Source organism: Bacillus sp. Leaf49 (assembly GCF_001426125.1).
Lineage (GTDB): Bacteria > Bacillota > Bacilli > Bacillales > Bacillaceae > Bacillus > Bacillus altitudinis.
Window position 1 is genome coordinate 1 of sequence record NZ_LMRK01000026.1, and the last position, 115,343, is coordinate 115,343.

A 115,343-nucleotide genomic window follows, 5' to 3' on the forward strand; every position below is an offset into this window, starting at 1 on the left:
AAAGAGCCATGTCCAGCGTAAAACACATAATGTTTTTATCAAAAAATGTGAAAACCCCACTTTTACTTGAAGTAAAGGTGGGGTTTGTCTACGGTCTGAGTCTCCTCATCATATGAGGAGACTTTTTGCTTAATCTTCATCTAGTTCTTGTAGCTTTTTTTGAAAAAAGATCGCACGTTTCACGCAAAGGAAAGCAGCCAATAGGAAAACACAATCAACTGCCAGCATCAGCATTTTTAGTGATGCTTCTATGTGCTGATTCGGTAAAATCGTACCAATATATAAAAAGGTGCTGACAGCAAGCAAAATAAAAGCGTATTGCTTGTAATCTGTCACTAAACCATCCCACTTTTTCTTCACTTGATTCACCTTCCCGTTATCAATGTCTATTGATAGCTTACCATAGTGAGAGAAAGCGAGGGGCATGTAAATCTATCCATTCGTTACTGCGTCGAGCCCTTGTTCAATATCATGTAATAAGTCATCAATATCTTCAATACCGACAGAAATACGGATTAAACCATCTGTGATGCCAAGCTCTTCTCTGCGCTCTTTTGGAATGGATGCATGGGTCATGCGAGCAGGAACAGAGATTAAACTTTCAACCGCCCCAAGGCTTTCTGCGATTGTAAACAATTTCAATTGGCTTAAAAACACGTCGACATTTTCTTCTTTTCCAATATCAAAAGAAATCATTCCGCCAAAGCCTGTTGCTTGAGTTTTTGCAAACTCATGACCTGGGTGAGCGCTTAAACCTGGGTAATAGACACGTGTAATCGCTGGATGCTGTTCTAAAAACTCAGCGATTTTCTGCGCGTTTTGTTGATGTGCTTCCATTCTTAGTCCGAGCGTTTTCATCCCTCGCATTAGAAGCCACGCATCTTGCGGTCCAAGAATACCGCCTGTAGAGTTTTGAACAAAGTGCAGTTCTTCACCAAGCTCTTCAGTAGCTGTCACGACAAGTCCGCCCACCACATCACTATGGCCGCCTAAATATTTTGTGGCACTGTGCAAGACAATGTCAGCCCCATATGAAATCGGCTTTTGAAAATATGGGGTAAAAAACGTATTATCGACAATCATCAAGATGCCAGCTTCTTTTGTGATCCGGCTTATGGCTTGTAGATCGGTCATTTTTAGCAATGGATTGGTTGGTGATTCAATATAGACGGCTTTTGTTTCTGGTAAAATTGCTTTTTTCACCGCTTCAGGATCACTTGTGTCTACAAATGTGGCTTTAATGCCAATCCGGTTGAGCACCTTTGTCATCACACGATAGGTTCCGCCGTACACGTCGTCAGTCAGTACGATATGATCTCCGCTGTTAAACAGCATCATCACGGCTGTAATTGCAGCCATTCCTGAACCGAATGCATAGCCGTTTGCCCCGCCTTCAAGATCACGAACGACTGTTTCCAGTGCTGTTCTTGTTGGATTCGCAGTTCTGGAATATTCATATCCAGTGTGCTCGCCTGCTTTAGGCTGCTTATAGGTGCTGACTTGGTAAATAGGAACAGACACGGCTCCTGTTTTTTCATCACCAGTGATTCCACTATGAATCATCATTGTTTTTGGCTTCATTTTATTTTCCTCCCTCATAAATACCTTTACTTAGATAACGCTCACTGCTATCAGGAAAAATGGTGACGATCACTGTCCCAGGTGATGCCTTTTTCGCTTCCTCTAAAGCGGCAAATAGAGCGGCTCCAGACGAGCTTCCGATCAGAACACCTTCCTTTTCAGCTGCTTCTTTCACCATTCGGAATGCATCATCGTCACTGACGGTATAAATCTCGTCAAATAAAGTCGATTCCATATAATCTGGAATAAATTCAAGGCCAATTCCTTCCGTTCTATGCGGCCCCGGCTTTCCGCCATTTAAAATAGATCCTTCTGGTTCCACGATCACTGTTTTTAGCGCTTCTTTTTGCTCTTTTAAATAGGCAGCACAGCCTTGAAACGTTCCGCCAGAGCCCGCTCCTGCTACAAACACGTCTATGTTACCCTGGAGGTCAGACCATATTTCTGGCCCGAGTGTTTTATAGTAAGTCAATGGATTTACTTGGTTTTTAAATTGTAAGACGCAATACGCATTGTCAAGGCTTGCCTCTAGTTCAAGGGCTCGATCAATCGCACCCTTCATCCCATCTTTTCTTGGTGTATGAATAATTTCTGCACCAAGCGCCTTCATGAGCTGTTGTTTCTCTTGACTAAAATGTTCTGGTACACAGAAGATCGGATGCAATTGATGTTTTCTTGCACTTAGCGCAAGCCCGATGCCTGTGTTTCCTGCAGTTGCTTCAATAATGGTTCCGCCTGGGCGCAGTTTGCCCGATGCCAGCGCTTCTTTAATCAGCATATCACCTAAGCGATCCTTAATACTTCCGCCTGGGTTCATCATTTCAAGTTTTGCATAAACATCAACACCTGCCGGCACACCCATCCCTGACAGTTTTAAAAGCGGTGTGTGGCCAATTAATTCCGTAATATCATGTATGACAGCCATATAAATCCCTTCCTTTGTATGGAAAAGAAGGGGTAAACCCCTTCTTTTATTGTGTTTGCTTTATCATACGCAGGACAAGGTCTGTTGAGTGAATCGCTGCTTGCTCTAGAAATTGATCAAAAGAGATATTGGATTCTTTCCCAGCAATATCTGACAACGCTCGAACGACCACAAATGGCGTTTCAAATAGATGGCAAACTTGCGCAACTGCTGCTGCCTCCATTTCCACTGCATACAGCTCTGGAAATTTCTCTCTCACAAACGCGACACGACCAGGATCATCCATAAATGAATCTCCTGTTGCAATCGTTCCTTTTGCCACTTGAATATGATCGATTTCTGAAGCAGATTCCTCTGCCAGCTTCACAAGCTGATCATCTGCGATGAAAGCAGCTGGTAATCCTGGCACTTGTCCATATTCGTAATCAAAGATCGTCACGTCCACATCATGATGTCTCACATCAGTAGAGATGACAATATCACCTACATTTAATGAGTGATGGAAACCGCCAGCTGATCCTGTATTGATCACATAATCTGGCTGAAAGCGGTCAAGCAGAAGTGTTGTGCTGACCGCTGCATTCACTTTTCCAATCCCTGATTTTAATAAAATCACTTCTTTATCTTCATAAACACCTGTTGTAAATTCACACCCAGCGATGTTTTCTTGTGTGGCATTCTTTAGTTGGTCTCTTAAAATCGTCACTTCTTCTTCCATTGCACCTATCACTGCGATTTTCAAATCAAAAACATCCTTTCATTCCCTTTTCTTCGCTTCTACGATCCACACAAAATCATTCATTTGATGAAAAGATGTGCTAAAACCTTCTTCTTCAAAGATTTGCTTTAACACACCTATGGATGGATAGTATTCCGTTTCTAAATCCTCTGCAAGCTGATCGAATCCAGCGGCTTTCGCTTTGTTCGTTGCAGCTTGATGTGCTGCTTGATTTTGGAACATTGTATCAGCAAAGACTATTTTACCACCTGAGGGAATGATGTTGCCATAGGTGTGAATGGCTTGTTTTTTTTCTTCGTCGGTTAAATGATGGAAAGCATATGAACTGACGATCGTATCTGGCTCAAAAGGTGGAGCTGGAAACGATAAAAAATCCCCGTCATGAAATACATCTGGTATTCCTTTTTGAAGAGCCGCTTTCTTCATGGCCTCTGAAGGTTCAACGCCAAACACTTTCTTATCTGCTTGAAGCAGTGCCGCCGTTAGGTTTCCTGTGCCGCTTCCAAACTCAATGACATGTTGACCTGCACGGCGAGTAATCTCTTTTAGAATGGCCGGATACCGGCGAAACACTTCTTTATACTGCTCGTCATGACCACTTACAGTGTCATCATAAGATTCAGCCCAATGATCAAATAAAGAAAGAAACTCACGTCCCATTTTTCTTTCCCTCCACTTTATCTATTTATTCCTATCCGTATAGTATGTTTTATTCCGTCGAACAGTTCCTATCCTACCACATCTTCTGATTCTTTCCTACTAAAAAATACTGGGCGGGGTAGAAAAATATTTGCCCTTTTGGATGGGAGAGATTATGATGAATCTAGAGCATGGAGGGATGAATGAAATGGATTTTCAACTGGATTTTTTAAAGGACAAAATTGAATTTTTTGAAGCAACGTCTTTAAAAGAACTTGAACAAAAGATCCAAAAACAAATTGAACATAATCAGGCGATCTTGCTGACTGTTCATTCTGTAAGTCATCAAACGACTGTCATTGATGATAAGATTTTGTATACAGCAGTTGTTCATTTTAAAGCGAATGTCTCATAAAAAAAGATCAGCGTGTAGTCAGTCAGGTCTGTGCCCCGGTGCTAGTCCTTCCTAGACTGCAAAGGTTTTCTATCACGCTGAAAAGAAGAAAAAGGCTAAAATGAGATTCATTTTAGCCTTTTTGTATGCTATCTTTTTTTATGTTTATTTTAATTTTTCAACCTTCACAGGTTTCCAGCCTTTTTCGTCCACCCACGTAATTTCTACACGGTAGCGTTCACCTGTTGATTTATCACGGATGGTTCCTTTTGCATCTTGAGGTCCTCCGTTATTTCCTAACCAAATAACAGTCATTTGGTCTTCTGAGATTCCTGTCGCATAGGACATGGCTTTGATCATTTCTTTCCAGTCTTTTGAGTTAGCATCATAGGTTGCTGTATGTGATCCCGATTGCTCTGTTCCTACAGGCTCCCAGTTATCGTTTTCATATGTTTTGTCTACGTCACTTGTTTTACCGCCATCTGTTTCTGTGGCGTCTTTTAACGCATCTTTGTTTGGCTCTTCTTCATCATCTGTTTTCTTTGTATCGTCTTTTTTGTCAGATGAATCGTCTTTTTTTGCATCCGCATCATCGGATGTATCTTTCTTTTGATCTTTCACATCTTCTTCTGAGTTTTGTTTATTTTCACTCGATGCAGGTGCTGTTTTTGATGGTTCGTCTGCTACATTTGTATCTTTCGGTTTATTAAAAATTAACAAACTCGATGCGACAACCAAAATAAGCACCACAACGATACCAATTAATATGTTAAGCACCATATTCGCCTTTCTGCGCTTATCACGATGTTCAAATCGAGAATTTCTACTCAAAATCTCTGCACTCCTTTGCCTCTGTTCCCTAAGTCGTTACTATTCTAACATGACATGAAGGGATGTTCTATGTCTGTTTCTTTTCAATTTCATTGACCTTTTTTACAATATCATAAAACGCTTCATTTGTCTTAGCCCGGCCACTTGCCTCATCAAGGTGAACAACGACCAGAGCGTATTTTGGTTTTTCTGCCGGAAAGTATCCGGCAAACCACTTGTGATAAAGTGGATTCCCCTGTTTATCTTTGCTGCCGGTTTGGGCAGTGCCTGATTTCCCTGCTATATGGAACGGCAGGTCTTGAAATCTTCTTCCTGTTCCGTTGTCAGACGTCACCACCTGCCTTAAGTACTTTTGCAAGGTTTGAGCTGTATAGCGGTCAATACTGTCACCATCAGGTCGTTTGTTTTGAAAGGATAGCATCGTTGTTCCGTTTTGATACAGCACTTTATCTGCAATCCTCACTTCTTTTCTTTCTCCGCCCCTTGCAATCGTTGCCATCATATTGGCGATTTGCAAGGGAGTTGTTTTGACATTTTTTTGACCAATTGCCGTTTGCGCAATGGCTTTTTTGACATGCTTGTCTCTTTTATCTCCCCACACACTGCCTGTTTCTTCACGATCAAACTGTTTGAATTGTTGCTTATGGTATACATCCCCTTCCCAGCCGGCTCGATCCACAAGCCCAAGCTTTGAAGCTGTCTTTTCAAGGATTTGATCATCTGTTTGGATGAGCTGCTCAGCGAGTGTCGCAAATGTATAATTACAGCTTTGCGCAAAGCTTTCAGACAGATTCAGTACTTCCTGCTTTCCTTCTGGCTCTCCATATAAATTCTTTCGACAATCATACATCGTTTGTGGCTGGTTCAAGTTTTTTTCAATCGCTGCGGCAAGTACGACCGTTTTAAATACAGAACCGGGAGCCATTGCGGTCAGCATGTAATTTCTTGCCTCATGCCGGTTTTTGCTGGTCACATTTGGAACACTCGCCATCGCCAGCACACTGCTATTTTGAATGTCGAGCAGAACCGCTCCGCCTTTTTCAACACCTTGCGCTTTGAGAACATTCTCCATTTCCCTCTGCATGTCTTCGTCCATAGTTGTCTGCACTTGCAGCGGATAAAACGAATGAGCTTCTGCTGTATATTTGACGTCCATCCCAAACAAAGGGTTTCCCCTTCCGTCCACATGATATAACAATTTTGTGTCTTGCTCTGGTAATAGAAATTCGTCAAATGTACTTTCCAAACCGAATGTACCGATCTCAGTGCGGATTGAAAGTTCTTTTTTGTCCGGATAACGCTTTCTCAAGAGTTCTGGATTCTCACTTGTGAAGCCTAATGTGTGGAGGGCAAGTCTTTTTTTGTCCTTCTCTTTCATATATACGCCGTAAACACCTGAATATTTCATATCATTGATGTCTTTCAGCTTTTTTTTCGTCATATCATCTTTTAAAATGAGTGGTTTCTTCGTTTCTGTCAGCTGGCTCTTCAATTCATCTTCTTCCATCTCAAGTATAGAAGCGGTTTGCTTTAAGTGAGGGAGGTCATATTGCAGGAATGGAAATATGATGACCGCTGGCTCTTCCTTTGTGAGAAGTGCCTCGCCGTTTCGATCTAAAAATTCGCCGCGTCCGTCTGAAATGACTACTTCTTCTGTCCGCTGCCTGACACTTTCTTGGATCAAATTAATATCAAGTTTTGAAAAAGATTCTGTGAAAAACAACTGAATTTCCGCTAGTCTAAACAGAAGACCGAGCAATAATATAAAAATAATGGCACCTGTCCATTGGATTCTTCTTGTTTTCAGCATAAAAACACCTCGTCCCTATTGTGGACGAGGTGTTCATCGTATAAACGTAATTATGAAATTTTTACAATTTGGACGAACATTTCTCCGCCAGGTGTTTGAACAGTGACTTTGTCGTCTACTTGTTTGCCTAAAAGACTTTTTGCAATTGGTGAATCGTTTGAAATTTTGCCTTCAAACGGATCAGCTTCTGCACTTCCTACAATCGTATAAGACTCTTCTTCACCGTCCGGTAATTCAACGAATGTCACCGTTTTACCGAGTGAAACAATATTTGAGTTACCTTCATCTTCAATAATTTTGGCATTACGAATCATATTATCAAGCGTTGTAATACGACCTTCTACAAACGCTTGCTCTTCTTTAGCAGAATCATATTCCGAGTTTTCAGAGAGGTCTCCAAAACTTCTAGCGATTTTAATACGCTCTACAACCTCTTTACGTTTAACCGTTTTCAAATATTCAAGCTCTTCTTCTAATTTGCGCTTTCCTTCTTCTGTCATTGGAAATACTTTCTCTTGTGCCATGAATCATTCACTCCTTCTATTAATCCTCATCATACAAGCTTTCTGCATGTGAGTGACGACTGAAATATACAAGAATGAGGACATATTCCGGCCCTCATTCCTTCTGTCCCATATTCGTAAAAGTCCATCTTACATGGCGTCCCTTTTAGATGCAACTATTATGCCTTTTTATTAGGCAGGAACAGCAGCGGTCTCATGATGATGTATTATCTTCATCGCACAAACTGTGGAAAGGCACAGGAAGCTCCTGTACCTCGTTCGGCCATTTCGATCATATGTAGAAGAATAGCTTATCCATTCTCCATCTTCCAATACATAATATGGTCAGTGTACGATATGTCTATGCTATATTATTACAAAATTGCATTTTGATCAAGAATTGTTTGAAAATTTGTGATGATTTGTTTGTCGTTTTTTTAATATACTTTTACAAAGCAGGAATAACTGAAACTTTCAGCATCCCATCGTGATTTTCCTGTCTCCATTTCGCAGCATTGTTTTCCTATCATATCAAATCTTTTACTCAGGGACTGCTTCTTACAATGCTCACCGATAATTTCGGACTAGCCATTACTAAAGTATTGACTACAAGAGCATGATGTTGAAAAGACCTTTACGTCGTAAAGGTCTTTGTTCTTCTCCACCATTTACTCTCCGCGGTTTTGAAGAATCGTTTGAATTTTTGTCACCATGAGGTCTATTGCGACATGGTTTTGTCCACCTTCTGGAATGATGATATCGGCGTATCGTTTTGACGGTTCAATGAATTGATTGTGCATCGGTCTGACGACAGATACATATTGTTCAATCACGGAATCAATCGATCTGCCTCTTTCTTTCGTATCACGTAAAATACGGCGAATGATCCGAAGATCTGCATCTGTATCCACATACAGTTTAATATCCATTAAGTTTCTTAGACGTTCGTTTTCAAGAGCAAAGATTCCTTCAACGATGATGACATCTTTGGGTTCAACATGTACCGTCTCTTCTGAACGTGTGTTTAGTTTAAAATCATAAATCGGTTTTTCAATGGACTCGTACTTTAGCAGCGCTTCTACATGCTCAATCATCAGGTCATTGTCAAATGCAAGCGGATGATCATAATTGGTCAGCAGGCGCTCTTCAAATGGCATATGACTTTGATTTTTATAATATAAATCTTGCTGAAGCATGAGGATTGAATGTCCTTTAAATTTTTCGTAAATGGAATTGGTGACGCTCGTTTTACCTGAACCCGAGCCGCCAGCGATTCCAATCACCACTGGTTTTTTCCCCATGTGCCGGTTATTTCCCCTTTCTCATCATGTTGCTAGGGTATACTTTTTGATCAAGCTTAAATTTCACAATTTGCAGTGGATGACGAGCGGCATCGAGTTCGTTCCCTTTTTCGTCCCAAATCGTCTCAATCTTGCATGTGAAATTTTCGATTTCTGGACCGAAAAATTCAACTTCGTCGCCAGCTTTAAAGAAATTACGCTGCTGTAATGTGACAATTTGTTCTTGTTCATCATAATGAAGTACAAGACCGACGAAATCAAAGGTCGTTTTCTTTCCGTGAATGCCAAACATTTGTTCATCCGTTCCTGGTACACCTTCAAAAAAGGCAGGAGCCGTGTCACGGTTGGCACATTTGTCTAATTCATCGAGCCATTCTTGTTGAATGACGAAATTGTCTGGATCCGCACAGTAAGCATCAATGACTTTACGATAGACACTGACAACTGTTGCTACATAATGAATGGACTTCATTCGTCCTTCGATCTTTAAGCTATCAATTCCCATTTCGATCATTTGCGGTATGGATTCGATGAGTTTTAAATCTTTTGGACTCATCGCAAATGGTGCGTCTTCTTCACTGAATAAAGGCGCTTCCTCAGAGCCTTCTAGTTTATAGAGATCATAATCCCAGCGGCAAGATTGGCAGCAGCCCCCGCGGTTTGAATCTCTCGCTGTCATATGGTTACTGAGCACGCACCGGCCAGAATAAGCAATACACATGGCCCCGTGAATGAACGTTTCGATTTCAATATCCACTTTTTCTTTCATTTCTTTAATCTCTAGGGCGCTTGTTTCACGTGCAAGGACCACACGCTCAAGCCCCTCTTCCTTCCAAAACTGCACCGCTTTCCAATTTGAAAGAGACTGCTGTGTGCTCAAGTGAACTTCAAGCTTTGGAGCTACTCGTTTGCATGTTTCAATGATGAGTGGATCAGCGACAATAATTCCCGCTACACCGGCTCCTTCAATCCCTTGAAGATATTCCTCCAGACCGTCCATGTTTTCGTTGTGGGCGAAAATATTCGTTGTCACATAAATGCGAGCACCGTATTTGTTCGCAAATGCGACACCTTCTGCCATTTCTTCAATTGAAAAGTTATCTGCATTTGAACGAAGTCCAAATTCTTTCCCACCAATAAAAACAGCGTCTGCTCCATAATGCACAGCAATTTTTAGTTTTTCTAAGTTTCCTGCTGGCGCTAGCAGTTCTGGTTTTTTTGTAATGACACGTTTTCCATCGATCACTTCAGAAATTCCATCTTTTAAAAGTGCCATTTCCTCTGCCTCCTTTTATCTTAATAAACCGTTTCTTTAAAGAAGAACCCTGTATCGATTGAACGGTTGACAGGCTGGATCTCTTCAATACGCTCCACCCATTCATCTTTCTGATCTTCATAGGCTTCCTTATCAGTCACTAGTAAATCAATGGCTTTTCGATAGAGGGATGTCACCTCTGTCATATAAGAAAGTGACTTTAAAATTCCGTCAATTTTAAATGAGTCAATGCCTGCGTCGACAAATTCTTCTAATTCATCAATCATACATACATCATTTGGACTCATAATGTGTGTGCCATTTTCATCCTCAAAAATAGGATATTTGTTTTGACGCTCCTGGTCGTGAAGGAATAGACCTTCTTCCATATTTCTGCCTTCCACGTCCATTTGTTTGCCTTGATACTCAAAATAGTTGCCAACAAGTGTCCGTTTGGATTGGAACATACAGGTCATGCCGTGGACTTGAATTTCAATCTCCACTTCGGCGTTTTCTTTGATATCAATCACGCTATCCATATTGAGTTCTTTGGCAAGAACAGCACGTGTTGCGCCTTTTCTGCCCCAGTAGTTACAAGTGTAATAGTTTGTCCCAGTTGTTTCTGTACTCCAGTGCAGATTCAAGTTGACACCTGTTTCTTTTGCGGCCATGATCACTGCCGGATCTCCAAAAACGACACCATCCACGTTTAACCCATCGAGAAAGGTTAAATAATCTCCAAGCAGTGCCACACGGTCATTATGAAAAATCGCATTCATGGCGACATATACTTTTTTGTGATGTGCATGTGCGAGTTGAACCGTTTGTTTCACATCTTCTCTTGAAAACTCACCTGCAAGACGGATTCCATATGTTTGTTCACCTATTAAAAATGCGTCAGCACCCGCTTCAATGAGCGGCAGTACATCCGACACCTTGCTTGGCGTCACAAGCAATTCTGGTTTTTTCATGATTGGTCACCTCTTTTTGTACTAATAGCGATCCCATCTCCAACCGGAATGATACACGTTTGGTAGTCAGGATTTGACATCAGCCATTGATTGTATCGATCAATTTTGCCTATTAATTGTTTTTTTCGTTTATCTTCAATTTCTTCTTCATAATTTGTCGCAACTAAGCCTTTAAATAATACGTTGTCTGTAATAATCATTCCGTCATCGGACAGCATCGGTTCAAACAGCTCAAAAAAGCGTTGATACTGACCTTTTGCCGCATCAATGAAGATCACATCATAGGGCGCCATCGTCTGAACCGTTTTAGCTGATTCGATCGCATCGCCAAAAAACACGTGAATTCTATCTTTGAAATGTAATTCTTCAATATTTCGTGTCGCTTCCTCATAACGTTTCGCATTTCGCTCAATCGTATAGATTTCAGCATCTGGCAGAGCTTCTGCCATTCGAATCGCTGAATAGCCAATCGCTGTCCCAACCTCAAGAATCTTCTTCGGTTTTTTCAAAGAAAGCAGCTGCAATAACAGTTCAATGCTCACCTTTTCCATGATTGGCACATGATGCTCTTTCGCATACTCCTCTAATTGAGCGATGGCATCAGGACTCGGCTCAATTAAATCTTCAATATAATCATTTATTTGATCATCTTCGATTGTCATTATATGTCTAGCTCCTTCATGACCTGAAAAAGAAGAGTCCTGCCTGCTGCAGCTCTCTTTCTCGTCAATCTTTCGTTCATCTAAGTAAAAACAACCCGATATATTTTACCACAAAGATGTGGTAATTGCGAACCTATAAAATGGATATAACAACGAAAAAAACTGCAGGCAATTTCACGATTGTCTACAGTCTTTTTCCTCTCACATGGGCGTTAGTTGCTGCCTGTGATGTATTTCGCTTTCGCTTTGTTGTGCTCATTTAACGTTTTCGTAAAGACGACTTCCCCATTTTTCTTTGCTAGGAAGTAAACAAAATCTGTTTTCTCTGGATGGAGTGCTGCTTTCCAAGAAGATTCTCCAGCATTGGCAATAGGTCCAGGCGGCAGCCCTTTGTTTGTATACGTATTATAAGGTGATTTCACTTTTAAATCTTTGTAATAAACACGGGACTTATGCTCGCCAAGCGCATAAAGAACGGTTGGATCTGTTTGAAGCGGCATGTCCTTTTTCAACCGGTTATAAAACACACTTGAGATTTTTGACCGGTCTGTTTTTTCGGTTGCTTCCATTTCTATCAGGGATGCCATCGTTAGGACATCATGGATGGACATCTTTCTCTTTTTCATGTCCTTTTCATACGTTTTCACATATTGATCTGTTTGTTTAATCATCGTGTCAATGATGGTTTCAAGTGATTCATCCTCACGATAAAACGGATACGTCGCCGGGAATAAATATCCCTCTAACGGATGCTTGACCTGTTTCCCGTTCACTTGTGATGTCACCGTTTTCGGGTATTTTTTCATCAGTTTTTTAATAAAGGCTGGATCATCCAGCTTCGCTTCAACTTCCTTCGCTGAAAAATTCGTCTGGTTTGCGATAATAGTTGCAATATCAGACAACTGTTTCCCTTCAGGTATCACAAGCTGAAATGCGTAATCTGTCCCGCCAGATGTCAGCTTTTGAATTAGCTGATCCGCATCCATTGTTTGTTTGAGATGAAAATATCCCGCTTTAAAGCCTGACGCTTTTTTGTACTTTGCATAGTAAGTGAAAATCGTGTCATTTGAAATCAGCTCATTTTCTTTTAAAATGCTCGCAATTCCACTGACAGATGTCCCATTTGGAATATGAATATTAATGGTTTGTTTGCTTTTTTGATCGACCGGCCCGAGTGCTGATTTTACATATAAAAAACCTGATAATGCTGCAATGATGATCACAGCAAGTACAGATAACAGGACGATCCCCATTTTTCGTTTAAAAAATGGTCGTTTCTTTTGTTCTGAAAACATGCATGGCCCTCCTCACATCTAGCTTTTATAGTACATGATTCGACGGAGTTCGGCAATTACTTGCTCATGCATGTCATGACAGAACTTGCCATAGTGTGGCTAAACCGACACCGCCTCCACTGCCAATTGCAGCCATGACATAGCTTCCATTCGGTAAGGCGCGGGCTTCGTAAAACAGTCTCACCATCATAGCAGCTCCCGAGGCGCTATATGGATGCCCAAGACAAAGCGCACCGCCTCTTTTATTGATACGGTCATAAGGAATACCTAGTGTCCGGGCAATGAGCACTACTTTGAGCGCAAACGCTTCATTGATTTCAAAAAGTGCAACATCTTCTATCTTCACTTGTTCTTTATGTAAAAGTTTCTTGATTGCATCAATTGGTGAAGCAGCAGGATAATGCGGGTCCATAGCGGTCACGGCACTCCCGATATACCGCAGCATAGGGCTGAAGCCTTTTGCCTCCGCTTCCGCTCTTTCCATCACAACGACGGCAGCTGCACCATCTGCTTCTTTACAGCTATTGGTCACAGTCACAGTACCTTTGCCTGGTAAAAAGACAGGTTTTGCCCGCTTTATCAAGCTTGCAATCGGTCTTATTTTAGCTGCCGCTTCATCTGTACTCATCCCGCCAATCGGAACAATTTCTTCTGAATACGTTCCTTGCTTGAATACGGTTATACTTCGTTCCCAGCTTAAAAGTGCATAGTCATCTTGCTCTTGTCTCGCAACTGAAAATCTCGACGCCGTCAGCTCTGCCGCTTCCCCCATATGAGGGTCCCCTATCCACTCTGGAGAAAAGCGGGCCCTTTCTTTCATTGGTGACCGAGAAATGCTTTCCGTTCCACCAGCGATATACATTGATCCCTCCCCCGACTGAATCATGATGCACGCTGTTCTAATGGCTTCAAGACCGGAAGCACACTGCCTATCAATGGTCATACCCGGAATATGTAATGAAAGCCCTGCTTCTAACGAGGACAGACGGGCAATGTTGCCACCACCCCCGACGACATTGCCTAAAATGATGTCATCTGGGTTGGTCACGTTTGAAAAATGCTGGATCAAGGGCGCAGCTAGATGCTCTGGCCGGTAATCCTTCAACATTCCATTTTTCTCACCGAAGGGCGTCCGCTTCGCTTGTACGATCACGGCTTGCATGATAATTGTTCCTCCGCCCACTTTTTCATACTGGCACGAGCGATTTTCCCTCCTGATGTTTCGATCATTTTGTCCGTGACGAGCCATTTTTTTGGTACTTTGTATGCCGCTAATGTTTCTTTTACAGCTTGCCGAATGGTTTTTGTTTGCTGTACATTCTCAATAATGGCAACAGGAATTTCGCCCCAATATGGATCAGGAAGTCCAATCACGATTGATCGATTCACCTCTGGCTGTTCATTCAGCACACGCTCAATTTCCTCTGGAAAAATATTCAGTCCCCCATAGACAATCATGCCATTCTCGCGGCCGCTCATATACAAGTAACCATCTTCGTCGAGCCACCCCATGTCATATACGGTCAGCCACTCTTCGGGCGGCTTTTCATCTTGTAAATAGCCTGAAAAAGACATTGGGCTTTTCACATAAATTCTCCCTATTTCATTTGGCTTGCAAACGGTTTGATCTGCCCTCCTGACTTCAACCTGAATAGAAGGAAAAGGCTTTCCGACAGAAGTAGGCTTTTGCAAAAAGTCATCTGAAGATAAATAGGAGACAAAACTCAATTCTGATGTTCCATAAAAATCAAAAAATGTGATGTGGGGATTGCGGTTGACGAGCTGTTTTTTTGAATAGTTTCCCCAATCTGCACCAGACGACAGGACAAGAAGCGGATTCTTTCCGAAGGCATCCATTTGCAATAACGATTCTGTCATGGTCGGAACCGTATAAATAACCGTGATGTCTCCTCTTTCTAAGATGTTCTTTGCTTTCTCTGGCACAAATTTTTCTAACAATGTCACGGTGCCCCCGAAATAAAGTGTGCTGATCGCACCGTATAAAAAATGAGAGGATAAAAGTGTGCCCAAAATCAGTACATGATCTTTATGTGTGATCCCAAAGACGGATGTTGTCATTTGAAAGCTCTCGATCCATGACTGCTGGCGTCTTATAAAGGCTTTGGGCGATCCCGTTGATCCTGAAGTAAATCCCATATAAAAAGCAGGATCTTCCTCCGTATCACTTTTGTTCGATTGAACATTTATGCTGAGGCTGATTCTTTCTTTCCATTCAGATAAAGAGAGCACTGGCATATCCAGCTTGTACTTTTCAACCCTTTTGATATATCGATCTTCCACAATGACAAGGTCTGCCTCGCTTAATAAGAGCTTTTCCGCGCATTCCTTGTCACTCCACCGCGGATCAAGAGGCACCGCTGTCCATCCTGCAGAAGCTGCGCCAGCAAACAGTTGGAGAAACGGAACACCATTTGATAATAAAAAAGCGACTCTTTTTTGCTGATGAGGCGTTTCTTTTAACCATTGTGCAGATGACTGCACACGCTCATGCCATTCTTCATAAGTGATCTTCTCTTTTTCATCTATAATCGCCATCTGATCTGGCTTCACTTTTGCATGAGCTGCATAGCTTTCCGTTATTCTCATCAAACTGCTCGCCTCCCTCTATGTAAGTCCCTTTTTCGATATGACATCGCTTGAATGATTTTCACCGTGAAGACGGCACATATTCCTGCTTTGATCAGATCACCCGGTAAATAAATGACGCTGAACAGAGCTGCTTGCGTGATCTTTATATGCATCATCATGGCTTGAAAAGGAATTCCGCCTATATATAATATCCCGATACTGCATACCGCATAGATCAAAAATAGTCGTAAAGCCGTCACTTTCTTCAGCCGGTTCAGCCACAGGCTGATCAGAAAGGCAGCCACTGGATAAGCAAGTAAAAAACCGCCGCTTGGTCCAAAAAAGACCCCTATACCGCCTCTCCCTCCAGATAAAATAGGTGCGCCTGCTGCCACTATTAGGAGAAACAGAAGTAAACTAATCAGCGCTTGCTTTGGTTTTAAGAGCCCACCAGCAAGCAAAAGACCTGCGGTTTGCATTGTGATTGGTACAGGTGTAAACGCAAGAAAAATAGGCGGAATCAACCCTAACATCCCAATAACTGCTGTCATTAATGCCATTTGCATCATATCGTGAATTTTCAATTTTCATACCCCTCACTCGATGTTTTTGATAAAAATAGCGTAAAAGGTCGAGTGATATATGTCAACTAAATTTCAATAATAGTTTACATATAGAATGTAAAAAAAGACCTGTGAAGAAAGATCACAGAGATCATGTTCACAGGCCTTTTATTCGTTCTATTCTTCTTCGTCTTCTTGATCTAAGAACGTATTTAACGTTTCTTCAATCATGTCCCACTCTTCATCCGTTTCAATTGGCTCTAATTCGCCATCTTCACCGTCTTCATTTGGTGTGAAGCTTGATGCATGAATTTCAATTTCTTCGTTATCTTGTTCAGAAATTGGGTAGTAAAGAACATATGATTTGTTAAAATGGTCGCTTTCAAAAGTAAATAGTACTTCGCAAAGCTGCTCATTTCCATTATCATCAACGATTGTAATTTGCTTTTCTCCGTGTTCCATTTGATTCACCTCATTTTAATTTAAGCTGTCTAAGTACCCTTGAAGGATCATAACAGCCGCCATTTTATCAATGACTTTTTTACGCTTTTGTCTGCTCACATCTGCAGAGATGAGCATTTTTTCTGCTGCCATCGTTGACAGACGCTCGTCCCAAAGCACAACAGGAACATTGTACGTGTTTTCTAACACTTTCGCAAATGATTGGCTGGCCTCGCCTCTTGGACCGACCGTACCGTTCATATTTTTTGGAAAACCAAGGACAATTTTATCCGTTCCATATTGCGAGACGATCTCAGACAGGCGGCTGAGACCAAAGTCTCCGCCTGCTTCATCGATTTTAATGGTTTCAATCCCTTGAGCTGTCCATCCCATTTCATCACTGATAGCCACACCAAGGGTTTTCGTGCCTAAATCTAAGCCCAAAATTCTCATGTTTTACGCCTCTTTATGTGTCTCTAAGTACGATTTAACCAATTCCTCAATTAATTCGTCTCGTTCTAGTTTACGAATTAGGTTGCGTGCATCCTGATGTCTTGGAATATAAGCAGGGTCGCCTGACAGCAAGTATCCGACAATTTGATTGATCGGGTTGTATCCTTTTTCTTGGAGTGCGTCATAGACTGTTATGAGCACTTCATTCACATTGGTTTCAGCTGAATCATCAGAGAAGTTAAACTTCATTGTCTTATCAAATGAACTCACTGCTTCTTGCACCTCTCTTCCAACATTCTACTAGCAAGCTTTTTCTAACCGCTCATCTAATACCATTATTCTACACTACATTGACTGATTATAAAACGGATTTGACAGATTCTTCGACAGTTGCCAGTGCTTCTTCAAGCTTTTCTGGCTGTTTCCCGCCTGCTTGTGCCATATCTGGGCGTCCGCCTCCGCCTCCGCCGCAAATTTCAGCTGCCTGCTTCACAAGTTTTCCTGCATGAAGACCTTTTTCAATGACGTCTTTCGTCACACCGGCTGAAATGTTGACTTTTCCATTTTGAACGGCACCAAGTACGATGACAGCTGAACCTAATTTCGCTTTTAAGTCATCAACCATCGTTCTTAAATGGTTCATGTCTTTGGCGTTTACTTTTTCAGTTAACACGTTCACTCCGCCAACTTCGATGACTTTTTCTAAAATAGAGCCAGCTTCTGCTTGACTTAATTTCGCAAGAAGTGATTCGTTTTCTCTTTGAACTTCTTTTAAATCAGCCTGCAAGGAAGCGATGCGTTTTGGTACATCTTTTGTATTTGATTTCAGTTCATTAGCTGCCTTTTCTAAAATCGCTAGCTGATCATTTAATTCTTCATAAGCACCTTTACCTGTTACAGCCTCAATACGGCGTGTTCCAGCACCAATACCCGATTCAGATGCAATTTTAAACAATCCGATCTCCGCAGTGTTTTGAACGTGACAGCCTCCGCATAACTCGATGCTGTAATCACCTACTTGCACAACACGGACAATATCGCCATACTTCTCGCCAAACAGCGCCATTGCGCCCATTTCTTTTGCTTCAGCAATTGGTTTCAGGTCAATGGCAACCGAAATGCCTTCCCAAATCTTTTCGTTGACGATTTTTTCAATTTGTGACAATTCTTCTTTTGTTACTTGCCCAAAGTGAGAAAAGTCAAAGCGAAGTCTGTTTTCATTCACAAGTGAACCCGCTTGGTTAACGTGGCTACCCAATACATCTTTTAGCGCTTGGTGCAAAAGATGTGTCGCTGTGTGATTTTTCACAATGCCTTTTCGAAGCGCTGATTCGACTTCTGCAGTGACTTCAATGCCTTTTTGAACCGTACCACTTACGACGACTCCTTCGTGGACATGCTGGCCGTTTGGCGCCTTTTTCACATCTTTGATATCAATGATCGCTTCGGCACTTTTTAACGTTCCTTTATCCGCCACTTGTCCGCCGCTTTCCGCATAGAAAGGTGTTTCATCTAATAAAATTTGCACCGTTTCCCCTTCGTGAGCTTCTGTGACAATTTCACCGTTTTGAAGCAATTCGATAATGCGAGCATCTGCAGTTAAATTTTCGTAGCCAACAAACGTACTTTCTGCTTTAATATCGCCTAAAGCCCCGCCTTGAACCTGCATACTACCTACATCTTGTCTGGCATTTCTTGCACGTTCACGCTGCTTCTCCATTTCTAGCTGGAAGCCTTCACGATCGACTGTCATGTTCTCATCTTCTGCATATTCTTCTGTGAGTTCGACCGGGAATCCATATGTGTCATAAAGCTTAAACACATCTTTACCGGAAATTTGTGAGCTGCCATTGTCACGTTCTTTTTTGATCACTTCTGATAAAATGGCTAACCCTTCATTCAGTGTCTCATGGAAACGCTCTTCTTCATTTTTGATCACTTTTGCAATAAATTCTTCTTTTGCTTGAACATCTGGATAGAAATCCTTCATGATCTCCGCAACAACTGGAACTAGGTCATACATAAATGGACGGTGGATATGGATCGTTTTTGCATAACGCACAGCACGGCGCAGCAAACGTCTTAACACATAACCTCGGCCTTCATTAGAAGGAAGTGCTCCGTCACTGACGGCAAAGGCAACAGTACGAATATGGTCAGCAATGACTTTAAATGCTGTGTCTTTTTCTTTTGACTCCCCATAGCTTTCTCCAGAAATCGTTTCTACTGCACGAATAATCGGCATGAACAGGTCTGTATCAAAGTTCGTCGGTACGTTTTGAATCACAGAGACCATACGCTCAAGACCCATTCCTGTATCAATGTTTTTCTTCGGAAGCGGTGTGTATGTACCATCTGGATTATGGTTAAATTCAGAAAAAACAAGATTCCATACTTCTAGATAACGTTCATTTTCTCCGCCTGGATATAATTCAGGGTCGTTCATGTCGTTGCCATATGCTTCGCCGCGATCATAGAAAATTTCTGTATTCGGACCACTTGGCCCCTCGCCAATATCCCAGAAGTTGCCCTCTAGACGAATAATTCGTTCCTCAGGGACACCCATTTTATCTCTCCAAAGAACATACGCTTCTTCATCCTCTGGATGTACCGTGACAGATAACAGATTCGGATCAAAGCCAATCCACTCGTCACTTGTGAGGAATTCCCAAGCCCATTCGATTGCCTCTTCTTTGAAATAGTCTCCAATAGAGAAGTTGCCCAGCATTTCAAAAAACGTATGATGGCGTGCTGTTTTCCCTACATTTTCAATGTCATTTGTACGAATTGATTTTTGCGCGTTGCATATACGTGGATTCTCAGGCACGACGCGGCCATCGAAGTATTTCTTTAATGTTGCCACCCCGCTGTTAATCCATAAAAGTGTTGGATCGTCATGCGGTACGAGGGACGCACTCGGTTCGACAGCATGTCCTTTTTCTTTAAAAAAATCTAAAAACATTTGACGTACTTGAGCTGAAGTTAAAGTTTTCATCATAAATCCTCCTTTATTATTCCTCAATCTTCACACAAACGAAAAAACATCCCGCCCTATGCAAGCAAAAAACTACTTACACAGGGACGAGATGCTCTCGCGGTACCACCCTGATTATAGACATATGCGTCTATCACCTTCACATCCGATAACGCCGGAAGAGAGCGGCAGTGTTTATCTGCACTCGGGACTAGCTTCCGTTAAAGGTCTGATAAGGCTTTTCTCAGCAAACAAAGCCTCTCTCTGCAACAGCTTTTTAACGTACTCGGGTCCGTCATTGAATTCAATATGTATGAATCGAAATTATTATAGACAACTCGGCTCGTCTTGTCAATGAACGCTTCGTCTCATGTGAATATATTGCACAATGATGACCCTCATAATGGCTGCGGACGGCACGGCTAAAATCATTCCAATCAAGCCAAACAGCTCACCTCCAGCGAGTAACACCAGCATGATCACGACAGGATGCATATGCAGGCTTCTCCCGACAATGATCGGACTTAGTACATTGCTTTCTAAAAATTGAAGCACGGCTACTGTAATCAGCACAATGATCACTGACTTCACTGAGATGGTAAAAGCGATAAAGACTGCTGGAATCGCTCCAATAATCGGGCCAAAATACGGAATGACATTCGTTGCGCCGATTAACATACCTAGTACAAGCGGATATGGAATATGAAACAGCCAAAGAACAATGGCAGCAGCACCTCCAATTAAAGAACAGACAAGCAATTGCCCTCTAATATAATCCCCAAGTGAGTCATCCACTGCTTTCACAAAGGCATGTCCCCTTTTTCGAAAGCTTGGCGGGGTTAAATACCATGCTGCCCGCTTCATCGTGTTCATATCTTTCACCATATAAAAGACAAGAAAAGGAATAAGTGCAGCAACTAAGGCGTAATCAAGCAATACTTTACAGCTAAGAATCATCCGCTCTGCCCCATTTGCGGCATACGTCTCAGATTGGACAATAAAACGATCCAGCCGTTCATGCAGTCCATCAGGCCAGTGGCTTGTATGACGATGAACATGTGATAAAGCACCATTATACGTTTCGGCAAGCATGGGAATTTGCTCCGACAATTCATTTAACTGAGCGATTAAAACCGGTGCCCCTTTATACACAGCCAAACCAATGCCGCCAAAAAACAGCACATATATCAATAAGAGACTGACCGTCCTTGGCAAACCTCGCTTATGTAGTCTTTCAACAATTGGATAAAGAAGATAAGAAATAAAAATAGCGATAAGAAGCGGGATCAAAATCGCTTTGAGCAATAAAAAAATAGGCATCCATAACTCGTCGAGCTGAACCAAAATGAGTAAAGACGCAAGGACAAGCAGTACACCTGCAGCATATATTAGAAACTCGATCGGACGTTTCTTCACCTTTTTCACCTCTCTTCTTATTGTTTAACCAACTTCTGCAATTATCCATGTAAATAAAATTTGTCCTAACTTTGTTAAAAATGAATACACATGAAACATACGGCTCCATCCAAAGTCACTGTTTGCTGTAAAAATCTCGTTAGAAAATATTCCATTATTTTCTTATTTTCGCCTCATTTATGCTAGAATCCGCTTTAGCTCAATCATTAGAAGAGGAGGTTCTTCATGATCACATTCGAAGAAGTCAACAAGCATTACGGCCAGTTCCATGTACTTAAGGACATTAACCTACATATTCAAAAAGGTGAGGTTGTTGTGATCATCGGTCCTTCAGGATCTGGAAAAAGCACGATGCTCAGGTGTATCAATCGTCTTGAAAGCATTGATGAAGGAAAAGTCCTTGTCAATCAAGTGTCTGTTCAGCATCCGAAAACCAACATCAATCTCATCAGGCAAAATATCGGGATGGTGTTTCAGCACTTCCATCTTTATCCGCATAAGACGGTGCTTGAAAACATTATGCTTGCGCCGATGAAGGTTAAAAAAGTGAGCAAAGAAGAAGCAAAGGAAACAGCTGAATTTTATTTAAATAAAGTTGGCATTCCTGAAAAAGCAGACACCTACCCTTCTAGACTCTCAGGAGGACAACAGCAGCGTGTGGCAATCGCAAGGGGACTTGCAATGAAGCCTGAGGTCATGCTTTTCGATGAACCAACATCAGCTCTTGATCCAGAGATGATCGGTGAGGTGCTAGATGTGATGAAACAGCTGGCTAGGGAAGGGATGACAATGGTCGTTGTCACGCACGAGATGGGTTTTGCCCGTGAAGTCGCAGACCGTATTGTGTTTATTGATGAAGGAAGAATTCTTGAAGAATCTACACCAGCTGCCTTTTATGAAAAACCGCGCGAGAAACGCGCTCAGCTCTTTTTAAGCCGTATTTTAAATCACTAGGGGGAATGAATTTGATGAAAAAAATGAAACGCTTTGGCCTATTACTGTTGATGACTTGCTGTATGATCGCTCTCGCTGCCTGCGGCTCTGCCGAGAAAGGCTCAACCGATGCAAAACAAGGCAGCTCATTAGAAGCCATTAAGAAAGACAAAAAAATCGTTTTCGGTGTGAAAAACGATACTCGTTTATTTGGTCTAAAAAATCCTAGTAGCGGGGATATTGAAGGGTTTGATATCGATATCGCAAAAGCGATCACTAAAGAAATGCTCGGTGATGAAGGAAAAGCAGAATTTAAAGAAGTGACATCTAAAACAAGAATTCCTTTACTGCAAAAAGGAGATATTCATGCCATTGTTGCCACAATGACGATCACAGAAGAGCGTAAAAAAGAGGTCAATTTCTCAGACGTATACTTTGAAGCAGGACAATCACTGCTTGTGAAAAAAGGCAGCGACATTCAATCGATTGATGATCTTAAAAAAGGTACGAAGGTGCTTGCAGTGAAAGGGTCCACTTCTTCTCAAAACATTCGCGAAAAGGCACCAGAAGCATCCGTTTTAGAATTTGAAAATTACCAAGAAGCCTTTACAGCCTTAAAATCAAATCAAGGGCAAGTTCTGACAACTGATAATGCAATTTTATTTGGCATGGCAGACGAAGATTCAAATTATGAAGTCGTTGGTGGAACATTTACCGATGAGCCTTATGGCATCGCTGTGAAAAAAGGCGATGAAGAATTGACAGAAGCCATTAATAAAGCGTTAAAGGCATTAAAAGACAATGGAGAGTATGACAAGATTCATAAAAAATGGATCAAAGAATAATCAATTGACTCGATCAACCTCAACACCCTCAGGAGAGCCGCTTGCCGGCTCCTCTGTTGATTAGGAAGGAAGTGAACTGATTGCTGCGGTTTTCCATTTTAACTGAGAACTTCCATCTTTATTTAGAAGGGTTTAAATATACGATTGGTGCAAGTGTCATTGCGTTGATTGGAAGCTTTTTCATCGGTACACTCATTGCCATCATGAGAATTGCGCCACTAAGGCCGCTCAACTGGTTAGGGACGGCTTATGTGGAATTTATTCGGAATATTCCGTTATTATTGATCACCTTTGTGTTCTTTTTTGGTTTACCGGTACTTGGCATTGTGGCAGATGGCTTTACAGCAGGAACCATTGCCCTCTCCATTTATACGTCTGCTTTTATCGCTGAAGCCATTCGTGCAGGTATACAAGCTGTACCGCTTGGACAAATGGAAGCTGCTAGAGCTTCTGGTCTGTCATATGGCGGAACGATGCGATATATTATTCTGCCGCAGGCCATCAAAATTGTCATTCCACCACTTGGGAATCAATTTATCAACCTTGTGAAAAACTCGTCTATTTTAGGTGTCATTGCAGGGTTTGATCTGATGTACCAAGGAGACCTTATCGCTTCGAGAACGTTTGTGACATTTGATGTATACATTTTTGTTGCTATGTTCTATCTTCTATTGACCATTCCGCTTAGTCTAGGCGTTGGGTATTTAGAAAAAAGATTAGCCCGAAGCCACTAGAAAGGAGGAAACACAATGGATTTTATAGGTGCCTACCAGCCCGATCATCTCGCCTTTTTACTTGAAGGATTTGCTGTCACCTTAAAAGTGGCTTTTATCTCCATCATTTTAAGCTTTATCATCGGATTAGTCGTTGGCACATTGAGGTTCGCACAAATCCCTATTTTATCAAAGGTGCTTGCGGTCATTGTTGAAACTGTTCGGAACCTACCGCTTTTGCTGATCATCTTTTTTACGTATTTCGCCCTGCCTGAAATTGGTATTAAGCTGAGCATCACGGCCTCTGCCATTGCGGCTTTAACCGTGTTTGAATCCGCCATGCTGTCAGAAATCATTCGCAGTGGGTTAAAATCAATTGATAAGGGACAAATCGAAGCGGCCAGATCCTCTGGCTTAACGTATATTCAAACGTTAAAAATGATTATCATGCCACAGGCGTTACGCCGAATGGTCCCGCCGATTGTCAGCCAATTTATTTCTCTTTTAAAAGATACATCGCTTGCCGTTGTGATTGCCCTTCCAGAACTATTGCATCACGCGCAGATTTTAAATGGTCAAAGCCAATCTTATTTACTTCCTATTTTCCTCTTGGCCGCCATGATGTATTTTGTTGTGAACTTCAGCTTGTCTATACTTGCACGGAGATTAGAGTACAGGCAGGCATAAAAAAAGGACATCCGCTCATGGTGGATGTCCCTTTTTGTTTAAAGCATTCGCATAACTCGTTTTCTCATCTTTTTCATATCCCGCTTAGATGGCATATCATATCGACTTGCAAAGTGATATGCGAGTGCACCTGCACCAAGCGTTAATAGTGAAGAAGTCATTTTGCCCATTCGAAATTCCCCCTTAACACTTATAGTTGAATTGAACGTTCATCGTCACTAAACAGGTCGTCTAAACTGCTTAGTGTACCGTCTTCCTCCACTTGGTGAGTAGATATTTTGCCTTTTGACAGTGTCAATTCAATAAAACAGCCCCAGCAATAATATTGATTGACCCCAATTTTTCCGATGTCTTTACATTTGCAATTTGGGCAAATGAGCATATTCAGCACCTCTTTACGTTCGGTTTAGAACAAGTGCTTCCTTTTGAACATCCATCAAGGTTCCGGCAGCATGCAGCTGCTTTCGAATACCTGATAGCTCTGTAAAGAAGCCGTCCGAGAGTTCATATGCTACGATTGTGCCCGAATTCATGCAAAAGTATACATCTTCCAAAACACCTAATGTTTCACCATCTGGCGTACGGATCATTTTCTTTTTTAATTTCGAAAAGAAAAAGGATGGGGCGGTGGTATCTATCTCGATGCCCTTCTGGCAGCTCACATATAGACCTTTGTCTGTCAGTTTGTCGCCAGCTGAGAATGGAATGAAAGCACAGTCTTTCTTTTTCCCATCTAAAACATATCCCCCGCAGCTGCCGCCGGCTAAAAAGCAAATATCTTTGATCGCCCCAAGTGAATAAGACAGCTCGTCTGTATAGATCGTCAGTCCTTCAAGCTCTCGACATGTTCTCAAAATGTGATCAACCACCTTTTCGGAACAGTCTTATCGTGTGCGTTTCCTCTATGACTCATACGAAGAAATGGCTTCCATGAAGGAAGCCATTTACTCTTGCATAAAATCAAACGGAGTGATTCCCTCCATGCCAATATTGGCATCGTGTACGCTGAAAGGAAGTTCTTTTTGGAGGGCTGCTAGCTCAGCGTCCATGATTTCTTCCGTTTCAGTAAGACGCATGGTTAAAGACGTTTGTCTGAGGGAGTCTTCATTATTTTTCACGCCCCACTCTAATGCTGATTCCTCGCCGCACAAAATTAAAAACTTTTTACTTCGTGTAATGGCCGTGTAAAGCAAATTTCTTCGAAGCATTCGATAATAACTTCTCACGACTGGCAGCACCACGATTGGGAATTCACTGCCCTGGGATTTATGAATCGAGCAACAATAAGCGTGTGTAAATTGATGAAAATCTTTTTTCGTAAACGTGATTTCATTTCCATCAAAGGAGATGACCGCCATATCTTCTTTTTCTGTGTTTTCTTTCGCATAAAAGATCGAGACAATTTCGCCAATATCTCCATTAAAAATGTTATTCTCGGGCTGATTGACAAGCTGAAGTACCTTATCACCTGTCCGGTAGACGACATCACCAAAAGGAATTTCTCTTCCTTTTGGCTTTTTAGGATTCAAAATTTGCTGAAGCATTTTATTCAGTTCATTAATGCCTGCTTTTCCTTTATACATCGGGGCAAGTACTTGAATGTCCTTTGCTGAATACCCCTTTTGAGCAGCATTGCTGACCACTTTCTCGATGACTTCTTTCATTTGGTCACTAGAGCATTGAATAAAGGATCGATCCTTCGAGCGTGCAGTAATATCCTTTGGCAAAACACCATTTTTCATATCATGCGCAAGCTCAACAATTGTTGAACCGTCTGCCTGCCGGTAAATATCAGTTAGTGTAACTGCCGGTATAGCTTGTGACGCAAGCAGGTCTCTTAACACTTGACCAGGCCCGACAGATGGAAGTTGATGTTCGTCTCCAACCATAATGACTTGAATATGATCTGGGATCGCCTTAAACAAATGGTTCGCCAGCCAAATATCCAGCATACTCGATTCATCAATGATGACAAGCTTTCCTTCAATCGGCTGGTCTTCATCATGTGAGAAGCCTTCTGATCCATTCCAGCCTAGCAGCCGGTGAATGGTCACAGCAGGAAGTCCAGTGGATTCTGTCATTCGTTTCGCAGCACGTCCAGTTGGTGCGGCAAGCACGAACGGAAATGCTTCATCTTTTTTATAATCACCCGGGTCAAGAGAAACGCCGTGAAGATCGCTGTAAAGCTCGACAATCCCTTTAATGACCGTCGTTTTCCCTGTACCCGGTCCGCCTGTTAAAAGCAGCATTGGAGACATGAGTGCCTTTTGAATGGCTTCTTTTTGGGTTGGTGCATACTGGACACCAAGCCGTTCCTCCAGTTCACCGAGTGCAAGCAGAAATTCTGATTCAGGAAATTGATCTGCATATTCTGTTTGAGAGACAATTTTTTGAATACGTTTTGCCACACTTTGCTCCGCATAAAAGAGCGACGGATGATAACAGCGATCATCTTCAATGATCATGTCTTTCCCTTCACCAAGTGCAATGATCTGATTGGCAACGTCCATTTCAGTCACTTTGTAGTCATTGCCTGTTTGATTCAGCAATTTACGGGTTTCGATGATCAGATCTTTCGTTTGTATGTACGTATGACCGTCTTGCAGGCTTGCTGTCTCAACGGTATACAAAAGGGCTGCACGAATGCGTTCTGGATCATTTCCAGATATCCCTGTTCTAGCGCCGAGTTCATCTGCTTTAATAAATCCAATCCCCTCGACGTCTTTGACGAGCTGATAAGGATTTTCTTCAATTTTCTGCAACGTTTCACTCTCGTACGCTTGGTAAATCTTCATACTAAGCTGAGGACCAAAGCCATATTGATTCAGGCTGATCATGATTTGCTCAAGCCCTTGATGCTCCTGAAGTGCGGCAGCCAGCTTATCTGCCTTCTTTTTTGACAGGCGAGGGACGTCATACAACACAGACGGATCACGCATAATTTGATGAAGCGTCTGATTGCCTAACTTGCCGACGATTTCTTCCGCCGTCTTTTTCCCAATCCCTTCAAACAAGTCACTAGAGAGATAATGAATAATGCCTTGTTTTGTTGTAGGGACTTCCTTTTGAAAATGAGTGGCTTGAAACTGCTCGCCAAACTTCGGATGACTTGTGACCTTGCCATAGAAGGTGTAGGTTTCCTCCTCATGAAGCGCTGGGAAGTAGCCTGTGACAGATGCTGTTTTTTCCTCTAAATTCTCTGATGTTTCAATCACTTTTACTTTTAACACCGAGTATAAATTACTTTCATTATGGAAAATAACGGCTTGAACCGTCCCTTTTAAAAACGGTTCGTCTTCAAGCTTCATTTGATCTGGATGTTCCTGCACAGGTCTTCCCTCCTTCCGGTTATTCTGCCTCTTGAATTAGCTTTTGCGCATGCAATGCAAGCATATGATCAGGCTGCACGTCAATGGCTTTTCCTAGCATTTCAAGCGCTTCGTCCTTTTTCTCTAAATACGCATACGCAACGCCTGCATTATAAAAGGCGTCTGCATGCTGCGGATCTCGCGTAATCACTTCAGTAAAGACTGCGACCGCTTCCTCCAGCAGATGTTCATTCGCTAAGCACATGCCAAATTGAAATCTTGCTTCGTTATCTTCTTCGTTTAGCTCAACTGCACGCTGAAGATAAGGCATCGCAAGCTTCGGCTGCTCTAATTTCATCAGTGTCTGCCCTAACATATAAAACAAATCACTGTTTTCCATTCCAGCTTGTAGCGCTTGCTCAAAATAGTCTTTCGCTTTCATAAAGTCTTCTTTCATCGTGTAGACATTTCCTGCCCCATAATAAGCTGCAGCTGCTGTATGATCAAGTTCAATGGCTTTTTGAAAGAAGTTCAATGAACGTTCAAATTCATGAACACTTGAAAGTAAATTCGCAAAGTTAATATATGGAACCGGGTCCTTTGGGCTTTCTTCAATGGCTTTCGTAAAAGCTTCAGCTGCCTGTTCGATGTTCCCTTGATTTAAAGCTTCAATACCGATTTCGTTATGATTCATTCGCTCTCTTCATCCTTTCATTAAAAAACCTCAACAGCGACGTTGAGGTTTTTAACACATGTTACACATACGACAGCTTTTGGCCATCTTTAAAGACATCGTCAATGGTCCCGCCGCCAAGACATTCTTCGCCATCATAAAAAACAACAGCTTGTCCTGGAGTGACAGCACGAACGGGTTCATCAAAGATCACCATTGCTTCCTGCTCACCTGTCATTTTGACTTTTACATGATGGTCTTCTTGACGGTATCGGAATTTTGCTGTGCATGTGAGTTCACCGTTTTCGCCGACAATATGAGGACGAGTCCAGCTGATGTTAACAGCTGAAATACTTTCAGAGTATAAAAGCGGATTGTGGAAGCCTTGTTCAACAAATAAGATATTTTTCTCTAAGTCCTTCCCAACAACGAACCACGGATCACCGCTTCCGCCAATGCCAAGTCCTTGGCGTTGACCGATCGTGTAATACATCAGTCCATCATGTTCACCTTTTACTTCTCCGTCCATTGTCTGCATCACACCGGGCTGTGCAGGCAAATATTGGCTAAGGAACGTTTTAAAGTTTCTTTCCCCAATAAAGCAGATGCCCGTAGAATCTTTTTTCGTTGCTGTTGCGAGCTCTGCTTCTTTCGCTAATTCACGCACTCTTTTTTTCTCTAAATCGCCGATTGGGAACAACACTTTATCAAGTTGTTCTTGAGTCAGTTGATTCAAGAAATAAGTTTGGTCTTTGTTTATATCAAGACCTCTTAGCATTTTGACTTCATCGCCGGTTCTGTCGACACGGGCATAGTGGCCTGTTGCCAAATAATCCGCTCCAAGCGACAATGCATGCTCAAGAAATGCTTTGAACTTAATTTCTTTATTACACATGACATCTGGGTTCGGCGTTCTGCCTGCTTTATATTCATCAAGAAAATATTGAAACACTTTGTCCCAATACTGTTTCTCGAAATTCACTGCATAATATGGGATTCCAATCTGGTTACAAACACGAATGACATCCTCATAGTCCTCCGTTGCTGTACATACACCATTTTCATCTGTGTCATCCCAGTTTTTCATAAATATGCCGATCACATCATAGCCTTGCTCCTTTAGCATGAGCGCAGCAACTGATGAATCGACGCCTCCGGACATACCGACCACAACTCTTGTGTCTTCAGGTCTTTTTGTCATCTTCATCAACTCCAATTTCAATGAAACAACGTGCGCGTTTCGTTCTTCAGGTGCCTAGCTGTTTCATTTTTCACACACGAACAAAAGGGAGCATTTATTTGGCTAGGCGTTTCACGACAGCCGCTATCTTATGCGCCGCCTGCTTCACATGTTCCTCTTCATTTCCAAGACCGAAGCTAATTCTGACTGAGGATGTCAGCTCTTTTGCTTCTTCACCATACATGGCGCTTAATACGTGCGAAGGAAGGACAGATCCAGCCGTACATGCTGACCCGCTTGAAACAGCAATCCCTTCCATATCTAAGTTCACAAGTAACGATTCAATAGAAACGCCCGGGAAGTGGACATTTAAAATATGCGGCAATGTCTCTTTCGGATGTCCATTGATAGAGAAATTGAGTGATTCCTCTTCGAATACTTGCAGCATCGCTTCTTTGAGCTTACCATAATGCACTGCTTTTTCTCTTCTATTTTGCTTTGTTAATTGAACTGCTTCTGCAAGTCCAATGATTCCCGCCACATTTTCAGTACCAGCACGGCGTTTTCTTTCTTGTTCTCCTCCGAATAGCTGCGGAGAGAGCTTCACACGTTCGTTGACGTATAAAAAGCCTGTTCCCATCGGACCATTTAGTTTATGGCCAGAAGCAGATAAGAGATCAATATGAAGATCTTGTACATCAATTGACACTGTTCCAAATGCCTGTACAGCGTCTGTATGAAAATGAGCAGCGTGATCATGCAAAAGTTGACCAATTTCTTTGATTGGCTGGATCACACCCGTTTCATTATTGCCATACATGATGGTCACAAGAATTGTATCGTCTCTTAGTGCTTGTTTTAATTGATCAAGATGAATCAATCCAGTGTGATCCACATCTAAATACGTCACATCAAAACCAAGCTTCTCTAAGCGTTCGCATGTATGCAGCACTGCATGATGCTCAGTTTTTGTTGTGATGATATGTTTTCCTTCATGCTGCCTTGCCATTGCAACACCTGTAATGGCCAAGTTGTCTGCCTCTGTTCCCCCGCTTGTGAGGATGATCTCCTGCTGCTTACAGTGTAATTCTCCTGCAATGACTTCCCTTGCTTCATCGAGCCACTTTCTTGCCTCGCGCCCATATGAATGAATACTAGAGGGATTGCCAAATATCTCTGTAAAGTAAGGCATCATCTTGTCCACAATTCGCTGATCCATCGGCGTTGTGGCTGCATGATCTAAATAGATACGTTCCATTTCCGGTACACCTCTGATCTAAATATAGAACATATACGCCTCTTGATCCTCGTCATCTTTATAACTTGCCAAGTCTTCAAGAGTTGTATTGTCTAGTACGTCTTTTACTGCATCACGAATACGAATCCAAAGTGCACGCTTTGCTGGCTCTTCGTTTTCGATCACTTCAACAGGACTAATAGGTCCTTCTAATACACGAATAATATCACCGGCTGTAATCTCGTTTGGCTCATGGGCAAGCACATAGCCGCCATACGCTCCGCGGATACTTTTCACAAGACGTGCATTGCGAAGTGGTGATACAAGCTGCTCTAAATAATGCTCAGACAAATCATTGTTTTGAGCGATTGATTTTAATGATGTAGGGCCTTCGCCATGTTTTTTGGCTAATTCGATCATGATCGTCAGACCATATCTGCCTTTAGTAGAAATTTTCAAGTTAAACACCTCTGCGTTTTCTATTTCTATGTCATCAATTATTTTTCTGATTTCATATACGCTTATATAGACCAAAAGCAATTATATCATACTTTTAGCCAACTTTCATTTGCGGGTTCTGAGCTCAAAACGAGGACGCATCCCTTTTCTATTTGAAGAAATTTCGGTACTCTATACAAACAAGACATTGCTTTAGGAGAGATAATCATGAAACCTTTAGCGTATCGGATGCGCCCAAGTCATATTGGAGACATTATTGGGCAGGAGCATCTCGTTGGAGAAGGTCAAATTATTAGACGAATGGTCGAGGCAAAACATTTGTCCTCGATGATTTTATACGGACCGCCGGGAATCGGCAAAACATCCATTGCAACTGCAATCGCTGGCAGTACAAGCATTGCCTTCCGTACATTGAATGCGGTGATTCATAACAAAAAAGATATGGAAGCTGTCGCCGCTGAAGCGAAAATGAGTGGTCAAGTCATCTTGATTTTAGACGAAGTCCACAGACTCGATAAAGGGAAGCAGGATTTCCTTCTTCCGTATTTAGAAAATGGCATGATTATTTTAATTGGCGCGACAACAGCTAATCCGTATCATGCGATCAACCCAGCCATCCGCAGCCGGACACAAATATTTGAGCTGAAGCCGCTGGAAACAGAACAAATCAAAGCTGCATTATCTCGGGCTTTACAGGATGAACATCGCGGGCTTGGCGGTTATTCGGTCAAAGTTGATGAGGAGGCAATGAATCATTTTGCAAATGGATGCGGAGGAGATGTGCGTTCCGCTTTAAATGCGCTTGAACTAGCCGTTTTATCGACAAAATCGGATGAATCTGGACAGATCACGATCACTCTAGCTGCAGCAGAAGAATGTTTACAAAAAAAGAGCTTCTCGCATGATAAAAACGGTGATGCCCATTATGATGTCCTCTCGGCTTTTCAAAAATCCATTAGAGGGTCTGACGCAGATGCGGCACTTCATTACCTTGCAAGACTCATTGAAGCGGGAGACCTTGAAAGCATTTCGAGACGATTACTTGTGATGGCTTATGAAGATATTGGCTTAGCCAGCCCGCAGGCAGGGCCACGTGTGTTAAGCGCTGTTCAAACAGCTGAGAGAGTTGGTTTCCCAGAAGCACGAATTCCACTCGCTAATGCCGTGATTGAACTGTGTCTTTCTCCAAAGTCAAACTCCGCTTACCAAGCGATTGATGCGGCACTGCATGATATTCGCACGGGGAAAATGGGTGAAGTTCCCGTTCATTTAAAAGATGCCCATTATAAAGGGGCAGCTGCACTTGGAAGGGGCGCCGATTACTTATATCCGCACGATTATGAAAATGGCTGGGTGAAGCAGCAATATTTACCTGACCCGCTGAAAAACAAGCAATATTATGAACCAAAGCAAACTGGAAAATTTGAAGGTGCGCTAAAGCAAGTGTATGAAAATTTAAGAAGGCAAAAATAAAAACAGCCCCCTGCTCTAAGCAGGCGGGCTGTTTATTTATCTTTCACACGTGTAATCGGAATGTCTTTTAACAGTTTCATAATGACATGACCACCCATGATCAGGCCAGCCACAGATGGAACAAACGCATTGGATGATGGCGGCATTTGTGCCTTACGAATTTTCGCTTCATCATTTCCAACTTCTTTTCTCACATCTTCACGAATGACAATCGGACTTTCATCAGAGAAAATAACTTCAATTCCCTTACGAATGCCTTCCTTCCGCAGGCGTGTTCTAACGACTTTCGCAATTGGGTCTGTATGTGTTTTCGAGATGTCATCAATTTTAAAACGTGTCGGATCTGTTTTATTTGCAGCACCCATACTCGAAATAATGTTCACATCGCGTTTCAGGCACTCTTTCATTAAATGAATTTTATAATGAATTGTATCTGATGCATCAATGACATAATCAAGTGGATACTCAAAGAATTGTTCATATGTTTCTTCTGTATAGAACATTTTGAGCGCAACAACTTCACATTCTGGGTTAATGTCAGCAATTCTTGCCTGCATTAAGTCAACTTTAGGCTGACCAACCGTTGATAGCAAAGCTGGCAGCTGCCTATTTACATTTGTAATATCAATATCATCTTTATCAACAAGAACAATACGGCCAACACCTGAACGAGCAAGGGCTTCTACTGCAAAAGAACCTACGCCGCCTACTCCAAGCACTGCAACTGTACTGTTTTTTAATATATTTAAGCCTTCCTTGCCAATGGCAAGCTCGTTTCTTGAAAACTGATGTAACAAGTGCCTCACTCCACCTTTATTTAAAATGAATCGAAAGAATCATATCATATTCAGCGTTCTCCGTCATCCTTCTCAAATAGAAAAAAACACAAAAAAGTCCCGATCACGCCGCCAGCTTCTCCTTCGTTTTGAACCCCGCACCATGCAGGTGGGTGCTTTCTTCCTCACTTTATAAGTCCTCAGAAGAGGCATTTATGCAGAAAGGAAAGGCAAGCTCCCGTAGAAAAAAATGTTCGGTCAAAACTAGGTAACCACCGTACGTATCAGGACTTTATTTATTGGTTGATGAAAGCATATCATAGGCATGTCCCTTTTTCAAGCGTTTACATGCCTATAAACATGCGCCTATTTTACTGTTTTACTTTTGTTTTAATAGCCAAACTCAGTTCATCTAGCTGCGCTGCGCTTACAGTGCCAGGAGCATCTGTGAGAACACAGCTTGCACTTGCCGTTTTCGGAAACGCAATGGTATCTCTTAGGTTAGATCGGCCGGCAAGCAGCATCACTAAGCGGTCAAGTCCAAGCGCAATTCCGCCGTGCGGAGGCACACCATGCTCAAATGCATCAAGAAGGAAGCCGAACTGATCGTACGCTTCTTCTTTAGAAAAGCCAAGTAAACCAAACATTTTCTCTTGAATGTCCTTTTCAAAAATACGAATAGAACCTCCGCCAAGCTCATAGCCGTTCAGCACAAGATCATACGCTTGAGCTTTCATATCTTCTGGACTTGTTTCAATTAATTCAAGATCATCCCGAACTGGCATTGTGAAAGGATGATGGGCAGCATAGAAGCGGCCTTCTTCTTCATCCTTTTCAAGCAGCGGCCAATCGACAACCCATAAGAAATTGAAGACAGATTCATCGATGAGTTTAAGCTCTTTGCCAAGTTTTAAGCGAAGTGCGCCAAGCGCATCATGGACAACAGACGTCTTATCTGCAACAAAGAGTAAAAGGTCGCCTTCTTCAACTTGAAGCTGTTCTTTTAATTCTGCTTGTTTTGACTCATCAAAGAATTTAGCGATTGGTCCTTTTAACTCTGTCCCTTCAGCTTTTAGCCAAGCAAGACCTTTTGCACCATAGTTCGCTGCAAATGCACCAAGTGCATCGATGTCTTTTCTTGAGTAGTTTGCTGCAGCCCCTTTGACATTAATGGCTTTGACAGCTCCGCCATTGTTTACAGCACCGCTGAAGACTTTGAAATCTGAGTCTTTTACCGTGTCTGAAATGTTGACAAGCTTCATGTCAAATCGGGTATCTGGCTTGTCAGAACCATAGGAATTCATCGCTTCATCGTACGTCATACGAGGTAATGGCAATGTCAGGTCAACACCTTTGACATCTTTCATCACCTTTGCCATCATCTCTTCAGCAAGCGTCATGATGTCTTCTTGGCTCATAAAGGACATTTCAATATCGACTTGTGTAAATTCCGGCTGACGGTCAGCACGCAAGTCTTCATCTCTAAAGCAACGAGCGATTTGATAGTAGCGGTCCATCCCAGACACCATGAGCAATTGCTTAAATAATTGCGGAGACTGCGGCAGCGCATAGAATTCTCCTTCGTGTACACGGCTTGGCACAAGATAGTCACGCGCACCTTCTGGCGTACTTTTTGTTAAAATTGGCGTTTCAATGTCTAGAAAGCCGTGATCATCTAAGAAATGGCGGAATGCTTTTGTGACTTCATGTCGCATTTTCATCGTTTCAAACATCGCAGGACGGCGAAGATCTAGGTAGCGGTATTTTAAGCGCACATCTTCTGATACCTCATCTGCTTGATCAGAAATTACAAATGGAGGCGTCTTGGCTTCATTTAAAACAGTGACTGTGTCAACTTGAATTTCAATTTTGCCTGTTTTTAAATTTGGGTTGATCGTGGCTTCTTCTCTTGCGACCACTGTCCCTTTAATATCAAGGACATATTCATTCCGAATCGATTCTGCTGTCTCAAGAGCCTCTTTTGATTGGTCTGGATGAAAGACAACTTGCACAATGCCTGTACGATCACGCAGGTCAATAAAGATTAATCCGCCAAGGTCACGACGTTTTTGTACCCATCCTTTTAATACAACGGTTTGACCGATTTGGTCTTCTGTTACTTCTCCACAATAAAAAGTTCTACCAAACACAAACATTCCACTCCTTCTTTACGCTTTCTGGTGGGCTTTCATCATTTGAATCAGCTCATCAAGCTTCACTTCAATTTGTTCACCCGTTGTCGTATCTTTTACGTTTACAATTTGCTGCGCTAGCTCATCTTCACCAAGAACTGCAATAAACTTGGCTTTCAAGCGGTCTGCCGCTTTAAATTGTGCTTTTAGCTTTTTCCCTGTATAGTCCATTTCACTTGAAATGCCTTCTTTTCTTAGGCGATTCAATAAGCCAACAGCATAATCTTTTGCTTGATCTCCTAATGCCGCAATATATAAATCAATGCCGTCTTGAACAGGAAGCTCGATCTTCTCTGCATCAATCGCTGATAGGAAACGTTCAATACTCATCGCAAAGCCGATACCTGGTGATTCAGGACCGCCAATTCCTTCAACAAGTCCATCATAACGGCCGCCGCCGGCTAATGTTGTGATCGCACCAAAGCCTTCTGCATTACTCATAATCTCAAAGGCAGTGTGATTGTAATAATCAAGACCGCGCACTAAGTTCGGATCGACGACATATTCAATGCCTAGATCGGTTAAGTATTGTTTTACTTTTTCAAAATAAGTCCGTGATTCTTCATTTAAGTAATCTTGAATGGATGGTGCCGTTGCCATCAGTTCGTGGTCGCGGTCCTTTTTACAATCAAGAATACGCAATGGATTTTGATGCAAACGAATTTGGCAGTCATGACAGAATTCATCAATTCTTGGTTCAAAGTGCTCGACAAGTGCTTGACGGTAATCTGCACGGCTTTCTTTGTCACCAAGGCTGTTAATGACGAGTTTTAAGTTGGAAAGACCCGCTTTCTCATACACACTCATCGCTAATGAAATGACCTCTGCATCAATGGCAGGATCTTTTGAACCGATCGCTTCAATTCCGAATTGATAAAATTGACGATATCTTCCCGTTTGCGGACGCTCATAGCGGAACATTGGTCCAATGTAGTACAGCTTTGTAGGCTGTGCAGGCTGTGCAAACAGTTTATTTTCAACATAAGAACGGACAGTTGAAGCTGTTCCTTCTGGGCGAAGTGTGATGCTACGTCCTTTTTTGTCTTCAAATGTGTACATCTCTTTTTGAACGATATCTGTTGACTCACCTACTCCTCGTGCAAACAGTTCCGTATGCTCAAAAATCGGTGTGCGGATTTCTTTGTATTGAAAGGCTGCACATGTATCTCTCGCAATTCGTTCAACATACTGCCAGCGTTCTGATTCTCCCGGTAAAATATCCTGTGTGCCTCTTGGAATATTAAAACTCATTTTTCGTCCTCCTACGACCATCATTCATTTTTTATGTGGACATATAAAAAACCCCCGCCTCTACTATGTGTATAGTAGGGACGAGAGTTATACCCGTGGTGCCACCCTAGTTGGAACATGATCTAGCCATGTTCCCGCTCAAATCCTTAACGCAGATTCACGTTCTCCGCCTAATGACTCATTTTTTGAGTGTTCAGCAGGAAACCTACAGAGTGTTCTTTCGTGATAAATGCCATGCGGATTCGCTTTCAGCCTAAGGCGATTCCTCTCTGCTCACGCAATTTACCCTACTATTCTCTATCATCAGTTCCACATTTTAAATTTTCAAGTGTGTTGATTTATATTATAATAAGGTCGGTGCTGCCACTCTGTCAACCCTTGCCGTGTCTCTTTTTCTTTTCCAGCTCTTCTTTTGACGTGCATCCGTATTCAGATGCTGCTTCTTCAAGGAAGCCTGGTTGATCCATTTCGTCGTGCTGCCAGCGATCGATATCACGATGTCCATTATATTGCACTCGTCCTAATTTTCTGCTTAATCTCATGTTTGTACATCCTTTTATCACATTTTTATCTAGTATAAACAGATTGATTCATTTTTATTAGGGAAACCGCAAGGAATTCATCCATTACATAACGAATTAACATTCATCGGTTTTACAAGGGAGGGGAAAACACCGTTTTGAATCTGAAAACACACCATCACATGATGTTGCTGCTCACCTGTTTTGTCCTCATTGCCAGCACTTGGCCAATGACACATGCGACGGCTCAAACAGATCAAGCTGTCGTTGCAACAGATGAAATCAATGTGCGAACCGGACCTGGTTTAAGCTACGGGATCGCAGCAGTTGTGAAACGAGGAGAAAGCTACCCGATTCTCACTGAACAAGGAGAATGGGTACAGATCGGGCTATCGAACGGACAAAAAGGCTGGGTCGTCTCATGGCTGATTACCAAGTCATCTGATGCACAAAAGCCTGCTAAGCAAAAGACGCAAGGTCAAAGTACGCAAGGAAGCAGTTCGATTACGTCAACAGCCTCCGACCTTCGCATTCGGACAGGCCCAGGGACTTCCTATCAAGTCATTGGCACTTTTCCGCAGGGCGCTTCCGCTAAAAAGCTGGACACAAGCGGCGAATGGACAAAAATATCGTACAAACAAGCGGAAGGCTGGGTCCACTCTGATTATATTTCTGGCGGACAAAACGCTTCTTCATCCAGATCAGCTGAGCCCGCTCGTTCTAAACAGTCCGGCACAGTTGGCGTATCAAGCTTGAATGTTCGAAAATCGGCGGCACCAAACGCACAAGTGGCCGCTTCACTTTCCCGCAACACTCAAGTCACCATTTTAAGGGAGCAAAATGGCTGGTATGAAATCGAAGCAAAAGGCGTTAAAGGCTGGGTTGCAAGTTATTATATTGTCTCAAACCAAGGAACAAGTGCAGCACCTGAAAAGAATTCTTCCTCTTCGTCATCTCATCAGAAAGCGTACATCGTTTATGATGGAACGAATATTAGAAAAAGCGCTTCTACCTCTGCTGGAATTGCAGAAAGAGCAACAAAAGGAGCTGCTTATCAAATTGTTCGTACGCAAGGTGACTGGTACGAGGTGACATTATCAAACGGCGGAACAGGCTACGTGGCGAGCTGGGTCGTTCAAACAAAGAAAAATAGCAGCGAAGCACCAAGACCTCAGCAGGATTCATCGTCTGGCACTGGATCTTTAAAAGGCAAAACAATTGTTCTTGATCCTGGCCATGGCGGAAAAGACAGCGGCACGATCGGCGCAGACGGTGCATTTGAAAAGAATATCACGATCAAAACCGCTCATTTGCTGGCGGGTAAGTTAAGAGCTTCTGGAGCAAATGTCTATTTAACAAGAAGTGATGATACATTCATCAGCCTTCAATCGAGGGTTGCCACTTCACATTACCGAAATGCAGATGCATTTATTAGTCTTCATTATGATAGCTTTATGGACCCAAGTATCAGAGGGAGCACCGCATATTATTATCAGGCATCCAAAGATCAACGTCTGGCGACAAGCGTTCATACTGAAGTCGCAAAACGATCACAGATCCCTGATAAAGGAGTCAAATTTGGAGATTATTTTGTTTTAAGAGAAAACAAGCGCCCTTCCCTTTTATATGAACTCGGCTATTTAAGCAATCCTCAAGAAGAAGCGATCATTTATAGCGCCTCTTACCAAGAACGAGTGACAGAAGGAATGACAGAAGGATTAAAACAATATTTCCGATAGAAAAAAGAGGCCGCTGCGCCTCTTTTTTGTTTGATCGCAAAAGAAAAAGACTCTAAACAAACTCTCAGCAAGAGTTTATCTACAGTCTAATGTCTTTCTATTCTTTGCTGTCCATCAACATGGTGACAGGCCCCGAATTGGTCAATGAGACGTCCATCATCGCCCCAAAACGTCCAGTTTCAACATGGATGCCCTTTTCTCTAAGCGTTTCATTGAAGCATTCGTAAAGTGAATTCGCCACATCCGGTTTGGCAGCTTTCATAAAGTTCGGCCGTCTGCCTTTTCTCGTATCACCATAAAGGGTAAATTGAGACACAGACAGTACACTTCCTTTTACATCTAACAAAGAATGATTCATTTTCCCGTTTTCATCTTCAAAAATACGCAAGTGTGCGAGCTTTTCAGCTAAGTAATGCACATCTTCTTCTGTGTCTTCATGTGTAACCCCAACGAGCACCATATAGCCTTCATTGATGGCACCTGTGATCTCTTCTCCTACTTTCACAGATGCACTCGTCACACGCTGAACAACAAGCCTCATAGACGATATACTTCCTTTCTAATTCATGAATCGGCGAACAGAGTAAATGTCTTTGATTTGTTTAATGCGTTCTACCACTTTGTGCAAATGGTTAATATTTTGGATAAAGATCGCCATATGGATCGTCGCCACTTTGTTACGATCAGACTTACCAGAAACCGACGAGATGTTCGTTTTGGTTTCGTTGACTGCTTGAAGCACCTCATTAAGTAAGCCGCGTCTGTCATATCCTAATATCTCAATTTCCACATTGTATTCTTTACGGTTTCGAGCAGGCTGTTCATGCTCCCACTCAACCGGGATTAACCGCTCCTGCGCTTCTCCTGTCTTCACGTTCGGACAGTCATCACGGTGAACAGATACGCCACGGCCTTTTGTAATAAAGCCAACAATGCTATCACCAGGAACAGGATTACAACACTTAGATAAACGGACAAGCAAGTTATCAATGCCTTTCACTCGCACGCCAGCTTCCCGTTTTTTCCCGTGATATGGTTTTGACTCTACAGACACTTCTTGAACGGTTTTCTCTTGTTCTTCCTGATCTCTTTGTTTTCTTTCTTTTTCCGTTAAACGATTCGCCACTTGGAGTGCCGTAATTCCGTTATAACCAACGGCTGCATACATGTCCTCTTCATTTGAGAAATTAAATTTATCAGCCACTTTTTGCAGATTTTCAGCGGTCAAGATGTCTTTAACATCGAACTCAAGGTTTTTGATTTCTTTCTCCACAAGTTCTCGGCCTTTTTCGACATTTTCTTCACGGCGCTGTTTCTTGAAAAACTGTCTGATCTTGTGCTTCGCTTGGGAGGTTTGGGCAAGTTTGACCCAATCCTGGCTTGGTCCATAGCTATGCTTAGATGTCAGAATTTCAATAATGTCACCTGTTTTTAGCTTATGATCAAGTGTGACCATTTTACCGTTGACCTTGGCTCCGATTGTTTTATTCCCAATTTCCGAATGAATCCGGTATGAGAAATCAATTGGAACAGAACCAGACGGCAGCTCTATGACGTCTCCTTTTGGTGTAAATACAAACACCATATCAGAGAAAAGATCAATTTTTAACGATTCCATAAATTCTTCCGCATCTGTGGATTCATTTTGGAATTCAAGGATTTCTCTAAACCAAGACAGCTTCTTCTGGAAAACGGCTTCTTCCGTCGATTCTGCTGACTCTTTGCCTTCTTTATACGCCCAGTGTGCGGCAATTCCGTATTCCGCAATTTCGTGCATTTCCACTGTACGAATCTGAACTTCAAGCGGGTCCCCTTTTGGACCAATCACCGTTGTATGAAGAGACTGATACATGTTCGGCTTTGGCATCGCAATATAATCCTTAAATCTGCCTGGCATCGGCTTCCAGCACGTATGAATAATACCAAGTACCGCATAGCAGTCTTTAATGCTGTCAACCAAAATACGTACAGCCAGCAAATCATATATTTCATTAAACTGCTTATTTTGCATGACCATTTTGCGATAAATACTATAAATATGTTTCGGTCTGCCGGAGAATTCAGCCTTAATGTTCACCTCAGACACGCGGTCTTTTACTTCATTGACAACCTCGTCCAAGTATTCCTCACGTTCCGCTCGTTTACGCTTCATGAGATTCACAATCCGGTAGTATTGCTGAGGATTTAAATAGCGGAGGGCTGTATCTTCAAGCTCCCACTTAATCTTTGAAATCCCTAATCTGTGCGCTAGCGGTGCAAAGATCTCAAGGGTTTCATTTGAGATTCTTCGCTGCTTTTCCTGCGGAAGGTGTTTGAGTGTTCTCATATTGTGGAGACGGTCTGCCAGCTTAATTAAGATGACGCGAATATCCTGCGCCATTGCAACAAACATTTTACGATGGTTTTCAGCCTGTTGTTCTTCTTGTGATTTATATTTAATCTTTCCGAGCTTTGTCACACCATCAACAAGCATGGCTACTTCTTCGTTAAAATGCTCTTTTAAATCTTCTAATGTCACATCCGTGTCTTCGACAACATCATGCAAGAAGCCGCCAGCAATGGTCGAAGGGTCCATTTCAAGATCAACAAGAATTCCCGCCACTTGAATAGGATGGATAATATAGGGCTCACCGGATTTCCGGTATTGCTCCTTGTGAGCATTTTCAGCATATTCGTATGCACGCTCTATAAATTGAATATGTTCAGCGGACAGGTATTCTCTTGCCTTATCAATGACCTGCTGCGCCGTTAAAACTTGTTCGTTCGCCATGGAATCACCTTTTTAAATGAAAACTGTATTGTAGTTTATTATCAAGAAAAATTCGATAGATGTAAAGAGAAGAAGTCCGCTAAAAGATTTTTGATAGGAAAAAAGCACCCTTCTTACTGAGTGCTTTTTGCGTAAAACTCCATTAGTATTGCATTAACGTCAAGATGTCGTAACCGTCAAGCTTCTTTCTGCCATCAAGATACGTCAGCTCAATTAAAAATGCAATCCCTGCCACAACGCCGCCTAATTCCTCAACCAGCTTGATGGATGCTTCAATCGTTCCACCTGTCGCAAGCAAATCATCTGTGATCAGTACACGCTGACCAGGACGAATTGCATCTTTATGAATCGTTAATACATCTTTACCGTATTCCAAACCGTAATCGACTTTGATGACTTCACGAGGAAGCTTTCCTTCTTTACGAACTGGGGCAAAACCTACACCAAGTGCGTATGCTACAGGGCAGCCAATAATGAATCCACGCGCTTCAGGTCCAACAATGAGATCAATGTCTCTTTCCTTCGCGTATTCAACGATTTGATCCGTTGCATAACGGTACACTTCGCCTTTATCCATTAACGTTGTAATATCTTTAAATTGTACACCTTCCTTTGGGTAGTCAGGTACAACTGTCACATATTGTTTTAAATCCATCTTTTCCTTTTCCTCCTCGTACGTCAAAGCACAGGTGAGACTTCGCTCATCATGCTATTCAGCCATTCCTTCAGCTCTTTGGCTGAGGAATATGTTAGTGTTTGATCGAGTTCCATCAATCGTTGTTTTGCTGTATAAGACGATGATGCGGTTAAATCTTTTTTAGGGGCATCACGCACTATTGACAGCACACCATTCTCTATTTTAACAAAACCGAGTTCAAAAAACACCTTTGTCATAAAAATGATTGTATCTTTTGTCCAACCTCTATGTTTGGCAAGCTCCATGCCTTGTTCTTTAATAGGAAAACTTCCCCGTTTGAACAAGAACCCATAAAACCATTTGAATTGATCACGGCTCGGGAATGAGGACATAAAGTGATCTTCTTTCCGCTGAAACACCGTATAAATTCTTGCTGGTTGTTGATTTTCTAAAAGCAGCTTGAGCAAGTGTTCATCGGCAGGAACATCGGCAAAGATCACATACTTTTCCTGCACATCAAACGTGGATACATTTTCTGCATCAATAAGATGAATCGGAATATCCACTAGCTCCGATTGCCTTTTTGTTTCTTCGTCAAAACAGAAGACCATCGTTTTTGCTGGATCAAGTGTTGATACTTTCCTTTCCCAATCTTTTTTCCCGCGTAAATCAAACAGCTGCCATTCATCGACTCTAGCGTCTTTTAGCATGAGCTGAGGTTTCTTTCGGTTATTCCATTCATTAATCGAGACCTCGCCAACGACAGAAATTAGACTCCCCGGGACAAGTTCTTCTTTTAGTTTGCCTTGGTGAAAACCGACACAGTCGAGCAGCTTGTCTTCGTCTTTTAGTGACATTTTAATGTGATTTTGATTGGCCCCGATCGTTCGGATGTCTTCAAGCTGGGCGTCTTCAATCATAATGAACGGCTTAGGATTCTGCATGCCAAACGGGGACAGCAGTCCCACCTCTTCAATGGCTTGCACCGTCATTTCGTCCACTTTACATACTGCATCGACCCGTTGAATTGGAATAAAATCTTCTTCTGTCAACGTTTCATTAGCATATTGATTCAATCTTTCCCTAAGTAAAGGAACATCATCCGCTTGAAGTGTCATTCCTGCTGCCATCGGGTGTCCACCGAAATGCGGCAGGATGTCACGGCACTTGCTCAAATGGAAAAATAAATCAAAGCCAGGAATACTTCGTGCTGACCCTTTCGCCATCTGCGTTTCTTCGTCTATTCCAAGCACAATCGCCGGACGAGAAAATGTATCCGTCAATTTTGAGGCAACAATGCCGACAACGCCTGGATTCCAGCCAGCTTTTGCTAAGACGATAGCGGACTGGTCAGCGCCTGTCTCTTCGACCATTTGAATGGCTTCTTCCGTGATCGTACTCACAATTTTCTGCCGTTCTTTGTTCAATTCTTGTACAAAACGAGCGAGTTCTTCCGCTTCATCCATATCCTCAGTCATGAGAAGATGAACAGCCGGATCTGCCTGCTCAATTCGTCCAACAGCATTCAGCCTTGGCGCAATTTGAAAGCCGATCGTTTCCTCATTTGCTTCTTCAAGAGTGGCGCCTGCTTCTTTTAATAACGCTTTTAACCCAGGCCGTCTAGATTGACGAAGCTGCATTAGGCCTTTTTTGGCAATCCATCTATTTTCATCATGCAACGGGACAAGATCCGCAATTGTACCGATTGCAGCAAGATCTAATAATTCTACTGGGAGTTTACCAAGGAGTGCATGTGCCACTTTAAACGCAACACCGACACCCGCCAGCTCTTTAAACGGATACTCACACCCAGGCTGCTTAGGATGTACAATCGCAAGTGCCTCAGGCAGTTCCTCGCTTGGTTCATGGTGATCTGTGATGATCAGGTCTAATCCTATTTCTTTTGCAATACGTGCTTCATTTACAGCAGCGATCCCTGTATCCACGGTGATAACAAGCGATGCTCCTTGCTCTTTGATATATCGGAAAGCCTGTTCATTTGGCCCATATCCTTCTTTAAATCGATCTGGAATATAAAAGTCTACCTTCGCAGATCGTTCTTTAAGTGTATGTAAAAGTACAGACGTACTTGTCACACCATCTGCATCATAATCTCCGAAGATCACAATCGATTCCTGCTCTTCGATCGCTTTGTTGATGCGCTCTACTGCTTCTTTCATTCCTTTTAATAAGAATGGATCATGAAATTCGGCTTTTTGATCAAATAAAAAAGACCTCGCTTCTTCTACTTCTTCGAGCCCTCTTTGTACAAGAAGTGATGCAGTCAGCGCTGAAATATTCAGATTTTCAGAGAGTGATTTCACTTTTTCTTCGCTAGGATGTTCATATTCCCAACGCATTTTGGATAATAACATAAATTCACCCCTCAACCACACTATTATACTAGAGTGGACTGAGGGGTTTCAATTTTTATTTTATGAAATTGTACTGGAAGATTATTTTTCCTTCCGGTCAAAAGACGCTGGCTGTTCTTTTAAAGGTGTGACATTCGTTTTCTTTTGAACGTCCTTGTCTACCTTTTTTGGAGAAGCAGTAGGGGCAGTCACAGTGGCCGCACGTTCAGCTTTTAATGCTTTTAATTCACGTTTCAGTTTCACAATTTGGAAAATCCCCGCAAAAGCCACAATGAGTCCGCCCATCAGAACAGAACCGATAATGACAAGGATCAGCGGCCATTCAGCCGTTCCAAATAAGTAGTCTACCTGTACAGGCCGCACGTTAATAACAGCAAATACTGAGACAATTAATACGAAAATAAATGCGAGTATGATGGTCCATTGTTGTTTATTCATCTACAAATCCCCCAAGCTTTTTCTTTTATTCTTCCCTCTTTCTTGTCCTTTTTAAACACCGAAAGAACATGGCGGAAGGTTTTCTATCAGCATGGGCGCTTAGCTGCTGAGTTTTTCTTTAATGAGGCTCTTTAATTCTTTTCTTTCTCCAGAGATGACAAGGGTGTCTCCTTCTTCAATCACCGTATCTGGTCCTGGATTTAAAATTTTCTCATGTGATTTTCTCACAATGGCGATGACTGTTACTTGATAGTTTTGGCGAACACTCAGGTCTCCGATCGTCTGGTTAACAGCCGGTGCGTTCTTTTCAATCTTAAACCATTCAATGATGAGTTCATCAATGGCCACCTCCACTGTCTCAAGCGCTTTTGGTTTATAGACCATGCCGCCTAAAATAGCCGAGATTTGTCTTGCTTCTTCATCGCTAAGCAAGATACCAGAAATACATTCTTCGTGATCATCTTCTTGAAAATGATACATCTCTCTTCTGCCGTCATCATGTGTGATAATGGCAAGTTTCTCATTATTTCTTGTGATCATTTCGGCTTTGTGACCGATACCTGGCAGTTCAGTTTCCCGAACCTTCATAACAGCCCCTCCAATAAATAAAAGCCAAATGCCCCAAACGGACACTTGCTTTCTATACTGATCTAAACGTATGTCATTATAGCAAAAGACCATTTCAAGATCAATGAAACCCGAAATGTTTTTACATATCATCTTATTGCTGTGACGATGACAAGTATGATGCATGAAAAAAAGACTGCCAAGCTGGCAGTCTTTCTTGTTTAAATATCTTGTTCTGTGTCGATTTTAGCCGGCTTTTTCAGCTCACGACCTTTCCATATCAGCCAAATTTGTGCCGCAATGTAAAGGGATGAATACACCCCTGTTAATAGGCCGACAAGTAAGGCGATGGAGAAGTTTGTAATAGATGCTGAACCGAAAATGAGAAGTGCAATCACCACTACAAGTACGGTAAGCACAGTGTTCACAGAACGCGTAAAGGTTTGCTGTAAACTTAAATTCACAATGTACGATAAATCTTCGATCGTTTTCGGTTTGCGTTTCTTCATTTGCTCACGCACCCTGTCGAAGGTGACAATCGTGTCATTGATTGAGTACCCGATGACCGTGAGTATCGCTGCAATGAAGGTGACATCCACCTCTAAACGCGTAATACTAAAGAAGGCAACGATAAAGAATGCATCGTAAAGCAGAGAGACAATGGCTGCAATCGCCATTTTATACTCAAATCGGACGGATACATATAAGATAATCCCGATAGAAGCAATGATGACAGCGTATAATGCGTTACGCGCAAGCTCTTTTCCAACCGTCGGAGACACTGTACTTACGTTAGGCTCCGTTCCATATTTATCTTTGAAGTAATCTTTCACTTCAGCGATTTTTTCTTTATTCGGAACACCGACAAATCGAGCTGCTGCTTGATTTTCTTTTTGACCCGATAACACAACACTGTCTGTCTCAAGGTCTAGCTTTTTAAAATCTTGCTCCACCTGTTCTGTTGACAGTTTATGGTCACTTTGAATATCAACTCTAGTACCACTTGCAAAGTCAATACCTGCATTGAGCTTGAAGATCGACAGCACAATGATTCCAGCAATGGTAATGGCTGCTGAGAAAATCATAAAGCCTTTACGTTTGCTGACGAAATCCCATTTATCAAATGGTGTTTTCGGTTCAGTATTTTCAGTTGTTTCATGAATATCAATAATGTCTTTCTGACGAACCCCAAACCAACCTTTTCTGCGGTCGAGATAACGGCTTTCTACAAGTAATCCAAGAAGGAATCTTGATAGGAAGACAGCCGTGATAAAGCTTGTCAAAATCGATAGGATAAGCATAGTTGCAAATCCTTTGACAGAGCTTGTTCCAAAGAAGAACAGAACCCCTCCGGCAATGATACTTGTTAAGTTTGCATCAAAGATCGTGGCAAATGATCTGCGGTTACCCGATCTGAAAGCAGAACGGACAGATTTACCGAGCTTGAGCTCTTCTTTAATCCGCTCATACGTAATAATGTTGGCATCGACAGCCATCCCTACCCCAAGAATCAATGCAGCGATTCCAGGCAGTGTCATGACCGCACCCATCCAGTCAAAGACTTGCAGCGTGATATAGATATAAGCTGACAGTGTAATGACAGCAACAAGACCTGGCAATCGGTAATAAAACAGCATGAATAAGAAGATAAATGCGATTCCTACAATTCCTGCGAAGACTGTTTCGTTTAGTGCTTGCTCACCAAACTGTGCACTTACAGATGTTGAATATTTTTCGGTTAATTTTACTGGCAATGCGCCGGCATTTAAAATGCTCGCAAGGTCTTTTGCCTCTTGAACCGTAAAGTTTCCTTCGATTTGTACGTCACTGCTGTTAATTTCTTGGTTTACATTCGGCGCAGATACATACTTATGATTTGATTTAGAGACTTCTTTTTTGAAGGAATCTCCCTTATGATAATCAAGCCAAATGACAAGCTGATTGTTTGGTGCCATCGCCGCTACTTTTTTTGTCACGTCACCAAACTTTTTCGCATCCTTTAGTTTGACTGTCACGATCGGCTCATTCGTTTGATTGAATGTTTGTTTTGCACCATTTTCAACAAGATCAGATCCGTTTAGGAGTTCTTTGTCATTCGTATCTCTGAAGGAAAGCTGTGCTTCAGTCGATAGAATCTCCCGTGCTCTGTTTTGATCTTTTACACCCGCAAGCTGTACGCGGATACGGTTGTTTCCTTCAATCGAAATGTTCGGCTCACTGACGCCAAGCACGTTGGCTCTTCGGTTTAAAGCCTCTACTGTACTGACGAGAACACCATTTGTGATCTTGTCTTCTTTTTTCACTGGGTGTACATCATACAGAACTTCAAATCCACCTTGTAAGTCCAGCCCTAGCGTCATATCTTTCGCAACGGGCTTCGTTAATAAGCCCACACCAGTTCCGATTAACAGAACCACTAAGAAAAACGCAAGTATGCGCCCTTTTTTCATTATGTATTTCCTCCTTAAACACCTGAATCCATTTAGATGGCTTATTTCAACAGTTCGTCCAGCATATTCTTGCCATCTTCACTGTCCAAAAAAGCAGACGTTTTAAACGACTGAACGGTTGCATAGTTCATAAATTCGCCAATTTTCACAGATAAAATATCTGCAACCATTTCATGAATCGGATACTCTTGTTTTTTCTTCCACTTCTTATTCTCTAAGTATGACCATAATTCCTCTAAATCTACATCTTTATAGCCCAAAACGATGAATTCTTCAAGCTTACTGAACAGAAAAGGCTTTAAATGGTCTTTGTATATAGCAGCCGGATGTTGTGTCAATGTGAGGCTCCCCCTTTTCAGTTTTTTATCGAGAGACTTGTCATGCTTGGACGATATACACGCATATCTTATTGTATATGATTCTATGTCGTTTGAGAAGGCAGGTGATCTGTGATTTGACGAAGCAAACGTTTTTAAAAGGGACGATTATTTTAATTTTAGCAGGTTTTATTACAAGAATATTGGGTTTTGTCAATCGAATTGTGATTGCAAGGTTCATTGGTGAAGAAGGCGTAGGGCTTTATATGATGGCAGCGCCTACCTTTTTTCTCGCCGTGACGCTGACACAATTCGGACTTCCTGTTGCGATTAGTAAGCTAGTCGCAGAAGCAGAAGCCCGTGGTGACAAACAGAAAACAAAACGCATTCTAGTGATGTCCCTTGCGATAACAGGAACACTCAGCCTGATTTTCACGCCGCTTTTTTTATGGTTTGCCCCTATTATGGCGGAAAATATGCTGACAGATCCTAGAACGGTCTATCCTCTGCTTGCCATTACACCAGTCGTACCCGTTATTGCGATCTCAAGTGTGTTAAGGGGCTATTTCCAAGGAAGACAGCAAATGAGCCCGCTTGCGATGTCGCAAGTACTAGAACAGGTCGCAAGAATTTCACTCGTAGCAGTATGTACAACAGCGTTCCTGCCTTATGGAATTGAATACGCAGCAGCAGGCGCCATGATTTCATCTGTCATTGGCGAAATGATTTCACTTGCTTACTTACTGATTGCCTTTCGTTATAAAAAGACCATCCGTATCCGAAAACGTTTTTTCAAGGCAATTCATGATGGGAAGGACACGTTTAAGCAACTCATGAGTATTGCCCTGCCAACGACAGGCAGCCGTTTCATCGGCAATATCTCTTGGTTTTTAGAACCGATTGTCGTCGCTCAAAGCCTTGCGATTGCCGGTTATGCAGCTGTGGAAGCAACAAGGCAGTACGGAGAATTGACAGGACTTGCGCTCACCCTTTTGACACTTCCTAGTTTTATCACGTATTCTCTCTCCACCGCACTAGTTCCAGCGATTAGTGAGGGGATGGAACAGAACAAACGCAAAACGGTCGAATACCGGCTCAAGCAGGCGATGCGCCTTTGTTTATTAAGCGGGGGCATTTCATGTATTATCCTTTTCGTGTATGCAGAAAATTTAACCCTCTTCATGTATGGTTCATCTCATGCCGCTGTCTATGTAAAATTCATGGCCCCCTTCTTTTTGCTCTATTACTTTCAAGGGCCGCTGCAGGCTGTCCTTCAAGCATTAAATTTAGCGGGGGCAGCGATGACCAACAGTTTGATAGGAGCTGTTGTGAAAACAGGTATGATCTTTGTTCTTGCTTCACAGCCAAGCTTTGGCATTATGGGCGCAGCGCTTGCGATACTCATCGGCATCGTTCTTGTCACGTTGCTCCATGCGGCAACTGTCGGTAAAGTACTGCCTATTCATTTACCATTAAAAGAATATGGACTTTGCGTCCTTGTGATCATCGGTACTGGGGCGGTCAGCTTATGGATGAAACATCAAGCGAGCGGACTCTTTTCCGCACCTTTAGAGCTTGTCATGATGATCTTTTTGACGTGCATGCTGTATGTCATTCTATTAATCTGTCTTGGGCTAGTGAAACGAGAAGAGCTACGCCGCATCCCGTTTATTGGGAAGCTGCTTTAGCTCATTCTTTCTTGATCACTTCATCTTTCAAATCAATATAAAAATCCTTCTGATTAAAGCTGCAGTAAGAGATTTGCTCGATGTCATGATAGCCTCTTTTGACAAGCTCCTTTATCAGCCACTGTTCATCATGGTTGATCTGCTTGAGATGATCATGCTGAACCACACCGTCTGCAATAAGCGGGAGCTCAAGCGCTGCATGTTTGCGCTTGTTTTCTTTTTCAACAACGGCGAGCTTTCCTGAAGGCTCTAAGATGGCATATGAGACATCCTGGATACTATCGATGTTATTTTCTCTTAATTGAATCAGCAAATCATCAAAATTGTATCGCTGTTTTCTCATCGCACCCTCGTCTATTTTTCCGTTGATGATGAGCAGGGCCGGTTTACCGTCGAGAAAACGCCGGACACCTTGGAATTTTAGTGACAAATAGGCAAGGGTGATTTGAATGAAGGTTAACAGCAAGATCGGCCATACTGTATGTAACATGTGATCCTCTACTTCTTCTATGGCGAGCACCGCAATTTCAGCGATCATCATAAAAATAACAAGATCTAAAATACTCAGTTCCCCAATCTCCCTTTTGCCCATTAAACGAAAAATAAACCAAATGAGAAAATATAAAATGATCGTTCTCATGGAGATAATTAAGATGTCCTGCATATGATGTAAACCCTCCTTCTCCACCATAGCTTGTGTCAAAACACTTTATTTATGTAGAAAAGAAAGTCTCGGCTTTTATCACGAGAACATGTCTATTTTTTCTTCTCCGTGAATACATTTTAGTAAAAGACAAGCTTCGGTCAATTGGAGAGGAGACGAATCACATGCAGGAAACGAAACAAATAGGAAAAGGCATTTTATCTGGCTTAATTGCTATTTTTGTCGTGATGATTGTCACAAGCTTACTTGTATCACTGATGCTTACCTTCACAAGTATGCAGGAATCATCGTTTAAATGGATGATCATGATCTTGTCCTTTGCGGCACTTTTTCTAGGAGGAATGATTTCTGGAGGGAAAGCAAAGGAACGGGGCTGGCTCATTGGCGCCATGACCTCTTTTATCTTTTCACTCACTGTTTTTTTATTTCAATATTTAGGGTTTGGAGAAACCTTTTCACCAGAACAATTCATCTATCATGCAGCCTTTTTGGGAATTTGTATGCTAGGGGGAATGATTGGCGTTAATCTTCGGGGCAAATAAAAAAAGAGCGAATGATATCGCTCTTTTTTTATCGCTATGTATTGGAGGATTAACCTTTGTCAGCTAATTCTCTAATAGCACGTCGGTCGAAAGTTAAACGGTTGTTTTCGCTTGTTTTGATGACCACTTTTGATTCATCAATGTAGTCGATTTCACCGTGTAAACCACCGATTGTGACGATTTTATCGCCTTTTGATAAAGATTGCTGCATCTGACGCACAGCTTTTTGTTGCTTTTGCTGTGGACGGATTAACAAGAAGTAAAGCACAGCAAACATGACAACAATCATAATGATTGAACCCATACCACCATCCATTCTATCTCACCCCTTTCTAAAGCATTGTAAAGCCTTTCGTTTATGCGTTAAAAGTTTTTCGCATTCGGTTTGTTAAAGCCATAACGCTCAAAAAACTCTTCTCTAAAATCACCTAAACGATCCTCACGGATAGCTTCTCTCACTTGCTCCATTAATTTTAACAGAAAATGAAGATTATGATAAGTTGTTAATCGAATTCCGAACGTCTCATTTGTACGGATTAAATGTCTAATATAAGCGCGTGTGTAGTTTTTGCACGTGTAGCAGTCACAGTTTTCATCGATTGGTCTGAAATCTCGCTCATATTTAGCATTTTTCACAACAAGGCGTCCTTCACTTGTCATCAGCGTACCGTTTCTTGCAATTCGCGTTGGCAGTACACAGTCAAACATATCGACACCGCGGATCGCACCGTCAATTAATGAATCTGGCGAGCCTACACCCATTAAGTACCTTGGCTTGTCTGCCGGTAAATATGGCGTTGTAAACTCCAGCACACGGTTCATCACATCTTTTGGTTCACCAACAGATAAACCTCCAATGGCGTAGCCTGGGAAATCAAGTGAAACAAGATCTTTTGCACTTTGTTTACGAAGCTCTTCGTATTCTCCGCCCTGCACAATGCCAAACAGCCCTTGATCGTCTGGACGCTGGTGCGCTGTTAAGCAGCGCTCTGCCCATCTGCTTGTCCGCTCTACAGAACGTTTCATATAATCGTACTCTGCTGGATACGGAGGGCATTCGTCAAATGCCATCATAATATCTGAGCCGAGCGCATTTTGAATCTCCATCGCTTTTTCAGGAGAAAGGAACAACTTATCTCCATTTAAGTGATTACGGAAGTGAACGCCTTCTTCTTCAATTTTTCTAAATTCACTCAAAGAAAACACCTGGAAACCGCCTGAATCTGTTAGAATCGCTCGATCCCAGTTCATAAATTTGTGCAGGCCGCCTGCTTCTTTGACAATATCATGCCCCGGGCGCAGCCATAAATGATACGTATTGCTTAAAATGATGCCTGCTTCCATTGCTTTTAACTCTTCAGGCGCCATTGTTTTGACTGTAGCCAGTGTACCAACTGGCATAAATACAGGTGTTTCAAAGGAGCCGTGCGGTGTATGAACGCGTCCAAGACGTGCACCTGTTTGTTTGCATGATTTAATGAACTCATAACGTATCGGTAATTGCGACAAAAATGAGCCCTCCTGTCTTTGTTGTATGATGTTATTGAATCAGCATGGCATCGCCAAAACTGAAGAATCGGTATTCCTCTTTTACAGCCTCATTGTACGCTTTTAGGACGTACTCTCGTCCAGCTAATGCACTGACAAGCATAATTAAAGACGATTTCGGCAAGTGGAAATTCGTGATCATGCCATCAATTGCCTTAAATGTATAGCCTGGGTAAATAAAAATCGACGTCCAGCCGCTTGACGCTTTGAATTCACCATCATAAGCACTTGCAATGGTTTCAAGCGTTCTTGTCGAAGTTGTTCCGACTGAAATAATCCGCCCGCCTTCTTTGCGCACGCGATTAAGCTCTTCTGCCGTTTCTTCATTCATTTCGTAAAACTCTGCGTGCATTTCATGTTCTTCAATGCGTTCAGCACTGACCGGTCGAAATGTGCCAAGCCCTACATGGAGCGTAATAAACGCAATATGCACTCCTTTTGCTTTCAGTGCATCCAGCAGTTCATTTGTAAAGTGAAGACCGGCAGTAGGCGCAGCAGCCGAACCAACCTCTTTGGAATAAACAGTTTGATAACGCTCACGATCGTCAAGCTGCTCTTTAATGTACGGAGGCAGCGGCATTTCACCTAAAGATTCAAGTACTTCATAAAAAATGCCTGTATACTGAAACTCAACTTTTCTTCCGCCATGTTCCAGTTCTTCTGTACATACCGCTTTTAATCGTCCATCACCAAATGTAATGACTGTTCCGTTTTTCACACGTTTTGCTGGTTTCACGAGCGTTTCCCATTTGTCTCCTTCTTCTTGTTTCAAAAGAAGCAGCTCCACTTTAGCACCCGTATCCTCTTTCGTTCCAAACAGACGTGCAGGCAATACACGTGTATTGTTTAAAACGAGACAATCACCCTTTTGAAAGTAATCTGTGATTTGCGAGAATGTATCATGTGTGATGTCACCTGTTTGTTTATTTAAGACCATCAGTCTTGATGCATCTCGTTTTTCAAGCGGGACTTGTGCAATCAATCTTTCTGGTAAATCAAAATCAAATAGTTCTAACTTCATTTCCTTCACCTATTCTGTAGTTAACGTTATTTCATCCGTCCGAAGACATTGAGTAAAATGGTTAGGACGATGCTAATGACAATGCATGTAATCACAGGAAAAAAGAACGTTACGTTCCCTTTTTTCACGAAAATATCGCCTGGAAGTTTCCCAACCAATTGAAACACTAAACCTGCGGCAAAAAGGACACCACCTAAAATCATCAACATTTTAGGGAATTCAGTCACGAATCGGAACCTCCATATGAAAATGTTCATACGCTTCTCTTGTGACGACCCGCCCTCTTGGCGTTCTTTGCAGAAAACCAATTTGCAGTAAATACGGTTCGTACACATCTTCAATCGTATGTGATTCTTCTCCAATTGTCGCTGAGATCGTATCAAGTCCAACAGGACCGCCTCTAAATTTTTCAATCATACTTAAAAGTAGCTTATGATCGATATGATCAAGTCCGAGTCTGTCAACTTGCAGACGCTCAAGAGCATCTTCTGCAATGTCTTGTGTGATCGCATGATTTCCTAGCACCTGCGCAAAATCTCTTACTCTTCTGAGCAGACGATTGGCGACCCTCGGTGTGCCTCTAGATCTTCTTGCAATCTCTTCAGCTGAACGAATGTCGATCCCAATCTCAAACAGCTCGGCTGTTCTTGCTACAATGTGAGCCAAATCTATTTGCTCATAGTATTCCAATCTTGCATGAACCCCAAACCTATCACGAAGCGGCGCTGTTAAAAGCCCAACACGGGTTGTAGCACCTACAAGCGTAAATGGCGGTAAATCAAGCCGCACAGAGCGTGCTGTATCTCCTTTTCCAATCACGATATCTAGACAAAAGTCCTCCATCGCTGGATATAGCACTTCCTCTATTGAACGCTGCAAGCGATGAATTTCATCAATAAACAGAACATCGCCAGGTTCAAGAGATGTTAAGATCGCCGCCAAGTCGCCAGGGCGTTCAATCGCTGGTCCAGACGTTGTACGCAGCTGAACATTCATTTCATTGGCAATGATCGACGCAAGCGTTGTTTTCCCAAGTCCCGGCGGTCCATATAAAAGAACGTGATCCAGCGTTTCCTGCCTCATTCGTGCAGCTTCAATAAATACGCTGAGATTATCCTTTACTTTCTGCTGGCCAATATATTGACTAAGCGTCTGTGGACGCAGACTTTGCTCAATGGCTGATTCATGGTTGTCTGCTTCAGTTGAGACGAGCCGTTCATCCATGAGACATCACCCTATTTCAACATTTTTTGTAAAGCTTTTTTCACATATTGATCGGTTGTAAGATTCTTCTCTTCTTTTAATAAAGGAAGAACCTTTTTGATTTCACGATCACCATACCCAAGGACACTTAAGGCTTCAACCGCTTCATCTAAAGCGCTTTGCTGCGTTTCAATCTGGATATGATCCTCGTGGTTAAATAAGTTTCCTATCATTTCAGGCACCACATCTGCGAGCTTCCCTTTCAGATCTAGAATGATCTGACGTGCTGTTTTTTTGCCAACACCCGGGAATTTAATGAGAAAAGCTTCATCCTCTCGTTCGATCGCTGAAATGACAGCGCCAGGGTCACCGGAAGCAAGAATCGCAAGCGCACCCTTCGGTCCAATCCCTGTGACATTTAACAGTTTTGTGAACAACGCTTTTTCTTCTCGTGTTTGAAATCCATATAACGAAAAAGCGTCTTCCTTTATGTAATGATACGTATAAATCGTTTCTTGTTTTGTTACTCGATAGATAAACGGATTTGGGGTATAGACTTGATATCCCACTCCGCCGTTTTCAATGACAACATATTGCGGACACACATAATCAATGGTCCCTTTTACAAACTCTATCACCGTTTTCACCTCTTTGACTGTTCTCCATTGTAACATAAATCGAAGAGAAAACCGTAATAAAAGTTAACATACGTTCGCTCAGCCTTTTTTCATCGTCAACCCATGAAAAAGAGCTTGCGGTCTTCACACCAGCAAGCTGTCATACGATTAAAACGATTGTTCATTTCGGTAAGGTTTCATGACTTCAAGCACATGCTCAAATTCATCTTTTGTTCGAAACGGAATGCCTTGTGCAAGCTGTTGCTCTACATGACTTTCCAAGCGGGACGTATCAATTTGAAAAAAGAGATGAATAGGCTCCGCCCACCCGTCAGGCCTTCCATGAAACGTAGAAATCACGCCGTCTTCTGATAATCCGATATATCCATTTGCTTTACTTAAAGGCGATATATCGTCAATTTGCTTTCTAAAAAGGGCAAAATCCTCTCGCTGTTCTACCAATGTCCAGCCCTTATACTGGGCCCAAAATGTGTCTTTGTCTTCTAATGATGCCCGCTGTCTTTCAATACTTACATCGCCGTCTAGATAGACCTTTTCAAGCTGAACGTTGATGGTTTTTGACTCTTTTTGCAAGTGTTCTGCTGCTTCCATATCAACAGCGAAAAAGAGTACACTTGTCATGATAAGTCCTGTAACGAAATACTTTATTTTCACTTTCACTATTTACACCTCTTTAGAACATAAGATCGATGCATGACATATGTAGTTTGACCCATTTTGCTCCACATTAACCAAATCGATGTCTTGACACATATTGAGCGTCTTTCGTTGTATCCTTCGTGCGTAAATGTTATGTTTTATACAATCCATTGCTCTACCGAATCACATGGTTTTTTCATCATTCGTTTTTCAGCCGCATAAACTGAAACCAAAGAAGGTGAAGTCAATGTCAGATGTCAAAAGATTAGCCGAATCGATTCAGTATCAAGAAGAAAAGCGTTTTAATAAGCTCGTCTTTAAACCGGCTGAGCTTGAGCTGTGCGGCAAAGGAAGAAGTGCCTATGTATTTTCATACAAAAAAGACGGCAAGAAAATGGCGTTAAAAGTCTTTTTTCCTTCTTATCGAAACATCGCCCGCAAAGAGGCTGCAATTTATGAAAAACTTTCCGGCTCCTCCTATTATCCTGAGATTTACGAGTCTGGGGATCAGTATATTTTAATGGAATATATTAAAGGTTATACTTTCTATGAATGCCTGACAAAAGGAATTCCGATCAAAAAACAAATGATTGAACAAGTAGATGATGCATTGGAAGAAGCACGCGCGAAAGGTTTAAATCCTTCTGATATTCATCTGCGAAATTTAATTTTAACAAAGGATGGCCGCGTCAGGGTCATTGACGTCGCCCGCTTCACGCAAACGAAAACATGTCATCAATGGGATGATTTAAAAGCTGCATACGCCTATTATCAAAAACCTTTTTTCCCTAAAAAAGCGCCGCGTCTGTGGCTTGAAGTGATTGCCTATTTGTATAAGAAAAACTGGCTGTCTCGAGGTCAGCTGAACAATCGAAATGATTTTACTGCATAATGAAAGCCGCTCTCTTTGAGCGGCTTTTCGTTTTATTCTGTTTCTACATGGATACTATTCACATTTAATAGGTTAATGATTTCATTATTCAGCTTAAACCAATGATTGGCTTCCTCAATTTTTTTATACACATCATAGGTAGCTGGACGTTTCAGCTCGAAATCGAGCACTTCCCCATTGTTCATATGAAATGTTACCTTAAATACTTTCATCATAAGATCACCTTCCACTCTGTCTTGTTCACTAACCGGATCGGTCAGCTCTTTTCATTCATTCTCTATTCAATCCGTTTCCCCTGCTTCTTTCCTTCTAAACACAAGAAGTTTAAATTTTGTTTAAATTCGCACAACATATCTATCTAGATACGCTTCAAAAGAAGTATATTGAATGAAAAGGAGGCTGTCTTTATGAAACAAAAGAAAAAACGAACATCTCCAGAAAGACAAACAGCTCTATTTCATTTAACAGATGCCCTCATCCCAAGTGTTGAAACGATGGCGATTGCAGTAAGAGCATTTTTGCACCTCGTGAGAAAAGCCATTTCAGCCGTTTTATAAAACCCCGCACTAGAGGAGTGCGAGGTTTTTTTTAGGATTGATAGATTTGACTGCCTTGATTGATAAACTCTTTTGCCTTCTTCTCCATCTCTCTTTTCACTTCTTCTGATTGGTTGCGGATGTCATGGGATATTTTCATACTGCAAAACTTTGGTCCACACATGGAACAGAAATGAGCGGTTTTAGCACCTTCAGCAGGCAATGTTTCATCATGGAATGCCAGCGCTCGTTCTGGGTCAAGTGACAGATGAAATTGATCCCGCCATCTGAATTCAAATCTCGCTTTTGATAAGGCATCATCACGCTTTTGAGCAGCAGGATGTCCTTTTGCTACATCAGCTGCATGTGCGGCGATTTTATAGGCGATGACACCTTCTCTTACATCTTCTTTGTTCGGTAGACCTAAATGCTCTTTTGGTGTCACATAGCACAGCATGGCTGTTCCGTACCAGCCGATCATCGCCGCACCGATCGCGGATGTAATATGATCATATCCCGGTGCAATATCTGTTGTTAGAGGGCCTAACGTATAAAAAGGTGCCTCTTTGCATATCTCCATCTGCTTATCGACATTCTCTTTGATTTTATCCATTGGAACATGACCAGGTCCTTCAATCATGACCTGTACATCATGATTCCAAGCGATCTCTGTCAATTCCCCTAACGTTTCCAGCTCTGCAAACTGTGCTTCGTCATTTGCGTCCGCAATGGATCCAGGTCTGAGCCCGTCCCCAAGCGAAAAGGCAATGTCATATGTTTTCATGATTTCACAAATTTCTTCAAAATGGGTATACAGAAAGTTCTCTTGATGATGAGCGAGACACCATCTTGCCATAATGGCTCCGCCTCTTGAAACAATTCCTGTGACCCGGTCAACTGTGAGCGGAATATACCTTAACAGGACGCCCGCATGAATGGTGAAGTAGTCAACCCCTTGCTCTGCCTGTTCAATTAATGTGTCTCGGTATACTTCCCACGTCAAATTTTCTGCGATTCCATTCACTTTTTCAAGTGCTTGATAAATCGGGACAGTTCCTACTGGGACTGGGCAATTGCGGATAATCCATTCTCTCGTTGTATGAATGTCCTTTCCTGTAGACAGGTCCATCATCGTATCTGCCCCCCATCTAATTGCCCATGTCATCTTCTCCACCTCTTCTTCGATGGACGACGTCACAGCTGAATTGCCAATATTCGCATTAATTTTCACGTGGAAATTCTTCCCGATGATCATCGGCTCACTTTCAGGATGGTTGATATTCGCTGGAATGACCGCTCTTCCACTAGCCACTTCCTCTCTAACAAACTCAGGACTTAGCTGTTCTCTCAAAGCGATAAACTCCATTTCAGGCGTAATGATCCCCTTTTTTGCATAATGCATTTGCGTCACACAAGCACCTTGTTTCCCGCGGAGCGGTATATGATGAAAATCTGTCTGGGCAGCTTGAAAGGATTCTTTCCCATTCAAGCGATATCCATTATCTTCTGGCTTTACTTGACGCCCTTCATAGCTTTCAGTATCTTCTCTTTCCTTAATCCATGCTGATCTCAGGCGCTTTAATCCCTTTGTGACATCAATATGAGCCTCCGCATCTGTATACGGTCCACTTGTATCGTACACACGAATCGGTTCATTTTCGATATCACCTGCTTGTGTCACTGTATTTGTGAGCACGATTTCTCTTTTTGGCACCAAAATGTCAGGTCTTGAGCCTTGTTCATATACCTTTCGACTGCCTTCAAAGTTTGATAATAAAGATTGCGTTGATGGAACATTTGTCTTTTCATTCATTTGCTGTTCTCTCCTTCTTTTCGTGTGACCGGTCAGGATGGAATCAGCACCAGCAAAAAACCAGATTCTATGTAAAGAACCTGGTTTCGTCGTCAGAAAAAAACATGTATGCCATTCATATGGCACATGTATCGTCTTCAACTTCCCCACGCTGGTACGAGCCAGATCAGGTCCAAAGGGTTAAGAAGCTTGTCTTCTCTCTCAGCCCGCATTTCCGGGCACCCCTAGTCACTTATATTGATTTCCACAACAGTGTAGCATAGCTGAGAAATGAAAAAAAGAAGTATTAGGAAAATAGTTCCTTTCCCCTACAATGAATACACGATCTTCACGATATACATCTTTCTATACACGATTTATCTCTCTCATTTCGATTAAATCAGAAATAATCATTGATCCTTTTCTCCTAATATGTATAATTAATCTAAACGGAGAATTTTTATACAAACATGATTCAAAGGAAGTTCTAGTCGATTGCAAACATTTCTTACATTTATCGTCGTTGGATTCTCAATTGCTCTACCTGTTGGAGCGATCACGGTTGAAATGACAAAGCAGGGATTAAAAAACGGATTCTTTCATGGATTAACTGTAGGCGCTGGTGGTATGACCATCGATATATTGCTCATCTTGGCTTTATATGCTGGATTTGCTCAATTTTTATCTTTGCCCTTTATCCAAATTCCGCTCTGGCTGATCGGTGCCATCTTTTTAATGATTCTTGCCTACGATTCGATTAAAAATGCGGATCAAGACATCCATTTAGCAGGAGAAAAAGTGAATAAATCATTCGCTAAAACATACCGAAATGGGCTGCTCGTCGCGGTATCACCTGGAAACCTTGTGTTCTGGGTATCTGTGTTTGGTGCTGTACTGGCAGATGCTTATACGAATACAAATTCATCTGAATTTATATTGGCTGCTGCGGGTATTTTGGCAGGGATTCTTCTTCATGACATCGGTCTTCTCACGATTGTTTCCCTAACAAGAAAAGTGATGAACCGAACAATGATTAAGTGGACTTCCATTATTGCCGGTCTTTTATTACTTGGATTTGGCTGTTATTTCTTTTATGAATTTTATATCGGGATCAAAGTTTATTTTTAAAGAAAGGCTAAAGTTCGTCATGAACTTTAGCCTTTTTTATTCCAGCCTATCGGGTCATGCCTGTCTGACCTGTTTCAAATTGCGTTTTTCTCATATCTCTGAAGCGTGTAAATGCGCCTTCGTCTTTAATGACTTGGACAGCTCTTCCATCTGCATAACGAGTCGCTGCTTCTTCTACTTGTGATACACCCTCTGATGTCAAGCGCCCATCTGTTTTAAGAGCAATATACACATTTTCATCCGTCACCATGACTTGTGAGTCTGTCACATGGTTCATTTTGTTCACTCGGTTGGCGATTTTTCTTGAACGCTGGATGTTCTCTTGTTTATCGTAGCCTGAGAACGACATTTGGTTATGATAGTTCATATCTCCATGACTGTAGCGTCCATCTCCACCAGTAAGCGGCATTCTCACTTGATCCTGTGTAGGGCGTGAACGATCATCAACATTCGTTGTATTTCTTCCGTTCATTCCCTCCATAAGCTCAGAAACCGGTCCTTGATGATCTTGGTTGTTGTCTGTTGCCTGTTGATTGGAGTGGTATCCAACTGGCTGGCCAGATTGATTATGACGTGTATCTACACCCGCATTGTTATTTGTACCACATGCCGTTAATCCAATAGGTAGAAGCACTAAGGCGATTGTTTTTTGCCATTTTTGTCTCAAACGAAAAACCCCCTGTACAAATTGAATCACATGAGCGCAAAACAGGCTCTGTATTAGCATGTACAGTTGAGGACAAAAACAAGCTGTCAGTTATAAACAAAAAAAGGAACGATTGAGATCGTCCCTTGTGTCATTAATCTTCTTCGTCTTCTTCTGGTCTTGCAAAAACAGATGGGTTTTGATAAGGCTGCTGCATATAAGGCTGAGCTGGGTAAGCACCCATTTGACCATATGGAACAGGGTTTGGATAATGTCCAGGCCATGGCTGATGATGCTTCATACCATCATCGCATCCGCAGTCTTCCTTGCCATATGCTTCATTTGGAGCGTTTGGATAAAAGCCTTGATTGACATTGGCATTCACATTCGCGCCTGCATTTGGATGCATATGGTGGTGCCAGTGATGCCCATCGTTTGCATGATGCTCATGATTTTCACCATAATAAGCCGGTGCTTGATACGCAGGGTAATACGGCTGAGCCGCCGGATAAGGGTACGGCATCATGTGATGGTGATAATACGGCTGTACCGGATAACAAAGGCCTGATCCCGGTAAAATAGGAGAAGCGGGTACCATTTGCTGCGGATATGGATACATTGCTGGCATGTAATGACCATAACCATAATAAGGATCATATGATTCTTGATGATGGTGGTGATGCTCTTTATTTTCAGCCATGCCCCCTACTGCTGCCCCTCCAACATTCGGCATTTGCGGGAAATTAGGAAGGTTTGGGTAATTACTATGCTCCATATCTTTTCCCTCCTCTTTTTGATGTGGGATATGAATGAATGGATCATATCCCTTTGCCACTTCATCTTTGAAATGATCCTTATTTTCATGATGAAAATGGTCCTTGTGATCTTTATGATCCTTTTTCTCATGAACATGATCTTTCTTTTCATGAACGTGATCTTTTTTCTCATGATGTTCTTTTTTGGGAGGAGGCGTGAATGGCTGGTAGAGATTCGTCTGATAATAGTTTACATCAACTTGTGGAAAAACTGGCTGTTCAATCTTTGGTACTGGTGGCACATAAGGTACCGGTTCATTCGGTTTTTCCTTCGGCTTCGTATCTTGAACTTGCACGACATCCTTTGGCTTTTCTTTTACATACGGGTGTTCTTTTGCTTTTGGCATTTCTTTTGCTTTGTGATGATCGGTTTTTACAGGAACACCACTAGATGGAATTTTGATTTTCATTCCTGGCATGATCAAATCTGGATTACTGAGCTGCGAATTTAATTTTTTCAATTCTTGAAAGTCGACTCCGTACTTCTTTGAAATTTTCCAAAGGGAGTCTCCTTTTTGCACAATATGAATTTTCAACGTTTTCCCCTCCTATGCAAAACGTGAACGTAGCGGTTATGTCAGAAGTACAATATGTTTCAATATAAATTTATGCCTATTTACAAGCCGATATGATAAAAACTTGTTTTCTGATAGGAGGGAACACTTCATTATTTAATGGTGAGCATCTTATTTAAAGCGAGCAATGCCTCTTTTGTCGTCTCTTCATTCACTTGAATCAACCCGACCGGCTCCCCTTTTTCAATGCTTTCAAGTGACCATAGTAGATGAGGCAGATCAATACGGTTCATTGTCAAACATGGACACATATCTGGATTGAGGGATTCGATTTGTTTGTCAGGGTGCTGGTCAATGATGCGTTTCACTAAATTCATTTCTGTTCCAATGGCCCACTTGCTTCCTGCTGGTGCCTGCTTGATCGTATCAATAATAAATTTCGTTGAACCAGCTAGATCAGAAGCCTTTACGACTTCATGCGTACACTCTGGATGAACAAGAATCTGTATGTCACGGTCACGTTTTCTCGTTTGTTCAATATTCTCAATGGTAAATTTCTCATGAACAGAGCAATGACCTTTCCATAAAATCATTTTGATTCGATGAAGCGGTTGGTCGGTGATGAGCTTTTCTTCTATTTGATCCCAGACAGCCATTTCCTCTAGCGGAACCCCTAAATCATAGGCCGTGTTACGCCCTAAATGCTGATCAGGAAGAAAAAGAATTCGCTCTTTTTGGGTCAGCGCCCACTCCAATACTTTTTTAGCGTTTGAAGATGTGACAGTCGATCCGCCATGTTTGCCGACAAATGCTTTAATATCAGCCGTTGAGTTTACATAAGTCAGTGGAAGGATCGTATCTCCAAACAGCTCAGTGAGCTGATCCCACGCCCTGTCTGTTTGTTTCATATTCGCCATATCTGCCATTGAACAACCTGCTCTCATATCTGGCAAAAAGACGTGCTGATTCTTTTTTGATAACATATCGGCCGTTTCTGCCATAAAATGAACCCCGCAAAATACAATGTATTCTGCTTCGTGATTGTCAGCAGCAATTTGTGCAAGCTGCAATGAATCACCTGTCACATCAGCAAATTGGATGACTTCATCTTTTTGATAATGATGACCCGGTATAAAAAGCTTTGATCCAAAAGCGCGTTTAATCTCTAATACTCTCTCTTTCATTTCATCATAAGAGCGCTGTTTATATTCATCTGGCATCATGGCTGTATGCTGCGCTGCTAACACATCAAGCATGGACATGAGTCGTTCCCCCTTTATGGCTGAATTCCATATTCATACTAAAATCGAATGATGGAGCAGAATGTGTGAGGAATCCAAGTGAAATAAGGTCTACACCTGTCCCCCGGTAGTTAGCCACATTCTCTAACGTGATGCCGCCTGATGCCTCTGTCAATATGGTTTCAGGGGTCATTTGTTTAAAGCGCTTCACTTCGTCTGGAGAGCAGTTGTCAAACATGATGACATCTGCTTTGGCATCAATGGCTTCCATCAGCTGTGCTTCTGATTCAATTTCCACTTCAATTTTCACCATATGACCGGCGTATGCTCTTGCTTTCTCCACAGCTTCCCTGATAGAACCACAAGCCGCAATATGATTATCTTTAATCATCACACCATCGGATAAGCCGAAACGATGATTCTTTCCGCCTCCGACTTTTACTGCGTACTTCTCCAGCATGCGCAAACCGGGTGTCGTCTTTCTCGTATCACAAATCGTAATAGATGGATCAGCTAATCGCTCTACTGCTTCATGCGTTAGTGTAGCAATCCCTGTCATTCTTTGTAGGATATTCAACACCACCCGCTCCCCTTTCAGCAAATCGTTGACGGAGCCTGTTATTTGTGCCAGTACAGCCCCTTCATGAATCCAATCACCTTCCTGGAAAAACAGCTCAGTTTGAACTTGTTCATTCAGCAGTTTGTATCCCATATCAATGACTTGTGTCCCGGCCAATACGCCTGATTGTTTCGCCATGATGTAAGCTGTTCCTTTCTTGTCTCCAAAGATGGCATCAGCGGATACATCTCCAAACCCAATATCTTCTTTTAAAAAATGAGTGAGCATTTGCTTTAACTGTAAACGTTCCATTTGGCACCAATCCTTTCATTTTTTATGATGTAAATATGGCCCTTTTCATGTACAATCTGTTTTGCTCGCCACGAAGCATCGTGCCGATTTGGATAATCGGTGCGATAATGACCGCCCCTACTTTCTGTTCTGAGTAATGCGGATTTGACAAGGCATATGGCTAAAGCCCATTGATTCGTTATTTCGATCTGTTCATTTGTGATATTCTTCACATTAATTTGCTGAAAAGAGACTTGTTCTAAATGATCGAGCAAAGTCTGTAAGCCTTTCTCATCTCTCACAATTGCGGCATATGCTGTCATCCATTTTCTGAGCTGAGCCTGTGAAACCGTTGGGACAGACCATACTTCTTGAATGGAAAGAGCAGGGTTTTTATCTTGCTGGGCTTGCAACCGCTCAACATACCGTGCCACCTTGTTTCCTAAAACGAGACCTTCTAAGAGCGAATTACTTGCCAGTCGATTGGCGCCGTGTAAACCTGTACAAGCTGCTTCACCAATGGCGAAAAGTGATGGAACTGTTGTTTCTCCATGTTCATTCACCTTAATTCCACCCATTAAAAAGTGCATACCGGGTGAAACTGGCAGCCTTCCGCTTGCCATATCAACTCCCGCACGCTGACACATCGAAGCAATCGCAGGAAAACGTGCAGAAAAATGCGGAATATCACGGATGTTCAGATAAATGGAATGACCGAGTTGCTGCTCATGGAAAATAGTCCTTGCCACCACATCTCTAGGCGCTAAATCGCTCTGCGGGTGGATTCCTTTCATGATCCGCCTGCCTGATTCATCTTCTAAATAGGCGCCCTCTCCCCTGACTGCCTCTGATACGAGACCGATCGCTTTACCTGAAGTGGTCAAAAGGGTCGGATGGAATTGCACAAATTCGAGATCTACTAGCTGTGCCCCTGCGCGATAGGCCATCATCAGACCATCTCCTGTCACAGACGGATCATTTGTGTTTGTTTCATATAAGGATCCACAGCCGCCAGTGGATAATACAACTGCATCCGCGGTCATTGTATGTACATGACCTTTTTCGTCTTTCCACACAACACCGGTACATACCCCTTCATGAACTAATAGATCCATGACATGATGATTTTCGTATACATGAATGTGTGAGCCGAGCTTCCCTTTCAAAAACTGCACGAGGGTTTTTCCCGTTTGATCTCCTCCTGCATGCAGAATACGATGGGTCGTATGGGCTCCCTCTTTACCTAACTGCGGAATTCCCGTTTCATCTCGATCAAATGGGCAGCCCTCTTCTACGAGCTTCTTTACAAGATCTTTTCCATGACGGACGATCTCCTGTACAGTTTTGTCATCATTGTGACCACACCCCGCAGCTAAAGTGTCTTGCACATGCTGATCGACAGAATCATGTGCGGAAAAGGCTGCAGCGATTCCCCCTTGTGCGAGCATGGAATTACTAGAGGAAAATTGTTTTTTTGTCATCATGATGACTTGGCAGTTCTCTGAGATCGTATTCACAAAGGAAAGAGCCGCAATGCCCGACCCCACCACAATGACTTTTTTGATAGATGACACAATTGCCCCTCCTGTCATTTACACCTGTCTTGACACATATCATTACACAACACTACAATAAATACAAGAAAAAATTTTCACACAGGAGATGGATGGATTTGATTTATTTAGATTATGCAGCTTCTACACCTGTTTCTGAGGATTCACTGCATGTATTTCAGCAGTTGAGCAAAGAATGTTACGGAAATGCGAGCAGCCTGCATGATGCAGGAGGAAGAGCAAATGAAATCTTGGCTTACAGCAGACAATCACTTGCAGCGATTCTAGGGGGCGAACCTGATGGTATTTACTTTACAAGTGGCGGAACTGAATCCAATATCCTTGCGATTCAATCGATCATAAATGGGCTACCTCCACATAAACAGCATGTCATTACCACATCAGTAGAGCACCCTTCCGTTCATCATGCGGTCAATGCCTTGCAGCGTCTCGGTGTGAAGGTGACGGTCATAGAACCGAATCAAGAAGGAATCATCACAAAGGAGATTCTCAAACAGGCTCTATTGCCTGAAACCGGACTAGTATCCATCCAGCATGCCAACTCAGAAACTGGGATTATTCAGCCATTAGCTGAATTAGCAACGCTCTTAAAAGAAAGAGATATTCTTTTTCATACAGATGCAGTGCAGACATTCGGAAAAATGCATGTGTCGATTAAAGAACTTGGGGTTGATGCCCTCTCCATTTCGAGTCATAAAGTGTATGCACCTAAGGGCGCCGGTGCTGTCTATATGGGGGCACATGTCCCTTGGAAGCCTATATATCAAGATACTGTACAGGAAAATGGTCTACGCCCAGGGACAGTGAACGTTCCATGCATCGGTGCTTTTGTTGCCGCGAGCGAGCAAATCATGCTGAAAATAGATCAACAGCAACAGCTGGATATTCAGCTTCGTGATTATTTTCTTCAGCAGCTAAAAAAACGGAAGCTGTCTGTCCGCATGCTGCAAGAAAGTGACCAGCGCCGCACGCTGCCTCATATTATTGGTTGTTTTTTTGAAGGGTTTGAAGGACAATATGTAATGTTAGCTTGTAACCGGCATGGGATTTGTATATCCACAGGAAGTGCATGCGCTTCTGGTTATCATCACCCTTCCCCTGCTGTAAAGGCATTACATGTATCAGATCGTGATGCCCTTCAATTCATTCGACTATCATTTGGACGAGGATCATCAAAGGATGACATCGATCAGCTTTTGCATACATTTGAAAGCTTGCAAAAGGAGAAGAAAGGAGCATAAACGTGGAACAAGAGAGAAAACTCATTGGCGAAGAAAGAAGAAACGCCATTTTAAAGTGGCTACAAGAGACTGATACACCACTCACCGGAAGTTTTTTAGCTAAAAAAGCCGCTGTCTCACGACAAGTCATTGTACAAGATATTTCATTACTCAAAGCAAAAAACGAACCCATTATTGCCACAAGCCAAGGCTATGTGTATATGGCGCAGCATACACCGGAAACTGAAATTGAACAGATTATCGCTTGCAAGCACGATCCTCATCGTACAGAAGAGGAGCTGACACTGATTGTAGACTACGGTGTAACGGTGAAAGACGTGATCATTGAGCACCCTGTCTACGGGGAGCTGACGGCCTCTATTCGAGTGAGTACGCGCAAACAAGTGGCTGACTTCGTTCATCATATTTCTAATACGGGCGCCTCCTACTTATCAGAGCTGACAGACGGCGTACACTTACATACCCTTACTTCATACAGCCAAAAGCAGCTTGACCAAGCCATTCAAGCGCTTGATGACGCTGGATTTCTCATTAAAGACTAAAAAAATAGTGTCCCCAAGAGGACACTATTTTTCATTCGTTAATTCATATGTTTGATAGCTGCCGAGTAGTTTCACTTCACAGCCAATCGCTTCTAATTCTTGAATGGCCCCAGGGACAAGTACATCATCCATCTCTTTTTCGATATCAATGATAAATAAATAGTGTCCAAGGCCTGTTTTTGTCGGACGCGATTCAATTTTGGACAAATTGAGATTCCGCCATGAAAAAGCTGATAACACGCGGTGCAATGCACCGGACTGATCATCCTTTGGCAGGCTGACAACAATGGTCGTTTTTGGCTTTGAAGAAAAACCAGAATTCATTGGGAACGATGCCTTCGCCTCTTTATGTAAAATAACAAAACGTGTATGATTGTGCGGATAATCATGAATGTCTTTTTTCGCAATCGTCAATCCGTACGTTTTTGCGGCGATTTCATTTGCAATCGCACCAACAGCTTCATCTGGATGCTCACTGATGTATTTTGCTGCATAGCCTGTTGATTCCACTGGCCGATGCGGAATATCAGGGAACTGCCTCTTCAAAAATTGATGACACTGCGCAATGGCGTGCGGATGTGACTGAATCACATCTAATGTCTCCCAGCTCTCCGCTCTCGATGGATGGACAAGCAGGTGCTGGCGAATCGGTGCTGTCATTTCGCCCACAATGGACAAAGCGTCCTCATGAATTAAATAATCAATCGTTAAGTTCACAGATCCTTCGAGTGCATTTTCAAGTGGAACGACCGCCAAATCTACTTCTCCCTTTGACACTGCATCCATACATTGCGGAATGGTTGCATAAGCCCGCTGCTCTGCATCTTTTGGAAAACAAGAACAGACAGCCAAATGAGTAAATGTGGCCTCTGGTCCAAAGTAACCTACCGTTAATTGCTTCATCTGCTATGATCTCTCCTTTTACGCCCCAGAACCTAGAATTTCAACTTTTTCGACAAATTCAAGTTTTCTTAATTGATTCATGACTGTATTGATATCATCTGCCATGCCGGCCGTACTGATCGACAGGGTGACATTCGCTCTTCCTTGCAGCGGAATCGTTTGGTGAATGGATAACACATTACAGCCAGAGTCAGCCACAATTTGCAGCAGCCTAGACAAAGCCCCAGACCGATCCTCCAGGTGGAAAAACAATGTGATGATCTGCTCCTTGACCATTGTATAAAATGGAAAAACAGCATCTCGATATTTATAAAAAGCACTGCGGCTTAAATCCGCTTTTTGAACAGCATCGGCAACTGAATCCGCTTTTTTGCGATCGAGAAGCTTTTTGACTTCAAGCGTTTTTCGCATCGCATCCGGAAGTACATCCTCTCTTACTAAATAGAACGTTTCTTCTTTCACCTGTTTTCTCCCCTTTTAAAAACGGGAGAGCCCATGAACTGGACCCTCCTTTTGATCAATCGATAAATTCAAATTCAAATTCAAGCAGACGAATGATGTCTCCATCTTTTGCACCACGTTCACGCAGGGCATCATCAACGCCCATTCCGCGCAGCTGTCTAGAGAATCGTTTCACTGACTCGTCTCTTGAGAAATCTGTCATCTTAAACAGTCGCTCAAGTGCTTTACCAGTTAAGACAAACGTACCATCAGGATCTCTTGAGATCTCAAATGCTGCTTCTCCTTCATCAAACTTGTACATCACACGGTTATCAGAGAGCTCTTCTTCATTGTAGAGCGGGAATTCCGGTGTTGTTTCAAGCTGATTGGCGATTTCAAATAAGAGCTCACGAAGCCCTTCTCTTGTGATCGCACTAATTGGGAACACTTTATAGTCATCTGTTAATTTTTCTTTAAATGCCGCTAGATTGTCAGCTGCATCCGGCATGTCCATTTTGTTCGCTACAATGATTTGCGGACGCTCTGTCAATCTCATATTGTATTGCTCAAGCTCTTCGTTAATCGTCACGTAATCTTCGTATGGGTCACGCCCTTCAAGTCCAGACATATCAATGACATGGACAATGACACGTGTACGTTCAATGTGGCGTAAAAATTGATGACCTAAGCCAACACCTTCGTGCGCTCCTTCGATCAGTCCTGGCAGATCCGCCATGACAAAGCTTCGGTTATCGTCTGTTTCAACAACTCCGAGGTTTGGCACAAGCGTTGTAAAATGATAATCCGCAATTTTTGGTTTCGCAGAAGAGACAATCGAAAGCAGCGTTGACTTCCCGACACTTGGGAAACCAACAAGTCCAACATCTGCAAGTACTTTTAATTCTAAGATGACGTCACGTTCTTTACCTGGCTCACCGTTTTCAGACAGCTGTGGTGCAGGGTTTGCTGGTGTTGCGAAGCGTGAATTTCCACGTCCACCACGTCCACCTTTGGCAATCACAGCCCGCTGTCCATGCTCAGTTAAGTCAGCTAGCACTTGTTCCGTCTCAGCATCTGTCACAACTGTACCCGGCGGAACTTTAACAATCATTTCTTCCGCATTTCGGCCATGCTGGTTTTTACTCATTCCATGCTCACCGCGGTCCGCCTTGAAATGACGCTTATAACGAAAGTCCATTAACGTTCTGAGTCCTTCGTCTACTTCAAATACTACATCTGCACCATTTCCGCCGTCGCCGCCTGCTGGCCCGCCTTTTGGCACATATTTTTCACGACGGAACGCCACCATACCGTTTCCGCCGTCACCGCCTTTAACATACACTTTAACCTGATCTACAAACATAACTTCCTCCGTTTCTCTGCATCACATATCTCGTTCTTGCCTCAAACAAAGCTCAATCATGGACTCATGATTCGTCACATGAAATTGCGTTATACTCATACATGGATAGTTTGCGTCATGAAACGCATTTAACGCATCCAAACTTGTTAATTTTCCTTTGAAATCAAAATATAAGATCACATCATTCTCTTCATGATCCGTTTGGAAAGTGACCGTTAAATGATTTTCAGTTTTTTGGCAAACTGATTGATCGAATATCGAAAACAACTCCCGTGATACCGTTAGCAGCTGCGATTCATATGCTGATAAGTCTCGGGTTTCACCAAGCACTTCATATTCTAGGGTGATAAAATGCGACTCCCAATTAAAGGTTAGAAAGTAATAGGCCAATTGGGGAATTTTTAAATTTGAGAGTTTGGATTCATGCTGTGCTTCAATGACCATTTCTTCTATTATTTCGAACACTCGGTCATATTTTTCTAATGTCAAGTTGCCTTTGATTAACTGCAATTTATTCATCCAGTCGTGTCTTGAACGACTAAGCAGATGGATCAATTCATTCGTTAATGCAACGTGAGTTAATTTTTCGTTTTGTTTACTTGGTATCTCTTCCATTATCGCACTCCCAATCGTTTGGTCTCTCTTTTAGGAGTCTTATCATCAATATGTCTCCCTGAATTATAACAGAGAAGACAGCTTAGAAAAACACTAGTTATGTGAGGAAAGGTTGTTTTTTCTGATCGTATAGGAGAAAATGAGGCAAAGTCAGCAAACATTCTTTGATATTTATGGAGTGCATCTTCTTTTATCATCTTCGGTACTACTTGTAAAAAGCGCAAAAGCTCCCTGAATAGTGAAAAAAACTCCAGTCAATGACCGGAGTTTTTAGCAATTATTGTGCCGCAGGATATACGCTCACTTTTTTACGGTCACGACCGAAACGTTCGAATTTAACTGTTCCGTCGATTTTAGCGAAAAGAGTGTCGTCGCCTCCGCGTCCAACGTTTTCACCTGGATAGATTTTCGTTCCACGTTGACGATAAAGGATAGAACCACCAGTTACGAATTGACCATCAGCACGTTTAGCGCCTAAACGTTTAGACTCAGAGTCACGTCCGTTCTTTGTAGAACCTACCCCTTTTTTAGATGCGAAAAATTGAAGATCTAATCTAAGCATGAAGTTCACCTCCTATTTTTTTGTAGATATTCTCACATAATCGTGATAATCTCGTTCAATTGTTTCTAAGGAAACGACCATGCCTTCTAAAAGCAACTGGGCTTTTTCAAAGGTGACTGGATCTGTATCAGCTGGCAGTTCAAAAGAGAAATACCCGCCTTCATCTCCAATATCAAGCAGTGGATCCATTCCTGTCAGTGCAATAATTGAATTGACTGACCCGAAAACAACAGCAGATACACCTGCACAAACGAGATCCTGACCTTTTTCAGCAAACTCGGCATGTCCAGTCATCTGAAAAGACGTAATGCTTTCATCTGCTGGCGACCGAGTAATGGTTGCTTTGATCATATCACTCACACGCCTTAAGCGTTGATTTTTTCGATAACAACTTTAGTGTAAGGTTGACGATGACCTTGTTTCTTGTGGTTGTTTTTCTTCGGTTTGTACTTGAACACAGTAATTTTCTTACCGCGACCTTGTTTTTCAACTTTAGCCGTTACTGTTGCTCCAGCAACTGAAGGGTTACCCACTTTGACAGTGTCTCCGCCGACAAACAATACGTTTTCGAAAGTAACTGTTTCACCTGCTTCAGCAGCTAGTTTTTCAACATAAACAGTTTGACCTTCTTCAACTTTTACTTGTTTACCACCAGTTTCGATAATTGCGTACATCTCTGCACCTCCTAATAAACTCAGACTCGCCGAATACAGGGGGCCAATAGGCACTTTACACCTGCTCCGCGCGGTTGTAGCACGGGTGCTACATATCCATAACATTAAAAAATATATCAAATTAGACGCTGAATGTCAATGTATTTTCACCATTAGTACGGCAAAAGAAGATCTTCCATGGAAGAGGTGGTTCTTCGATCTGAAAAATAAGCATGGAGCAATTCATTTTCATCGAGCTGGCTCATTTTCACACCATTCCGTTCGATAATAATGGGATGCTTACAGCCCCTTTGGAATCGCGCCATCACTTCATATATTTTCTCCTCAGCACTGGCTCTCAGCGGAATGAGTTTCTCTACCTTTTGCTCTTTTTTACCGTAATAACGTTCTAGTAAAAAACGTACCCTGATATAATGCCGCTGCCGGTGCTCCATCACAAGCGAGTAGGCTAAAAAAGTGAGCAGGATCCAGCCGTTGAATTGCAGCGGAGCAAAACAGAGTAACCCTGCTGTTAAAAGACCGAAAAAAATGAGTGAGCCTTTTATTGCAAGGGCGTGTGCCTGTTGGAAAGGGTAAAAAACAGATAAGAGCAAAAAGAATAATTTTCCGCCATCAAGCGGCCAAATGGGCAAAAGGTTCACTAGAAAAATCGCTACATTATAAAAAGTAAACATCGTAAAGACGTCATATGAAATAAGTGAGGCTTCCATGAGAAGCCAGGCGACGAGCTGGAGCGGGACATGCTGAATCGGTCCGCATAAAATGACCGCCATCTCTTCTTTTAGCGGACGGTTGCCATGCTCTTCTACTTCTACCGCCCCGCCAAATGGCAGTAAAAAAATCCGCCGAATCCGCCAGTGATAATAACAAGCAGCCGCTGCATGTCCAAGCTCATGGACACAGACGATGATGAGTAAACAAAGCAGCGGCCTAATTTGACCTGATAGCATGGCAAATGCCATGACTATCCAAAGGAGCGGGTGAACATGGACCTTTGTCAGCATGAGTAGCCATCTATTCAAAGGTCATCACCTGAATGGGATCAATAAACTGTTCATTTTGCTTAATGGCGAAGTAATATGTCCCCTTCCCTTGTTCATCAAGCGCAATTTGACCAATTTTTTCCCCCTTATCGACAAAATCGTATAAAGCCACATCAGCTTCTTTTAGTTGGCCGTACCAGCTATAGCTGTTATCTGCATGCTGCACCACGACTGTGAGCCCTGTATCACTTTTCTTTTTCACTTCTACGACATAGCCTTCTTTCATACTATCGATGGCTTCAGCAGATGTTTCAACTTTGACTCCGGCACCATTTTGCGTAAAGGATTCCTGTACTTTTCCAGAGGCAGGGACAGCCAGCTCTTGATTGGCTTGTACGTCCTTTTGCCCTTCTTTTCTATCGGTCAAAAAGGCAAGTGGGTTTCCGACAGTCTTCTCAAACCACCGGTTGGCGGCGGCAAATTGAAAATCTTGTTCAAAGGTTTGACTGATCATCGGCTTCAGCTGCTGAAAAGGCCCCGCCTGTCCTTTAAATGAAATAGCGGCAATCAGTACTAGAGAGGCAGAAAGTAAACATTTAAGCACAAATGTATTTGAATGAAATAACGGATGGCGAAATTTTTTCGTTTGGTGAGACGTCGACTCGTAGGAAGCCGAGCCAGAATGCTTTTCTTCTTCTGTTAACATGACCCATGGCGGAATATCATCTTTCTTCTTGAAAGCTGCCTTCTTAGGGGCAGCAGCTGGCTGCTTCATTTTGCGGCGCTGCGCTATTTTCTTTCGATACTCGTCCACTCTTTTCATAAGATCACCCTTTACATACAAACAGTTTGTACATTTTATGTGGCGACCTCATATGATATGCAACAAAAAGACCGATTCTCATCGAATCGGTCTCATCTCACGTAAATCATTATGCTCTTACACCGAAAAATGCTTTCAGCTTTGCAAACATCCCTTTGTTTTCATCTTCAAAGGATTGAAGAGGAACTGATTCACCTAGTACACGGCGAGCAATATTGCGATACGCAATGGAAACTTTATTTTTAGCATCCATGACAATCGGTTCACCATTGTTTGAAGCCTTAATGACATCATCATCATCGGCTACAATACCGAGAAGATCAATTGATAAATGATGGACAACTTCATCCACATCCATCGAATCGCCATTTTTCGCCATGTGTGTACGAATGCGGTTCACAATCAAACGAGGCGGTTCAATATCCTCTTGTTCCAGCAAGCCGATAATTCGGTCTGCATCTCTCACAGCTGAGATTTCAGGTGTCGTGACCACAATCGCTTTGTCAGCACCTGATACAGCATTTTTAAAGCCTTGCTCAATTCCAGCAGGGCAATCAATGACAACATAATCAAAGTCTTGTTTCAATGATTGAATTAATTCTTTGATCTGCTCCGGCTCTACCGCCGTTTTATCGCTTGTTTGAGCAGCAGGTAAAAGATACAAAAGATCCTCGAACCGCTTATCCTTCACAAGCGCTTGGTGAATCTTGCATCTTCCTTCTACTACATCGACTAGATCATAAATAATGCGGTTCTCAAGCCCCATCACGACATCTAAATTCCGAAGGCCGATGTCGGTATCAACTAGACACACTTTTTTCCCTTGAATTGCTAGTGCTGTGCCTAAGTTTGCAGATGTTGTTGTTTTGCCAACGCCGCCTTTTCCTGAGGTAATCACAATAGCCTCGCCCAATTTCACATTCCTCCCTCAAGCCTTGTCAGATTAGGTCTTATATGAGCCAATTGCTGCAGGCGTTCAATGATCATATTGCCATCTATATCTAAATAAGCACATTCCATTTCATTTCCATCTTCTTTTTGATCCGGTGCACGGTTAAACACTTGTGCGATGCGAAGCTGGGTTGGAATCATATGAGATGCCGCAATCACAGCTTGTTTGTTTCCATTACATCCAGCATGCGCTACACCTTTTAACGCACCGAGCACAAAAATATTCCCCCCTGCACGAATGGTTCCGCCAGGGTTGACATCTCCTATTAATAAAAGATCCCCTTCGACATAAAGCACCTGTCCAGAGCGTACAATTTTTGCTACAGAAGTAATCTCAGCTTCTGCTTTTAAACGTCTCGCCTCTTCAGTTGACATGACGTCACTTTCAATAGAGTGAATGACAAGATGTTCATTTTCAGACACCGCTTCAGTTAAACGCGCCTCTTGATCCTCTGTTAAATATCGAAAACCAAGTTTAATATGCACATTGACTTTATGTCCTTCTCTTCCATCTGTATATTGCTCAAGTAAAAGAACCTCTCGCAAGCCAGAAAGAAGGTCTTCAAACGAACAGTCATCATTTAACTGTAATGTTAATCCGTTTTTTGTACCTTTTATTGTCACATACTGCTGTTTTTGAGTTTTCAAGATGCTCACCTCAACAACATACTCATTTCGCCGTAATTGGACAAACTCCTGCTTTTATTCGTCGATCAGTCCTTGTTTCACATTGATGAAAAAGAGCCTAAGCGGCACAACAAGTATGAGAGACGCAGCAGTATTTAAAAGAATCGTTGGAATAAAGCGTTCGATGACATACGTATTAAAAGGCATAATACCTGGTTGAATCGTCGCTTGAACGCCGTACACATAAAACTCCATCACTGCAACAGCAATCATCGATAGAAAGACAACGACTAACATATTCGTTTGGAGGACTTTGAAGGCTTTTGCTAACAAATAGCAGAGCGCACCAAAGCCAAACATATGAACACCAAGAATACCTGTATACGAAATATCATATAAAAGTCCAAAGATAAATCCATAAATCACACCATATTTTTGATTCACAAAAGCTGTCATAAATACAAGTGCGAGTAAGATGAAATGAGGTGCTAAAATTTGATTATCTGAAACAAATGGGAGCTTCACTAAATCGACAAAAATACTGTCAAATACGAAAATAAACAACATGACGAAAGCAAGAAGGACACGTTTCACGAGCCTTCCTCCTTCGTTAATTGAGATGCATCTGCCGTACTTGTGCTGCGATTCACAACAATCACGCGATCTAAATTATTGAGTTCAGCAGCTGGTTCTACATAAATAATTTTTGTCAGTCCGTAATGGTCCGGCTCAATTTCGCTTACCTTCCCAATCGTCAAGCCCTGCGGGAATACGCCCCCTGCTCCAGATGTTTCAACAAGATCTCCTTTTTTGACATCCCCATCAGCATCGGATTTTAAAATGTTCATTGTCAGCATTTTTTTCTTGCTGTCATAACCGTTAATAATTCCATTGAGTTCTTCTTTGCCCTTTTTCGCAAAAATTTTCGTTGAAATTCTATTATTTTGATCTGTAGAGCTTAGCAACCTTACAGTCGACGTAAAATTGTTGAGCTTATCACTTTCAATTTTCCCAATTAACGCACCACTCTCATTGGTGACCGCCATATCTTTTTCAACGCCTTGTTTTTTCCCTTTATCAATCATGACAAAACTATCCCAAAGGGACGGGTTTCTCGCAATGACTGTTGAAAGAATGGGCGTGTAGTCACGAATAGAGTTCACATACCCGAGCTGCTTGCGAAGCTTTTTGTTCTCATCTTCTAGTTCTTGAAGTTTCGCCTCATATTGGGTTTGTCCATCAAGTTTTTTTCGAAGTCGCTCGTTTTCATCATATGTGTTCTTTAAATCTTGTACGTTCCCATAAATACCGGCAATAAATTGTGATGGTTTATGAAAGACACCTTGAAAAAAGCCTGTCGTATCCCCCACTAATTTTTCCGGCCATGAAGCACCTCTGCCGCTTTTCACTGAAAAACCAATCATGGCCACCAGTACGATGACACAGACAAGGAGCAACATTAATCTTTTATTCATAAAAAACTGCGGCATGTCTTACACCTCTTTATTTACGCCCAATTATCGATTATCTTTAGATTTTCCTTTGAACAAGTGAATATGTTCTAGTGCTTTCCCTGTTCCGATCGCCACACAGTCAAGCGGATCTTCAGCAATAATGACCGGCATTTTTGTTTCATCACTAATGACTTTGTCAAGATTACGTAGCAATGCACCGCCGCCTGTTAATACAATTCCACGGTCCATAATATCTGCTGCTAGCTCAGGTGGCGTTTTTTCAAGTGTCATTTTGACCGCATCGACAATTGTTTCCACCGTATCGCGAAGCGCTTTTGCAATTTCTTCTGCCGTAATAGAGATCGTTTTTGGCAGACCTGTTAAAAGGTCACGGCCGCGAATGTCCATCTCATCATGTACGTCAGGCTGCGCAGAACCGATTTCCATTTTAATCGCTTCTGACGTGCGATCACCAATCATAAGATTATACGTTTTACGAATGTAGCTGCTGATCGCATCATCCATTTCGTCTCCTGCAACACGGATCGATTGAGATGTCACAATACCGCCAAGTGAGATAATGGCTACTTCTGTTGTACCGCCGCCAATATCTACAACCATGCTTCCAGTTGGCTCCCATACAGGAAGGTTAGCACCAATTGCCGCAGCAAATGGCTCTTCAATAGGGTATGCGTCACGAGCACCAGCTTGTCTTGTTGCATCAATGACTGCACGCTCTTCTACTGCTGTAATACCAGATGGTACACACACCATCACGTACGGTTTACGAGCAAAAAGCCCTTTACCTTTTAATGCTTGATTAATGTAATATTTCATCATTGTTGCTGTCGTCTCGTAGTCTGCAATGACTCCGTCTTTCATTGGGCGCAGTGCCACAACATTACCAGGTGTACGACCGATCATGTTTCTAGCGTCATTTCCAACCGCCACTATAGACTTCGTATCAGTTTCCAAAGCTACGACCGAAGGTTCTCTCACAACAATGCCTTTTCCTTTAATAAAAACAAGCGTATTCGCTGTTCCAAGATCTATTCCAAGGTCTTTTGTACCAATTCCAAACATATGTATGTATCTTCCTTTCTTAAACCAAAATTCCCTTTAGGGAAAAACTCATAAACTCTATTATATCGTAAAACATTGAAAAAAAAAGTGTTACAAATACCCTTTTTCCTTCAAACTCACAAATTTTTGATCACCGATCACTAGATGATCAAGCAGCTGTATTCCAATCAGCTTCCCACATTCAAAAAGTCGCTGTGTGACTTCAATATCTTCCCTGCTGGGCGTCGGATCTCCAGATGGATGGTTGTGCACACATATAAATGAAGCGGCCGAACGTTTAAAGGCCTCTTTAAAAATTTCGCGCGGGTGAACAATCGACGAATTTAGACTTCCGATAAACACAGTATGTTTATGAAGAACTTGATTTTTGGTATTGAGATAAAGACAAACGAAATTCTCCTGCGTCAAAAATCGCATATCTTCCATCACAAAATTCGCACCATCTTCCGGCGTGCGGATCACATAACGGTTGTCCGTCGTTTGATGGTGTAATCTAGTGCCGAGTTCTAAAGCAGCTAAAAGAGAGATCGCCTTCGCTTTTCCAACTCCTCGAATCTTTGACAATTCTTCAATCGAAGCTTCCTTCACAGAACGAAGACCACCAAATGTTTGTAAAAGTCTTGCGGACACTTGAAGAACTGATTCCTTTTTTGTGCCTGTTCTCAAAAGAATCGCGACAAGTTCATGGTTTGATAAGCTGCTTGGGCCATATTTGACAAATCGTTCGCGCGGCTTTTCATCATGAGGAAAATGCTTCAGCAGCATAGGGAAATGATTCAAGATCTACACTCCTTTTTTGATTCCTTCCCGTCATCAAAAAGGGGTGATACCAAATGTTTCAAGCACTCTGACTGTTTTAGCAATAGGGAGTCCTACAACGGAAAAATAATCACCGTCTATTTTTTGTACAAACAGGGCACCTTTTCCTTGAATGCCGTAGCTTCCAGCTTTATCAAGAGGCTCATCGGTTTCAATATAGCGGTCTATTTCATCTTGTGTAAGCGGCCAAAATGTCACGTCTGTCTGTTCATAAAATGTTTCTTTTCTATTCTCTGATTGAATCGTGACACCAGTCAAGACTTGATGTGTCTTACCTGACAATAATTGAAGCATTGAGGCTGCATCTTCCTTGTCTTTTGGCTTTCCAAGACATTTGCCATCAATTGCAACAATTGTATCTGCACCAATGATCACAGCTTTGGGATGTATTTTTTGAATATCATTTGCTTTTTGTTCTGCCAACCATTGGACGTTCTCAGCAGGAGAAAGGTTTCGATTTATTTCTTCTTTTAAATCACTTGCTTGAATGTCATAAGAAAACCCTGCTAAATCAAGCAATTCTTTTCTTCTAGGTGATTGAGATGCGAGTATTAACTGGTTCATGTTTGTTCATCCTTTCAGGGTTTAGCCTAAGAGGTAAGATACCCATTCATCCTATCAAATGAATATCTTACCGACAATTGACGAAAATGCAATTTTCATGTTCCTACATCATTATGTTGGAAGCAAAAGAAAAAAACTAGTCATTTTTTGACTAGTTTGGCTGTTAAAAACATGATTTTACGTATTTAGTTGATCTAATAGCGCTTGCTGAGATTTCCAGCCATTTTCAGCAGATGGATCATTTAAAAGCTGTACAGCTTTCAGCAAACTGCTTTTAGCTGGTGCATCGGTTGTTTTGGCATTTTCGAGTTCAGAAATCAGCTGAGTGACTTCTTTTTGATCCACATCATCTCCTGCAATCATCTTAGAGGATAAGACAGATGCCTTCTCTATTAAACCTGTCAGCTCATCCGGCACTTGAAACGAGAGCTCTTTTCCTCCCCATGCTTCAAAGTGCTGATCGATTAATTTTTTCCCAACGGCACTTGTCATGCCTTGTTCTGTGGCAAGCCCGGCAATCACATAATATCCATCATCCATTGATACCTTTTTACCTGCATATCCTGCCTCTTTTAAACTGTCAACTAAATCATCTGCTCCTTTTTCAGAAGAAAACTTTCCAGCCTGCACCACAAAGGTTGAAAAATGGCCTGATGCACTTTTTTCACCTTCATTGTCCTTTGACGTATCTGCAAGATCAGCCGGTGGTGCATCTCCCCCAGCTTTCGCCGAAGGCCCGCTTCCAGATGCTGAGACGCTGATATGATCGCCTCCTGATGGATTGGCAGATCCATCTTTACTTAAACTTAGTGCAAATACACCGAGGCCTGTCCCTAGAACGACTGCAAACACAATCGTTGTCATCACTCGTTTGAAGGGACCGCGGTTTTTACTGAACTTCTGGTCAAAAGAACCTTTTTTCTTTTGATAAGGTGTGACGACCTTTGGATCCGAATGGTAAATGTGATCAGCTGCATCGTCCCATTGAAAATCTTCTTCTTTCGGTTTGGACGGTTCTTCCTCGGAAGCGGCTGTCTCCTGTTCCGACTGCCTCTTTTCCTCCCAGTTCGAAAACGTCACTTGATCCCCTTGCTGTTTTTGAGGTTGATGATCTTCTTCATGCAGCATTTCTTCCTTGCCATTAATATTGACCTTTAACCCTTGTTTTTTTGCCTGCCTTTTTTTCACTGTCATTCCCCGCTTTCTGACATTGTTTGTAAGAAAGACCTTTCTGTCCAATGAAATAGCGCGAATGTAACCCGTCCTTCTTTCTGTTTCACACTTTAACATAGCCAATAAAAAAAAGAACAAGACTTTTGTCGGCAGGTTCAAAAAGTGTTCGCCAATTTTCTCATCCAAAAAAATGACCAATTGGGCTTAACAAATCACCACAAAAAAAGATAAAGCCAGAAAGAACAAGCGATGGCAGGAACAAAAGGAAAGGGTTCATTTGCCTTGTAAGAAAACACCTTTGCGTAAACCATTCCCGTGACAGACGAAAGAAAAAGAATGATCAGAAATGGCTTAAATCCGAAGCAAAATGCAAGCACACCAAATAGTTTGACATCCGCTCCCCCCATACTATTTGGCTTGAATTGTTCTAAACTATAAAACAAAAGAAGACAAATAAGAAGAGATGCCACTCCTTCCCACCAAATAAAAAGCGGTTCTTGCGTGCGGTATATGACGAAAAGAGGAAAAAAGAAGAGAAAGAGCTCGTTGGGTACTCTCATATAAAAAAGATCGCTCACGACAGCAATCACGAATAAACTACATAGACTCACAAGAAAAAGGCCCTCAAAAGAGAAACCAGCATGTCTATAAACGAGTAAAAAAAGGCCGCCTGTCAACAGCTCAACCAGTGGATAAAGCAAAGAGAGCCGGGTTCCACAATGCTTACATGACCCTTTCAATACAACATAAGAAACAAGCGGGAGCATGTCGTGAAAAGAAAGCGGCTCTTTACAAGCTCCGCAGTGTGAACGAGGAAAAAGAATAGACCGCTTCATTGGAAGCCTCTCACCAACTAGATGAAAAAATGACCCCATGACCATGCCTGTGAAAAACATAAAAAAATCAATCAAATTAGGTGACTCCTTCCGGAAATAGAATAGACCGGATTGTACCATAGCGATTCACCTTTGATCACCTTGCGAAAAAGTGATTTTCCCCCTCTCCTACATATCAAAAGAAAAAAGACGCGCATTGCATAGAAGCAATTTGCGTCTTTTCCTTACTGTAAAATACGACTTCGTACATCTGAGATAAAATAAAGGGAACCTGTCACCAGAATCATTGCTGCAGGGTCATCTCTTTTTTTCTGAATGAACTCAAGCACTGCACGAGGGTCTTCATCAAACGATCTTGCTTCTAAATGACTGCAAGCATAAAGCTTTTCAGCTGACTCAGCTCTTGGAAAGTCAAAGGAAACAAAATGAATCGATGAACTAATCCTTTCAAGCTTTTCGATCATTTGTTTGTAAGGTTTATCTTTTAACGCACTAAAACATACATGAACCTGTTTACTAGAAAAATGAGCTTGTACAGTTTCAATTAAACGGTCCATTCCTTCTTCGTTATGAGCACCATCTAAATAAACAAGAGGCTGATCTTGGATCTTTTCAAATCTTCCAGCCCACACCGCCTGCCGAATTCCTTCATACACTTGCTCATTTAGCACATGGATATATCCTTCTTGCTCCAGCCATTCGATCAGTAGAACGGCAAGGGAGGCGTTCTGCATTTGATGCGTTCCGATTAACCCTGTCTCTAGCTGCGAGTACTCCCTTTTTGGGGTAGTGAATGTGAAGCGTTCACCTGTTTCAGTCGGCTGCTGGTCCTTAAAGGTACAAGTATCATGTAAAGAGATAAACGGCGCATTCTTTTCTTCGGCTTTGTGTTGAATCACAGTAAGAGCTTCCGCTTGATGAACGGCCGTGATCATCGGTATCCCAGCTTTAATAATGCCAGCTTTTTCTGCGGCAATCTGATCAAGTGTGTCGCCTAAAATGGCCATATGATCGTGACCAATCGACGTAATTGCTGTTAAGATGGGCGCTGCCACATTTGTAGAATCAAGTCTTCCGCCAAGCCCTGTTTCCAAGAGGACAAAGTCTACTTGGTGCACATGGGCAAAATAAGCAAACGCACATGCTGTAATGATCTCAAACTCTGTTGCTGCACCAAGCTCTGTATCATCTAATTCATCAACTAAAGGCTTGATTTCGTTCACCAAACTCAGCCACTCTTCGTCCAAAATCGGCTCCCCATTTACACTAATTCGTTCATTGAACGTTAAAATAAATGGCGAGGTGAAGGTTCCAACTGAATAGCCCGCTGACTGTAAAATGGACCGAGTAAATGCAATCGTTGATCCTTTTCCGTTTGTTCCAGCCACATGCACCGCTTTTATTTTTTGTTCAGGATGGTCTAGTCTGTCCATCAGCCATTTCATTCGTTCAAGTCCCGGTTTGACACCGAAAGCGAGTCTGCTATGAATCCATTCAATGGCTTCATGATAGGTTGTAAACAATGTCATCTCTCATTTCATACGGAATTTTCAAAAAAGACGACTCCATTCCGTTAGGAGCCGTCTTTTCAACATTATGCTTTCAGCTCTTCAATACGTTTTTGAACAGCTTCGCGTTTTGCGACATAATCACGTTCTTTCGCACGCTCTTCTTCTACGACGCTTTCAGGCGCTTTTTTCATAAAACCTTCATTGCCAAGCTTTTTCTGAACTCGTTCCACTTCTTTTGTCAGTTTATCAAGCTCTTTTTGCAGACGGGCAATTTCTTCGTCTAAATTGATTAAACCTTCAAGCGGAAGAATGAGCTCTGCTCCAGAAATAACTGCTGTCATCGCTTTATCACTAGCTGGGACATCTGTGCCAATTTCAAGAACACTCGGATTCGTGAAGCGCTCAATATATGAACGATTTTTCTCTAAACGTTCCTGAACATCAGATGTAGATGCTTTGATATATAGCTCGACTTGTTTGCTCATTGGTGTGTTGACTTCACTGCGAATGTTACGAACAGAACGAATCAGTTCAACAAGCAGCTTCATGTCAGCAGAAGCTTGTTCGTCGGAAAGCTCCGGCTTCACTTCAGGCCATTTCGCAACCGTAATAGACTCACCTTCGTGCGGCAGATGCTGCCAGATTTCTTCTGTTAAGAACGGCATAAACGGATGTAAAAGTCTCATCGTTTGATCTAATACATACGCAAGGATCGAACGAGTCGTTTTCTTCGCCGCTTCATCTTCTCCATAAAGCGGAAGTTTCGCCATTTCAATGTACCAATCACAGAAATCATCCCAAATGAAGTTGTATAAATGTCTGCCCACTTCACCGAATTCATACTTGTCAGCAAGCTGTGTGACACTTTCAATTGTTTCATTTAAGCGTGTCAAAATCCATTGATCAGCGACTGATTTTTCTCCTGTTAAATCAAGCTCATCATACGTTAAACCATCCATATTCATGAGAGCAAAACGGGATGCGTTCCAAATTTTGTTCGCAAAGTTCCAAGTGGATTCAACCTTTTCAAAGCTAAAACGTAAATCTTGACCTGGAGAGCTTCCAGTCGCTAAGAAATATCTCAATGAATCCGCTCCGTACTTGTCGATGACCTCCATTGGATCAATTCCGTTGCCAAGTGACTTACTCATTTTACGCCCTTGTTCATCGCGGATAAGACCATGAATAAGGACATCTTTAAATGGTTTTTCTCCTGTGAATTCAAGGCCTTGGAAGATCATACGAGATACCCAGAAGAAGATGATGTCATAGCCTGTTACAAGCAGATTGGTTGGGTAGTAGCGCTTGAAGTCTTCACTTTCTGCATCTGGCCAGCCCATTGTAGAGAAAGGCCAAAGCGCTGAACTAAACCATGTATCAAGTACATCGTTATCTTGCTCCCAGTTTTCAATATCTTCTGGCGCATCAAGTCCCACGTATACTTCCTTCGTTTCTTTATGATACCAAGCCGGGATGCGGTGTCCCCACCATAGTTGACGAGAAATACACCAGTCACGAATGTTTTCCATCCAGTGTAAATACGTCTTTTCAAATCGGTCTGGAACAAATTGAACTTGCTCATCACCTTTTTGCAGATTGATGGCTTCATCTGCGAGCGGCTGCATTTTCACAAACCATTGTGTTGATAAATATGGCTCCACTACAGCGCCACTGCGCTCACTGTGACCAACTGAATGCATGTGGTCCTCAATTTTGAACAAAATGCCTTCTTCTTGAAGATCTTTCACAAGCTGTTTACGACATTCGAAGCGGTCCATTCCTTTGTATTGAAGTGCGTTTCCATTCATTGTGCCATCTTCATTCATCACAAGAATGCGCTCTAGGTTATGACGGTTTCCAAGCTCGAAGTCATTCGGGTCATGAGCCGGCGTAATTTTTACAGCTCCTGATCCAAATTCCATATCGACATAGTCATCCCCGACGATTGGAATCTCTCGGCCTGTAATTGGTAAAACAACTGTTTTCCCAATCAAATGCTGATAGCGTTCATCTTCAGGATGTACAGCGACTGCCGTATCTCCCAGCATCGTTTCAGGTCTTGTTGTCGCAATTTCAATCGAACCGGATCCATCTGCAAGCGGATATCTCAAGTGATAAAACGCACCTTGCACATCTTTGTAGATGACTTCAATATCAGAAAGGGCCGTTTTTGTTGCTGGGTCCCAGTTAATGATGTATTCTCCGCGATAGATCAATCCTTTTTCATACAATTGAACAAACACTTGGCGGACTGCTTTATTCAAGCCTTCATCTAATGTAAAACGCTCACGCGAATAGTCTAGACCTAGACCCATTTTCGCCCACTGGCTGCGAATAAAATCGGCATACTCTTCTTTCCACTTCCACGTTTCTTCTACAAATTTTTCACGTCCGAGATCATAGCGGCTCACGCCTTCTTCGCGAAGCTTCGCCTCTACCTTTGCTTGTGTTGCAATACCCGCATGGTCCATTCCTGGTAGCCATAAAACATCATAGCCCTGCATCCGTTTCATACGAGTCACGATGTCTTGAAGGGTTGAATCCCAAGCATGCCCTAAGTGTAATTTTCCTGTCACGTTTGGTGGAGGAATGACGACTGTATATGGATCTTTCGTTTTGTCATTTTGTGCTTCGAAGAATTTCCCTTCAAGCCAGTACGTATAGCGGTCTTTTTCAATCGCATTTGGATCGTACTTTGTTGGCATTTCTTGATTATTTGTTTCCATTTGTGTTACCTCCACATTTTTTCGGCTGATGAAACATAAAAAAAGCCTTCTCATCCTTATAAAAGGACGAAAAAGCTTTTTCGCGGTACCACCTTTTTTCACGAAACACTTAGACGTGTCCCGTACTCTCTAAAGGATAACGGGGATCTCCCGAATTTCTCTACTACATGTTTCAAGAAATTAAGCTCACAGGCGACCTTCCAAACAAGTGCATCCTAGAAAACCTTTCAGCTATTGGTTTCCCTCTCTTTAGGGTCTTGCTCGTACTCTTCCTGATCCACGCTTACGATATATCACGTTCATCAGCTTATACTCATCTTTTATTAATATTACTAAATGCCTTTTGTTTTCGTCAATCATCTTTTCCGCTTTTCTTCTTCTTTATACAAATTGGGCAGGCACCCTTTGCCTCTTTGCCCATATGATAATAACAAAATAAAGAAGGAGGGCGTTTTATTTTGAAAAAGATCAATCCTTACACACTCCCCCCATGGCTTAGACAAATTCGGGCAGTTGCCTCCCAAGTCGTTCTCCCGATTGCCATATTTCAAGGCTTTCGCACGATCATTTTTCCCACAACATTTGACGTCCTCATCTTAGGAATTCTTATATTTCTCGCCTGTGCCTTTCACCTTGATTGGTTTTAAGAGAGCTGAAAGCTGCAGGCTCACTCTTATGTATAGGTCCCTCGCTAGACATTTCATAGCGCAACAGCAAACAACCTCGTCACTCTTCTGATGACGAGGCATTTTGTTCTTCTTCAAGGCGTCTAGCCTGCTCAATTTCGTGTATTTTCATGACGGTCGGCTCAGAATTTTTCATTTGCCAATACGCCCTTAACAGCTCCTGACAACTTTCCATCTCATCCTGTCCGCCTGCTTCATAGGCTTTCACCGTATCAAACAAACCCTGCGGATAAGCGAGGTAGCTCAAGAACAAATGAATCTCTTCCTCACGAAGTTTATTTCCCTTTTGATACGTATAAAACAAGGATGTGCATTCAGGACAAGGAGTAGGGTAGGTTTTGAATGTACGATAGTAAAAGGTCAAAAGGTCATAAATGGGGGCAGCCTTTTTGGACCGCTCAAAATTGGTGAAATGTCCTGTACCTACATCATTGTACAAAAAGTGATGGATCGACAATTGCCCATGGTTTAACACAATACGTGTCGTCTCTTGGTCTTTCATTTCCTCATGCCAATCCTCTAAACGTTCAAGTGCAAATTCACTTGCAGACATCGCTTCTGAAAAATACATAGCAGCAGCCAGCTCAAATGGCGACATATACCATGTTTGTTCTGCCCGCTCGATAAATCGTTCATACATGTCTTTCTCTGTTTCCCATTTGCTTTTCATTTGGGTGTAGTGAGCTTCTATTTCCTGCTCAGTAATGTCCATCATGACTTCTGTTCGTTTATGAAGTCTTGCAATCTCTTGAAATAAATATTCATGTTTATCGTCCTGCTCTTCTCTCTTTTCATTCGTCAGCCACGGCATAAGGTAATACGTGTACTGGCTTTCTCGTTGATTTGAGAAAAAGGAACCGCTCTTCGTGCGATAAATCGGCACAAAGGAGCGATAGCCTTTTGATTCTAGTTCAAGCATTTGCTCTGTAAATTGCATTTGTCGATGGGGTTTTACTCGCTTTAGTGCAAATACGCCCTGCTTTGTATACACTCTAACGACAGCTGGACTGACAGGTTCGATATATTCAGCCTCAAGCCCATATTCGTATAGGACAGATTGGATTTCATCCACGTTCTCTCACCACATTTTCTCGGTCCATCATCTCATACTATGCATTGCTTTTTTGATATTCAGGAATATAAAGAATCTGCCCTTCTTCAAGCTCTGCATCCACCGACAATGAATTCGTTCGAAGGAGCTGCTGCACATTCAACTGATATCGCTCACAAATACGATCGACCGTATCTTCTTGCTGAACTATACATATTTTCATGCGAGAAAAATCTTCCTCCTCCTGCTTAGCGAACAGCTTCGTTAAATAAAGAGAATTCTCACTGCCAGACGCTTCTCTCTGGTCATGTTCAAACTCCTCAGCTTCTTGAGCTGATTCATACACCTTTGGTGCTTCACGTTCATATAATCGTTCGAACTGATAGCTGTCATCCCGCTCTTCCTGCGTCTGTTCCATCTGATAAGCAGGTGATTCAAAGGCTGGATAAGCTGGCGGCTCTTCTTCTTCCTTGCTCTCTGCTTCAGGGTCTTTCCTCACTTCCACCTCAAAGAACGTATCATCCCGCTCCTCTTCTTCTAACAGTTTAGGCGGGTCAAAGAATGGCGGCTCTTGTACTTGAGCTTCTGGGAAGGAACGATACCCAAGCGTCACGGCTTCTTCTTCCTCATATTCCTCCTCTTCTTCTGCTTCTTCCACCATCACCGTCTCGATGTCTATTTCATCCTCTTCTTGTTCAGTTCGCGCTTCATGTTGCAAAACGGCCTGCTGTTCTGCATTTTCTTCATGCTCTTCACGTGGCAGCATTTCTTGCTCTTCATACTCAGACTGCGCCTGATATTCATAAGTGACATCGCCATATTCCTCTTCAGCACGATGGACAAATTCATATGGCTCTTCTACAAGCGGTTCAGGCGTTCCTTCATCTAACAGACCTTCAATGGCCAAATCAGCCTGAATCGTGAGCAAACGGCTTTCTGTCAGCTGGTAATCAAATGCATCAATAAACACAAATACATCATTTAAATGACTAATTTTGTTCTTGGGGATCGTGATATCCACCGGAAATTGATGCAGCAGCTCAGCCGTTCCGTCCTCTCTTACCTTCACCTCATCAGCCTGCCTGTATGATGCATAGGAACTGGATTCACCCATTAGCTCCTCTTGATTTATGTTGTATTCTCCTGTTAGCTCGAGTGAACCTCTAATGGAAACATAATCATTCACTTCTTGAACGAGAATGTCAGGATCGAGAGAAATTGACAGCAGCTCACTGACTTCCTGTCCGTTTTTGAAATAAATGGACTCTTCTACCGAAAACTGTAATCGATTGTTTTGAGACAAGTCGGTGTCCTCCTTTCATCTAATCCTTCAAAATAAAATTAGATGTCAATACAGGTGTATGAAGGAGGCGGTGAAAATATGATTGGTTTTATGCAAAGCAAAAAGCCGATATGTCTCCATATCGGCTCAGCGTGTAGACAAACCCTCGCATTCGGTGTCAGTCCTGCGCGCTGGTGCTCACGAATGTCAAATTCGCTCCGCTCCAGTACTCGTCCTTCCTAGACTGCAAAGGTTTTCTTTCACGCTGAAAAAAAGACAAAGGGCTAAAATAAAGTTCATTTTAACCCTTTGTCAACGATCTAAGCTGATATGTCTCCATATCGACTTTTGGTTACTGAGCTAATTTTTGAAATACCTTTTCAACTGTCTCAATCGTATACTCGATGTCTTCATCCGTATGAGCAGTTGATAGGAACAGCCCTTCGAATTGTGAAGGTGGAAGGAAGATGCCGTGATCAGCCATTTCCTTGTAGAATTCAGCGAATAAAGCGAGGTCAGCTGTTTTCGCTGTATCGTAATTGACGACTTGTTCGTTTGTAAAGAAGAATCCAATCATGGAACCTGCACGGTTAAATGTTAGTGGAATCCCATGTGCTTTCGCCGCTTTTGAAATGCCTTCTTCCAAACGATCTCCTTTGCGTCTAAACTCTTCATAAGACTCAGGTGTCAGCTGTTTTAATGTTTCAAGACCTGCTGTCATCGCAAGCGGGTTACCGGATAACGTTCCTGCTTGATAAATCGGGCCGCTTGGCGCAATTTGTCTCATAATGTCCGCTCTACCGCCATAGGCACCAACTGGCAGACCGCCTCCGATGACTTTACCAAGACATGTCAGATCAGGCGTAATGCCAAAATAACCTTGTGCACAATGATAATCCACACGGAAGCCTGTCATGACCTCATCAAAAATGAGTAAAGAGCCATATTGCTCAGTGATGTCTCTCAATCCTTGCAAGAAACCTTCCTGCGGAGGGACAACACCCATATTTCCTGCAACTGGTTCTACAATGACACCTGCAATGTCGTCTCCAAATTCTTCAAAAGCGACTTTGATGCTTTCTAAATCATTGTATGGAACGGTGATCGTATTGCTTGCTGTACCTTCAGGGACACCAGGGCTATCCGGAAGTCCAAGCGTTGCCACACCCGAACCAGCTTTAATGAGCAAAGAATCACCGTGGCCATGATAACAGCCTTCAAATTTCACAATTTTGTTTCTGCCTGTAAAACCACGTGCTAGACGAAGCGCACTCATCGTCGCCTCTGTTCCAGAGCTGACCATACGAATGACCTCAATAGAAGGAACTCGTTCTGATACAAGCTTAGCTAATTCATTTTCAACTAAAGTAGAAGCACCGAAGCTTGTACCATGTTCAGCTACTCGCTGAATACTTTCAACCACACGGTCATTTGTATGCCCTAAAATAAGCGGTCCCCATGATAAGACGTAATCAATATATTCATTTCCGTCAATATCGTATATTTTTGCGCCTTTGCCTCGTTCCATAAAAATCGGGTCTGTATTGACTGATTTAAATGCGCGCACAGGGCTGTTCACACCACCCGGCATTAACTGCTGCGCTTCTTTAAATGCTTGCTTTGACTTTTCATAGCTACGTCCCATTTCAACGTCCTCCTGTCTATCCGTTCTTTATTCTGAGAGCCATTTTGCTGCATCTTTTGCATGATACGTAATGATTAATTCTGCGCCTGCACGTTTCATGCTAGTCAGCATTTCAAGAACAAGCTCTTTTTCAGAAATCCACCCATTTTGAGCTGCTGCTTTGACCATTGCATACTCTCCGCTCACATTGTACGCAACAACAGGAAGTGTAAATTCATTTTTCACATCACGCATGATATCTAAGTATGAAAGTGACGGCTTCACGATCAGGAAGTCAGCGCCTTCTTCTACATCAGACTGCGCTTCTCTCAGTGCTTCTAAGCGGTTTGCAGGGTCCATTTGATACGTTTTACGATCTCCAAACTGCGGTGTGCTATGCGCCGCATCACGAAACGGACCGTAAAAAGCACTTGCATATTTCACAGCATATGACATGACAGGCACATGAACAAAGCCGGCCTCATCGAGCGCCTCACGAATTGCGATAACAAAGCCATCCATCATATTTGATGGAGCAATGATATCTGCACCTGCACGAGCCTGACTGACAGCGGTTTTCGCTAAGAGCTGAAGAGATTCATCATTTAAAATTTCTCCATCTTCAACGATTCCGCAATGTCCGTGATCTGTATATTGGCATAAGCAAGTATCAGCAATGACCACAAGCTCAGGGAAATGCTTTTTGATTTCAAGCGTTGCTCTTTGAACAATCCCATGATCGTGATAAGCTTCACTGCCTACATGGTCTTTATGGTCTGGTACCCCAAAAACAATGATAGATTTAATCCCAAGGTCAACAAGCTCTTGGACTTCTTCTTTCACAAGATCAACTGAAATGTGATAGACACCCGGCATTGAAGGGACTTCTTTCCGGACATTCTCTCCCTCTACAAAAAAGATGGGATAAATGAAATCAGAGGGCCTTAAAAATGTTTCTCTCACCAATTCTCTCATTCCTGCGCTTGTACGCAATCTGCGGTGTCTGTTAAATTTCATCATTGGTTCAACTTCCTTTCAGATAAACGGCACATCAAATCAAGCATCCCGTCTATCGTATAAGTATCTGGGGTTTCAGAAGAAATCCCGTATTGAAGCAGTGCCTCTTGTGTAAGAGGACCGATGCTCACAAAACATGTGTCTGATGCAGCTAATCTATCGATATCAGCCTCCATGGCGTGCATAAAAGAATGAACAGTGGAGGAGCTTGTAAATGTAATAAAATCAAATGATTGCTCCATCATTGCCGACTTGAGTGCGATAATTCCGTCCTCATCCTTCACTGTTTCATATATAATCCACTCTTTTACATCAATGCCAAGCGGAACGAGGGTATTCTTCACCACATCTCGTGACAGATGGCCTTTTGCTACAAAGACACATTCTTCTGGGTGTACATGATCAATTAAAGCATCTGCCAGTTCTTCTGCTATAAATCGCTCTGGAACCACATCCACTTTTAGGCCGTGCTGCATCAGATAGGCAGATGTTTTTTCACCTACGGCCGCCACTTTCAAGTGGGATAAGCTTTGATGTAATTGATGCTTCTCTATATAACTAAGAAAAAAAGACGCACCATTTACACTCGTAAACACAAGCCAATGGCTTGCTTCTAAATCTTCTAAAAATGCCTTCGCTTTTTCTTTTGTCAGCGTTGGTTCAAACCTGATAAGAGAGGTTAAAACAGCATGGCCGTTCAGCGCTTCAATTTTCTGCTGAAACGCACCCGCTTGACGTTCATTTCGAGTGACAAGCACCGTCTGTCCGTAAAGCGATTTGGCTATCGTCATTGGGAAGACAGATCCTTTTTCACCTTGTCGATCAAATCTTTTGCTCCCTTATCCGCCATTTGCTTCGCACATGCTGTTCCGATTGCCTCAGGGTCAGTACCTGTTACGGTTTCTCGAATAATCGTATGGCCGTCCGCAGATGCCACAAGACCTGTCAATTCAATTTCATCACGCTCATTCATCGTTGCGTAACCAGCGATCGGCACTTGACAGCTTCCATCCATTTGCTTAAGGAAGGCTCTTTCAGCAAGGACCGTTTTCTTTGTATACTCATTTGTGAATTGAGCTAACAGCTGCAAGAGCTCTTCGTCATCTCCCCGACATTCTATCGACAATGCGCCCTGCCCCACAGCAGGAAGGCAAGTATCAGGAGATAAAAATTCCGACACGACTTCTTGACTCCAGCCCATTCTAGACAATCCGGCAGCCGCTAGAATAATCGCATCATACTCTTCATTTTTCAGTTTTTCGAGTCTCGTATCAATGTTTCCACGGATCCATTTAATCTCAAGATCTGGTCTCTTCTGAAGAAGCTGGGCACTGCGCCGTAAGCTGCTCGTTCCCACAACCGCTCCCTTTGGTAGTTCATGAAGACGGAGATGATCCTTTGAAATCAACGCATCCCGCACATCTTCACGCTCAGGAATACAGCCGATGACTAAACCTTCCGGAAGAGAGGCCGGCATATCTTTCATGCTGTGTACTGCCATATCGATATCATGGTTCAGCATTGCTTGTTCAATCTCTTTAACAAACAGACCTTTTCCGCCAACCTTTGATAAGGTCACATCTAAAATTTGATCACCCTTTGTCACAATCTCTTTAATTTCAAAAGAATAAGAAGGGTTTAGTTCAGACAACTTTTGAATGACCCATTTTGTTTGTGTAATCGCAAGTTTGCTTCGTCTAGAACCTACTTTAATTGTACGCATTACGTCTTCCTCCCGACAATGCCCTTAAGACTCATCATTATTGAAACCAATGAAAGGTTGATAAGCTACCAAGCAGAAAATAATTGATCATCAGCACAAGAAATGAAGCGACATTCCATCGCGCCACGATTTTGCCCTGCATATTTCTCACCAGTCTAATGTATAAGTAAAAGCCGTATAAAAACAGCATAATAAACGAACCGAGCACCTTTGCATCTGTCCAGTACAACGTATCATACGAGATATATGCCCATATAATGCCAAGAATTAAACTAAGCAAGAGCATCGGCACGCCAATAATATTTAAGACATACGCCATGTGATCAAGCTTTGATAAGTCTTCAATTCTCAAAAGCCATTTTCCCCACTTTTTCTTTTTCAGCAAACGATATTGAAATAGATAGAGGAGTGAAAAAGCAAATGAAAGTGAAAAAGCGCCGTATGATAAAATGGCCATCGTAATATGAATGACGAGCAGCTCACTCGTCAGCTTTCCCGTCAGTTCGGCAGAATGAAGATCGGATGGTGTAAAGGTGTGAATCGCCATCATGGAAAAACCAATCACATTTGTAAAAAACACAATAAATTCAACACGTAATACTTTTGTCAAAACAAGTGACAATGTCACAAGCACCCACGTATAAAAATATAACCCCTCTGCTACATTCAACACAGGGAATCGGTCTGTTTCCATCATAATATAAAACATGTAGACTGTTTGCAGCAGCCAGACAATAGAAAGCAACCAGAAAGCCATTTTTCCAGCCTTCCGGTTGTGTTGAAGAAAATCTATGAAATAGAACAAGACACTGAGTGCATAGATCAAGATCGTCGCTTCACCTAGTCTCGCTACAATGGATTCCATCATCGCCTAATCACTCACTGGCAACTGTAGCAAGGCCTTGTGCCATATTTGTTTTAAACAGCTGAAATGCCCCTTGCTCCACCTGCATCGGCTCTGCCTTTTGCTCTTCATCTTCAACCTGTAAATCAAAGATTTCTTTAAAGAGTAAAAGTTTTTCCTCTGCATTCGGCTCCCCGGCAATTTCTTTGGCCTTTAAGATAGGATCTTTCAGCATTTGATTGATGATGCTTTTCGTATGTTTATTTAACAGCTTCATTTCACGATTTGTGAGGTTTGGAAGCTTTCGTTCGATGCTTTGCATCGTATCCGCTTGAATCGAGAGTGCTTTTTCTCTTAAAGCAGAAATCACAGGAACCACTCCGAGCGTATTAAGCCATTGCTTAAATTCCACAATTTCAGCTTCGATGAGAAGCTCCACCTCTTCAGCTACTGCACGTCGCTCTTTCAGGTTGGCTGCCACAATGCCCTCAAGATCATCAATGTCATACAAAAAAGCACCTTCTACTTCAGAAATAGCTGGATCTAAATCACGTGGTACTGCAATATCCACCATGAATAGAGGTCTGCCTTTTCTCTGTTTGTTCGCTTTTTCGACCATTTCTTTTGTGATCACAAATTGTTTAGCCCCAGTAGAGCTAATTAAAATATCCGCTTCAGATAAAGTTTTTTCTAATTGATTCAAGCTCTTAGGCTCTCCTGAAAAACGGCCGGCCAGTTCTTTGGCCTTTTCGAACGTTCGATTGATGACTGTTACCTGGCCAATTCCTTGACCTTGAAGGTTTTGAGCCGCCAGCTCGCCCATTTTACCCGCACCAAGAATAAGGACATGTTTATCAGAAAGACGTCCAAAGATTTTTTTGGCAAGTTCCACTGCCGCATAGCTGACAGATACAGCATTAGACGCAATATCTGTTTCCGCATGAGAGCGTTTCGCAACTGTTACCGCCTGCTTAAACAAATAATTGAAAACGGTACCAATGGTCTTCTCCTCTTGAGCGACTTTAAAGCTTGAGCGCACTTGACCGAGTATTTGTGTTTCACCAATGACCATAGAATCAAGTCCACAGGCAACTCGGAATAAATGCTCAACCGCTCCATCATTTTCATAAAACTTCAAATATGGAGAGACATCTTCTTTTTCTAAACCGAACCAATCTGCTAAAAATCTTTTTATATAAAACCGACCAGTATGAAGCTGATCTACAACTGCGTAGATCTCTGTTCGATTACATGTTGAGATGACGATATTCTCTAGAATGCTTTTTTCTTCTTTAAGCTTGGACATCGCTGTTCCGAGCTCGCTCGGTTCAAAGCTCAGCTGTTCCCGTATCTCAACAGGGGCTGTTTTATAATCTAAACCCACAACAAGAATATGCATAACTTCAGCTTGCACCCCCAACGCCCTGTCTAATTTATAATAATTACAATATAGAATTTATTATTTATAATGATTATAACATATATTCATTTTTAACTGGATAAAAATTGTGAACAGATTTCAAAAATGTTGTGATATAGTAGAAAAATGTTCGACATCGAATGCCATATCATCACTTCAAGCAATTTACCAGATTTGGCGCGTGCGGACAAATGATCTGCTTATAAGAAGGTGACATCTTTGAAGAAGAAATCTATTTTGCTGCCGCTCACTTTGCTGGCTGTAGCACTATATGCCATTCTCTCAGGAGATCAATTTGACATTTGGAAAGATCAGGAGAAATGGTATACACTTGTACTGCTTTTTGGCCTTGCTTTCTTATATCAAGGAAAGAAGGAACAGGAAACCTCTCATGTGTTTATCGGTATGCTCATGACAGGCCTTGCGCTACACTTTATCCTTCAGCCGAAATTAGAACACTGGCCAGATACATTTACGATGATTGTGTTCATCGTCGGCCTCGCACTTTTGATGAAGTCATCACAGAAAAAGGAATATCGAATAGAAAGTATTGTTCTCATTGCACTCGGTCTATTCCTTTATTTCTTTCAACAAATTACAAAGCAACTTAGCACACTTTCCATCCCTACTTCCGGTTTTGAATTGTACTGGCCATATGTATTGATTGCTGTCAGTCTCCTCTTATTATTTTTAAAAAGGAAATAACTTATACAATAAAAAGGCATCTGCATATAGCAGATGCCTTTTTTTAGCTGTTAATCTTCGCAAGGATCGCATTCCAGGCTTCGTCTTTTCCCTTTTTTGTTTCAGAAGAGAAAAGGATTAATTCATCTGAAGGGTTAATGTCGAGTGTCTGTTTGACGACTTTCGCATGCTTTTCCCATTTGCCTTTTGGAATTTTATCGGCCTTTGTCGCAATAATGATCACAGGAACTCCATAATATTTAAGGAATTCATACATGTTCACATCATCTGCAGATGGCTTATGACGCAGATCCACAATTTGGACGACTGCTTTTAACTCTTCACGCATTGTAATATACGTTTCGATCATTCTCCCCCATGCTTCGCGCTCTGTTTTTGATACTTTGGCAAAGCCATAACCTGGGACGTCCACAAAATGGAGCATATCATTAATAATGTAAAAATTAAGCGTCTGGGTCTTTCCTGGTTTAGAAGACGTACGCGCTAAATTTTTCCGATTAATCAATGAGTTAATGAACGAGGACTTTCCAACATTTGATCGTCCAGCAAGTGCGATCTCAGGCAGTCCCCCGCTCGGGTACTGCTCTGGTTTCACCGCACTAATGACGATATCTGATTTTGTTACTTTCATCTTCCCTCTCCTACTAACGCTTTCTCAAGCACCTCATCTAAATGTGAAACCGGAATAAAAGTTAATCCTTCTCTCACACTTTCAGGAATATCATCAATATCCTTCTCATTGTCCTTTGGAAGAATAATCGTTTTCAGTCCTGCACGATGTGCGCCTAATGCTTTTTCTTTTAATCCGCCAATCGGAAGCACTCTTCCTCTTAACGTAATTTCTCCTGTCATGCCAACCTCTTTTGAAACAGGACGTCCTGTGAGTGCTGATACAAGAGCCGTCGCAATGGTAATACCAGCTGATGGCCCGTCCTTTGGAACCGCCCCCTCTGGAACATGGATATGAATATCGTGCTTTTCATTAAATTGAGGATCAATGTTCAGTTCATCTGCTTTTGAACGGATATAACTGAATGCCGCCTGCGCAGATTCTCTCATGACATCACCGAGCTTACCTGTTAGCAAAAGCTTGCCTTTACCCGGCGAGAGTGAGACCTCAATGGACAAGGTGTCTCCGCCAACTGTGGTATATGCAAGGCCTGTGACAACGCCGACCTGATCGGTCGTTTCCGCCTGACCATAACGGTAAAGTCTTTTTCCGAGGAATTCAGATAAGTTCTTTTCCGTCACTGTGATGCGTTTGCGGTCTTCAGCCACAATTGCTCTTGCCGCTTTTCGGCAAATCGCCGCAAGCTGACGCTCTAATCCGCGGACTCCTGCTTCTCTCGTGTAATAGCGAATCATATCGTAAATCGCTGCTTCACGAAGCTGCAAGTTCCCTTTCTTTAATCCGTGCTCCTTTAGCTGCTTCGGCAGAAGGTGATCTTTCACAATTTCTGCTTTTTCAACTTCCGTATACCCTGCAATCGTGATAATCTCCATTCTATCACGAAGTGGACCTGGAATGGTTGCTAAATTGTTGGCAGTTGCGATAAATAAGACTTGAGACAAATCAAATGTCTCTTCAATATAATGATCGCTAAAGTTATGATTTTGCTCTGGATCTAACACTTCAAGCATCGCAGAAGACGGATCTCCTCTAAAGTCAGAAGACATTTTATCAATTTCATCTAAAAGAAAGACCGGATTCATCGTGCCCGCCTTGCTCATCCCGCGAATGATACGGCCCGGCATCGCACCTACATAGGTTCTTCGATGACCACGAATCTCAGATTCATCACGTACACCGCCAAGAGAGATACGGATAAACTTTCGATCGAGTGATTTAGCAATGGATTTTGCAAGTGACGTCTTCCCTACCCCAGGAGGTCCTGCCAAGCAAAGAATCGGTCCCTTTAATGAATTTGTTAGTTTTTGAACAGCAAGATATTCGAGTACCCGCTCTTTTACTTTTTCAAGCCCGTGGTGCTCGTCATCTAAAATTTCGCTTGCAAGCTTTAAATCTAGACGATCTTCTGTATATGTGCCCCACGGCAGATTGATCAGCCAATCAATATAATTGCGAATGACAGAACTCTCAGCAGAGCTTGAAGGGATTTTTTCATAACGGTTCAGTTCTTTTAAAGCCGTTTCACGAACGGAATCTGGCATGCCGGACTCTTCAATTTTAGCCATAAGCGTACTGACTTCGCCTGTTTTCCCCTCTTTGTCTCCAAGCTCTTTTTGAATAGCTTTCATTTGTTCGCGTAAATAATATTCTTTTTGCGTTCGCTCCATTGAACGTTTGACACGCTGGCCAATTTTCTTTTCAATCTCTAGCACTTCTTTTTCATTGTGAATCAGACTGATGACCCGGTTCAACCGTTTTTTGACATCGACTGTTTCCAGCACTTCTTGCTTGTCTTTTAATTTCAAAGGCAGGTGGGAAGCGACGATATCCGCCATTCTTCCAGGTTCTTCAATATCCGTCACCGTTGCATATGTTTCAGCTGAGATTTTTTTTGAAATTTTTATGTACTGATCAAAGTGATCTAACAAAGTGCGCATGAGTGCTTCTGCTTCTGCGTCCTTTAATTCTTCTTCTGTCAACTCTTTAATATCGACTGACGTATAGTCTTCTAGCTCCATGTAGGATTCGATCTGCGCTCGATTTAAGCCTTCGACGAGCACACGGATCGTTCCATTTGGCAGCTTCAGCATTTGTTTAATTTTTGTGTAGGTGCCGACTTTGAAAATTTCCTCTTCACCTGGTTCATCTATTGAAATTTCCCGCTGTGTTGCTAGAAAAATCATATGATCGTTCATCATGGCCTGTTCTAATGCTTGAACAGACTTTTCGCGCCCAACGTCCAAATGCAAGACCATTGTTGGATAAACAAGCAAGCCTCGCAGTGGAAGGAGCGGAACATTCTTTTTGATTTCATCTGCCATGTTGATAGACACCTCCGTCACTAGTATGAATCATTATAATATACCTGTTTCAGTCTTGTACAATGTAAAAGACTTGAGAAATGATGATCTTACCGTAGTATACCCTTTCTTTTTATCTTGAAAAAGAAAAAAAGATCTATTTCACTAAAAAATCCCCATATGAGATGGGGATTAAACAGATTTCCTTTTCATTTCTTCTTCTAGTCCATCTTTCTTCTCATCTGGCGGATTGACCAAGCACTGATCTAGCACTTCTTGGAAGTGCTTCACAGGCACAATCGTCACCCCTTCAATCTCTTTTAAGATCGACTGCTGATTGTCATAAGGGATGATCACTGTTTTGACACCCGCTTGTTTGGCTGCCTTGATTTTTGGTATGACACCGCCAATCGGCTTCACCTGACCTTGTAATCCAATCTCACCGGTCATCGCCGTTAAATGATTAATCGGGATTTGATGAATGGCTGAGAAAATGGCTGTGGCCATCGCAATTCCAGCAGATGGCCCATCAATCGGGGCACCAGCCGGAAAATTAATGTGGATATCATATTCATTTGTTCGTATGCCTAAGTTTCGAAGCACGGTTAAGACATTTTCAACTGAGCCCTTCGCCATACTTTTCCGTCTGATCGATTTCGACTGATTGCCGATGCTTTCTTCTTCCGCAATACCTGTAATATTGATACTGCCTTTTTCAAGCGCTTTACAAATGTTCACTTCAATTTCAAGCAGAGCCCCGCTGTTCGGTCCATACACGGCAAGACCATTTACTACTCCTACCTTTGGCTTTTCCGGTACTTTTTGTTCATATCTTGGTGTCAGCTGGCTTGAATGAATGACCCATTCTACATCGGCGATCGTAATATCTTTTCGGTTTTCAGTGACAGCCATACCTGCGGCGATCTGTACCATGTTGACCGCTTCACGTCCATTTTTCACATAAGATGTTAACAGGTTCAGTCCTTCGTCACTTAATTCCTTCTGTATTTTCTCGACTGCTTTAGCTGCAACAATTTTCAGCTCATGCTGATCCAAATCCTTGAAGAAAATCTCCAAACATCTTGATCGAATAGCCGGCGGAATTTCGTCCGGTGTTCTTGTTGTAGCGCCAATCAGTCGAAAATCAGCGGGCAACCCATTTTGAAAAATATCATGGATGTGATTCGGGATTTGCGTATTTTCTTCACTGTAATAAGCACTGTCTAAAAACACTTTTCGATCTTCTAGCACTTTGAGCATTTTGTTCATTTGAATCGGATGCAGTTCTCCAATTTCATCGATAAAGAGAACGCCCCCATGAGCATGTGTGACGGCTCCTTGTTTCGGCTGCGGAATGCCGGCCTGTCCCATGGCCCCTGCTCCTTGATAAATGGGATCATGTACAGAACCAATCAAGGGGTCTGCGATGCCTCGTTCATCAAATCTTGCCGTTGTGGCATCAAGCTCAACAAATACTGCATCTTTTTTAAATGGTGAATCAGCGTGACGCTTCGCCTCTTCCATCACTAGACGGGCAGCAGCTGTTTTTCCAACACCAGGCGGCCCGTAGACGATGACATGTTGCGGGTTCGGTCCACACAGGGCAGCTTTAAGTGCACGTATACCGTCTTCCTGCCCTACAATATCTTGAAACCCCTTTGGCCGGACTCTCTCTGATAAAGGTTCACTCAGTTTAATGGATCGCATCTTTCTGAGTGCTTCCATTTCTTTTTTTGATTCTTTATCGATCGTCACCTTTTGTGTGCGCTGATTTTTCAGTAAGTTCCAAAAGTACAACCCGATGACGATACCAAAGAACAGTTGTATGAATAATACGATTCCTGTCCAGCTCAATCGGTGCTCCCTCCTTCATCTATCGTTATGTATTGGTTTCTGTCTGCTAGTATTTCCTAGAGCTGGACGGAATAAACACAACTTCCACGATAAATAAAAAACTCCTGAATCAAACGATTCAGGAGTCATCAAACGGGCTTATGCCGATGTTTTTGTATCTTTATTCACGACTGTACCGTCTTTTAAGACAAGACGAGGCGGCTCACCATCAGCAACCGTTTCACCAGTAATGACACATTTCTCAATATCATCACGAGATGGAAGATCAAACATCACATCAAGCATGATGCCTTCAATGATGGAGCGAAGACCACGAGCTCCTGTTTTACGCTCAATTGCTTTTTTCGCAATTTCGCTAAGAGCATCTTCTTCAAACTCAAGCTCAACATCATCAAGCTCAAGCATTTTTGTATATTGCTTAACGAGCGCATTTTTAGGCTTCGTCAAGATTTCTACAAGTGCTTTTTCATCTAACGGCTCTAGGCTTGCAATAACCGGAAGACGACCGATGAATTCTGGGATTAAACCGAAGCGAAGTAAGTCTTCTGGCAGAACTTTTGATAGAAGGACTTCTTTTTCAAGATCTTCAATTTTATTTTCCGCACCGAATCCAATGACTTTTTGACCTAGGCGGCGTTTGATGATTTGCTCAATGCCGTCAAAGGCTCCACCACAAATGAAGAGGATATTTGTTGTATCAATTTGAATGAATTCTTGATGAGGATGCTTACGTCCACCTTGAGGCGGTACACTAGCGACTGTTCCTTCAAGAATTTTCAAAAGGGCTTGCTGTACACCTTCCCCAGATACATCACGAGTGATAGAAGGGTTTTCTGATTTTCTTGCTACTTTATCGATCTCATCGATGTAGATAATGCCTTTTTCAGCTTTTTCTACATCATAATCTGCTGCTTGGATCAGCTTTAGTAAAATATTCTCTACGTCTTCCCCAACGTAACCTGCTTCTGTTAAAGACGTCGCATCTGCAATCGCAAATGGAACATTTAAAATACGTGCAAGCGTTTGAGCAAGTAATGTTTTACCGCTTCCTGTAGGTCCAATCATAGAAATGTTACTTTTCGAAAGCTCAACATCATCAATCTTACTGTTGGAATTAATCCGCTTGTAATGGTTATAAACCGCTACAGCTAAGGATTTCTTCGCATTCTCTTGTCCGATGACATATTCATCAAGAATTTCCCGGATTTCATGAGGTTTCGGAACATCCTTGAATTCAACTTCTTCCTCAGTACCGAGCTCTTCTTCAACTATTTCCGTGCAAAGCTCGATACATTCATCACATATATATACGCCAGGTCCTGCGACCAGTTTACGCACTTGATCTTGCGTTTTTCCGCAAAACGAGCATTTTAATTGACCTTTTTCCTCGTTGAATTTAAACATTCTTTCACCCCTTATTCTTCTTCACTTGCCTGTAGCTAACAGTCAGCTACCCTTCTGGGTCCAGTATGTATGCATTTTACCATACTTTCCTAAAAGACGGTAATGATGTGTTTGTAACACTGCACATTGAGATATGTATGACAGAAAGATGCGACTTACACTATCGTTTCCAAAAGAAGCGATGATAAGTCAAAAATTGTACAAAACAAGGCACGAGTCACTCGCGCCCTGTTTTATTATTATGCACCATATTAACGGTTTTCTACAAGAAAATCAATTGCTTTACGAACTTTTAAATCTTCTTTCATTGCTTCAGTAGAACCGATCGCTTGTTTGATATTTTCAACTGGCATGTTGTATGCTTCAGCCATTTTTGAAAGTTCTTCTTCCACTTCTTCATCAGACACTTGTAGGTCTTCTGCAGCAGCAATTGCTTCAAGAGTAAGATTAGATTTTACGCGTTTAGCAGCATCTTCTTTCATTTGCTCTTTTAGCGCATCTTCATCTTGTCCAGAGAACTGGAAGTAAAGCTCAAGGTTCATCCCTTGCATTTGAAGACGTTGTTCGAATTCTTTCATCATGCGGTCTAGCTCAGTGTCAACCATCGCTTGAGGAACGTCAACTTCCGCATTTTCAGAAGCTTTTGCTACTAGCTCTTCACGAAGTTTGCCTTCTGCTTCGTTTTCTTTTGCTTCTTCAAGACGTTTCTTCGTTTTTTCAGTTAATTCAGCAATCGTTTCAACTTCTTCATCAACATCTTTAGCGAACTCATCGTCAAGTGTTGGAAGTTCTTTTGCTTTGATTTCATGAATTTTTACTTTGAATACAGCTGGTTTACCTGCAAGGTCTTCAGCATGATATTCTTCTGGGAATGTCACTTCAACGTCTTTTTCTGCACCTGCTTCAAGACCAACCAATTGCTCTTCGAAACCAGGGATGAATGAACCAGAACCTACTTCAAGAGAGTAGTTCTCAGCTTTTCCGCCTTCGAATGCTTCTCCATCAACGAATCCTTCGAAATCTAGAACAACTGTATCGCCTTTTTCGATTGCGCCTTCTTCTTTGACAACAAGCTCAGCTTGACGGTTTTGCATAGCTTTTAACTCTTCTTGGACATCTTCATCAGATACAGATGTGTCGTCTTTTTCTACGTTAAGACCTTTGTAGTCACCAAGTTTTACTTCTGGCTTCACTGTTACTTTTGCAGTGAAGATTAAGCTTTCGCCTTTTTCGATTTTATCAACATCGATTTCAGGGCGGTCAACCGGCTCGATACCAGCTTCGTCGATTGCTTTTGGATATTCAACTGGAAGAAGAATATCTAGTGCATCTTGATAAAGAGATTCTACTCCAAAACGCTGCTCGAAAAGACCACGTGGTACTTTCCCTTTACGGAATCCAGGGATTGATACTTGCTTAACTACTTTCTTAAATGCATCATCAAGTGCTTTGTTAAATGTTTCAGCGTCAACTTCTACTGTTAAGACACCTTCGTTACCTTCTTGTTTTTCCCATTTTACTGACATGTGTGTTTCCCTCCAAAAATCTATTCAGATTGTGCGTTGTTACATTCTAAAGCATCATAAAGACTTCGTCCAATCAAAAACCACGCACTCCGCTAAAGAAGCGGTCTTATGTATACAACATTTGACTTGATTATACATAACGTCTTTCAACCGTTGGAATCTTACAACCGCACGATATATGCACAAATACAACCATTATATTATAACATAACAAGTCCGTCTTTCAACTAAATCGACAAATTACAAATAAGAAATTTCTTCAATATCTTTCAGCATTGTACAAGCTTCTCTCAGCTCTCGTTCGTTAAAATCATACAATAAATGCAATTCTTCGAGATCAATCTCGATCCCATGCATTTCATAGCCGACTTTATGAAGTGCCGCAGCCCAAAGATTCGGATCCGTATATTTAGGAAGAAATGGATATAGCACAAATAAGTGCCGGCGCCATAACTCTTCAACTCCTTGGTAAAGGGTTGGGTTCTCATTGCCGAGTGTGTCATCGAGCTTTCGAAGGACTTGCTGAAGCAGTGGCATTTGCTCTGGCTTGACAGCCTCAGAAGGAACAAGCGTTAAAGAATCACCGAACTTCGTCACATGAACCGGCTTTGCCACATCATGATCTGACAGAAGTTGCAGGATCAATGATTTGACCAAAGGGTTTCCATCAGGCTTTTGTAGGATCGTATTTAATAGACCCATATGCGGCGTGATGTTTCGGTCTTTCAGCGAATGGATGAACTGCACCTGCTCTTCTGGCCGCTCGAGCATTTCATCTATATTGATTTCTCCGCTGCCTTCCTCGTCTTCGTCTAAAATCTCTTCTGGTGATTCAATCATCTTTCTGCTAAATTCAAGCAGTTTATAAAAATGCTCCGCGCTTTCTGCTGGAAGGTGATTTTCTTCAAGGACAGCCTCAATTGTTTGTTTGACTTCCTCGTACTCTTTCAGCTGAATTAAGATGGTCATATATACTTGAAGCACAGTGAAATAGTGTCCATATCCTTCATGTAGCATCTTTTCACATACTCGCTTTGCATCCTGCAGCTCACCAAGCTCTAGAAAACAAATCGCCATACCGAGATGAATATCGGATTCTTCATCGTCATCATACGATTTCGCTTCTGAAAATAAGTGAAGCGCCTCTTGATACTGTTTATCTTTTAATGCTGCCATTCCTTTTTCAATCAGTCTTTCTTTCAGACCAGGAAACAAAATGACATTATCTTTCTTCTTGTCATGTTTCATGCTTACGTTCCTTTCGGGCGCATATTTTTTATCAGTTTACCAACGAAGGTTAGTAAACACAAGTAACGAGAGGTTTTCATGCAAAAAAGAAGCCGTCACACCACGGGGACGGCTTCTCGTTGTTTATGCACGCAGCCAGCTGCTACGTTTCTCTTCAAATGCTTGAATCTCATCTTCTAGTAACAATGTTAATGAAATCTCATCATAGCCATTCAGGAGCATTTCTCTCCAGTGTGGATCTACATCGAAAGGAGTAACATTCCCTTCATGGTCTTGAATCTGTTGTTTTTCCAGATCAACTGTCATCTCATATCCTTTGTTTTCATATGATGCAGCAAACGTTTTCCACACATCATAATCAAGGCGGATTGGAAGCATCCCGTTTTTAAAACAGTTTTGATGAAAAATATCGGCGAAAGATGGGGCAATGACAATTTTAAAACCATAATCATCAAGTGCCCAAGGCGCATGTTCCCTTGATGATCCGCAGCCAAAGTTTTCGCCTGCGATCAAAATAGAGGCTCCTTCATAAATCGGCTGATTGAGCTCAAAATCTGGATTCGGACTGCCATCTGCTAAATATCGCCAGTCAAAAAAGGCAAATCGGCCATATCCTGTTCGTTCGATTCTTTTCAAAAACTGTTTCGGAATGATTTGATCTGTATCTACATTTATACGGTTAAGCACAGCGGCTTTTCCTTTATGAGTGACTAAAGGCTCCATCTATGACACAACTCCTTACACGACTGTTTTCTCTTGATTAAACTTCCTGACATCGACAAATCGGCCATGTATGGCAGCCATTGCAGCCATTGCCGGGCTGACAAGATGCGTTCTTGCACCCTTCCCTTGACGTCCCTCAAAGTTACGGTTTGATGTAGATGCACAGCGTTCACCTTCTGGGACCACATCGTTATTCATACTGAGGCACATACTACAGCCAGATTCTCTCCATTCAAATCCTGCTTCTAGGAAAATTTCATGAAGACCTTCTTCTTCTGCTTGCAGTTTGACACTTTGTGAGCCAGGAACCACAATCGCTCTGACATGATCAGCTACTTTTTGGCCTTCAATCATAGAAGCGGCTTGGCGTAAATCAGTCATTCTTGAGTTCGTACATGAGCCAATAAACACATGCTCAATCGTAATATCTTCAATACGCTGATGCGGGTGAACCCCCATGTATTCATAAGCACGTTTTGCTTCTTTTTGATCATCTTCTTGTGCAAAATCTTCAGGTCCTGGAATGGCTGCATCCACAGGGAGCACCATTCCTGGGTTAATTCCCCACGTGACCATTGGTGAAATATGATTTCCATCTAAAACAATGGTTTTATCATAGGTCGCACCCGGATCTGTTCTTAGTTCTTTCCATTCTTTGATCGCTGCTTCAAAATCTTCACCCTGCGGTGCGTATTTGCGTCCGCGGCAATATTCAAAGGTCACTTCATCAGGTGCGATCAATCCTGCTCTTGCGCCTGCTTCAATTGACATATTACAAACGGTCATCCGCTCATCCATTGACATGTTTCTGAATACTTCCCCAGTGTATTCAATGACATAACCTGAACCGAACTTCACGCCATGTGCGCCAATGACTGCTAAAATGACATCTTTGGCTGTTACCCCTTTTTGAAGCGTTCCGTCTACTCTAATTTCTAGTGTCTTCGGACGCTGCTGCCAAAGTGTTTGTGTGGAAAGCACATGCTCAACCTCACTTGTGCCAATCCCAAAGGCAAGTGCACCAAATGCGCCATGAGTAGATGTATGACTATCTCCACACACGATTGTTTTCCCCGGAAGTGTTAAACCAAGCTCTGGTCCAACGACATGAACGATTCCTTGGTCTACACTGTGAAGGTCAGCTAGACGGACCCCGAATTCAGCACAGTTGCGCTCTAGAGCACTGACTTGCTTCTTCGCAATCTCATCTTTGATCACAAATCGATTCACAGTCGGAATGTTGTGATCCATCGTCGCAAATGTGTTTTGTGGTCTTCGCACCTTGCGCCCTTTTTGTCTTAATCCTTCAAATGCTTGAGGTGACGTCACCTCATGCACCAAGTGCAGATCAATATATAAAAGGTCTGGTTTTCCCTCGCCATTTTTGACAACATGCTGATCCCATATTTTTTCGATGATTGTTCGAGGCATAACCCTTTTTCCTCCCTCTACCTAATTCAACAAGATTTCTATTTATACAATTGATTTCGTACGTTGTTTGAGTGCATCTACAACGGCTTTCGTGATATCATCAGTCGTTTCATACGTTCCCTCTTTTGATGCTAGGTCCTTTGTTCGTTTGCCAGAGGCAAGAACGGCTTCCACAGCTGCTTCAATTGCAGCCGCTTCTTCTTCTAAAGCAAAGGATGTTCTAAGCAAGCTGGCTGCTGACAATATTGTAGCCAGAGGGTTTGCGACATTTTGCCCCGCAATATCGGGTGCTGAACCATGAATCGGCTCATATAAATGAAGGCCGGTGCTTGATAAACTAGCAGATGGCAACATGCCGAGTGAGCCAGTAATCATAGATGCTTCGTCACTTAAAATGTCACCAAACATATTCTCTGTCACGATGACATCAAATTGAGCGGGCTTATAAATCAGCTGCATCGCGGCATTATCGACGAGCATGTGCTCATATGCGACATCTGGATATTGTGATGCAACTTCTTCTACCGCATCCCGCCATAGTTTACTCGAAGCGAGAACATTTGCTTTATCCACAGACGTTACTTTTTTCCGTCTCGTTAACGCCATGTCGAACGCTTCTTTTAATACACGAACAATCTCTTCCTTTGTATAAAGAAGTGTATCAACCGCAGCTTCTTTTCCTTCATCATCCATGTAGCGCTCACTTGGTTCGCCAAAGTAGAGGCCTCCAGTTAATTCACGAACGATGACGAAATCTACTCCGCTAATGTGATCTTGTTTTAACGGTGAAGCCTCACTCAAGCTATCAAATACTTTGACAGGGCGGATGTTCGCAAATAAGTCCAACTGCTTGCGAATGGAGAGCAAGCCTTTTTCTGGGCGAAGTTCTGGCGGGTTTTGATCCCACTTTGGTCCGCCAACGGCTCCTAATAAAATCGCATCTGCGCTTTTGCACACTTCTACTGTTTCTTTAGGGAGCGGATTGTTTTTTTCATCTATCGCTATACCGCCAATGAGAGCTGTTTCGAATTCAAATTCGTGTTGAAATTGAGCCGCTGTCTCTTTCAGGACAGCGACGGCTGATGTGACGACTTCCGGTCCGATTCCATCGCCGGGCAAAAGTGCAATTTTCTTTTTCATGAGTCCCTTCCTCCTTTCTTATGAGATGGCGTGATGTTTCTCAATTTCTATTAGGTTTGATTTAAAGATTAAATGTCTATTCACTGCATTGACGTAAGCTTTAGCCGATGCTTCCAGCACATCTTGCGCTACACCGCGTCCTGCTGTTTCTTTTCCTTCTATTGAAACAGTGACATATACTTCCGCTAGTGCGTCTCTGCCTTTTCCATTGGATTGAATACGATAATCTAGCAAATGAATTCTTTCCTCCATACAGCGCTCAAGCGTGTTGTACACAGCTTCTACACTGCCTGCACCTGTAGCTGCTTCTTGAATGACTTCCTGCGTTTCTTGATTTTTAAGAGAGACTGTTGCGGTCGGCATTTGCTCTGTCCCATAGTGAACTTGAAGACTTTCAAATTCATAGCCAATTTTACGGTCTGCTACTTTTTCTTCTAATATAATAGAGATCAAATCATCATCTGTGATTTCTTTCTTCTTCTCTGTTAAGTTCTTAAAAGTTTCGAAGAACTTATTGATCTCTTCTTCAGTCAATTTAAAGCCGAGTGTTTTTAAGCGGTCTTTAAACGCGTGTCTTCCGGAGTGTTTACCAAGGACAAGCACATCTGTTGTGACGCCTACAAGCTCTGGAGAGATAATTTCATAGGTTGTTTTTTCTTTGAGGAATCCATCTTGGTGAATACCTGATTCATGGGCAAATGCATTGTTTCCAACGACTGCTTTATTACGCGGTACAATCATACCTGAGTATTTGCTCACTACATCACTTGTGCGCTTAATTTCATTCAACTGAATGGTTGATTCGACTTGGTAAAAGTCTTTGCGAATATGAAGGGCAACTGCAATTTCTTCTAAAGCAGCATTTCCTGCGCGCTCTCCAATACCGTTGACAGCTGTTTCAATTTGATCTGCTCCATTTTCAATGGCAGCAAGTGAGTTCGCTACAGCCATTCCTAAATCATCATGACAGTGTGCTGACAAGATGACTTGATCGATATTTGGAACGTGTTCCTTCATATATTTAAAGATATTTCCGTACTCTTTTGGTGCTAGGTATCCAACAGTATCAGGCAAGTTAATGACACTTGCGCCTGCGTCGATCACTTTTTCTACAATTTCTGCTAGGAAAGAAAGATCTGTCCGGCATGCATCTTCTGCTGACCACTGAACAACTGGGAAGCGCTCTTTCGCGTATTTCACCATTGAAACAGCTTGTTCAACCACTTCTTCACGTGTTTTCTTTAGCTTATGCTTGAGGTGAATGTCAGAAGTCGCAATAAAGACGTGTATTCTTGGTTGAGCTCCATCTTTTAATGCGTCCCATGCAGCATCAATGTCACCTTTCACACATCGTGCAAGTCCTGCAACTGAACAGTTCTTAATCGTTCTTGCAATTTCTTGTACGCCTAAGAAATCCCCTCGGGATGAAGCGGGAAAACCCGCTTCAATAATATTAACCCCAAGGCGCTCAAGCTGCTTAGCAATGATTAGCTTTTCTTGTGCATTTAAGTTCACTCCTGGTGATTGCTCTCCATCTCGAAGTGTTGTGTCAAAAAAATTAATTTTTCGCACCGACGCTCACCGCTTCCTTTTTCTTTCCTTGTTTAACGAAAGGCATCATTTCACGAAGCTTTCTTCCGACGATTTCAATTTGGTGCTCATTTTCATTTGCATTGATCGCATTGAAACGTGGACGATTCACTTGGTTTTCAACAATCCATTCTTTTGCGAATGTTCCGTTTTGGATGTCAGTCAAGACTGCTTTCATTGATTCTTTTACTTTTGCATCCACAACGCGTGGTCCTGATACGAAGTCACCCCACTGCGCTGTATCAGAGATTGAATATCTCATACCTTCTAATCCTTCTTCATACATAAGGTCAACGATCAATTTCAGTTCATGCAGACACTCGAAGTATGCAAGCTCTGGCTGATAACCAGCTTCTGTTAATGTTTCAAAACCTGCTTTTACTAATGAAGTAAGACCTCCACAAAGAACTGCCTGCTCACCGAATAGATCCGTTTCTGTTTCTTCTTTAAATGTTGTTTCAAGAACGCCTGCTCTTGCTCCGCCGATTGCTTTTGCATAAGCAAGTGCTTTGTCTTTCGCTTGACCTGATACATCTTGATAAATAGCAAATAGTGCAGGTACACCAGCGCCTTGCTCATATGTTCTTCTGACAAGATGTCCTGGACCTTTTGGAGCCACAAGATACACATCTACGTCACTTGGAGGAACAATTTGATGGAAGTGAACGTTGAATCCGTGTGCGAATACAAGAGAGTTGCCAGCTTCTAATTGATCTTTGATTTCTTCATCATATACTTTCTTTTGCTGTTCGTCAGGAAGTAATACCATGACGACATCTGCTTGTGCTGTTGCTTCTTTTACTGTGAATACTTGATGACCGTCTTCTTGTGCTTTTGTATAAGATCCGCCTTTTCTCACACCGACAATCACATCTACGCCGCTCTCTTTTAAGTTCAATGCATGTGCATGACCTTGTGATCCGTAACCAATGATAGCTACCTTTTGACCGTTTAATACGTTTTCTTGAATATCACCGTTATAATATACTTTTACCATTTGACTCTCTCCTTTTGTTTAGACAATTGAAATTGTTTTATTTGTTTGCGGCTTTTGCTGATTATCTCTCGCAAAGGCCGTGGTGCCAGTTCTGGCGACTTCTTTAATGCCGTATGGCTTAAGTAATTCAATGAGTGCTTCAATTTTTGAAGACTCACCTGTCACCTGAATGACGACACTCTCTCTGCTCACATCTACAATAGAAGCTCTAAAAGGTTCAATGACCCCCGTGATCTCCATTCTAGATGCTGGTGCAGATACGACTTTTATCAAAGCCAGCTCTCGCTGAACGATTGATTGGTTTGTAATGTCTGTTACTTTCAGAACATCGATTTGTTTGTTCAGCTGTTTTGTCAGCTGTTCGATGTCTTTCTCTTGGTCTACATGGACGACGAACGTGATGCGTGATACATCTTGAATCTCAGAATGGCCGACCGTAATGCTTTCAATGTTGTAGTGTCTTTTAGTAAAAAGGCCTGTGATTCTGTTCAGTACGCCTGATCGATTTAATACAGTCAACACAATAATTCTTTTCAAGGTTTCACCCCCACCATCTCATGAAGTCCTTTCCCCGGTGCTACCATCGGGAATACTTTTTCATCTCTCGCTACATTGACATCGATGAAAACAGGCTCTCTAGAGGTTAAGGCTTCTTCGAGTTTTTCTTGCGCCTCTTCGTCTGATGAGATTCTGATCCCTTTAATGCCATAAGCTTCAGATAATTTCACGAAGTCTGGCTGCTCTGAAAATTTAGAATGTGAGTAGCGTTCTTCGTAAAAAATTTCTTGCCATTGTCTTACCATTCCAAGACTGTGATTATTGAGAACAATCACTTTCACTGGAAGGTTCAGCTCACGGATAACGGCAAGTTCTTGCAGGGTCATTTGGAAACCTCCGTCTCCTAAAATCGCCACAACCGTTGCCTCTTGATCAGCTAGCTGCGCGCCAATCGCTGCCGGTAAACCAAATCCCATTGTGCCAAGCCCACCAGATGTCACCCATTTATCGGCATTTTCAAATGGATAGAACTGTGCAGCCCACATTTGGTGCTGCCCAACATCGGTTGCCACAATGGCTTCACCTTTTGTAAATTGATGAATGTATTCGATCAGCTTTTGAGGCTTAAAGCCTTCAGCTTCGTTTTCGACATACCAGAGTGGATATTCTTCCTTCCACTGATTTAGCTGGCTCTTCCACTCGTCTGATTCACCTTGTTTCCCGTCCTGTTTGATCAGTTCTTGAAGCACTAGCTTACTATCACCAACAACCGGGATATGAGTGTGAATGTTTTTACCAATTTCCGCTGGGTCGATGTCAATATGAGCCACCTTCGCATGTTTTGCAAAATGATTGAGGTTGCCGGTTACCCTGTCATCAAATCTAGCGCCGATTGAAATGAGTAAGTCACATTGATGAAGTGCCATGTTCGCTGCATATGTGCCGTGCATACCCGCCATTCCTAGGAAAAGAGGATGCTTTGCCGGGAATCCGCCAAGTCCAAGCAATGTATGAGCGACAGGGATTTGCTGCTGCTCTACATATTGCCTTAATTCTTCCGACGCTTTGCCATGTAGAACGCCAGCTCCTGCTAGAATAACTGGTTTCTTTGCTCTGCTTACAGCTTCTACTAACTTGCGAATTTGCAAATAATTCGGCTCAATTTTCGGCTGATAACCAGGCAAATCGATTGGCTGATCGTATTCAAATGTCCCTTCAATGCCAGCGACATCTTTTGGAATATCAATCAAGACTGGACCAGGTCTGCCGGTTGTTGCGATGTGAAATGCCTCTTTAATGACACCTGGTAACTCTTCTGGGCGTCTCACTTGATAGCTGTGTTTTGTGATTGGCATTGTGATACCAAGTACATCTGCTTCTTGAAAAGCATCTGATCCAATGACTGAGGTTGCCACCTGTCCAGTAAAGATAACCATAGGTAGTGAATCAATCATCGCATCTGCAATTCCAGTGACTAGGTTTGTTGCCCCCGGTCCTGATGTGGCAATGACAACGCCTGGTTTACCAGATACTCTTGCGTATCCCTCCGCTGCGTGAATCGCTCCTTGCTCATGTCTTGGCAGGACATGAAATAAACCAGAATCGTAAATTTTATCGTAGATCGGTAAAACGGCTCCGCCAGGATAACCAAAAATGACTTCTACTTTTTCTCTTTTGAGTGCTTCAATTAACATGAGTGCACCGTTCATCGTTTGTGGTGCATTTGATTTTTCCGTCTCCATTTGTACATTTGTCCCCATTTGATTTCCTCCTCTTTGTCTTGCTTCAGTCAAGTCCTTTCACCCTTTTCCATTCAAGATAGAGATATGAGACCATATAAAAAAGCCTTCTCACCCCACAATGACACTACTTTTCACTAGGTCAAAGGGGCGAAAAAGCTTTGTTTTTCGCGGTACCACCCTTGTTCACGGCAAATCATGCTGCCGTCTCATGGACATCTTTCATCCATTTTGGTAACGAGTGATGCAATGTCACTCGGTCTGCCCTACTATCATTTCAAGCAGACACTCAGAGGTGAGTTCACTTTAGAAAGTAACACCGGTTTCCAGCTAGCACCGGCTCTCTGTAGATACTGACTCTAAAGCTACTAGTCCTCTTCAACGTTTATCGATATCTATTTAACTTGCGTGAATGTTCTCATCGGTAAAGACTACTTTTTCTCCTTCTTCAACGACTCGCTTGCGGAATTGTTCAAGAAGTTTGTTTGTGTGGAACCCTGGTTTTCCTTCGCCAATGATACGACCGTCAACTTTTACAACAGCGATGACTTCGGCAGCGGTTCCTGTCAGGAAGACTTCTTCAGCTGTATACACATCATGTCTTGTGAAAGGTTCTTCTTTCACTTCGTAGCCTAAGTCTTCTGCGATTTCCATGATGGCATTTCTTGTGATGCCTTCAAGAGCGCCGATATAACCTGGCGGTGTATAGAGCTTACCTTTTTTATAAATAAACACATTGTCTGCAGAACCTTCTGCCACGTACCCTTGATCGTTCAGCATCAACGCTTCACTCACACCGGCCATATGGGCTTCGATTCGGACAAGAATGTTATTCAAATAGTTTAATGATTTCACTTTTGGACTTAGTACGTCAGGACGATTTCGCCTTGTCGGTACTGTCACAATATCAATACCTGTTTCATATAGGTGCTTTGGAAAGATGGCCAGCGGCTCTACAATGATCACTGTGTTGGCTCTCCCACAGTTGTTTGGATCTAAGCCAAGATCACCGGCTCCTCTTGAGACAACAAGGCGGATATAGGCATCTTTTAGGCCGTTCCTTTCAACTGTATGAATCATTTTTTCAGTGAGCTCCTCAAGTGAATATGGAATGTTCAGCATAATGGATCTAGCGGAATCATACAGGCGGTCTAAATGTTCTTTCATTCGAAAGATATTTCCGTTATATACACGTATTCCTTCG

113 protein-coding genes, 1 other RNA gene, 1 pseudogene, 1 riboswitch and 5 other annotated features (1 of these 121 running past the window's edge) are annotated in these 115,343 nt (G+C 42.3%); of the genes and pseudogenes, 16 read left to right on the forward strand and 99 right to left on the reverse strand.

Annotated elements, in window-relative coordinates; genetic code table 11:
• Positions 1-129 precede the first annotated feature (129 nt).
• The 5 genes from ASG46_RS19435 to ASG46_RS19455 form a co-directional block, all read right to left on the reverse strand.
• The gene (locus ASG46_RS19435) at positions 130-360 is read right to left on the reverse strand and encodes a YrhC family protein (protein WP_056705968.1); all 231 of its coding nucleotides are present in this window, start codon (positions 358-360) and stop codon (positions 130-132) included.
• Positions 361-432: 72 nt separating this feature from the next.
• Positions 433-1,581 (reverse strand): bifunctional cystathionine gamma-lyase/homocysteine desulfhydrase, encoded by a 1,149-nt coding sequence (locus ASG46_RS19440; RefSeq protein WP_056705809.1) that lies wholly within the window; start codon positions 1,579-1,581, stop codon positions 433-435.
• A 1-nt stretch (position 1,582) separates the two neighbouring features.
• Positions 1,583-2,506, reverse strand: a complete 924-nt coding sequence (locus tag ASG46_RS19445; protein WP_007501427.1) for a PLP-dependent cysteine synthase family protein — start codon at positions 2,504-2,506, stop codon at positions 1,583-1,585.
• 46 nt (positions 2,507-2,552) lie between these two features.
• Entirely contained in the window at positions 2,553-3,248 is a 696-nt protein-coding gene (gene mtnN / locus ASG46_RS19450) for a 5'-methylthioadenosine/S-adenosylhomocysteine nucleosidase (protein WP_007501428.1), read from the reverse strand.
• 15 nt (positions 3,249-3,263) lie between these two features.
• Positions 3,264-3,905 (reverse strand): class I SAM-dependent DNA methyltransferase, encoded by a 642-nt coding sequence (locus ASG46_RS19455; RefSeq protein ID WP_056705811.1) that lies wholly within the window; start codon positions 3,903-3,905, stop codon positions 3,264-3,266.
• 187 nt (positions 3,906-4,092) lie between these two features.
• On the opposite strand from ASG46_RS19455, the gene ASG46_RS19460 reads away from it, so the two are divergent.
• The gene (locus ASG46_RS19460; protein ID WP_024718362.1) at positions 4,093-4,299 is read left to right on the forward strand and encodes a YrzA family protein; all 207 of its coding nucleotides are present in this window, start codon (positions 4,093-4,095) and stop codon (positions 4,297-4,299) included.
• Positions 4,300-4,443: 144 nt separating this feature from the next.
• Here the strand turns inward: ASG46_RS19460 and ASG46_RS19465 are convergent, their stop codons facing one another.
• The 16 genes from ASG46_RS19465 to ASG46_RS19540 form a co-directional block, all read right to left on the reverse strand.
• Positions 4,444-5,109: a YrrS family protein gene (locus ASG46_RS19465; RefSeq protein ID WP_017367687.1), complete on the reverse strand. Its 666-nt coding sequence runs from the start codon at positions 5,107-5,109 to the stop codon at positions 4,444-4,446.
• A gap of 67 nt (positions 5,110-5,176) precedes the next feature.
• Positions 5,177-6,919 carry a peptidoglycan D,D-transpeptidase FtsI family protein gene (locus tag ASG46_RS19470; RefSeq protein ID WP_056705815.1) on the reverse strand — a complete coding sequence of 581 codons (1,743 nt, stop codon included), beginning with the start codon at positions 6,917-6,919 and terminating at the stop codon, positions 5,177-5,179.
• A gap of 50 nt (positions 6,920-6,969) precedes the next feature.
• Positions 6,970-7,443 (reverse strand): transcription elongation factor GreA, encoded by a 474-nt coding sequence (greA, locus tag ASG46_RS19475; protein ID WP_007501433.1) that lies wholly within the window; start codon positions 7,441-7,443, stop codon positions 6,970-6,972.
• Positions 7,444-8,090: 647 nt separating this feature from the next.
• Positions 8,091-8,723: a uridine kinase gene (gene udk / locus ASG46_RS19480; RefSeq protein ID WP_007501435.1), complete on the reverse strand. Its 633-nt coding sequence runs from the start codon at positions 8,721-8,723 to the stop codon at positions 8,091-8,093.
• A gap of 7 nt (positions 8,724-8,730) precedes the next feature.
• A complete protein-coding gene (locus ASG46_RS19485; RefSeq protein WP_056705818.1) occupies positions 8,731-9,999 on the reverse strand; it encodes a peptidase U32 family protein in 1,269 nt (422 codons plus the stop codon).
• 20 nt (positions 10,000-10,019) lie between these two features.
• Complete coding sequence (locus ASG46_RS19490; protein WP_008342670.1) at positions 10,020-10,949, reverse strand: peptidase U32 family protein; 930 nt, start codon at positions 10,947-10,949, stop codon at positions 10,020-10,022.
• Positions 10,946-11,611 carry an O-methyltransferase gene (locus ASG46_RS19495; protein WP_008342672.1) on the reverse strand — a complete coding sequence of 222 codons (666 nt, stop codon included), beginning with the start codon at positions 11,609-11,611 and terminating at the stop codon, positions 10,946-10,948. The genes ASG46_RS19490 and ASG46_RS19495 overlap by 4 nt, the downstream gene beginning before the upstream one ends.
• 212 nt (positions 11,612-11,823) lie before the next feature.
• On the reverse strand, positions 11,824-12,906 hold the full coding sequence (mltG, locus tag ASG46_RS19500; protein ID WP_024718365.1) for an endolytic transglycosylase MltG: 1,083 nt from the start codon (positions 12,904-12,906) through the stop codon (positions 11,824-11,826).
• Positions 12,907-12,979: 73 nt separating this feature from the next.
• Positions 12,980-14,068: an acetyl-CoA C-acyltransferase gene (locus ASG46_RS19505; RefSeq protein WP_056705820.1), complete on the reverse strand. Its 1,089-nt coding sequence runs from the start codon at positions 14,066-14,068 to the stop codon at positions 12,980-12,982.
• Positions 14,056-15,513: an acyl-CoA synthetase gene (locus ASG46_RS19510; protein ID WP_056705971.1), complete on the reverse strand. Its 1,458-nt coding sequence runs from the start codon at positions 15,511-15,513 to the stop codon at positions 14,056-14,058. Before ASG46_RS19510 ends, ASG46_RS19505 begins: the two co-directional genes overlap by 13 nt.
• Positions 15,513-16,079, reverse strand: a complete 567-nt coding sequence (locus ASG46_RS19515) for a biotin transporter BioY (RefSeq protein WP_046527110.1) — start codon at positions 16,077-16,079, stop codon at positions 15,513-15,515. Before ASG46_RS19515 ends, ASG46_RS19510 begins: the two co-directional genes overlap by 1 nt.
• A 156-nt stretch (positions 16,080-16,235) precedes the next feature.
• Positions 16,236-16,520 (reverse strand): DUF1292 domain-containing protein, encoded by a 285-nt coding sequence (locus ASG46_RS19520; RefSeq protein ID WP_017358102.1) that lies wholly within the window; start codon positions 16,518-16,520, stop codon positions 16,236-16,238.
• 15 nt (positions 16,521-16,535) lie between these two features.
• Positions 16,536-16,952: a Holliday junction resolvase RuvX gene (gene ruvX, locus ASG46_RS19525; protein ID WP_003216519.1), complete on the reverse strand. Its 417-nt coding sequence runs from the start codon at positions 16,950-16,952 to the stop codon at positions 16,536-16,538.
• Positions 16,953-16,955: 3 nt separating this feature from the next.
• Complete coding sequence (locus ASG46_RS19530; RefSeq protein ID WP_024718370.1) at positions 16,956-17,222, reverse strand: IreB family regulatory phosphoprotein; 267 nt, start codon at positions 17,220-17,222, stop codon at positions 16,956-16,958.
• Between the two features lie 88 nt (positions 17,223-17,310).
• A complete protein-coding gene (alaS, locus tag ASG46_RS19535; RefSeq protein ID WP_017358103.1) occupies positions 17,311-19,947 on the reverse strand; it encodes an alanine--tRNA ligase in 2,637 nt (878 codons plus the stop codon).
• 79 nt (positions 19,948-20,026) lie between these two features.
• Positions 20,027-20,234, reverse strand: a binding site (T-box leader).
• Positions 20,235-20,277: 43 nt separating this feature from the next.
• Positions 20,278-21,342: an AI-2E family transporter gene (locus ASG46_RS19540; RefSeq protein ID WP_048003312.1), complete on the reverse strand. Its 1,065-nt coding sequence runs from the start codon at positions 21,340-21,342 to the stop codon at positions 20,278-20,280.
• Between the two features lie 225 nt (positions 21,343-21,567).
• On the opposite strand from ASG46_RS19540, the gene ASG46_RS19545 reads away from it, so the two are divergent.
• From ASG46_RS19545 to ASG46_RS19560, 4 genes are all read left to right on the forward strand, one after another.
• Positions 21,568-22,296 carry an amino acid ABC transporter ATP-binding protein gene (locus ASG46_RS19545; protein WP_007501456.1) on the forward strand — a complete coding sequence of 243 codons (729 nt, stop codon included), beginning with the start codon at positions 21,568-21,570 and terminating at the stop codon, positions 22,294-22,296.
• A 14-nt stretch (positions 22,297-22,310) separates the two neighbouring features.
• A complete protein-coding gene (locus ASG46_RS19550; RefSeq protein ID WP_008342689.1) occupies positions 22,311-23,120 on the forward strand; it encodes a transporter substrate-binding domain-containing protein in 810 nt (269 codons plus the stop codon).
• A gap of 80 nt (positions 23,121-23,200) precedes the next feature.
• Positions 23,201-23,854 carry an amino acid ABC transporter permease gene (locus ASG46_RS19555; RefSeq protein WP_007501460.1) on the forward strand — a complete coding sequence of 218 codons (654 nt, stop codon included), beginning with the start codon at positions 23,201-23,203 and terminating at the stop codon, positions 23,852-23,854.
• Between the two features lie 15 nt (positions 23,855-23,869).
• The gene (locus tag ASG46_RS19560; protein WP_008342693.1) at positions 23,870-24,520 is read left to right on the forward strand and encodes an amino acid ABC transporter permease; all 651 of its coding nucleotides are present in this window, start codon (positions 23,870-23,872) and stop codon (positions 24,518-24,520) included.
• Between the two features lie 38 nt (positions 24,521-24,558).
• Here ASG46_RS19560 and ASG46_RS20840 read toward each other — a convergent pair whose 3' ends face one another.
• From ASG46_RS20840 to cymR, 8 genes are all read right to left on the reverse strand, one after another.
• The gene (locus ASG46_RS20840) at positions 24,559-24,690 is read right to left on the reverse strand and encodes a YrzQ family protein (RefSeq protein ID WP_008342695.1); all 132 of its coding nucleotides are present in this window, start codon (positions 24,688-24,690) and stop codon (positions 24,559-24,561) included.
• A gap of 20 nt (positions 24,691-24,710) precedes the next feature.
• Positions 24,711-24,902 (reverse strand): hypothetical protein, encoded by a 192-nt coding sequence (locus tag ASG46_RS19565; protein WP_003216308.1) that lies wholly within the window; start codon positions 24,900-24,902, stop codon positions 24,711-24,713.
• Between the two features lie 13 nt (positions 24,903-24,915).
• Positions 24,916-25,374, reverse strand: coding sequence for a PRC-barrel domain-containing protein (locus ASG46_RS19570; RefSeq protein WP_008342703.1), 459 nt, complete (start codon positions 25,372-25,374; stop codon positions 24,916-24,918).
• A gap of 90 nt (positions 25,375-25,464) precedes the next feature.
• Positions 25,465-27,849 (reverse strand): SF1B family DNA helicase RecD2, encoded by a 2,385-nt coding sequence (recD2, locus tag ASG46_RS19575; RefSeq protein ID WP_017358107.1) that lies wholly within the window; start codon positions 27,847-27,849, stop codon positions 25,465-25,467.
• A gap of 19 nt (positions 27,850-27,868) precedes the next feature.
• On the reverse strand, positions 27,869-28,522 hold the full coding sequence (locus ASG46_RS19580) for a tetratricopeptide repeat protein (protein WP_017358108.1): 654 nt from the start codon (positions 28,520-28,522) through the stop codon (positions 27,869-27,871).
• A 61-nt stretch (positions 28,523-28,583) separates the two neighbouring features.
• A complete protein-coding gene (gene mnmA, locus ASG46_RS19585) occupies positions 28,584-29,702 on the reverse strand; it encodes a tRNA 2-thiouridine(34) synthase MnmA (RefSeq protein ID WP_017358109.1) in 1,119 nt (372 codons plus the stop codon).
• A 94-nt stretch (positions 29,703-29,796) separates the two neighbouring features.
• Positions 29,797-30,939, reverse strand: coding sequence for a cysteine desulfurase family protein (locus ASG46_RS19590; RefSeq protein ID WP_025207703.1), 1,143 nt, complete (start codon positions 30,937-30,939; stop codon positions 29,797-29,799).
• A gap of 18 nt (positions 30,940-30,957) precedes the next feature.
• Complete coding sequence (cymR, locus tag ASG46_RS19595) at positions 30,958-31,377, reverse strand: cysteine metabolism transcriptional regulator CymR (RefSeq protein ID WP_008342713.1); 420 nt, start codon at positions 31,375-31,377, stop codon at positions 30,958-30,960.
• A gap of 207 nt (positions 31,378-31,584) precedes the next feature.
• Between cymR and ASG46_RS19600 the strand changes: the two genes are divergently transcribed.
• Positions 31,585-32,850, forward strand: coding sequence for a replication-associated recombination protein A (locus tag ASG46_RS19600; protein ID WP_056705823.1), 1,266 nt, complete (start codon positions 31,585-31,587; stop codon positions 32,848-32,850).
• A 32-nt stretch (positions 32,851-32,882) separates the two neighbouring features.
• On the opposite strand, the gene ASG46_RS19605 is transcribed toward ASG46_RS19600, so the two are convergent.
• The 5 genes from ASG46_RS19605 to ASG46_RS21045 form a co-directional block, all read right to left on the reverse strand.
• Complete coding sequence (locus ASG46_RS19605; RefSeq protein ID WP_008342718.1) at positions 32,883-33,647, reverse strand: tRNA threonylcarbamoyladenosine dehydratase; 765 nt, start codon at positions 33,645-33,647, stop codon at positions 32,883-32,885.
• A gap of 92 nt (positions 33,648-33,739) precedes the next feature.
• A non-coding RNA gene (gene ssrS, locus ASG46_RS20845) (6S RNA) lies at positions 33,740-33,920 on the reverse strand.
• A gap of 77 nt (positions 33,921-33,997) precedes the next feature.
• Positions 33,998-35,776: an aspartate--tRNA ligase gene (gene aspS / locus ASG46_RS19610; protein WP_026050119.1), complete on the reverse strand. Its 1,779-nt coding sequence runs from the start codon at positions 35,774-35,776 to the stop codon at positions 33,998-34,000.
• Positions 35,777-35,794: 18 nt separating this feature from the next.
• Complete coding sequence (gene hisS, locus ASG46_RS19615) at positions 35,795-37,069, reverse strand: histidine--tRNA ligase (RefSeq protein WP_056705826.1); 1,275 nt, start codon at positions 37,067-37,069, stop codon at positions 35,795-35,797.
• Positions 37,070-37,142: 73 nt separating this feature from the next.
• Positions 37,143-37,382 (reverse strand) — a binding site (T-box leader).
• 58 nt (positions 37,383-37,440) lie between these two features.
• Positions 37,441-37,611, reverse strand: a complete 171-nt coding sequence (locus ASG46_RS21045) for a YrzK family protein (protein ID WP_162242784.1) — start codon at positions 37,609-37,611, stop codon at positions 37,441-37,443.
• 137 nt (positions 37,612-37,748) lie between these two features.
• Here ASG46_RS21045 and ASG46_RS19620 point away from each other — a divergent pair, with 137 nt between their 5' ends.
• The gene (locus tag ASG46_RS19620; RefSeq protein WP_056705828.1) at positions 37,749-39,329 is read left to right on the forward strand and encodes an SH3 domain-containing protein; all 1,581 of its coding nucleotides are present in this window, start codon (positions 37,749-37,751) and stop codon (positions 39,327-39,329) included.
• Between the two features lie 97 nt (positions 39,330-39,426).
• Here ASG46_RS19620 and dtd read toward each other — a convergent pair whose 3' ends face one another.
• From dtd to ASG46_RS19660, 8 genes are all read right to left on the reverse strand, one after another.
• Positions 39,427-39,870: a D-aminoacyl-tRNA deacylase gene (gene dtd / locus ASG46_RS19625; protein ID WP_007501479.1), complete on the reverse strand. Its 444-nt coding sequence runs from the start codon at positions 39,868-39,870 to the stop codon at positions 39,427-39,429.
• Between the two features lie 18 nt (positions 39,871-39,888).
• On the reverse strand, positions 39,889-42,099 hold the full coding sequence (locus ASG46_RS19630; protein WP_008342726.1) for a RelA/SpoT family protein: 2,211 nt from the start codon (positions 42,097-42,099) through the stop codon (positions 39,889-39,891).
• Between the two features lie 142 nt (positions 42,100-42,241).
• Complete coding sequence (locus ASG46_RS19635) at positions 42,242-42,754, reverse strand: adenine phosphoribosyltransferase (protein WP_008342729.1); 513 nt, start codon at positions 42,752-42,754, stop codon at positions 42,242-42,244.
• 23 nt (positions 42,755-42,777) lie between these two features.
• Positions 42,778-45,111 (reverse strand): single-stranded-DNA-specific exonuclease RecJ, encoded by a 2,334-nt coding sequence (gene recJ / locus ASG46_RS19640; RefSeq protein ID WP_056705833.1) that lies wholly within the window; start codon positions 45,109-45,111, stop codon positions 42,778-42,780.
• Between the two features lie 81 nt (positions 45,112-45,192).
• Entirely contained in the window at positions 45,193-45,549 is a 357-nt protein-coding gene (locus ASG46_RS19645) for a LapA family protein (protein ID WP_025207709.1), read from the reverse strand.
• A 99-nt stretch (positions 45,550-45,648) separates the two neighbouring features.
• Entirely contained in the window at positions 45,649-46,137 is a 489-nt protein-coding gene (locus tag ASG46_RS19650) for a cation:proton antiporter regulatory subunit (protein WP_008342734.1), read from the reverse strand.
• Positions 46,138-46,337: 200 nt separating this feature from the next.
• The gene (secDF, locus tag ASG46_RS19655) at positions 46,338-48,566 is read right to left on the reverse strand and encodes a protein translocase subunit SecDF (protein ID WP_017358118.1); all 2,229 of its coding nucleotides are present in this window, start codon (positions 48,564-48,566) and stop codon (positions 46,338-46,340) included.
• Positions 48,567-48,607: 41 nt separating this feature from the next.
• Positions 48,608-48,904 (reverse strand): post-transcriptional regulator, encoded by a 297-nt coding sequence (locus ASG46_RS19660; RefSeq protein ID WP_003216788.1) that lies wholly within the window; start codon positions 48,902-48,904, stop codon positions 48,608-48,610.
• Between the two features lie 116 nt (positions 48,905-49,020).
• On the opposite strand from ASG46_RS19660, the gene spoVB reads away from it, so the two are divergent.
• Positions 49,021-50,571, forward strand: coding sequence for a stage V sporulation protein B (spoVB, locus tag ASG46_RS19665; RefSeq protein WP_056705836.1), 1,551 nt, complete (start codon positions 49,021-49,023; stop codon positions 50,569-50,571).
• Between the two features lies 1 nt (position 50,572).
• On the opposite strand, the gene ASG46_RS19670 is transcribed toward spoVB, so the two are convergent.
• Positions 50,573-51,235 carry a DUF421 domain-containing protein gene (locus tag ASG46_RS19670; RefSeq protein WP_056705838.1) on the reverse strand — a complete coding sequence of 221 codons (663 nt, stop codon included), beginning with the start codon at positions 51,233-51,235 and terminating at the stop codon, positions 50,573-50,575.
• Positions 51,236-51,399: 164 nt separating this feature from the next.
• On the opposite strand from ASG46_RS19670, the gene ASG46_RS19675 reads away from it, so the two are divergent.
• A complete protein-coding gene (locus ASG46_RS19675) occupies positions 51,400-51,777 on the forward strand; it encodes a TIGR04086 family membrane protein (RefSeq protein WP_007501492.1) in 378 nt (125 codons plus the stop codon).
• A 49-nt stretch (positions 51,778-51,826) separates the two neighbouring features.
• Here the strand turns inward: ASG46_RS19675 and yajC are convergent, their stop codons facing one another.
• The 7 genes from yajC to ASG46_RS19710 all read right to left on the reverse strand — a co-directional run bounded on the left by yajC (position 51,827) and on the right by ASG46_RS19710 (position 56,847).
• Complete coding sequence (gene yajC, locus ASG46_RS19680) at positions 51,827-52,093, reverse strand: preprotein translocase subunit YajC (RefSeq protein WP_003216659.1); 267 nt, start codon at positions 52,091-52,093, stop codon at positions 51,827-51,829.
• 47 nt (positions 52,094-52,140) lie between these two features.
• Complete coding sequence (gene tgt, locus ASG46_RS19685) at positions 52,141-53,286, reverse strand: tRNA guanosine(34) transglycosylase Tgt (protein ID WP_017367711.1); 1,146 nt, start codon at positions 53,284-53,286, stop codon at positions 52,141-52,143.
• A gap of 31 nt (positions 53,287-53,317) precedes the next feature.
• Positions 53,318-54,346: a tRNA preQ1(34) S-adenosylmethionine ribosyltransferase-isomerase QueA gene (queA, locus tag ASG46_RS19690; RefSeq protein ID WP_017367712.1), complete on the reverse strand. Its 1,029-nt coding sequence runs from the start codon at positions 54,344-54,346 to the stop codon at positions 53,318-53,320.
• A gap of 26 nt (positions 54,347-54,372) precedes the next feature.
• Positions 54,373-54,573, reverse strand: a complete 201-nt coding sequence (locus ASG46_RS19695) for a DUF2905 domain-containing protein (protein ID WP_008342752.1) — start codon at positions 54,571-54,573, stop codon at positions 54,373-54,375.
• Entirely contained in the window at positions 54,566-55,570 is a 1,005-nt protein-coding gene (ruvB, locus tag ASG46_RS19700) for a Holliday junction branch migration DNA helicase RuvB (RefSeq protein WP_017367713.1), read from the reverse strand. The genes ASG46_RS19695 and ruvB overlap by 8 nt, the downstream gene beginning before the upstream one ends.
• An 11-nt stretch (positions 55,571-55,581) precedes the next feature.
• Positions 55,582-56,187 (reverse strand): Holliday junction branch migration protein RuvA, encoded by a 606-nt coding sequence (gene ruvA, locus ASG46_RS19705; protein ID WP_017358123.1) that lies wholly within the window; start codon positions 56,185-56,187, stop codon positions 55,582-55,584.
• A 147-nt stretch (positions 56,188-56,334) separates the two neighbouring features.
• Positions 56,335-56,847, reverse strand: coding sequence for an intercompartmental signaling factor BofC (locus ASG46_RS19710; protein ID WP_008342756.1), 513 nt, complete (start codon positions 56,845-56,847; stop codon positions 56,335-56,337).
• 226 nt (positions 56,848-57,073) lie between these two features.
• Here ASG46_RS19710 and ASG46_RS19715 point away from each other — a divergent pair, with 226 nt between their 5' ends.
• Complete coding sequence (locus ASG46_RS19715) at positions 57,074-57,718, forward strand: serine/threonine protein kinase (RefSeq protein ID WP_017367714.1); 645 nt, start codon at positions 57,074-57,076, stop codon at positions 57,716-57,718.
• A 32-nt stretch (positions 57,719-57,750) separates the two neighbouring features.
• Here ASG46_RS19715 and ASG46_RS19720 read toward each other — a convergent pair whose 3' ends face one another.
• Complete coding sequence (locus ASG46_RS19720; RefSeq protein ID WP_008342761.1) at positions 57,751-57,933, reverse strand: hypothetical protein; 183 nt, start codon at positions 57,931-57,933, stop codon at positions 57,751-57,753.
• A gap of 192 nt (positions 57,934-58,125) precedes the next feature.
• Here ASG46_RS19720 and ASG46_RS21205 point away from each other — a divergent pair, with 192 nt between their 5' ends.
• Complete coding sequence (locus ASG46_RS21205; protein ID WP_200939636.1) at positions 58,126-58,275, forward strand: hypothetical protein; 150 nt, start codon at positions 58,126-58,128, stop codon at positions 58,273-58,275.
• 31 nt (positions 58,276-58,306) lie between these two features.
• Here the strand turns inward: ASG46_RS21205 and thiC are convergent, their stop codons facing one another.
• Positions 58,307-60,067, reverse strand: coding sequence for a phosphomethylpyrimidine synthase ThiC (gene thiC / locus ASG46_RS19725; RefSeq protein WP_056705840.1), 1,761 nt, complete (start codon positions 60,065-60,067; stop codon positions 58,307-58,309).
• Positions 60,068-60,193: 126 nt separating this feature from the next.
• Positions 60,194-60,303: riboswitch (TPP riboswitch) on the reverse strand.
• Positions 60,304-60,541: 238 nt separating this feature from the next.
• On the opposite strand from thiC, the gene ASG46_RS19730 reads away from it, so the two are divergent.
• Entirely contained in the window at positions 60,542-61,174 is a 633-nt protein-coding gene (locus ASG46_RS19730) for a LysE family transporter (RefSeq protein ID WP_056705843.1), read from the forward strand.
• A gap of 46 nt (positions 61,175-61,220) precedes the next feature.
• On the opposite strand, the gene ASG46_RS19735 is transcribed toward ASG46_RS19730, so the two are convergent.
• The 5 genes from ASG46_RS19735 to nadB all read right to left on the reverse strand — a co-directional run bounded on the left by ASG46_RS19735 (position 61,221) and on the right by nadB (position 66,815).
• Positions 61,221-61,841 (reverse strand): YhcN/YlaJ family sporulation lipoprotein, encoded by a 621-nt coding sequence (locus ASG46_RS19735; protein ID WP_008342769.1) that lies wholly within the window; start codon positions 61,839-61,841, stop codon positions 61,221-61,223.
• A gap of 133 nt (positions 61,842-61,974) precedes the next feature.
• Positions 61,975-63,171 (reverse strand): SafA/ExsA family spore coat assembly protein, encoded by a 1,197-nt coding sequence (safA, locus tag ASG46_RS19740; RefSeq protein ID WP_056705846.1) that lies wholly within the window; start codon positions 63,169-63,171, stop codon positions 61,975-61,977.
• A 131-nt stretch (positions 63,172-63,302) separates the two neighbouring features.
• Positions 63,303-64,412 carry a quinolinate synthase NadA gene (gene nadA / locus ASG46_RS19745; protein ID WP_056705849.1) on the reverse strand — a complete coding sequence of 370 codons (1,110 nt, stop codon included), beginning with the start codon at positions 64,410-64,412 and terminating at the stop codon, positions 63,303-63,305.
• The gene (gene nadC / locus ASG46_RS19750; RefSeq protein WP_007501512.1) at positions 64,399-65,262 is read right to left on the reverse strand and encodes a carboxylating nicotinate-nucleotide diphosphorylase; all 864 of its coding nucleotides are present in this window, start codon (positions 65,260-65,262) and stop codon (positions 64,399-64,401) included. Before nadC ends, nadA begins: the two co-directional genes overlap by 14 nt.
• Positions 65,244-66,815 carry an L-aspartate oxidase gene (nadB, locus tag ASG46_RS19755; protein ID WP_082515517.1) on the reverse strand — a complete coding sequence of 524 codons (1,572 nt, stop codon included), beginning with the start codon at positions 66,813-66,815 and terminating at the stop codon, positions 65,244-65,246. The genes nadC and nadB overlap by 19 nt, the downstream gene beginning before the upstream one ends.
• Positions 66,816-66,907: 92 nt before the next feature.
• Here nadB and ASG46_RS19760 point away from each other — a divergent pair, with 92 nt between their 5' ends.
• Together ASG46_RS19760 and ASG46_RS19765 are read left to right on the forward strand one after the other, a co-directional pair.
• Positions 66,908-68,056, forward strand: coding sequence for an IscS subfamily cysteine desulfurase (locus ASG46_RS19760; protein ID WP_056705855.1), 1,149 nt, complete (start codon positions 66,908-66,910; stop codon positions 68,054-68,056).
• 2 nt (positions 68,057-68,058) lie between these two features.
• Positions 68,059-68,598 (forward strand): transcription repressor NadR, encoded by a 540-nt coding sequence (locus ASG46_RS19765; protein WP_017358132.1) that lies wholly within the window; start codon positions 68,059-68,061, stop codon positions 68,596-68,598.
• 24 nt (positions 68,599-68,622) lie between these two features.
• Here the strand turns inward: ASG46_RS19765 and pheA are convergent, their stop codons facing one another.
• The 20 genes from pheA to ASG46_RS19865 all read right to left on the reverse strand — a co-directional run bounded on the left by pheA (position 68,623) and on the right by ASG46_RS19865 (position 86,706).
• Complete coding sequence (pheA, locus tag ASG46_RS19770; RefSeq protein ID WP_007501516.1) at positions 68,623-69,501, reverse strand: prephenate dehydratase; 879 nt, start codon at positions 69,499-69,501, stop codon at positions 68,623-68,625.
• Positions 69,502-69,519: 18 nt separating this feature from the next.
• Complete coding sequence (locus tag ASG46_RS19775) at positions 69,520-69,963, reverse strand: ACT domain-containing protein (RefSeq protein ID WP_008342790.1); 444 nt, start codon at positions 69,961-69,963, stop codon at positions 69,520-69,522.
• 55 nt (positions 69,964-70,018) lie between these two features.
• Entirely contained in the window at positions 70,019-71,305 is a 1,287-nt protein-coding gene (gene obgE, locus ASG46_RS19780; protein WP_007501521.1) for a GTPase ObgE, read from the reverse strand.
• A gap of 21 nt (positions 71,306-71,326) precedes the next feature.
• On the reverse strand, positions 71,327-71,920 hold the full coding sequence (locus ASG46_RS19785) for a sporulation initiation phosphotransferase B (protein WP_007501522.1): 594 nt from the start codon (positions 71,918-71,920) through the stop codon (positions 71,327-71,329).
• A gap of 277 nt (positions 71,921-72,197) precedes the next feature.
• A complete protein-coding gene (gene rpmA / locus ASG46_RS19790) occupies positions 72,198-72,482 on the reverse strand; it encodes a 50S ribosomal protein L27 (RefSeq protein WP_003216586.1) in 285 nt (94 codons plus the stop codon).
• A gap of 12 nt (positions 72,483-72,494) precedes the next feature.
• Positions 72,495-72,833, reverse strand: a complete 339-nt coding sequence (locus ASG46_RS19795; protein WP_007501524.1) for a ribosomal-processing cysteine protease Prp — start codon at positions 72,831-72,833, stop codon at positions 72,495-72,497.
• A 14-nt stretch (positions 72,834-72,847) separates the two neighbouring features.
• Positions 72,848-73,156, reverse strand: a complete 309-nt coding sequence (gene rplU / locus ASG46_RS19800) for a 50S ribosomal protein L21 (RefSeq protein ID WP_003216781.1) — start codon at positions 73,154-73,156, stop codon at positions 72,848-72,850.
• 12 nt (positions 73,157-73,168) lie between these two features.
• Positions 73,169-73,242: a sequence feature (ribosomal protein L21 leader region), on the reverse strand.
• Between the two features lie 66 nt (positions 73,243-73,308).
• Positions 73,309-74,178 (reverse strand): M50 family metallopeptidase, encoded by an 870-nt coding sequence (locus ASG46_RS19805; RefSeq protein ID WP_056705859.1) that lies wholly within the window; start codon positions 74,176-74,178, stop codon positions 73,309-73,311.
• The gene (locus tag ASG46_RS19810; RefSeq protein WP_050827517.1) at positions 74,171-74,962 is read right to left on the reverse strand and encodes a M23 family metallopeptidase; all 792 of its coding nucleotides are present in this window, start codon (positions 74,960-74,962) and stop codon (positions 74,171-74,173) included. Before ASG46_RS19810 ends, ASG46_RS19805 begins: the two co-directional genes overlap by 8 nt.
• A gap of 109 nt (positions 74,963-75,071) precedes the next feature.
• The gene (gene minD / locus ASG46_RS19815; protein ID WP_007501531.1) at positions 75,072-75,875 is read right to left on the reverse strand and encodes a septum site-determining protein MinD; all 804 of its coding nucleotides are present in this window, start codon (positions 75,873-75,875) and stop codon (positions 75,072-75,074) included.
• A gap of 2 nt (positions 75,876-75,877) precedes the next feature.
• Positions 75,878-76,561, reverse strand: a complete 684-nt coding sequence (gene minC, locus ASG46_RS19820) for a septum site-determining protein MinC (RefSeq protein WP_007501533.1) — start codon at positions 76,559-76,561, stop codon at positions 75,878-75,880.
• A 54-nt stretch (positions 76,562-76,615) separates the two neighbouring features.
• Positions 76,616-77,134 (reverse strand): rod shape-determining protein MreD, encoded by a 519-nt coding sequence (mreD, locus tag ASG46_RS19825; RefSeq protein WP_008342803.1) that lies wholly within the window; start codon positions 77,132-77,134, stop codon positions 76,616-76,618.
• Positions 77,131-78,030 carry a rod shape-determining protein MreC gene (gene mreC, locus ASG46_RS19830; protein WP_007501536.1) on the reverse strand — a complete coding sequence of 300 codons (900 nt, stop codon included), beginning with the start codon at positions 78,028-78,030 and terminating at the stop codon, positions 77,131-77,133. Before mreC ends, mreD begins: the two co-directional genes overlap by 4 nt.
• 27 nt (positions 78,031-78,057) lie before the next feature.
• Complete coding sequence (locus tag ASG46_RS19835; RefSeq protein WP_007501538.1) at positions 78,058-79,077, reverse strand: rod shape-determining protein; 1,020 nt, start codon at positions 79,075-79,077, stop codon at positions 78,058-78,060.
• A gap of 90 nt (positions 79,078-79,167) precedes the next feature.
• A complete protein-coding gene (gene radC / locus ASG46_RS19840) occupies positions 79,168-79,842 on the reverse strand; it encodes a RadC family protein (protein WP_026050121.1) in 675 nt (224 codons plus the stop codon).
• A gap of 48 nt (positions 79,843-79,890) precedes the next feature.
• A complete protein-coding gene (locus ASG46_RS19845; protein ID WP_056705862.1) occupies positions 79,891-80,460 on the reverse strand; it encodes a Maf family protein in 570 nt (189 codons plus the stop codon).
• Positions 80,461-80,637: 177 nt separating this feature from the next.
• On the reverse strand, positions 80,638-81,831 hold the full coding sequence (locus ASG46_RS19850; RefSeq protein WP_019743432.1) for an SPOR domain-containing protein: 1,194 nt from the start codon (positions 81,829-81,831) through the stop codon (positions 80,638-80,640).
• A 14-nt stretch (positions 81,832-81,845) separates the two neighbouring features.
• The gene (locus tag ASG46_RS19855) at positions 81,846-82,589 is read right to left on the reverse strand and encodes a prepilin peptidase (RefSeq protein ID WP_327019554.1); all 744 of its coding nucleotides are present in this window, start codon (positions 82,587-82,589) and stop codon (positions 81,846-81,848) included.
• A gap of 104 nt (positions 82,590-82,693) precedes the next feature.
• A complete protein-coding gene (locus tag ASG46_RS19860) occupies positions 82,694-83,998 on the reverse strand; it encodes a bifunctional folylpolyglutamate synthase/dihydrofolate synthase (RefSeq protein WP_056705868.1) in 1,305 nt (434 codons plus the stop codon).
• Positions 83,999-84,063: 65 nt separating this feature from the next.
• The gene (locus tag ASG46_RS19865) at positions 84,064-86,706 is read right to left on the reverse strand and encodes a valine--tRNA ligase (RefSeq protein ID WP_056705870.1); all 2,643 of its coding nucleotides are present in this window, start codon (positions 86,704-86,706) and stop codon (positions 84,064-84,066) included.
• A gap of 59 nt (positions 86,707-86,765) precedes the next feature.
• Positions 86,766-86,995, reverse strand: a binding site (T-box leader).
• Positions 86,996-87,164: 169 nt separating this feature from the next.
• On the opposite strand from ASG46_RS19865, the gene ASG46_RS19870 reads away from it, so the two are divergent.
• Positions 87,165-87,353, forward strand: a complete 189-nt coding sequence (locus ASG46_RS19870) for a hypothetical protein (RefSeq protein WP_003216497.1) — start codon at positions 87,165-87,167, stop codon at positions 87,351-87,353.
• Between the two features lie 79 nt (positions 87,354-87,432).
• Here ASG46_RS19870 and ysxE read toward each other — a convergent pair whose 3' ends face one another.
• The 8 genes and pseudogenes from ysxE to hemA form a co-directional block, all read right to left on the reverse strand.
• A complete protein-coding gene (gene ysxE / locus ASG46_RS19875) occupies positions 87,433-88,464 on the reverse strand; it encodes a spore coat protein YsxE (RefSeq protein WP_056705873.1) in 1,032 nt (343 codons plus the stop codon).
• 802 nt (positions 88,465-89,266) lie between these two features.
• Positions 89,267-89,746: pseudogene (locus tag ASG46_RS21650) on the reverse strand (LysM peptidoglycan-binding domain-containing protein); the annotation flags it as partial.
• Positions 89,747-90,077: 331 nt separating this feature from the next.
• Entirely contained in the window at positions 90,078-91,370 is a 1,293-nt protein-coding gene (gene hemL, locus ASG46_RS19885) for a glutamate-1-semialdehyde 2,1-aminomutase (RefSeq protein WP_008342821.1), read from the reverse strand.
• Between the two features lie 27 nt (positions 91,371-91,397).
• Entirely contained in the window at positions 91,398-92,369 is a 972-nt protein-coding gene (gene hemB / locus ASG46_RS19890) for a porphobilinogen synthase (RefSeq protein WP_007501555.1), read from the reverse strand.
• Positions 92,366-93,157 carry a uroporphyrinogen-III synthase gene (locus tag ASG46_RS19895; RefSeq protein WP_007501556.1) on the reverse strand — a complete coding sequence of 264 codons (792 nt, stop codon included), beginning with the start codon at positions 93,155-93,157 and terminating at the stop codon, positions 92,366-92,368. Before ASG46_RS19895 ends, hemB begins: the two co-directional genes overlap by 4 nt.
• A complete protein-coding gene (gene hemC / locus ASG46_RS19900; protein ID WP_025207728.1) occupies positions 93,154-94,089 on the reverse strand; it encodes a hydroxymethylbilane synthase in 936 nt (311 codons plus the stop codon). Before hemC ends, ASG46_RS19895 begins: the two co-directional genes overlap by 4 nt.
• Before the next feature lie 37 nt (positions 94,090-94,126).
• A complete protein-coding gene (locus ASG46_RS19905; protein ID WP_008342830.1) occupies positions 94,127-94,957 on the reverse strand; it encodes a cytochrome c biogenesis protein in 831 nt (276 codons plus the stop codon).
• Positions 94,958-94,964: 7 nt separating this feature from the next.
• Positions 94,965-96,332 (reverse strand): glutamyl-tRNA reductase, encoded by a 1,368-nt coding sequence (gene hemA, locus ASG46_RS19910; protein WP_024718410.1) that lies wholly within the window; start codon positions 96,330-96,332, stop codon positions 94,965-94,967.
• A gap of 240 nt (positions 96,333-96,572) precedes the next feature.
• On the opposite strand from hemA, the gene ASG46_RS19915 reads away from it, so the two are divergent.
• Positions 96,573-97,058: a hypothetical protein gene (locus ASG46_RS19915; protein WP_007501561.1), complete on the forward strand. Its 486-nt coding sequence runs from the start codon at positions 96,573-96,575 to the stop codon at positions 97,056-97,058.
• Positions 97,059-97,101: 43 nt separating this feature from the next.
• On the opposite strand, the gene yihA is transcribed toward ASG46_RS19915, so the two are convergent.
• From yihA to ilvE, 14 genes are all read right to left on the reverse strand, one after another.
• The gene (gene yihA, locus ASG46_RS19920) at positions 97,102-97,689 is read right to left on the reverse strand and encodes a ribosome biogenesis GTP-binding protein YihA/YsxC (RefSeq protein ID WP_056705879.1); all 588 of its coding nucleotides are present in this window, start codon (positions 97,687-97,689) and stop codon (positions 97,102-97,104) included.
• Positions 97,686-100,010 carry an endopeptidase La gene (gene lon, locus ASG46_RS19925; protein ID WP_007501564.1) on the reverse strand — a complete coding sequence of 775 codons (2,325 nt, stop codon included), beginning with the start codon at positions 100,008-100,010 and terminating at the stop codon, positions 97,686-97,688. Before lon ends, yihA begins: the two co-directional genes overlap by 4 nt.
• 171 nt (positions 100,011-100,181) lie before the next feature.
• Positions 100,182-101,843 carry an ATP-dependent protease LonB gene (gene lonB, locus ASG46_RS19930; protein WP_056705882.1) on the reverse strand — a complete coding sequence of 554 codons (1,662 nt, stop codon included), beginning with the start codon at positions 101,841-101,843 and terminating at the stop codon, positions 100,182-100,184.
• Between the two features lie 138 nt (positions 101,844-101,981).
• Entirely contained in the window at positions 101,982-103,247 is a 1,266-nt protein-coding gene (clpX, locus tag ASG46_RS19935) for an ATP-dependent protease ATP-binding subunit ClpX (protein ID WP_017358145.1), read from the reverse strand.
• A 251-nt stretch (positions 103,248-103,498) separates the two neighbouring features.
• A complete protein-coding gene (tig, locus tag ASG46_RS19940) occupies positions 103,499-104,773 on the reverse strand; it encodes a trigger factor (protein WP_056705885.1) in 1,275 nt (424 codons plus the stop codon).
• A 240-nt stretch (positions 104,774-105,013) separates the two neighbouring features.
• Positions 105,014-106,021: a DNA damage checkpoint antagonist DdcA gene (gene ddcA / locus ASG46_RS19945; RefSeq protein WP_008342841.1), complete on the reverse strand. Its 1,008-nt coding sequence runs from the start codon at positions 106,019-106,021 to the stop codon at positions 105,014-105,016.
• 123 nt (positions 106,022-106,144) lie between these two features.
• Complete coding sequence (gene leuD / locus ASG46_RS19950; RefSeq protein ID WP_008342843.1) at positions 106,145-106,744, reverse strand: 3-isopropylmalate dehydratase small subunit; 600 nt, start codon at positions 106,742-106,744, stop codon at positions 106,145-106,147.
• A gap of 15 nt (positions 106,745-106,759) precedes the next feature.
• Positions 106,760-108,175 (reverse strand): 3-isopropylmalate dehydratase large subunit, encoded by a 1,416-nt coding sequence (gene leuC / locus ASG46_RS19955; RefSeq protein ID WP_007501575.1) that lies wholly within the window; start codon positions 108,173-108,175, stop codon positions 106,760-106,762.
• Positions 108,176-108,217: 42 nt separating this feature from the next.
• Positions 108,218-109,315 carry a 3-isopropylmalate dehydrogenase gene (leuB, locus tag ASG46_RS19960; protein WP_056705888.1) on the reverse strand — a complete coding sequence of 366 codons (1,098 nt, stop codon included), beginning with the start codon at positions 109,313-109,315 and terminating at the stop codon, positions 108,218-108,220.
• Between the two features lie 18 nt (positions 109,316-109,333).
• Positions 109,334-110,887, reverse strand: a complete 1,554-nt coding sequence (locus ASG46_RS19965; protein WP_008342850.1) for a 2-isopropylmalate synthase — start codon at positions 110,885-110,887, stop codon at positions 109,334-109,336.
• On the reverse strand, positions 110,874-111,902 hold the full coding sequence (ilvC, locus tag ASG46_RS19970) for a ketol-acid reductoisomerase (protein ID WP_056705892.1): 1,029 nt from the start codon (positions 111,900-111,902) through the stop codon (positions 110,874-110,876). The genes ASG46_RS19965 and ilvC overlap by 14 nt, the downstream gene beginning before the upstream one ends.
• Positions 111,903-111,920: 18 nt before the next feature.
• On the reverse strand, positions 111,921-112,439 hold the full coding sequence (gene ilvN, locus ASG46_RS19975) for an acetolactate synthase small subunit (RefSeq protein ID WP_007501584.1): 519 nt from the start codon (positions 112,437-112,439) through the stop codon (positions 111,921-111,923).
• Positions 112,436-114,160: an acetolactate synthase large subunit gene (gene ilvB, locus ASG46_RS19980; RefSeq protein ID WP_008342854.1), complete on the reverse strand. Its 1,725-nt coding sequence runs from the start codon at positions 114,158-114,160 to the stop codon at positions 112,436-112,438. Before ilvB ends, ilvN begins: the two co-directional genes overlap by 4 nt.
• A gap of 122 nt (positions 114,161-114,282) precedes the next feature.
• Positions 114,283-114,530 (reverse strand) — a binding site (T-box leader).
• A gap of 8 nt (positions 114,531-114,538) precedes the next feature.
• Positions 114,539-115,343, reverse strand: the 3' portion of a protein-coding gene (gene ilvE, locus ASG46_RS19985; protein WP_008342856.1) for a branched-chain-amino-acid transaminase. It continues 110 nt past the right edge of the window; the window shows 805 of its 915 coding nt (coding positions 111-915); its start codon lies off the right edge, out of view — the gene reads right to left on this strand; the stop codon is at positions 114,539-114,541.

Bases quoted from the DNA above. Each gene is read 5' to 3' on its own strand.
- secDF (WP_017358118.1), bottom strand. From the start codon at position 48,566: ATGAAAAAAGGGCGCATACTTGCGTTTTTCTTAGTGGTTCTGTTAATC.
- ASG46_RS19845 (WP_056705862.1), bottom strand. From the start codon at position 80,460: ATGAACCAGTTAATACTCGCATCTCAATCACCTAGAAGAAAAGAATTG.
- hemC (WP_025207728.1), bottom strand. From the start codon at position 94,089: ATGCGTACAATTAAAGTAGGTTCTAGACGAAGCAAACTTGCGATTACA.
- ASG46_RS19565 (WP_003216308.1), bottom strand. From the start codon at position 24,902: ATGCTCATTTGCCCAAATTGCAAATGTAAAGACATCGGAAAAATTGGG.
- ASG46_RS19590 (WP_025207703.1), bottom strand. From the start codon at position 30,939: ATGGAACGTATCTATTTAGATCATGCAGCCACAACGCCGATGGATCAG.
- queA (WP_017367712.1), bottom strand. From the start codon at position 54,346: ATGAAGTTAGAACTATTTGATTTTGATTTACCAGAAAGATTGATTGCA.
- ASG46_RS19520 (WP_017358102.1), bottom strand. From the start codon at position 16,520: ATGGAACACGGAGAAAAGCAAATTACAATCGTTGATGATAATGGAAAT.
- thiC (WP_056705840.1), bottom strand. From the start codon at position 60,067: ATGAATGAAAAGACAAATGTTCCATCAACGCAATCTTTATTATCAAAC.
- hemL (WP_008342821.1), bottom strand. From the start codon at position 91,370: ATGGGACGTAGCTATGAAAAGTCAAAGCAAGCATTTAAAGAAGCGCAG.
- ASG46_RS19495 (WP_008342672.1), bottom strand. From the start codon at position 11,611: ATGACAATCGAAGATGATCAAATAAATGATTATATTGAAGATTTAATT.
- ASG46_RS19580 (WP_017358108.1), bottom strand. From the start codon at position 28,522: ATGAATCATAACGAAATCGGTATTGAAGCTTTAAATCAAGGGAACATC.
- ASG46_RS19715 (WP_017367714.1), top strand. From the start codon at position 57,074: ATGTCAGATGTCAAAAGATTAGCCGAATCGATTCAGTATCAAGAAGAA.
- udk (WP_007501435.1), bottom strand. From the start codon at position 8,723: ATGGGGAAAAAACCAGTGGTGATTGGAATCGCTGGCGGCTCGGGTTCA.
- ilvB (WP_008342854.1), bottom strand. From the start codon at position 114,160: ATGGGGACAAATGTACAAATGGAGACGGAAAAATCAAATGCACCACAA.
- hisS (WP_056705826.1), bottom strand. From the start codon at position 37,069: ATGAGTTTTAATATTCCAAGAGGCACACAGGATATTTTACCGGGAGAA.
- ASG46_RS19505 (WP_056705820.1), bottom strand. From the start codon at position 14,068: ATGCAAGCCGTGATCGTACAAGCGAAGCGGACGCCCTTCGGTGAGAAA.
- ASG46_RS19835 (WP_007501538.1), bottom strand. From the start codon at position 79,077: ATGTTTGGAATTGGTACAAAAGACCTTGGAATAGATCTTGGAACAGCG.
- radC (WP_026050121.1), bottom strand. From the start codon at position 79,842: ATGCTGCTGAAGCATTTTCCTCATGATGAAAAGCCGCGCGAACGATTT.
- mreC (WP_007501536.1), bottom strand. From the start codon at position 78,030: ATGCCGCAGTTTTTTATGAATAAAAGATTAATGTTGCTCCTTGTCTGT.
- leuD (WP_008342843.1), bottom strand. From the start codon at position 106,744: ATGGAGCCTTTAGTCACTCATAAAGGAAAAGCCGCTGTGCTTAACCGT.
- lon (WP_007501564.1), bottom strand. From the start codon at position 100,010: ATGGCAGATGAAATCAAAAAGAATGTTCCGCTCCTTCCACTGCGAGGC.
- ASG46_RS19455 (WP_056705811.1), bottom strand. From the start codon at position 3,905: ATGGGACGTGAGTTTCTTTCTTTATTTGATCATTGGGCTGAATCTTAT.
- recJ (WP_056705833.1), bottom strand. From the start codon at position 45,111: ATGTTATTATCCAAAATGCGTTGGGAATATGAACATCCTAGCGAAGAA.
- ASG46_RS19795 (WP_007501524.1), bottom strand. From the start codon at position 72,833: ATGATCAAAGCAACCATTACTCGGTCGCCAGCAGATGAAAGCATTACG.
- ruvB (WP_017367713.1), bottom strand. From the start codon at position 55,570: ATGGATGAACGGCTCGTCTCAACTGAAGCAGACAACCATGAATCAGCC.
- ASG46_RS19720 (WP_008342761.1), bottom strand. From the start codon at position 57,933: ATGATGAAAGTATTTAAGGTAACATTTCATATGAACAATGGGGAAGTG.
- yajC (WP_003216659.1), bottom strand. From the start codon at position 52,093: ATGGATGGTGGTATGGGTTCAATCATTATGATTGTTGTCATGTTTGCT.
- ASG46_RS19460 (WP_024718362.1), top strand. From the start codon at position 4,093: ATGGATTTTCAACTGGATTTTTTAAAGGACAAAATTGAATTTTTTGAA.
- ASG46_RS21205 (WP_200939636.1), top strand. From the start codon at position 58,126: ATGAAACAAAAGAAAAAACGAACATCTCCAGAAAGACAAACAGCTCTA.
- ruvX (WP_003216519.1), bottom strand. From the start codon at position 16,952: ATGAGAATTTTGGGCTTAGATTTAGGCACGAAAACCCTTGGTGTGGCT.
- greA (WP_007501433.1), bottom strand. From the start codon at position 7,443: ATGGCACAAGAGAAAGTATTTCCAATGACAGAAGAAGGAAAGCGCAAA.
- ASG46_RS19905 (WP_008342830.1), bottom strand. From the start codon at position 94,957: ATGATGGAATCCATTGTAGCGAGACTAGGTGAAGCGACGATCTTGATC.
- hemA (WP_024718410.1), bottom strand. From the start codon at position 96,332: ATGCATATTCTTGTTGTGGGTTTAGATTATAAAACAGCCCCTGTTGAG.
- ASG46_RS19560 (WP_008342693.1), top strand. From the start codon at position 23,870: ATGGATTTTATAGGTGCCTACCAGCCCGATCATCTCGCCTTTTTACTT.
- hemB (WP_007501555.1), bottom strand. From the start codon at position 92,369: ATGATGAAATTTAACAGACACCGCAGATTGCGTACAAGCGCAGGAATG.
- ASG46_RS19760 (WP_056705855.1), top strand. From the start codon at position 66,908: ATGGATTTGATTTATTTAGATTATGCAGCTTCTACACCTGTTTCTGAG.
- ASG46_RS20840 (WP_008342695.1), bottom strand. From the start codon at position 24,690: ATGGGCAAAATGACTTCTTCACTATTAACGCTTGGTGCAGGTGCACTC.
- ASG46_RS19630 (WP_008342726.1), bottom strand. From the start codon at position 42,099: ATGGCGAACGAACAAGTTTTAACGGCGCAGCAGGTCATTGATAAGGCA.
- ddcA (WP_008342841.1), bottom strand. From the start codon at position 106,021: ATGAAACATGACAAGAAGAAAGATAATGTCATTTTGTTTCCTGGTCTG.
- ASG46_RS19470 (WP_056705815.1), bottom strand. From the start codon at position 6,919: ATGCTGAAAACAAGAAGAATCCAATGGACAGGTGCCATTATTTTTATA.
- ASG46_RS19670 (WP_056705838.1), bottom strand. From the start codon at position 51,235: ATGCAGGACATCTTAATTATCTCCATGAGAACGATCATTTTATATTTT.
- ASG46_RS19645 (WP_025207709.1), bottom strand. From the start codon at position 45,549: ATGAATAAACAACAATGGACCATCATACTCGCATTTATTTTCGTATTA.
- ASG46_RS19675 (WP_007501492.1), top strand. From the start codon at position 51,400: ATGCAGGAAACGAAACAAATAGGAAAAGGCATTTTATCTGGCTTAATT.
- ASG46_RS19440 (WP_056705809.1), bottom strand. From the start codon at position 1,581: ATGAAGCCAAAAACAATGATGATTCATAGTGGAATCACTGGTGATGAA.
- ASG46_RS19510 (WP_056705971.1), bottom strand. From the start codon at position 15,513: ATGAGAATAACGGAAAGCTATGCAGCTCATGCAAAAGTGAAGCCAGAT.
- rpmA (WP_003216586.1), bottom strand. From the start codon at position 72,482: ATGCTTAGATTAGATCTTCAATTTTTCGCATCTAAAAAAGGGGTAGGT.
- ASG46_RS19485 (WP_056705818.1), bottom strand. From the start codon at position 9,999: ATGGCACTTTTAAAAGATGGAATTTCTGAAGTGATCGATGGAAAACGT.
- ASG46_RS19550 (WP_008342689.1), top strand. From the start codon at position 22,311: ATGAAAAAAATGAAACGCTTTGGCCTATTACTGTTGATGACTTGCTGT.
- dtd (WP_007501479.1), bottom strand. From the start codon at position 39,870: ATGAGGCTTGTTGTTCAGCGTGTGACGAGTGCATCTGTGAAAGTAGGA.
- ASG46_RS19545 (WP_007501456.1), top strand. From the start codon at position 21,568: ATGATCACATTCGAAGAAGTCAACAAGCATTACGGCCAGTTCCATGTA.
- ASG46_RS21045 (WP_162242784.1), bottom strand. From the start codon at position 37,611: ATGAGATTAAGCAGAAAATTAGGACGAGTGCAATATAATGGACATCGT.
- ASG46_RS19785 (WP_007501522.1), bottom strand. From the start codon at position 71,920: ATGGAAGAGATACCAAGTAAACAAAACGAAAAATTAACTCACGTTGCA.
- leuB (WP_056705888.1), bottom strand. From the start codon at position 109,315: ATGAAAAAGAAAATTGCACTTTTGCCCGGCGATGGAATCGGACCGGAA.
- ASG46_RS19490 (WP_008342670.1), bottom strand. From the start codon at position 10,949: ATGAAAAAACCAGAATTGCTTGTGACGCCAAGCAAGGTGTCGGATGTA.
- ASG46_RS19895 (WP_007501556.1), bottom strand. From the start codon at position 93,157: ATGACGATAGCCAAATCGCTTTACGGACAGACGGTGCTTGTCACTCGA.
- mltG (WP_024718365.1), bottom strand. From the start codon at position 12,906: ATGTTTTCAGAACAAAAGAAACGACCATTTTTTAAACGAAAAATGGGG.
- alaS (WP_017358103.1), bottom strand. From the start codon at position 19,947: ATGAAAACTTTAACTTCAGCTCAAGTACGTCAAATGTTTTTAGATTTT.
- ilvC (WP_056705892.1), bottom strand. From the start codon at position 111,902: ATGGTAAAAGTATATTATAACGGTGATATTCAAGAAAACGTATTAAAC.
- ASG46_RS19635 (WP_008342729.1), bottom strand. From the start codon at position 42,754: ATGGATTTAAAACAATATGTGACAGTTGTACCTGACTACCCAAAGGAA.
- ASG46_RS19600 (WP_056705823.1), top strand. From the start codon at position 31,585: ATGAAACCTTTAGCGTATCGGATGCGCCCAAGTCATATTGGAGACATT.
- leuC (WP_007501575.1), bottom strand. From the start codon at position 108,175: ATGCCTCGAACAATCATCGAAAAAATATGGGATCAGCATGTTGTCAAA.
- pheA (WP_007501516.1), bottom strand. From the start codon at position 69,501: ATGAAGCAATTAACGGTAGGTTACTTTGGACCAGAGGCCACATTTACT.
- mnmA (WP_017358109.1), bottom strand. From the start codon at position 29,702: ATGACAAAAAGACCTGAAGACACAAGAGTTGTGGTCGGTATGTCCGGA.
- nadC (WP_007501512.1), bottom strand. From the start codon at position 65,262: ATGGAACGTTTACAGTTAAAGCAAATGCTCACTCATTTTTTAAAAGAA.
- obgE (WP_007501521.1), bottom strand. From the start codon at position 71,305: ATGTTTGTAGATCAGGTTAAAGTGTATGTTAAAGGCGGTGACGGCGGA.
- ASG46_RS19650 (WP_008342734.1), bottom strand. From the start codon at position 46,137: ATGAAGGTTCGGGAAACTGAACTGCCAGGTATCGGTCACAAAGCCGAA.
- tig (WP_056705885.1), bottom strand. From the start codon at position 104,773: ATGTCAGTAAAATGGGAAAAACAAGAAGGTAACGAAGGTGTCTTAACA.
- nadA (WP_056705849.1), bottom strand. From the start codon at position 64,412: ATGTCCATGCTTGATGTGTTAGCAGCGCAGCATACAGCCATGATGCCA.
- ASG46_RS19855 (WP_327019554.1), bottom strand. From the start codon at position 82,589: ATGGTACAATCCGGTCTATTCTATTTCCGGAAGGAGTCACCTAATTTG.
- ASG46_RS19860 (WP_056705868.1), bottom strand. From the start codon at position 83,998: ATGACATTGTTTACAACCTATCATGAAGCCATTGAATGGATTCATAGC.
- ASG46_RS19445 (WP_007501427.1), bottom strand. From the start codon at position 2,506: ATGGCTGTCATACATGATATTACGGAATTAATTGGCCACACACCGCTT.
- clpX (WP_017358145.1), bottom strand. From the start codon at position 103,247: ATGTTTAAATTCAACGAGGAAAAAGGTCAATTAAAATGCTCGTTTTGC.
- yihA (WP_056705879.1), bottom strand. From the start codon at position 97,689: ATGAAAGTAACAAAATCAGATATCGTCATTAGTGCGGTGAAACCAGAG.
- rplU (WP_003216781.1), bottom strand. From the start codon at position 73,156: ATGTACGCAATTATCGAAACTGGTGGTAAACAAGTAAAAGTTGAAGAA.
- ASG46_RS19810 (WP_050827517.1), bottom strand. From the start codon at position 74,962: ATGAAAAGAGTGGACGAGTATCGAAAGAAAATAGCGCAGCGCCGCAAA.
- ASG46_RS19865 (WP_056705870.1), bottom strand. From the start codon at position 86,706: ATGGAAACAAATAATCAAGAAATGCCAACAAAGTACGATCCAAATGCG.